This window comes from Serratia sp. LS-1, from assembly GCF_003719595.1.
GTDB lineage: Bacteria > Pseudomonadota > Gammaproteobacteria > Enterobacterales > Enterobacteriaceae > Serratia > Serratia ureilytica.
The window spans coordinates 4,772,989-4,888,331 of sequence record NZ_CP033504.1 but is presented as its reverse complement, the minus strand read 5'-3'; the positions used below and the strand labels follow the sequence as shown (position 1 = coordinate 4,888,331).

Below are 115,343 nucleotides of genomic sequence, written 5' to 3'. Positions count from 1 at the left end.
CGTCGTCGCCGCGCGGAGAAATGTCTTTGTACTTGTAGCCGCGAATGCTGCGGTCACCGCCGGCGAAGAAGCGCAAATCCGGCGGCACCTTGTCGAAGTCGTTGGTTTCTATCCATCCCACCTGCCCGCGCGCCACGAAACGATGCTTGTCGGCGAGCGTGCGGATCCAGACGTTCTGCGCCTGCATCAGCGCGAAGTCCACGCCCGAGCCCCAGGTGGTGTCGGATACGTCGATGGAGTAGCGCTGGCTGTCGCCCCAGGTCGGCATCAGGCCGCCGCGCGAGCGGGTGCGGTTGAAGCTGACGCCGGGGTACAGCAGCATGGTGGTGTTGCTGACGTTGCCCTGGGTAAAGTTATCCCAGCGCCAGGTCAGGTTGATCGCCCGCTGCCAGCCGCTGGAGAGATCCCAGTTGCGCGAAGCCACCACTTTGGAGGTCACGGATTTGGTGTCGTTAAGGTCGACGTTCTTGAGCCCGCCCTGCAGCAGGTAATACTGCTCCAGCGGATTCTTCAACAGCGGGATCTTATAGGTCAGATCCAGCTGCTGCTCCGGCGCCGACACGCTGGCACTGGTTTCCAGGCTGTGGCCGCGATCGTTGAGCCAGGGCTTTTTCCAGGTGCCTTTCACCCGCGGGCCGACGTCGGTGGAGTAACCGATACCGGTTTCGATGGTATTGCGCGTACGCGGCGTTACCAGCGCGTCCAACGGCAAAATCTTGTTCTCTTTGGCATCGTTGAAATCAGGGGACACCACCACCGAGTTGAACCAGTTGGTGGCGGACAAACGGCGGTTCAGCTCGGCCAAATCCTCCGAACTGTAGTAATCCCCCTGATGAAAGGGCACCAGATTTTGCAGATAGTCTTCGCGGATTTGCGAACCGGTGAATTTCACCTTGCCGAAGCGGTAACGTTCGCCGCTGTTGAAATCGATATCCCAAAACGCCTTGTGCAGATCTTCTGCCACGCCGAGTTGGCTTTTGGTCATATCGGCGTCGAAGTAACCTTTGCGCAGCGCCAGGCCGGTCAGCGAGCCTTTGAAACTGTCATACTTGCCGTGGTTGAGGATCTCGCCGATGGTCGGCCGATCCTTCTTTACCAGCGCCAGGTAGTCCTCATCGGTCTTCGCGCCGCCTTCCAGCACGATGTTGGCGCCGGCGATGCGCACCGGTTCGCCCGGATTGACCTTGGCATGCAGCACCGGACGCGACATCCCCGGCCGATCGTCCAGCGTAAACTCGATGGTCGGCTGGTAATAGCCGAGCGCGCGCAGCCCCTGGCGCACCGCCTCATCCACCCGTGCGCGGAAGCGACCGTCGGTGCCGACCTCTTCAGGCGTGATCGACGACAGCCGCACCCGGACGTTTTTTTCCAACTCTCCGCTTAACCCCTCCACCTGCAGCCGCACGTTGGCCGCATAGGCTGCAGGTGCCGCAAGCAACACAGATATCAAGCACATGACCGGGTACTTTGGCACGTGTTCTCCTTATTGATTTTACTTTCCTGTTATGGTGTTCGCTCCGGGGCCAGGGCAGACTCCGCGCTATCATGACGGCAGCCCTCTTCAACCTTCTTCCGGACGCCGCCCGCCGCGCTTTGCCGCCGCGCAACAGGCGAATTCTTCACTTTTGGCGCTCAAAATACTGCGTTAAGCTTATACAAAATCCCACTTGCCGCTTATTGTGGGCAAAGACGCGGTGAGATACAACCGAACCGCCGCCATGTAGGGTCAATTCTTACTGTGACAACAGGAGTCAACCGTGGTGCCATTTTTTGATAAATCACAAACCGTCGATAAGGCAAGCGCGCTGCCTGGCCGCACCACGCCAATGCCTGTCGCAACGCTCAACGTCGTCACCGAACACTCGATGACTCAGGTGCCGGCCGGCATGGAAGTGGCGATCTTCGCCATGGGCTGTTTCTGGGGCGTTGAGCGTCTGTTCTGGCAACAGCCGGGCGTCTACAGCACCGCCGCCGGCTACAGCGGCGGCTACACGCCGAACCCGACCTACCGCGAAGTGTGCAGCGGCCAGACCGGCCACGCCGAAGTGGTGCGCGTGGTGTTCGATCCGCAGGTCGTCAGCTACAAGCAGCTGCTGCAGGTGTTCTGGGAAAATCACGATCCGGCGCAGGGCATGCGCCAGGGCGGTGACGTCGGCACGCAGTACCGCTCGGCGATTTACACGCTGAGCCCAGAGCAGCAGGCCGAGGCGGAAAGCAGCCTGCAACGCTTCCAGCAGGCGATGGCGGCGGCGGGCGACAAGCGCGTCATCACCACCGAGATCGCGCCGGCGCTGCCGTTCTATTATGCGGAAGACGATCACCAGCAGTACCTGTTCAAAAACCCGGAAGGTTACTGCGGGCTGGGCGGCATCGGCGTTTGCCTGCCGCCGCAGGGCTGATCCGATGCCGGCCGGCGGCACTTTTTTAACCGCTGGCGGCCCCTGTGGGGCAACTGCTATACTGTGCGGGCCGCTTCTGCGGCCCGATAGCTTCCCTTCTGGTTGTTATCGCTGCTTTTTTTACTATGTACTACCCTTCCTCAAGAGCGCCGGCATCCCGTCGGCACGTATGGATAGATTATGTTAAACAGTATTTTACTGATTCTTTTTCTGATCGCGGTGAGTGCGTTTTTCTCACTGTCGGAAATCTCTCTGGCCGCCTCGCGCAAGATCAAACTGAAGCTGATGGCGGACGAAGGCAACATCAACGCCGCCAGAGTGCTTAAACTGCAAGAAACCCCAGGCATCTTCTTCACCGTGGTGCAGATCGGCCTGAACGCCGTGGCCATCCTCGGCGGTATCGTCGGCGACGCGGCGTTTTCCGGCACCTTCCAACAGTTCTTTATTCGCTTCCTGTCGCCCGAACTGGCGGAACAGGTCAGCTTCATCTGCTCCTTCGTGCTGGTGACCAGCCTGTTTATCCTGTTCGCCGATTTGACCCCGAAGCGCATCGGTATGATTGCACCAGAGACGGTCGCCGTCCGGATCATCAACCCGATGCGTTTCTCCATCATGATCTTCCGCCCGCTGGTGTGGTTCTTCAACGGCATGGCCAACCTGATCTTCCGCATGTTCAAGCTGCCGATGGTGCGTAAAGACGACATCACCTCCGATGACATCTACGCGGTGGTGGAAGCCGGTGCCCTGGCGGGCGTGCTGCGCAAGCAGGAGCACGAGCTGATTGAAAACGTGTTCGAACTGGAATCGCGCACCGTGCCGTCTTCGATGACCTCGCGCGAAAGCGTGGTGTACTTCGATCTGCGCGAAAGCGAAGAGAGCATCAAGGAGAAGGTCTCGACCCATCCGCACTCCAAGTTCCTGGTGTGCGACGGCCATATCGATCAGGTGGTGGGTTACGTCGATTCCAAAGACCTGCTGAACCGCGTGCTGGGCAACCAGAGCCTGGTGCTGAGCAGCGGCGTGCAGATCCGCTCGGCGCTGATTGTGCCGGACACGTTGACGCTGTCCGAAGCGCTGGAAAGCTTCAAAACCGCCGGCGAAGACTTCGCGGTGATCCTCAATGAATATGCGTTGGTGGTGGGCATCATCACCCTTAACGACGTGATGACCACGCTGATGGGCGATCTGGTCGGCCAGGGCCAGGAAGAGCAGATCGTGGCGCGCGACGAAAGCTCATGGTTGATTGAAGGCGGCACGCCGATCGACGACGTGATGCGCGTGCTGGACATCGACGAGTTCCCGCAGGCGGGCAACTACGAGACCATCGGCGGCTTTATGATGTATATGCTGCGCAAGATCCCGAAACGCACCGATTTCGTCAAATACGCCGGCTACAAGTTCGAAGTGGTGGATATCGACAGCTACAAGATAGACCAGCTGCTGGTCACCCGACTGAGCGACAAACCGGCGGCGGTGCTGCCGAAAGCGCCGGACGACACTCCGGCGGCCTGACGGCGCGAAGGACAAAAACATCAGCGGCCCCATCGGGGCCGCATTTTTTTACCGCTGTCAGCGAGGTGTTCACCCCATCTCGGTCTGCAACAGCAGCACCTGACGGTTCACTTCAGACATCACGCTGAAATGGCGCTTGTCACGAATCTTCGGCGGCAGGATTTTCCCCTCGTCGAATTCAAATGCGCCTACGTCCTTGATATACAGCCTTCCGCGAAACAGGGTCTTAACGTACTTTGCCACTTTCAAAGGGTTATAACGCTGGAAGATTCTCATTCTTTTACGCTCCTCCCGTTGATCCATGCGCTCAGCGAGCCGCCAAAGGTGGCAGCCTCGAAATTCAGAACGCAACTTGATTGCATGTAGTAGACCCAGTAAAGACCAGAACGTTCACTTCTGCCCGGATATCTACGCTGGATTTACACTTTTTGACAGAATTGTATATGATAATTTATAACGTTTTCAGGATATCCCTTCAAAATCTGATGATTAGCGAACCAAGGGAAAATCTGCGATCCGGTTAACAGGACAGACCTCTTATCACATCCTATGCTTTAGGCTGTCGAAGTGCTGTCGCACAAATTCCCCCCATTACAAGGAGAAAGCATGAAAACAAGTCGCATGCTGATGGTAACCCTGCTGCTCGTCCCGCTTTTCGCTTCCGCGCACAACTTCCAGCTCCAACAGCGCGTGGCGCCGGTTGGCGTCAGCGATAAAGGAGAGCTCAATTACGCTGACGGTAATTTTAGCTACCAGAATTGGAACAGCGCGCAGCTCAGTGGAAAAGTGCGGGTGATACAGCACATTGCCGGCCGCAGCTCCGCCAAAGACATGAACGACCCACTGATTGAAGCGATTAAGAAGGCGAAGCTACCACACGATCGTTACCAAACGACGACAATCGTCAACACCGACGATGCCCTGATGGGCACCGCCATGTTCGTGCGCAGCAGCATCGAAGACAGCAAGAAAGAGTTCCCGTGGTCGCAGTTTATCGTCGACAGCGACGGCAACGTGCGCAAAGCCTGGGATCTGCAGCCGAAAGGTTCCGCCATCGTGGTGCTGGATAAGCAAGGGCGCATTCAGTTCGCCAAAGACGGCGCGCTGACGCCGGAAGAGGTGCAGCAGGTGATGTCCAAGCTGCACCAGCTGTTGGCGAACTGACTCAGAACAGCGAAACCCGGAAGCCGGGGTTGAGGAAAGATTCACGCGGGGTATAGAGCAACGGCTTGCCCTGCCAATCGTGAATTTGCGCCCCGGCGGCCACCGCCACCGCGTGTCCTGCAGCGGTATCCCAAATATTGGTTGGCCCGAAGCGCGGATAGAGCTGCGCCTTGCCTTCCGCCACCAGGCAGAACTTCAGTGAGGAACCGACGGACACGGTCTGGTGCTCGCCCAACTGCTGCAGATAGTCTTTCAATTCGTCGTCGATATGCGAGCGGCTCACCACCACCAGCGGCGGATGCGCGTTGCTGACGCCGATCGCCTGCCGCACGCCCTTCTCTTCTTTCCAGGCCTTGCCGCGCTCCGCCAGATACAACACGTCGATCGCCGGGGCGTACACCACGCCCATCACCGCCTGCCCGTCTTCAATCAGGGCGATATTGACCGTGAACTCGCCATTGCGATGCAAGAACTCTTTGGTGCCGTCCAGCGGATCGACCAGCCAGTAGCGCGTCCAGTTGCGGCGCTCTTCCCACGCCGGCGGATCCTCTTCCGACAGCAGCGGCACCTCCGGCGTCAGGGCCGCCAGGCCGCGCTTGATGATGTGATGCGCCGCCAGATCGGCCGCCGTCACCGGTGAGTCATCTTTTTTCTGTGCGACATCAAGCGGTTGTTCACCGTCGTACACCGCCATGATCGCCGCCCCCGCCTCGCGGGACAGTTGGCAAATTCGCTCTAACATCATGCACCTCAACTCTGCATCTCCGTGGGAAATTTCCCTCTGTCTCTGCTAGCAGACTAGTTTTTTTTACGCCGAATATCCATCTCAACCGGCTAAGCTACGGGAATTCCTCAGATCTTGTTGGGCACAACTGTGAACTTCCCCGCGTTACCCGCCGCCGTTTTCTGCCACACTTCACAGTTTACTGTGGCAAGCAATGTTAATTACATTTCCCTCTGCGATAACACTCGAATAATGGAATGGAGAGAACCCCAAATGATGAAGCATCCACTGACGCTGTCCGCGCTTGCGCTGCTGGTGTGCGCCTCGGCGCAGGCGGCCACCGTCGATCTGCGCGTGCTGGAAACCACCGATCTGCACAGCAACATGATGGACTTCGATTACTACAAGGACACGCCGACCGACAAGTTCGGCCTGGTGCGCACCGCCAGCCTGATCCAACAGGCGCGCCAGCAGGCCGCCAACGCGGTGTTGGTGGATAACGGCGACATCATTCAGGGCAGCCCGCTCGGCGATTACATGGCGGCCAAAGGGCTGAAACCGGGCGACGTGCACCCGGTCTATAAGGCGATGAACACGCTGGACTATGTGGTCGGCAACATCGGCAACCATGAGTTCAACTACGGGCTGGACTACCTGAAGAACGCCATCGCCGGCGCCAAATTCCCGTACATCAACGCCAACGTCATCGACGCCAAAACGCAAAAACCGCTGTTCACGCCATACATCATCGTCGATACCCCGGTGAAGGATCGCGATGGCAAGGCGCATACGCTGCGCATCGGCTACATCGGCTTCGTGCCGCCGCAGATCCTGGTGTGGGACAAAGCCAACCTGCAGGGCAAAGTGACGGTGGACGACATCACCGCCACCGCCAAGCGCTACGTGCCGCAGATGCGTAAACAGGGCGCCGATCTGGTGGTGGCGATCCCGCATTCCGGGTTGTCCAGCGAGCCTTACAAGGCGATGGCGGAAAACTCGGTCTATTACCTCAGCCAGGTGCCCGGCATCGACGCCATCATGTTCGGCCACGCCCACGCGGTGTTCCCGAGCAAGGACTTCGCCAACATCAAAGGCGCGGATATCGACAAAGGCCTGCTGAATGGCGTACCGGCGGTGATGCCGGGCCAATGGGGCGACCATCTCGGCGTGGTCGATCTGCAGCTCAACAACGATGGCGGCAGTTGGAAAGTGACCGCCGCCAAAGCGGAAGCGCGGCCGATCTACGACAAAGAGAACAAGAAATCGCTGGCGGCGGAAGATGCCGCGCTGGTGAAGGTGTTGGCGGACGATCACAAAGGCACGCGCGAGTTCGTCAGCCAGCCGATCGGTAAATCCGACGGCAACATGTACAGCTACCTGGCGCTGGTGCAGGACGATCCGACGGTGCAGATCGTCAACAATGCGCAGAAGGCCTACGTCGAACATTACATCCAGGGCGACCCGGATCTGGCCGATCTGCCGGTGCTGTCCGCGGCGGCCCCGTTCAAGGTCGGCGGCCGCAAGAACGACCCCGCCAGCTTCGTCGAAGTGGAAAAAGGCCAGCTCACCTTCCGCAACGCCGCCGATCTCTATCTCTATCCCAATACGCTGGTAGTGGTGAAGGCCAGCGGCAAAGAGGTGAAAGAGTGGCTGGAGTGCTCCGCCGGCCAGTTCAACCAGATCGACGTCAACAGCGCCAAGCCGCAAGGCTTGATCAACTGGGACGGCTTCCGCACCTATAACTTCGACGTGATCGACGGCGTCAACTACCAGATCGACGTCAGCCAACCGGCGCGCTACGACGGCGAATGCCAGCTGATCAACGCTAAGGCGGAGCGCATCAAGCAGCTGACCTTCAACGGCAAGCCGATCGATCCGAACGCCACCTTCCTGGTTGCCACCAACAACTACCGCGCCTACGGCGGCAAGTTTGCCGGCACCGGCGACAAACATATCGCCTTCGCTTCGCCGGATGAAAACCGCTCGGTGCTGGCGGCCTACATCACCGCCGAAACCCAGCGGCATGGCGCGGTGCGCCCGCAGGCGGACAACAATTGGCGTTTGGCTAACTTCAGCAGCAAGCAGCCGCTGGATATCCGCTTCGAGACCTCGCCATCGGACAAAGCGACGGCGTTTATCAAGGAGCACGCCCAATACCCGATGACCGCCGAAGGCCATGACCATATCGGTTTCGCGGTCTATCGCATCGATTTAAGCGCGAAATAATCGCCAGGCCGGGGCAATCCCCCGGCCATCTCCTCTATTTTCCCGCTGGCGCGCCCATTAAATTGCATTTAAAATGCATGTTATAAAATTCCTTCGTTTAAAGAGGCACTACCATGGATTACCGCAATCAATCCCTTGGCGCGCTCGCTATCGCCATTCCCCGGGCATCCCGCCTGTTTCGCCAGCATCAGCTGGATTTCTGCTGCGGCGGCAGGCAATCGCTGGCACGCGCCGCCGAGCGCAAAGGGCTGGATATCGACAGACTGGAAAACGAACTGGCCGCCCTGGCCGCCACGCCGGCGCACAGTCGGGACTGGCGCACGGCGCCGCTCGGTGAGGTGATCGATTACATTCTGCCGCGCTTTCATCAGCGGCACCGCGAGCAGTTGTCCGAACTGGTGCTAATGGCGGAAAAAGTCGAACGCGTGCATGGCGACAAACCCACCTGCCCGCGCGGACTGGCGAAGCAGCTGAACCTGATCCGTCTGGATCTGGAGGATCACATGATGAAAGAGGAGCAGATCCTGTTCCCGCTGATCAAGCAGGGCATGGGGCCGCAGGCCGCCGGACCGATCTCGGTGATGGAACACGAGCATGACGAGGCGGGTGAGCAATTGGAGGTGGTGAAATTCCTCACCGATAACGTGACGCCGCCGGAGGGCGCCTGTACCACCTGGCGAGCGCTGTATAACGGCATCGATGAGTTCATCGGCGATCTGATGGAGCACATCAGCCTGGAAAACAATCTGCTGTTCCCGCGCGCGCTGAGCGGCGCATAAAATAAGGGCGCCACGAAGGCGCCCAGAGTAATCCTCGGTGGGATTACAGGATTTCCAGCAGCTCGACGTCGAACACCAGCGCGCTGAACGGCGGGATGGACGCGCCTGCGCCACGCTCGCCGTAGGCCAGGTTGTGCGGGATATACAGCTGCCATTTGGAACCGACCGGCATCAGGGTCAGCGCTTCGATCCAGCCTGGGATCACGCCGCTGACCGGGAATTCTGCCGGCTGGCCGCGCTCGACCGAGCTGTCGAACACGTCGCCGTTGATCAGACGGCCGGTGTAGTGCACACGCACGCGATCCTGACGGGACGGGATTGGGCCGTTGCCCTGCTCCAGTACGGAGAACTGCAGGCCAGACTCGGTCAGCGTCACGTCGTCGCGCTTGGCGTTGTCGTCCAGGAATTTCTGGCCTTCAACGGCCATCGCCTGCTGGCGCTCGCGGCGCACCGTATCCGCACGCTCGTGGATTTCACGCAGCGCACGGTGCACCACGTCTACCGGAACCGCCGGGGCATTCCCTTCCAGCGCGTCGCGCAGACCCGCCAGCAAAGCTTCCGGTTGCAAACCTTCCAGCCCGGACTCTTGCAGCTGCTGGCCGACCTGTAAACCAATCCCGTAACTTGCTTGCGCTTCAACGCTGTCAAAAGAAGGGGTTGTCATGGGGTTTTCCTTAAGTCTGTAAAAAGTCGAAAGCGCAGCATAACAGCGCGTCAATGCCGGGTAAAATCTTGTGTGGAGAATGATGACTTTTGTCGTAGAAAAAGAAACAATAACCTTCTGTTAACGCCCGCAGCCGCAAACCCCGGCCCTGCCGCTCAGCCGCCTTTCACTTCAATCAGTTAGCGGACTATACTGAAAGCAGGATATCGGGCAGGCGACGCGCTTGCCGCGCCGCGCTTATTATTACGCCGTCGAAGAGAGGTCACCATGGGCAGAATCGCGCCCAGGAGAAGGAAAACCACCCGCATCTACCAGCCGCTGCTGCGCACCTGGCTGAACGTCAGCCAGCGCCTGAAACCCGGCGCCGCACCCACGCAGGAAGACGCGGAGTCGCCATCGGAACCGCCGTCGGCCAACGACAAGATGCAGCGGGTCAAAGCGCTGCTGGCCAAAGTCTGGCATCTGCCGGACGGCTTCCATTGGATGGAACCACTGCCCTACTTTCACCGCCGCTGGGTGCTGATCTTCGGCATCATTCTGCTGCTGGCGTTGCTGTGGCCCTACTCGCCCGAAAGACAGCCGTTCCCGGTCTCTCAGCAGGAAACCAGCGTGCCGCTGCAGGCTGAGCTGCAAAACGGCGGTGGCGCCGCCACGCCGGCCAACGAACCGACGCCGGCGGGCAACTGGCAGCGTTATCAGATCCAGCCCGGCCAGACGCTGGCCCAGCTGTTTCGCGACAACAATCTGCCGGTGAATGAGGTGTTCGCCATGGCGCAGGTGGAAGGCGGCGACAAACCGCTGAGCAACATGAAAGCCGGTCAGGAAGTGCGCATCGAACGCGACGCCAACGGCGTGATTAACGCGCTGTCGGTCACCACCGTGGACAACAGCCAGGCGCTGTTCCGCCGCCAGGCCGACGGCAGCTACCGCCGGGAACGCTAATCGCTAAAGCTGCGCCAGCAAAAACTCGCGCAGCACCACGCCCTGGTTGTGCTCGGTATCTTTGCTGCCATACAGCAGCGTCAGCGCCTCCCCCTGCCGCAACAGCGCCACCAGCGGCTGCCAGGCGTCGTTGGCCGCCAGCTGTTGGCGGTAACGCGCCTCGAAGGCTTCCCACTGGTCGGTATGCTGATGGAACCACTTGCGCAGCTCGTCATCCGGCGCCACCTGTTTCAACCACTGCACGCCCGCCAGCCTCTCCTTGCTGATGCCGCGCGGCCATAGCCTGTCTATCAGATAGCAATGCGCCGGCGCCGGCGCGCTGAAATCGTAAACCCGCTGTAGCGTAATCGTTGCCATCACACGCTCTCCCTTTTCATCCCGTCTTCTAGCGTAGCGCGTTTTGCCGGGCGCAGAAAAGCAAAACGCCAGCGCGAGGCTGGCGTTTTAACCGGGTTAACAGCAGCGTAAATTACGCTTCTGCAACCACAACTACATTCAGCTGTGCGAACACGTCGCTGTGTACCTGGAAGTGCACTTCGTGCTCACCAGTGGTACGCAGAACGCCGTTCGGCAGACGAACTTCGCTCTTGGCAACTTCAACGCCTGCCGCAGTCACTGCGTCAGCGATGTCGCGGGTGCCGATAGAGCCGAACAGTTTACCTTCGTCGCCAGATTTGGAAGCGATGGTCACTGAACCCAGTTCGTTGATCTTGGTTGCGCGAGCTTCAGCAGCAGCCAGAACGTCAGCCAGTTTGGCTTCCAGTTCAGCACGGCGTGCTTCGAAGAACTCAACGTTTTTCTTGGTAGCAGGAACAGCTTTGCCCTGTGGTACCAGGAAGTTACGAGCGTAGCCCGCTTTAACGTTAACTTGATCACCCAGGCTGCCCAGGTTTGCTACTTTATCAAGCAGAATAACTTGCATTACCTTATCCTCTCAAAGTCGTTAATGGACAGTGGCCGATTACTGATGACGATCAGTGTACGGCAACAAAGACAGGTAGCGCGCGCGCTTGATAGCACGGGCCAGCTGGCGCTGATATTTTGCACGAGTACCGGTGATACGGCTCGGTACAATTTTACCACTTTCGGTGATGTAGTTTTTCAGCGTAGCGATGTCTTTATAGTCAATCTCTTGAACGCCTTCCGCGGTGAAACGGCAGAACTTGCGACGACGGAAATAACGTGCCATTTGGCTAGTCTCCAGAATCTATCAATTCAATCTGCTCGGCATGCAGAACCAATTTGCTCAGCCCGTTGCGCCCTTGATGGCAGCTTACAAAGCCTTGCACGGTAATCTGACTGCCGACCGTTAATCTTTGAGTTAGTGCTTGTGACTGTTGTCCGCTGACAACCACGGGCATTCGGCACCATGCTTGTCTGCTGAATCCGGCTTCCATCTGCTGCGAACGGTGCTCTAGCACAAATTGGCAGTGCGGTATCCCGGAAGGACTCACTTTTCGAACCGGCGCCTTGCACACAGTGCCCGACAAAACCAGACGATTAGCCGTCACGGCGGCAATTACTCTTCAGAATCCCCAGCATCTGCATCATCTGCGGTTTCGTTAGCGAAGTCTTCGCGGCGATCGCCACGACGTTCGTCTTTCGCTTTAACCATCGGAGATGCTTCAGTTACCGCGTGCTTAACGCGCATAACCATGCTGCGGATAACGGCGTCGTTGAAGCGGAAGTTAGTTTCCAGCTCATCGATCGCTTCCTGCGGCGCTTCAACGTTCAGCAGAACGTAGTGAGCTTTGTGCAGTTTGTTGATCGGATAAGCCAGCTGACGGCGGCCCCAGTCTTCCAGACGGTGAATCTGACCTTGCGCGTTAGTGATGGTAGCACTGTAACGCTCGATCATGCCCGGAACCTGTTCGCTTTGGTCAGGATGGACCATAAAAACGATTTCGTAATGACGCATCGAATTGCTCCTTACGGATTATTCAGCCTCCTGTCAGGGTCAACCGCGGCCCATGGAAGCAAGGAACGTGTTTAGTGTGCGGCTGAAAAATGACGCGTAATCATACTGACGCAGGGCGGGAAACTCAAGGACTGCGTGGGTTTTATTCGCGTTATTGAGAGGGGGTATGGGAAATAGCACGATTTGCTGGCGGGGAAACCTATGTACGCCAATCCATCAGTTTCAAAAATCTTTCAATGAAATCAGCGCTGAGTCACAAATCTATTTCATTTTTTTTGAAAAAGGCCATCAAAACGCCCCGCTTTTTAATCCGCCGCAACCGACTAAAATTAACCTTATCCGCCGCAGACAGCGCGACGAAAAAGATTCCAGGTTATTCAATGCAGATAAATGACTTTTTGCCGCAGCGACACTCGCTGTCAGGCCGTAACGGCAAAAAGTAAGAGAGGCACTATGAAACGCATCATTCTCGCGACGGCGCTTGCCGCCCTGTTCTCCGCCAACGTGATGGCCGCGACGGAGATCTCCTCGCACCAGGCCGATCAACGCCAGAGCGTTGGCTTCGTCACCCTGAACCAGAACGTGGTCTCGCCGGATGACGCCAGCAGCCAGGTCAGTAAAATCGCCGATCAACGCGGTGCAAGCTCTTATCGCATCATCGCCCTGCACGAACCGGGCGACAACAGCACGATGCACGTCAGCGCCGAGCTGTACCGTTAAAAAGACGCGCCACGCCAGGGAAATCCCCAGGGCTTCATCAGAAAGCCCGTTCAGTCCGCACCGGAGCGCCGCCTGTCGGGCGCTCCACTTCCTCACCCATCACAGTTTGAGCAACGTCGGCGCGCTGAACGCCTTGCCCGGATTGTGCAATTGCAGCGCCATCCGCAGATAGTTTGTCCGTGCCTGCAGCAGTTCGGCGCTTTCCTCCAGCGTCGCCCGCTGCTCGAAGGAGAGCGAGCCGGCCTTCGCGGTTTGCGCGGCCGCCGCTTTCGGCGCGGAGGCGAACAGCGCCGTCATGTTTTGCACCGTATGCGCGGTGATGCGCGACAGCGGATTCGCCTTGTTTTGCCGCGCCTTGCCGTCGGCTGCCCCCAGCATCTCACTGAAGGCCATTGAGTTAAGATCGGCGCGCGCTTTCATCGTTCCCGCCAGCCCGCGCGCTGTCTCGGCCGTATTGCTGATACCCTTTATCATGCTCTCCGCTCCTTGCCGCCCCTGAAAGAATTCACGCTGACATTCTCCTCCGCCATGCGTCAAACAATGACCGAAACAGCCTACAGAGAGCACCGCAATTCCACGCATCGCGCCCGGAGGCGCATTACAATTCGCGGCGAAAGAAATCGGTGGTGGCGGACAGCGCCAGCGGCGTGATGCGATGCTTCACGCCCGGCTCGACGAGCGATGTCAAACGGCCGTCCGCACCTTGCTGCCGCAGTTCAGCCGCCAAACGCAGGCTGTCCGCCGCCGGCACCACGTCGTCCGTCTCGCCGTGCCACAGCAGCAGCGGCCGCCCTGCAATCTGCGCCAAACGTCCTTCCAGCTCATACTCCGCCAGCACGGCGGTGCGCGCCGCAAACGCCGCCGGCGAGAGCGCCTCGCCCGTCTCGCCCAACGGCGGATACAGCGTTTGCGCCAGCGCACGGTAATAGCCGGAACCCATCAGGCTGGCGGCCGCACGGATCCACGGAAAGCGCGCGAAGGCGCCAAGCGCGGTCATGCCGCCCATTGAGGCGCCGGCGACGCCGATGCGGCCGTCGGCGATCAGGCCAAGCCGCTCAAAATGCGCGTTGATCTGCGGCAGTTCGTCGATATTGCTGCGCAGGATCTCCCAGAATGACGCCAGGCGCCGCGCCTCATCGCCGTCGAATCGCTCGCCGTGCCGATCGGCATCCGGCAACACCGCCCGAAAACCGGCGCGCGCCAGCGCATAGGCGAAATAAGCGTATACCTCTTTCGACGAGGTATAGCCATGGCAGAAGAACACCGTCGGCAGCGGCCGATGATACTGCCCCGCCGGCACCGCATGGATCACCGCGATATCGCCAGCCTGCTCGTCATGAATTTCGATCATCCGTTCATCCTCAACTCACCTGTTGGCATTCATCATGACAAACTTGCGCGAAGCAGCGTTAGCTCAATCTGTTACAGCTTATATTGCGTTACACTGAAGCCATCGCACCGGCGCTTACGAGGTCACCATGACGATTGCCCGCACACTCATTACCCTGACGCTGGCCGCACAGCTTTCCGCCTGCGGCATCATGACCACCACGCCGAAACCGCCGCCGCCCCCCACCGCTCAGGCGCAGGAGATCGTTCGCGCGCAGACCGCCGAGCTGGTGAAAATGGGCACCGTCACCGCCGTGGTGCGCGGCAGCCCGATGGACGTGGAAGCGGAGATCCAACGCAAGGCCACCGCCGCCGGCGCCCGTTATTACGTGATCATCATGAACAGCGAAACCGTCGTGCCGGGCCAATGGTATTCCCAGGCGATCCTGTATCGCTAAAGCGGGGATTTTTTAAGCAGCTTTACACTGGCTTTGCACTGGCTGAAGAAGGGTGTTGCACACTGAGGGACAGCATGCCGCATGTTGCGGGTGTCGATTCAGGATCTGACGAAGGGGAACGCCATGAAACGCTCCACCGCACTCACCTCCCTCTTGCTTTCCATGGGATTGCTCAGCACCGGCGCACAGTCCGCCGAGCTGGCGCCCGCCGATCGCGTGACGCCGCTCAGTGAAATCGCCGAGATCACCTTCAACGATCTGCCCGGCTCACCGCAGGAGGCGGAACTGGCCATCGCCCGCACCGCCGACCAACACGGCGCCAGCTATTACCGCATCCTGCGGATGGAAGAGCAGGCGCACCCACTTGGCTGGCGCGCCTCGGCCATCTTATACCTTTAGTAGCTCATGCAAGCCGCATTCAACACCCCGCCGCTGACGGAGACGCCCCCCAGGAAAATCCCGGCGGCCAGGTGATTCGCTTCTATCTTGTCGCTGATGCGCGGCATGTAGATCTTCACGGCGGCGAACAGCAGCAGTTGCACCACCAGCGCCACCACGCCCCACAGCAGGTAATCCAGCAGGCTGATCGAGTTGATCGCCGCGCTGGCCAACGGGATCACATACCCCAGGCAAGCGCCGATGAAAGCAAAGGCGGCGGATTGATTATCGGCCTTGATCAGCGCCCATTCGTCGTGCGGAGTGATGCGGGTATAGACGAACAGAAACACCAAAATCATGGCGAAACCGCTGAAGAAATAAGAGGCGAACGCCGCCAACGCGCTGAGAATATCCATGTGCATTTTCCTGTCAGAGTGAGGCTGAATTAAAAAGGTTTTCGCCGCCGCGCGCCACCCTTTTCCCTAACCGCCGATGGCGCGGTTCAGCAGCAGTTCGCACACCTCGGCCGACAGCAGGCTCTCGCCGCGGTGATCCAGCGTCAGATGACACCAGGCGTCGGCGATCTGCGGGCTGGCGTGCTGCAGCAGCTGCGCGGCGCAGCACAGGTCGAACAGCTGTTGAGTCAGCAGCCGCCCCATCTCCTCGCTCGGTTGCCGGGCACGCTGCTGCCACTGCCGCCAGGCGTGATCGAACAACCGATTCTGGCCGCGCACCGGCTGCAGCTCGAACTGCAACATCTCGAGCGCGCCCGGCAGTTTATGCAGACTGCGCAACACGTCCAGACACATGATGTTGCCGGAGCCCTCCCAGATGCTGTTCACCGGCATTTCACGGTACAGGCGCGGCAGCTCGCTCTCCTCGCAGTAACCGATGCCGCCCAGCACCTCCATAGCCTCGGCGATGAACGGCATGCCCTGACGGCAAATGCTGTATTTGGCCGCCGGGGTCAGCAGCCGGCTGTAGATCAGTTCGCCTTCATTGCTGCGGCTCTCCCAGGCGCGGGCCAGCCGGAACAGCAACGCGGTATGCCCTTCCAGCCGCAGCGCCATGCGCGCCAAGACCTGGCGCATCAGCGGTTGTTCTATCAACAACTTGCCGAACGCCTGCCGCTGCAGCGCATGATACAGCGCCACCGACAGCCCGCGGCGCATCAGGCCGTGGCTGCCCAGCGAACAGTCGAAACGGGTCAGGCCGCCCATCTTCAGGATATGCCGCACGCCGTCGCCCTCATCGCCCAGCAGCCAGGCCGTGGCGTCCTGAAACTCCACCTCGCTGCTGGCGTTGGAGCGGTTGCCCAGCTTGTCTTTCAACCGCTCAAGGCGAATGGCGTTGCGGCTGCCGTCCGGCAAAATACGCGGCAGGAAGAAGCAGGACAGCCCGCCTTCGGCCTGCGCCAGCACCAGGTGCGCATCGCTTTGCGGCACCGAGAAGAACCACTTGTGCCCCACCAGCCGGTAGGCTTCGCCCGGCCCGCGCGCGCCGAGCGGCGTGGCGGTGGTGGTATTGCTCAACACGTCGGAGCCGCCCTGTTTCTCCGTCATGCCCATGCCGATCAGCAAGCCGCGCTTCTGCCCGCCCGGCAGCAGGTGAGCGTCATAACGATCCGACAGCAGCGGCGTCAGCCAGGAGCGAAACTCGGCCGGTAACGCCTGCAGCAGCAGCGGCGTGGCGCCGAAGGTCATGGTCACCGGGCAGAGCGTGCCGGCCTCGACCTGCGCATGCAGCATAAAGCGCGCGGCGCGCGCCACGAAGGAACCGATGCGCGCATCCTCCTGCCAGGGCAGGTTGTGCACCCGGTTGGCGATCAGCCCCTGCATCAGGATATGCCAGGCCGGGTGAAAGCGAACGTCGTCCAGCCGCTGGCCGGTGGCGTCGTAGCGCAGCAGCTCCGGCGGGTTGGCGTTGGCCAGCCGCCCCAGTTCCAGCGACTCCTGCGTGCCGAGCTGCTGGCCCAGCGAAGCCAATACCTCGGCGTCCCAACCGCCTTGCTCGCGCTGCAACGCTTCGCGCAGCGGCGTATCGGAGAGAAACAGGTTGCTGTTGCCCAGCGGCTTGGGTTGGTTAAAAACGGTGTGCGTAGTCCAGACCATGAGAGTGCTCCCTGAAAAAAGCGTCAGGGGTAAGTATGGTCGGCGCAGAGATTTCTGCCGCAGGCGGGATCACAAGAGGGGGAATTAACGGGAGCACGGCGCCCCCGTCAGAAGAATCAGCCGCGCTGGCGCACCGCTTCGAACAGGCAGATGCCGGTGGCGACCGACACGTTCAGTGAAGAGACGGTACCGGCCATCGGGATGCTGATCAGCTCATCGCAGTGTTCGCGGGTCAGGCGGCGCATGCCTTCGCCTTCCGCGCCCATCACCAGCGCCATCGGGCCGGTCATTTTGCTTTGATACAGCGTATGGTCGGCTTCGCCGGCGGTGCCGACGACCCAGACATTCATCTCTTGCAGCAGACGCAGCGTGCGCGCCAGATTGGTCACGCGGATCAACGGCACGTTTTCGGCGGCGCCGCAGGCCACTTTCTTGGCAGTGGCGTTCAACTGGGCGGAACGATCGCGGGGCACGATCACCGCGTGCACGCCGGCCGCATCGGCGCTGCGCAGGCAGGCGCCGAGGTTATGCGGGTCGGTCACGCCGTCCAGCACCAGCAGGAATGGCGTTTCCACGCTCTCCAACAAGCCCGGCAGATCGTTCTCCTGATACTGACGCCCTTCGCGCACCCGGGCGATGATCCCCTGGTGCACCGCGCCTTCAACCTTGTCATCCAGCCATTGGCGGTTCGCCACCTGGATCACGATGCCGGTCGCTTCCAGCTCGGCGATCAGCGGCTGCAGGCGGCGATCTTCGCGGCCTTTCAGGATAAACACTTCCAGGAAGCGTTGCGGATCGCGCTCTAACAGGGCTTTGACGGCGTGGATGCCGTAAATAATTTCGCTCATGATGCTCTTTTAAATTCGTGCGGCCGGCGATAACCGGCCGATGATAACGATGTGCGGCAGGTTAAGCCTGCTCGGCACCTTTCTTCTTGGCTGCGCGTTTGGCTTTGGTCGCCGCCGCGATTTTCCGCGTTTTGTCGGACGCTTTCTTGGCTTTCTTCTTCGCCTTCTTCACGTTGTCCGCGGGCTTGGCGTCATCCTGCTTGCGGAAGGCGCTGTCCGGCTCGAAGTTGGCCGGCGGTTTGCCGCCGCGGCGCTTGCCGCGCCCCGCGTTGCCATTGTCGCGCAACGTGCGCTGGCCGCCCTTCTTGGCGCGATCGCGCTCGGTTTTACCTTCACCGCGCGCTTTACGGGTGCTGGATACCAGCGCGAAGTCGATCTTGCGCTCGTCCATATGCACCGCATCCACGCGGATCTCCACCGTATCCCCCAGGCGATAGACCGTGCCGGAAGACTCGCCGATCAGGCGCTGGCCGATATTATCGTAGCGATAGTAATCATTATCCAGCGTTGATACGTGCACCAGCCCGTCGATGAACAGATCGTTCAGGCGCACGAAGAAGCCGAAGCCGGTCACGCTGGAGATGATGCCGCTGAACACTTCACCGACGTGATCCTGCATGAAGTCGCACTTCAGCCAGTCGGCGACGTTGCGCGTCGCTTCGTCCGCGCGGCGCTCGGTCATCGAACAGTGTTCGCCCAGCTGCAGCATCTCTTCGAATTCGCTGTGCCAGCCGCCGGTCGGCGTCCAGCGCTCTTTCGGCTCGCCATGCTCTTTGGCCAACTGGTATTTGATCGCGCGGTGCAACGCCAGATCCGGATAACGGCGGATCGGCGAGGTGAAGTGGCCGTAAGAGGCCAGCGCCAGGCCGAAGTGGCCGCGGTTTTCCGGATCGTAAATCGCCTGCTTCATCGAGCGCAGCAACATGGTTTGCAGCATTTCGTGGTCAGGGCGCTCGGACACTTCATCCATCAGCACCGCATAGTCCTTCGGCTGCGGCTTGTTGCCGCCGCCCAGCGTCAGCCCCAGCTCGCTCAGCACGCTGCGCAGCGCGGAGATGTGGTCATCGCTCGGACGATCGTGCACGCGGTACAGCGCCGGCTCGTTGCGTTTCTCGACGAAGCGCGCGGCCGCCACGTTGGCCATGATCATGCACTCTTCGATCAGCTTGTGGGCGTCGTTGCGCACCGTCGGCTCCACGCGCTCGATGCGGCGTTCGGCGTTGAAGATGAATTTGGCTTCTTCGGTTTCAAACGCGATGCCGCCGCGCTCGGCGCGCGCCTTATCCAGCACCTTGTACATGGCGTGCAGCTCTTCCAGGTGCTTGACCAGCGGGTGGTAATGCTCGCGCAGCTCCTGATCGCCCTGCAGAATGTGCCACACCTTGTTGTAGGTCAGGCGGGCGTGGGAGCTCATCACCGCCTCGTAGAACTTGGCCGTGGACAGGCGCCCCTGGGCGGAGATGGTCATCTCGCACACCATGCACAGGCGATCGACCTGCGGGTTCAGGGAGCACAGCCCGTTGGACAGCACTTCCGGCAGCATCGGGATCACCTGCGACGGGAAATACACCGAGTTGCCGCGGCTGCGCGCTTCGTCGTCCAGCGCGGTGCGTGGACGCACATAGTAGCTGACGTCGGCGATCGCTACCCACAGGCGCCAGCCGCCGCCGCGTTTTTTCTCGCAGTACACGGCATCATCGAAGTCGCGCGCGTCTTCACCGTCGATGGTGACCAACGGCAGCTTGCGCAGATCGACGCGGCCCTTCTTGGCCGCTTCCGGCACCTGTTCGCTGAGATCGGCCACCTGCTTTTCCACCTGCGGTGGCCAGGTATGCGGGATCTCATGGGTGCGCAGCGCGATATCCACCGCCATGCTGGTGCCCATTTTGTCGCCGAGGATCTCGACGATCTTGCCGACCGCTTTGGTGCGGCGGGTTGGGCGTTGAGTCAGCTCCACCACCACCATGTAGCCCATGCGCGCACCGCTGACGCTGTCCGCCGGGATCAGAATATCGAAGCTCAGACGGCTGTCGTCCGGCACCACGAAGCCGGTACCGGCATCCATGAAGAAGCGGCCGACGATCTGGCTGGTTTTCGGCACCAGCACGCGCACGATGCGCGCTTCGCGACGCCCTTTGCGATCCGCGCCCAGCGCCTGCGCCAGCACCACGTCACCGTGGATCGCCATTTTCATCTGTTCGGCGGACAGATAGAGATCGTCTTTGCTGCCTTCAACGCGCAGGAAGCCATAGCCGTCGCGGTGGCCGATCACCGTGCCGCGCAACAGGTCCAAACGCTCCGGCAGCGCGTAGCACTGGCGGCGGGTAAACACTAACTGGCCATCGCGCTCCATGGCGCGCAGGCGGCGGCGCAGCGCTTCCAGCTGTTCTTCGCCGCTGAGGCCCAATTCGTTGCCCAGTTCTTCGCGGCTGGCCGGCGTTTCTCGTTTCGCCAAATGGGCCAGGATATATTCACGGCTGGGGATGGGAGATTCGTATTTTTCTGCTTCTCGTTCCAGGAATGGATCTTGTGACATTGCGGTTCCTCCGTTGTCATCAGCAGGATGACGTTGAGCCTTGTCTTCTCAACGTCGTTTTATTCGACAAGCAATAGCTTGTAGAGCGGCGGATTGTCTTCGACCATGTCGGCCAACGTATGCTTATCCAGCTCTTCAAGGAAATTCTGTACGCCCTGTTGGAGCACCTGCTTCAATCGGCAGGCAGGGGTGATGTGGCAAAACTCGCTGCTGCAGTTAACCAGCGCAAGCGGCTCCAGCGCCCGCACGACATCGCCGAGGCGAATGCTCTCGGCCGGTTTGCCCAAACGGATGCCGCCATGCTTGCCGCGCACCGCCGTGACAAAACCGACCCGGCTCAACTGATTGATGATCTTCACCATATGGTTGCGAGACACGCCATACACCTCGGTCACTTCCGAGATACTGGTCATCTTGTCCTGCGGCAACGAGGCCATGTAGATCAACGCCCGCAGACCATAATCAGTAAAACTTGTTAACTGCACATCTTACCTCTGGGTATGACTTTACCCGTCTGATACGCCGCTTTTCGGCGCTATTCAAAAGATTACTCATTGGATAATAAACCAGCCGGAGAGTTCGTCGCTAATTATTTAGCGAATCCCGCGCCCTAAGGCGGGTTTATGAAAGGATTTTTTGACGTGAAACCGCAATCGGAGGGAGTCAGGATAAAAACAAACCGGGACGCGCCCGGTTTGTTTAATGCCGCAAAGCCTGATTATGCGTCGAACGGGTCGCGCAGGATCATGGTTTCGCTGCGATCCGGGCCGGTAGAGATGATGTCTACCGGTACGCCGGTCACTTCTTCGATGCGCTTGATGTAGTTCAGCGCAGCCTGAGGCAGCTTGCTGTGCTCTTTCACGCCAAAGGTGGTTTCGCTCCAGCCCGGCATGGTTTCGTAGATAGGCTCAATGCCTTCCCAGCCTTCAGCCGCCAGCGGAGTGGTGTCCACTTCACGGCCGTCCGGCATGCGGTAACCCACGCAGATCTTCACTTCTTTCAGGCCGTCCAGGACGTCCAGTTTGGTCAGGCAGAAGCCGGACAGGGAGTTGATCTGCACCGCGCGACGCACCGCTACCGCGTCCAGCCAGCCGGTACGACGACGACGGCCGGTGGTGGCGCCGAACTCGTTACCCTGCTTGCACAGGTACTCGCCGGTTTCATCGAACAGTTCGGTTGGGAACGGGCCTGCACCCACGCGAGTGGAGTAGGCTTTCACGATGCCCAGCACGTAGTCCACATAACGCGGGCCGATGCCGGAACCGGTAGCCACGCCGCCGGCGGTGGTGTTGGAAGAGGTCACGTACGGGTAAGTACCGTGGTCGATATCCAGCAGGGTGCCCTGAGCGCCTTCGAACATGATCAGATCGCCACGCTTGCGCGCGCCGTCCAGCAGTTCGGAAACGTCAACCACCATCGCGGTCAGGATATCGGCGATAGACAGCACGTAGTCCAGCGTCGCCTGATAATCGACGGCTTCAACTTTGTAGTAGTTGACCAGTTGGAAGTTGTGGTAATCGACGATCTCTTTCAGCTTAACGGCGAAGGTTTCTTTGTTGAACAGATCGCCGACGCGCAGACCGCGACGAGCCACTTTATCTTCGTAAGCCGGGCCGATGCCGCGACCGGTGGTGCCGATCGCTTTCGCGCCGCGCGCTTTCTCACGCGCGTTATCCAACGCAACGTGGTAAGGCAGGATCAACGGGCAAGCTTCAGAGAGTAACAGACGTTCGCGTACCGGGATGCCACGCGCTTCGAGTTCACCCATTTCTTTCATCAACGCGTCCGGCGCCAGAACAACACCGTTGCCGATGATGCTGGTGACGTTTTCACGCAGAATGCCTGAAGGAATTAAATGAAGAACGGTTTTTTCACCGTTGATTACCAGAGTGTGGCCAGCGTTATGGCCACCTTGGTAGCGCACAACATATTGAGCCCGTTCAGTCAGCAGGTCTACAACCTTGCCTTTACCTTCGTCACCCCATTGGGTGCCCAGTACGACGACGTTCTTACCCATTTTTCAAAATCACCGATTGCTTAAAAATGGATTCTACCACCGTAATTTTCGATTTTCAGCACTTTTAGCATACGATTGCATAAATTTTGGGCTAGACTTTAAAGACCCGTGCGGCCGCTCAACATGTAGTAGATCACGCAGCCCGCAACCACTATTCCACCGCCAAATCGCCGCAGCGTCGCGTCCGGCAATTGCGACATCGCCACAATCATTTTGCGCCAGGCCTGCGGAAACAGCATCGGCCCCAGTCCTTCCAGCACCAGGACCAGCCCGAGCGCCAGCCAAATCGTTGAGTTCATGCATCCCCCAAAAACGAGAAAGGGCCCGCGAAAACGGGCCCTCGATCAGATTGCCTGCCGCGCTTATTTGCGCAGGGTATCAGGCGACTTCATGTAGCGGAAGAAATCACTGTCCGGGCTCAGTACCAGCACGTCCTGGTTGTCCTTGAAGCTGGCTTCATAGGCACGCAGGCTGCGGATAAAGGCATAGAAGTCCGGATCCTGGCTGAACGCGTTGGCGAACAGCTTGGCTGCTTCAGCATCGCCTTCACCACGGGTGATACGCGCCTGACGCTCGGCTTCCGCCAGGGTACGGGTCACTTCGTAGTCCGCGCTGGCACGCAGTTTCTCGGCTTCTTCCTGGCCCTGCGAGCGCAGGCGACGGGCTACCGCTTCACGCTCGGCGCGCATACGCTGGTAGATGGCGTCGGAGACTTCGGCCGGCAGGTTGATCTGCTTGATACGCACGTCGATCACTTCGATGCCCAACGCCGCCATGCTGTTCGGGTTCACCTGCGGCTGTTTGCCGGTGGTTTCCCGCTCAACGCGCGCCGCCGCAGAGGCGATAGCGTCATCGGCTTCGGTGGTCGCCACTTCTTCGCCGTCACCCACGGTGCCGGTGTTCAGCGCGTCACGCACGTCAGACATCAGCTTGCCGCGCGAGTCGGTCACGATGTCTTTCACGTCCAGGCGGCCGATTTCGGAACGCAGACGGTCGCTGAACTTACGCTTCAGCAGCACTTCGGCCTGGGAGACGTCGCCGCCGCCGGTCGCCAGATAGTAGCGGCTGAAGTCGCTGATGCGCCACTTCAGATAGGAGTCAACGATCAGGTCTTTCTTCTCGCTGGTCACGAAGCGATCGGCCTGGTTGTCCATGGTCTGGATACGCGCATCCAGGTTCTTCACGGTCTCAATGAACGGGATCTTGAGGTGCAGACCCGGCGCATACACCAGCGGCTTGTTTTCGCCGTCGCGCAGCACTTTGCCGAAGCGCAGCACAATGCCGCGCTGGCCTTCCTGCACCACGAACAGCGAAGCGTACAGCACCACCAGCACCGCGAGGACAATAACTACAAAAGACTTACGCATTGATTACTCTCTCCCTACGCGAGTGGTGTCGTCACGCTGCGCATTCGCCCGGCGCTGATCCATAACCGATCCGCTGCTGGTGCGCGGGGTGCTGCTGTTGGCAGCCGGTGCTGGATTCGGATTGAGGCGAATCAGGCTGGTATCCTTGTTGCCGCTCTCCGTCGCCGCGCCTTGGCCGCGCAGCATCTGATCCAGCGGCAGCACCATCAGGTTGTTGCCTTTGTCGCTCACCAACACCTTACGGGTATGGCCCAGCACTTTTTCCATGGTTTCGATATACAGACGCTCGCGGGTGATCTGCGGGGCGGACTTGTATTCCGGCAACAGCTTGGCAAAGCGCGCCACCTCACCCTGAGCTTCCAGGACGGTGCGGTCTTTATAAGCCTTGGAGTCTTCCAGCAGACGCTGCGCCTGGCCGTTCGCACGCGGCTGAACTTCGTTGGCGTAAGCTTCCGCTTCACGGATGTATTGCTGCTCGTTCTCACGCGCGGCGATCGCATCGTCGAACGACGCCTTCACCTCTTCCGGCGGACGCGCCGCCTGGAAGTTGACGTCCAGCAGCGTGATGCCCATGTTGTAAGGACGAATGGTCTCTTCCAGCATGCGCTGCGTATCGTTACGCACCACGGTACGGCCTTCGGTCAGGATGCGATCCATCGAGTATTTGCCGATCACGCCGCGCAGGGCGCTGTCGGTCGCCTGGCTCAGGCTGTCGTCGGCATTGACGACGCTGAACAGGTACGCTTCCGGATTGGTCACGCGGTACTGCACGTTCATTTCCACGCGCACCACGTTTTCATCGGAGGTCAGCATCACGCCGGACGCCGCCAGCTCACGCACGGATTCCACGTTCACCGGACGCACGTCGTCGATGAAGGTCGGCTTCCAGTTCAGGCCCGGCTGCACCAGGTGGCTGAACTTACCGAAACGCGTCACGACGCCGCGCTCGGCTTCCTTGATGGTGTAGAAGCCGCTGGCGGCCCAGATCACCACCACGGCAACCGCCGCGATACCGATAATGCGGCCGCTGAAACCCGGGCCGGAGGCCCCGGTGCCGCCGCTATTGCTGTTGGAGCCTTTGCCTCCGCCAAAACCGCTCAATTTCTTGCTCAGTTTGCGGAAGATATCATCCAAATCAGGTGGCCCTTGATCACGACCGCCTTTGTTGTTACCGCCAGAGTTGCCGCCATTGTTATTGCTGCTCCCCCACGGGTCGCGGTCCTGTCCGTTATTACCGGGCTGATTCCACGCCATGTTTTAGCTCCATATTCTGTGATTGGGTACTTCAGGCTTTCGCGAAGCATAAATGTAACAGGATATGATCATACGATAAAGTCAATCAGGTCCTGTTCTTGCTTGCAGAGACGACGCCATTCGACGATCGGCATTCGCACCACCACGCCAATGCTGCCGTCCTCTTCGTTCCACTCTTTTTCAATCGCCTGAAGCTGGTAAAAACGGCTGCGAAGACGGCCTGCCCGTGGCGGTAAGCGCAATTCGTAATGCGCGATCTCCCCCGATAAGCGCTCCGTCAACGCCTGATACAGCAACGGAATACCCTCTCCGCTGGCGGCGGACAGCCACACCCGGATCGGCAGGTTTTCATCGTTGCGGTCGATACGCGGCACAAAATCGTCCAGCATATCTATTTTGTTCATCACTAACAGTGTAGGGATTTCATCCGAGTCTATCTCCGCCAGCACGGTGTTCACCGCGTCGATGTTCTCGTCGACGCGCGGATCCGCCGCGTCGATGACGTGCAGCAGCAAAGAGGCCTGGCGCGTCTCCTGCAGCGTCGCCTTGAAGGCGGCCACCAGATCGTGCGGCAGGTGCCGGATAAAGCCTACGGTATCCGCCAACACGGTATCCCCCACGTCCGGCACGTCAATGCGCCGCAACGTAGGATCCAGGGTGGCAAATAGCTGGTCCGCCGCATACACCTCGGCAGACGTTATTCGGTTAAACAGGGTGGATTTGCCGGCGTTGGTATAGCCCACCAGCGATACGGTCGGCACATCGGCGCGGGTCCGCGCGCGTCGGCCTTGTTCACGCTGCTTCTCTACCCGCTCCAGGCGGCGCAGAATCAAGCTGATGCGATCGCGTAACAGGCGACGGTCGGTCTCAAGCTGGGTTTCCCCCGGCCCGCGCAGGCCTATCCCCCCTTTTTGCCGCTCCAGGTGCGTCCAGCCGCGTACCAGACGCGTGGCGATGTGACGCAGCTGCGCCAGCTCCACCTGCAGCTTACCTTCATGGGTGCGGGCACGCTGGGCGAAAATGTCTAAAATCAGCCCGGTGCGATCGATCACCCGGCATTCGCACAGGCGCTCAAGGTTTCTTTCCTGCGCCGGGGAAAGGGAATGATCAAACAGGACAACAGACGCGCCGCTGGCTTTCACCGCATCTGCAATTTCTTCGGCCTTTCCTTCGCCGACAAAGTACTTCGGATGCGGGGCTTTGCGGCTACCAGTCACCACTTGCAAAGCTTCGACACCGGCTGAGGAGACCAGCGATTCGAACTCGCTGAGATCTTCCGTATCTTTGTCTTGCGAGAAATAGATATGAACCAGTACGGCCTGCTCACCGGCTTCATAACGGTCAAACAAGCGTGCAACCTCTCAAACGGACACTCACCGTGAGTTTGGGGGACATAAACAGCACGCGGCTGCTTATGCTCCCCGTCATGGTTGACTTGCAACGCGCTTTATTCAGCGTCATCGCTTTCCTGCTGCGGCTGTTGCTGCGCAGACGGATTGTTACCATGGTGATAGTTGCTTGAACCGCCGCTCGGATTGTTGCTGTGATGCGAGACCGGGCGTGACGGGACAACGGTAGAGATAGCGTGCTTGTACACCATCTGGCTAACCGTGTTCTTCAACAGGATGACAAACTGGTCAAAAGACTCAATCTGGCCTTGCAGCTTAATACCATTCACCAAATAAATAGAAACCGGAACACGTTCACGACGCAATGCGTTCAGGAACGGATCTTGCAAAGATTGCCCCTTAGCCATTCTATCTTTTCCTTATTTGCTTGTTGTTTGTAACTAAGAACCTGTCGGCTCTAAAATAAACGACGTAAAAAATTTGCGCGCTGAATACTCAGCAATTGTACACAATCACCCAACCTATGCACTAACAACCTGTGTCACCGAGTCCAAAGCCTCTCCCGGCTTTTCACTGTCCAACCAATGGACCGACTCCCAACCCCGTAACCAGGTCATCTGGCGTTTAGCCAACTGACGTGTTGCGCAAATACCACGATAAACCATCTCATCGTAACTAATTTCACCAGACAAGTATGACCACATCTGGCGGTAACCGACACAGCGAATGGAGGGCAAGTCCGTATGCAAATCACCCCGTGCGAAAAGTGCACGCGCTTCCGTCTCAAAACCCGCCGCCAACATTTGATGGTACCGCAGCTCGATGCGTTGATGGATCAACTCACGGCTGGTCGGCGCTATCGCAAATTGGTGAACTTGATACGGTAACGATTCACCCGAAATTTTAGTCAGTTCCGTTAAAGTTTTACCCGAAATAAAAAAAACTTCCAGTGCTCTGGACAGTCTCTGCGGATCATTCGGATGAATTCTCACTGCCGCGACCGGATCGATCGCCTGTAACTGACGGTGCAGCGCCTCCCAGCCCTGCTCCGCCGCTTGCCGTTCGATGCGCTCGCGCACTGCGGGATCGGCGGACGGCAACGGCGACAATCCTTCCAGCAACGCCTTGAAATACAACATGGTGCCGCCCACCAACAGCGGAATGCGGCCGGCGGCGGTGATGTCGGCCATCTCTTTCAGCGCATCGGCGCGGAACTCCGCAGCCGAGTAAGCTTCGGCGGGATCGCGAATATCGATCAGCCGATGCGGCGCCTGCGCCAATTCTTCGGCGCTCGGCTTGGCGGTGCCGATATCCATGCCGCGATAAATCAGCGCGGAATCGACGCTGATCAGTTCCACCGGCAGGCGCTCGCGCAGCGCGATCGCCAGCGCGGTCTTGCCCGAGGCGGTCGGCCCCATGATGAAAATAGCCGGGGGACGTGATGTCATTTCAGTTTCAGTCATGCTTGAGGGCCGCCAGTGCGGCCTGTAAATCAACGGGTTGTAAAAGTCCGCTCGGTGGCGATTTGACCAGCTGCGGGCAAAGTCGTTCAACGTCGGTCAGCAATTGTATCGCTTGCGAGGTGTTCCACTGTTCATGTTCGCTGCCGAGACGGCGAGCGAGCCAGGTGGCCAACACCGCGGGCGACATCTCCTGATGCTCGGCCAGATAGCCTAACAGTTCGGGTATCAGTTTTTGTAAATTTTGTTGGCGTAATGGTAAAGGCACTGCGCGCAGCGTCACACGGCCGTGATCCGTCTGCAAATCCAGCCCCATCATCGTCAGCAGCGCCTGATGCCGCGCGATGGCCGCCGCTTCGTTCTTGTCCAACGTCAGCTTGACTGGGATCAGCAGCGGCTGCGGCCGCAGCCCTTCCGTCGGCGGATTGAGCTGCGCCTGGCGCAGCCAGCGCTCGGCCACCGTCAGGTTGAGCAACGCCGGCTGCTGGCGCTGTTCAATCAGTGCGTAGCACGGCGGATGGATCATCAGCACCCGGCCAAAGCTGTGTTGCCCGCTCGCCAACGGCGTTTCCACGGCGGCTTTCACCGGTGGGAACAGCGGCGGCCGACTCGGGGCTTCCGGCGCGGCCTCGGCCTGCGGCTCGGCGGCAGGCCGCATCAGTTTGCCATACAGCTCACCTTCGCGTTTCTGGTAACCGCCCGCCGTTTGCCAGCCCTGCTGGGGGGCGCGCTCGCGGGCAGCGCCGGCCGGTGGCGGCGCTTCGCGACGCGGCGCCGGCTGTGAAAAATGGTTGCCGCCGGCGGCGACGCGGTTTTCCTGCTGCCAGACCGGCGCAGGCGCCTCGTCAGGCGTTTCCGCCAGCGGCAGCGACGGCGTCTGCCCGGCCTGTTGCAGCACCGTGGTCACCGCCTGGTAGATAAAATCGTGCACCAGCCGCGCCTGATGGAAACGCACCTCGTGCTTGGCGGGATGAACGTTGACGTCCACCTGGTGCGGATCCACCTCCAGATACAACACGTAAGCGGGCTGCTGATCGTCTTTCAACTGATCCTGATAGGCCTGACGAATGGCGTGGTTGATCAAGCGATCGCGCATCATGCGGCTGTTGACGTAGCAATACTGCATTTCACCCAGCTGGCGCGCCCCGTCCGGATCCGCCACCCAACCGCGGATGCTCAGATCGCCATGCTGCCAGTCGATGTTCAGCGCATGCTGCAAAAACGCCGGGCCGCAGATGCTGCCCAAACGGCGCTCGTGCTGGCTTTCTTCCTTCGCCGCCCGATATTGGCGGATCAGTTTGCCGTTGTGGCTGAGGTTGATCGCCACATCGAAGCGCGCCAGCGCGATGCGCCGCACCACTTCATCGATATGGCCGAATTCGGTTTTCTCGGTGCGCATGAACTTGCGGCGCGCCGGGGTGTTGTAAAACAGATCCAACACTTCCAGCGTGCTGCCGACCGGGTGCGCGGCGGGTTTGACCGTCACCGCCTGTTCGCGCCCTTCGGCATAGGCTTGCCACGCTTCGCTCTGATCTGCGGTGCGCGACGTCAGGGTCAAACGGGAAACCGAGCTAATGCTGGCCAGCGCTTCGCCGCGAAAACCGAGGCTGACGATCGCCTCCAGGTCGTCGAGCGTGCTGATTTTACTGGTGGCGTGCCGCGCCAGCGCCAGCGCCAGATCGTCCTTGCCGATGCCGCAGCCGTTGTCGCGAATGCGGATCAACTTGGCGCCGCCGCGTTCGATATCGATATCGATGCGCGTCGCACCGGCGTCCAGGCTGTTTTCCACCAGCTCTTTGACGACCGACGCGGGGCGTTCGACCACCTCTCCGGCGGCGATCTGGTTGGCGAGCTGTGGCGGTAACACCTGGATAGGCATGCTGACTCCTGTAGCGGTGGCGCTAGGCCTGCGGAATGGTCAGCGTCCGATCCAGCGGCGCGACGTCCGACTTCAGATTATTGACCCGTTTCAAATCGCCGACGCTGACCCCGTAGCGAGAAGCGATGGAGGACAGCGTGTCCCCGCGGGCCACTTTATGTTTAGACGGCTTCTTCGCCGGCGTTTTCGCTTTGGCGACGGCGGTGACGGCGGCGGTTTTCCCCGCCGGCACCTTCAGGCGTTGCCCGACCCACACGCCGTCTTTCTTCAGTTTGTTCAGATCCCGCAGCGCCGCCATGGTCGTGCCGTAGCTGTCGGCGATGCCGGACAGCGTCTCCGCCCGTTTCACCACGTGGATCTGGGTCTTGCCGCTTACGCTGCGGCTCGCGCCGGCCGAGCTAACGATAGGCTCAGGCTGGCGCACGTCTGGTGTTGAGGTGTTAACCGCCGCTGCGACGTCCAGCGGTCGGTTTTCCACCTTTGGGTCGGCTTGCAGCGGATGCGCCAGGAAGTAGCTGCGCAGGCCGTTATGAATGGCCTTGGCAATCTTCTCCTGATACGCGCTACTGCCCAGCAGCCGCTCCTCCGTGCTATTACTGATAAATCCTGTTTCCACCAGCAGCGATGGAATATCCGGCGAACGCAGCACGCCCAGGCTGGCGTGTTCCGGCCGGCGTTTATGCAACGATCCGACGCTCTGCAGCTGCTGCAGCACCTTCACCGCCACATCGTAGCCAACGCGCTGCGAGTGGCCGAATTGCAGATCCAGCACCGCCTGGCTCAGATAAGGATCGGCCTGGCTGTTGGCCAGCAAGTCGCCGGCGCCGCCGAGCAGCTCGGACTGCTTCTCATGCTGTTCGAGCCAACCGGCCATTTCGCTGTTGGCGCGGCGATTGGACAGCACCCAGACGGAAGCCCCGCTGGCACTGCGGTTTGGCGCGGCGTCGGCGTGGATGGAGACCAGCACGTTGGCGCCCTGTTTACGCGCAACGTCGGAACGCCCCATCACCGAAATAAAATAGTCGCCGTTACGTGTCAGCACCGGCTTGAACTGCGGATCGGCGTCCAGCATCGCCTGCAGGCGGCGCGCGATGGCGATGGTGACATTCTTCTCCTTCAACCCGCTCGGGCCGATGGCGCCCGGATCCTGGCCGCCGTGGCCGGCGTCGATAGCCACCACCACCCGATCGCCGGAACCGGCGGAAACGCGGCTGCTGCGCGGCGTCACCTCAGTGGCGGTGCCCGCGACAACGCTCTGTTTATTGGTAAAGGGATTCGATCCCGTCGGCGCTTTGCGCAGCGGCGGCTCCGGCGCTTCACGCACCGCGACCGGCGCCTGACGCGGCGGTTGGCTGACGGCGACCGGCGCAGGCGTTTGGACCGGCGCTTTACGCGCCACGGTATTGACGCCGCCTTCGGCCGTAAGGGTGAATACCACGGTGTGCACGCCGCCGTTCTGGCGGGTGGAGACGCGGGTTTTAGCGCGCTGAGTCAGATCAAACACCAGGCGCACGCTCTGAGCGTCTTTCGGCGCGCTGGAGCGAATGCTTTTCACCAGGTTTTGGCCGCTGAAATTGAGCGGCAGCCCGCCGACCTTGCCTTTCTGGTTGACGTCCAGCACCACGCGCTCCGGGCCGTGCAGCGGGAAAAACGCGTAGTCCGGCGGGCCATTGAAGCTCACCGACACCGTCGCTTCGCGCTGGGCGTTGGACACTTTGATATCGGACAGCGAGGACGCCGCCAGCGCGCTCAACGCGCCGAGCGGCCCCAGCACAGCGATCAGCATGATGACCGCAAATTTTTTCAACGCATGCGTCATTGCAGCATCATCCCTGTGATCCATGAATACGGTCTAACAGCTGGCTGCCGTAAGCAGAAATCGCCTCGATCTTCGCCTCTCGCCCCTCGCCCTGATAGCTGAGGTGCAGCGCCAGATCCGGCTCCGGCAGCACGCCGGTGCCCTGCTGCGGCCATTCGACCAGGCAGATGGCGTCTTGCGCGAAGTAATCGCGAATGCCCATAAATTCAAGCTCTTCCGGATCGGCCAGGCGATACAGATCGAAGTGATATACCGCCAAGGGCTGCAAGGCATAGGGCTCCACTAGCGTGTAGGTCGGGCTTTTGACATTGCCCTGATGCCCCAACGCCTGCAGGAAGCCACGGCTGAAGGTGGTTTTACCGGCGCCCAGGTCGCCGTAGAGATAGATGACGCTGGCGCGATCGCAGGCCTTGGCCAAAGTGGTGCCCAAAGCGACAGTCGCTGCCTCGTCCGGCAGAGGTAAAACGAGTTCTTTCATTCGATAAAGTCTATTTTGCCCACTCAGGGTTAACGAAATGAAGGATGTCCGGCAGTAAATCGGTCGCCAACATGCCTCTTGTTCCTTGTCTTTCCGCTACGCGATCGCCGGCCGCGCCGTGTACGACGCAGCCCGCACAGGCGGCATCATACAGCGAGAGCTTTTGCGCCAGCAAACCGCCGATGATGCCCGACAGCACATCGCCCATGCCGCCGGAGGCCATGCCGGCATTGCCGACGTCGGCGATCGCCATCTGGCCCTGCTCATCGGCGATCAGCGTGCCGGCGCCTTTCAGCACCGCCACGCCGCCGTAGCGCGCCGTCAGGTTACGCACGGCAAGTAAGCGATCACTCTCGATGTCGGCAGTGCTGCAGCTCAACAGCCGCGCCGCCTCTCCGGGATGCGGAGTCATCACGCGATTCTGCCGTTTCTCGGGATTTAATGCCAGCAAGTTCAGCGCATCGGCGTCCCACAAGGCCGGTTTATCGCTGGTTTGCAGCACGTTCAAGGCGTTTTTGCCCCACTCAGCCTGGCCCAGCCCCGGGCCAATCACCAGCACGTCCGCCCATTGCATCGCCTGCCGCAAGGTCGTCTCGTCCAGCGCCTGCGCCATCAACTCCGGCCTGGCCGCCAGCAGCGGCGCGACGTGCTCAATGTGAGTAAGCACTCGCACCAATCCAGCCCCGCTGCGCAGCGCCGCTTCCGCCGCCATGCGAATGGCACCGCCGAATCCGCGGTCGCCGCCCACCAGCAGCAGACGGCCATGCTCGCCCTTATGGGCGCAGGGGCGCCGCGGATGCAGCCAGCGCGGCAACGCCTCGGCGGTAAGCCGCTGAATCTGTTCCGGTTGCTTCGCCAACCAATCCGATAAGCCTAGCGTATTCTGATGAAGTTGCCCGACCCAGTCGCGCGCCTGCCCGGTCAGCAAACCCGGCTTGAGGCCAATGAACGTGACGGTATGCGCGGCACGCACGACCGCGCCCGGCGCCGCGCCGCTTTCCGCCAGCAGCCCGGACGGAATATCGAGCGCCACCACCGGCGCCGAATGGCGGTTGGCGGCCTCGATCAGCGCATCGTAAGGCGCGCGCGGCGCGCTGCCCAGGCCGGTGCCTAACAGACCGTCGATAATAAGAGAGACGGACGCCGGCCAGCGGCTGTTCGCCGGCAGAATATCGCCGCCGGCGGCCAGCCAGGCCTCGCGGGCCGCTGCGGCCTCCGGCGGCAAAGGGCGTGCGCCTTCGCAGGCGATCACCGTCACCTGCACGCCCGCCGCCTTCGCCAAACGCGCCACCACATAGCCGTCGCCGCCGTTGTTGCCGTGGCCACAGAGCACCAGCCAGTGGTTGCAGCAGGGATAAGTGTCGCGCGCCAGTACGTAGGCCGCCTGACCGGCGCGCAGCATTAAATCGTAAAGAGAAAGACCGAGCGAGGCCGCCGCCGCAGGTTCCGAACGACGGATCCAATCCGCAGGCCAGATAGAGTGTGGTAAACTGTCAGCGTATGCTTTTTCACTGTGGCCCGTCATGACGCACCCCCTCGATCTCCATCAACTCGCCCAACATATCAAGCAATGGGGGCAATCGCTAGGATTCCAGCAGGTTGGCATCTGCGATACCGATCTCAGCCTGGAAGAGCCGAAGCTGCAGGCCTGGCTCGACAAACAGTACCACGGCGAGATGGAGTGGATGGCGCGCCACGGCATGCTGCGCGCACGCCCTCACGAGCTGTTGCCAGGCACGCTGCGGGTGATCAGCGTGCGCATGAACTATCTGCCGGCCAAGGCGGCGTTCGCCAGCACCCTGCAGAACCCGCAATTGGGCTACGTCAGCCGCTATGCGCTGGGGCGCGATTATCACAAGCTGTTGCGTCAGCGCCTGAAAAAGTTGGGCGATCAGATCCAGGCCTACTGCGGCGAACTGAATTTCCGCCCCTTTGTCGACTCGGCGCCGGTCATGGAGCGCGCGCTGGCCGCCAAGGCGGGCATCGGCTGGGTTGGTAAACACTCACTAATTCTTAACCGCGAAGCCGGATCCTGGTTTTTCCTCGGCGAACTGCTGATCGACCTGCCGCTGCCGGTGGATCAGCCGCAGGAAGAGCAGTGCGGCCGCTGCGTCGCCTGCATCACCACTTGCCCGACCGGGGCCATCGTCGCGCCCTACACCGTCGATGCCCGGCGCTGCATTTCCTATCTGACCATCGAACTGGAAGGCGCGATCCCGGAGGAATTCCGGCCGCTGCTCGGCAACCGTATCTACGGCTGCGACGACTGCCAGCTGATCTGCCCGTGGAACCGATTTTCGCAACTCACCGACGAAGACGATTTCAGCCCGCGTGCCGCGCTGCATGCGCCGCAGCTGATCGATCTGTTCAGTTGGACGGAAGAAAAATTCCTGCGCATCACCGAAGGCTCGGCGATACGCCGCATCGGTCACCTGCGCTGGCTGCGCAATATCGCCGTGGCGCTGGGCAATGCGCCTTATGAGGACAGCATCGTGCTCGCGCTGCGCACGCGTTTGGGCCAGGACGCCATGCTGGACGAACATATCCACTGGGCACTGGCGCAACAGCTCGCTCGCCGTGAAGCACAGGGCATCGAGGTGCAAACGGCGCAGAAAAAACGGTTGATACGGGCTGTGGAAAAAGGTTTGCCAAGGGATGCCTGACGGGGTGCGCCGCGCGGGCGTATCGCCCGAAATCTCACTCTGTGGATTTGTGCATAAAAATAAAAACACGTTGTCTTTCAACTGCAACAAAAAGAGCAAGTGATCGGCATAACGTTTTGGGATAAATAAATAAGCTTATAAATCAAATATATAAATATTTAATTTGTATGACGTTGATTTTTCAGGCTGGCGGGTTTATGTACAGAGGCTGTGGATAACTCTGTTCACAACGTTTTTAGCAGGTGTGTAAAACGGGACAAAAACCCGCGCCGGAGAAGGCGTTGGATTTGAGTTTGAAACGAAGAGAAAATTGGAGCGGGAAACGAGACTCGAACTCGCGACCCCGACCTTGGCAAGGTCGTGCTCTACCAACTGAGCTATTCCCGCATTGAGATGCTTTTGGCATCCGGTCACCAAACACTGGCGTGACCTTTGAATTTTTGGAGCGGGAAACGAGGCTCGAACTCGCGACCTCAACCTTGGCAAGGTTGCGCTCTACCAACTGAGCTATTCCCGCGTCGCATAGGTACTGCTTGATACTGCTTTATTTATTCATCATGCCGCATCGCGACATTGTTGAATTTGGAGCGGGAAACGAGACTCGAACTCGCGACCCCGACCTTGGCAAGGTCGTGCTCTACCAACTGAGCTATTCCCGCCCGGCGTATCGATGGTGGAACTTTACGAAATTCTTCATCGGTACGGGGTGCGCATTATACGAGAAATCCTTTTTGTCGCAAGCCCCTGAAAGCAAAAAAACGCGATTTTTGTTTGATTGCCGATTAAAGCGCCAGATTGGCGAATTAAGCGGCTAAAAACGGCGTTTTTTCCCCGCAGAGGCCGCCATCGCCTTAAAGCTGAATGAAATGCTCGCGGTAATAAGCCAGTTCGGCCACCGATTCGCGGATGTCATCCAGCGCCTGATGGGTGCCCTGCTTCTTAAAGCCGCCGAGAATTTCCGGCTTCCAACGGCGCGCCAGTTCTTTCAGCGTGCTGACGTCCAGGTAGCGGTAATGGAAGTAGGCCTCCAGCTCCGGCATGTAGCGGAACAGGAAACGGCGATCCTGGCCCACGCTGTTGCCGCAGATCGGCGATTTACCGGCCGGCACCCATTGCTGCAGGAAGGCGATGGTTTCCAGCTCGGCGGCGCGATCGTCCTGCCGACTGGCTTTCACCCGCTCCACCAGCCCGCTGCCGGTATGGGTGCGCACGTTCCACTCGTCCATCAAGGCCAGCTGCTCGTCGGATTGGTGCACGGCGATCACCGGCCCTTCCGCCAGGATGTTCAGATTGGCGTCGGTGACCAGCGTGGCGATCTCGATAATGCGGTCACGCTCGGGATCCAGCCCGGTCATCTCCAAATCGATCCAAATCAGGTTATTTTCGTTTGCTGTCATGATGTTTCCTGCCTAAAAGCCGAGAGAAAAACGCTGTGCGGACGAGACGACGGCCGCCGCCGATGGCGACGCGCCGCAGCCGGCGGCTAACAACGGTTATTTAATATAAAATAGCGTGTATCATAGTCTTTTTGGTCGCCATGGGCGACATATACCCTGACGGGTTCAAGGCTGCGCCCGGGGCAAGTCCCCCGCCGCGGCTGTGCGTATACGTAAAGGTATAAAACCGATTCAAGTGAGGCGCAGTGAGTAAGAACAAACTGTCCAAAGGTCAGCAACGCCGCGTGCAGGCGAACCATCAGCGCCGTCTGAAGCGCGCCGATAACAAACCGGAACCGGATGATTCCCAGCTGGGCGAGCCGCAGGAAGGCGTCGTCATCAGCCGTTTCGGCATGCACGCCGACGTTGAGGCGCCGGATGGCACTCAGCACCGCTGCAACATCCGCCGCACATTGCGTTCGCTGGTGACCGGCGATCGCGTGGTGTGGCGCCCCGGCCTGGGCGCCCATGAAGGGGTAAAAGGCATTGTGGAAGCGGTGCACGAACGCACCTCGGTGCTGACGCGCCCGGACTTCTATGACGGCGTGAAGCCGATCGCCGCCAATATCAATCAGATAGTCATCGTGTCGGCGATCCTGCCCGAGCTGTCGCTGAACATCATCGACCGTTATCTGGTGGCCTGCGAAACGCTCGAAGTCGAGCCGCTGATCGTGCTCAACAAAATTGACCTGCTGGACGCCGAAGCGCGCAAGCTGGTCGACGGCATGATGGATATCTATCGCAAGATTGGCTACCGGGTGCTGGAAGTCTCCAGCCAAACGCGGGAAGGCATGGCGGAGTTCGAACAGGCGCTGGCCGGGCGCATCAGCATCTTCGCCGGTCAGTCCGGGGTCGGCAAGTCCAGCTTGCTGAACGCGCTGCTGCCGCCGTCTGAAGAGCAAATTCTGGTAAATCAGGTTTCCGACGTCTCGGGCCTCGGGCAACATACCACCACCGCCGCGCGGCTGTACCATTTCCAGCACGGCGGCGACGTGATCGACTCCCCGGGGGTGCGCGAGTTTGGCCTGTGGCACCTGGAGCCGGAACAAATCACCCGCGGCTTTGTCGAATTCCGTGATTATTTAGGCGGTTGCAAATTCCGCGACTGCCGCCACGATACCGATCCCGGCTGCGCCATTCGCGCGGCGATGGAGAAAGGCGATATCGCGCAAGAGCGGTTCGACAACTATCACCGTATTCTGGAAAGCATGGCGCAGGTGAAGGTTCGCAAGAACTTCACGGACGCCGCAGACTGACACTGACGAGCGAGCATTGACGACGGCGGAGCCCTCGTTACAATGCGCGCCCTTTACCCTGATTCACGAGGTTAACGTGCTGGATAGCATCAAGATTAAACTGCAATATTGGCTGCCGAAGCTGGCGCTGACCCGCCTGGCGGGCTGGGGCGCCGACAAACGGGCCGGCTGGCTGACCCAACTGGTGGTCAAAACCTTCGCCCGCTTCTACCGCGTGGACATGCAGGAAGCGCAAAATCCGGACCTGGCGTCTTACGCCACCTTCAACGATTTCTTCGTGCGCCCGCTGCGCGACGGCGCGCGCCCCATCGTCGCCGACGCCAACTGGCTGGCGCTGCCTGCCGATGGTGCCATCAGCCAGCTCGGCCCGATCCGCGACGATCAAATCTTCCAGGCCAAAGGCCACCACTACAGCCTCGAAGCGCTGCTGGCCGGCAACTATCTGTTGGCCGAGCCGTTCCGCAACGGCCTGTTCGCCACTACCTATCTGGCGCCGCGCGACTATCACCGCGTACACATGCCGTGCGCCGGCGTGCTGCGCGAAATGATCTATGTGCCGGGCGATTTGTTCTCGGTCAACCCGCTCACCGCCGCCAACGTGCCTAATCTGTTCGCGCGCAACGAGCGCGTGATCTGCGTATTCGACACCGACATTGGGCCGATGGTGCAAATCCTGGTCGGCGCCACCATCGTCGGCAGCATCGAAACCGTCTGGGCCGGCACCGTCACGCCGCCGCGCGAAGGCATCATCAAGCGCTGGACCTACCCGGCCGCCGGCGAAGAAGGCGCCATCGCGCTGGAAAAAGGCGCCGAGATGGGCCGTTTCAAACTCGGCTCCACGGTGATCAACCTGTTTACCGCAGGCAGCGTGCAGTTTGCGCCGCAGCTGCATAACGGCACCGTCACCCGCATGGGTGAAGCCTTCGCCGAAATCCCGGCCGCCGCTGAAACGCCACAGACCCCGCTCTAAAGGAATCGACGCCGTGCGCCTTTTCATCACGCTTTTGCTCGGTTGCCTGCTGTGGCAACCGGCGCTGGCCGCCCCCGTGCCGACCGAGACCCAGCTCAAACAGGAGCTGAAGCAGGCGGAAAGCAGCAAAAACGCGCCGAATCAGGCGGAAACCACCGAGGCGCTGCAAAGCGCCCTCAACTGGCTGACGGAGCGCAAAGAGTCGCAGACTCGCTCCGAGCAGTATCAGAGGGTGATCGACGATTTTCCGAAGATGACGCAGGAGCTGCGCCGTCAGCTGGTGCTGGAAAGCAACAAGATCCTGCCTAACGGCGACGATCTGCCGGCCGCCGAGCTGGAACAGCAGATCCTGCAAACCAGCAGCCTGCTGCTGGAACAGGCGCGCCTGCTGCAGCAAGAACAGGATCGCACGCGGGAGATCAGCGATTCGCTCGGCCAGCTGCCGCAGCAGCAGACCGACGCCCGCCGTGCGCTGACGGAAGTGCAGCGCCGCCTGCAGGCGCAGCCCGCCAACCCGACCACGCCGTATGCGCAGGCCGCCCTGGCCCTGCTGCAGACCGAAGCCGCGGCGCGCAAAGCCAAAGTGGACGAGCTGGAGCTGGCGCAGCTGTCGGCCAACAACCGTCAGGAGCTGGCGCGCATGCGCGCCGAGGTCTATAAAAAGCGCCACGAGAAAATAGACGTTCAGCTGCAGGCGCTGCGCAATAACCTCAATGCCCAACGCCAACGCGAAGCAGAGCTGGCGCTGGAAAAAACCGAGCAGTTAGCCGAGCAGAACGGCGATTTGCCAAAAAGCATCAGCCAGCAGCTGCAGATCAACCGCGAACTGTCCGCCGCGCTGAACAGCCAGGCGCAGCGCATGGATCTGATTTCATCGCAGCAGCGGCAGGCGGCGGCGCAGACGCTGCAGGTGCGCCAGGCGCTGAGCACCATCATCGAGCAGGCCCAGTGGCTCGGTTCGTCGTCGGCGCTGGGGGAAACCCTGCGCGCCCAGGTGGCGACACTGCCGGAAATGCCCAAGCCGCAACAGCTGGACGGCGACATGGCCCAACTGCGCGTGCAGCGCCTGCAGTTTGAAAACCAGCTGGAAAAACTGTCGCAGCGCGAATTCAAACGCGACGACGGCAGCGCGCTGACCAACCAGGAGCAACGCATCGTCGATGCCCAGCTGCGCACCCAGCGCGAGCTGCTCAATTCGCTGCTGTCCGGTTGCGACACCCAAATCCTCGAGCTGACCAAGCTGAAGGTGGCCAACACCCAGCTGATCGAAGCCTTGAACGAAATTCGCGATGCCACCCACCGCTATCTGTTCTGGGTGCCGGACGTCAATCCGATCAACTTCTCCTACCCGCTCAACGTGGCGCACGATCTGACGCGCGTCCTGTCGCTGGACACGCTGTCTCAACTCGGCGGCGCCTTCATGATGATGGTGACCAGCCGCGAAACGCTGATCCCGATCTTCGGCGCCCTGCTGCTGGTGATTTTCAGCATCAGCTCGCGCAAGCACTACCACGCCTTCCTCGAGCGCGCGAGCAGCCGCGTCGGCAAGGTGACGCAGGACGAATTCTTCCTGACGGTGCGCACCGTGTTCTGGTCGATTCTGGTGGCGATGCCGCTGCCGGTGCTGTGGGCCGCGCTCGGTTACGGCCTGCAAAGCGCCTGGAACTACCCGGTGGCGGAAGCGATCGGCAAAGGGGTAACCGCCACGCTGCCGATCCTGTGGATCTGCATGATCTGCGCCGCCTTCGCCCACCCGCAGGGGCTGTTCATCGTGCACTTCCGCTGGCCGGCGAAGCAGGTTTCGCGCGCCATGCGCTACTACAAGATGTCGATCTGGCTGATCGTGCCGCTGATCATGGCGCTGATCACCTTCGATAGCCTGAAAGAACGCGAGTTCGCCAACACCCTGGGGCGGCTGTGCTTCATCCTGCTGTGTCTGGCGCTGGCGCTGGTCACCCACAGCCTGAAACGCGCCGGCATTCCGCTGTATCTGGATAAAAACGGCTCCGGCGACAACATGCTCAACAGCGCCTTCTGGGGGCTGCTGCTGTCGGCGCCGCTGCTGGCGGCGCTGGCCTCGACCGTCGGTTACCTCACCACCGCGCAGGCGCTGTTGGCGCGTCTGGAAACTTCGGTGGCGATCTGGTTCCTGCTGCTGGTCGTCTACCACATCATCCGCCGTTGGATGTTGATCCAGCGGCGGCGCATCGCCTTCGATCGCGCCAAGCAGCGCCGCGCCGACATTCTGGCCCAGCGCGCCCGCGGCGAAGACGAAACTTCACATACCCCGAACAGCACCGAAGGCGCCATCGATCCGGACGATTCGGACTTCGATCTGGACACCATCAGCGCCCAGTCGCTGCGGCTGGTGCGTTCGATCCTGACGCTGATCGCGCTGGTGTCGGTGATCGTACTGTGGTCGGAGATCCACTCCGCGTTCGCCTTCCTGGAAAACATCTCGCTGTGGGACGTAACCTCGACGGTGAACGGCGTGGAAACCGCCCATCCGATCACCCTCGGCGCGGTTCTGATCGCCATTCTGGTGTTGATCATCACCATGCAGCTGGTACGCAACCTGCCGGCGCTGCTGGAGCTGGCGGTGCTGCAGCACCTGGATCTGTCCCCGGGCACCGGCTACGCCATCACCACCATCACCAAGTACCTGCTGCTGCTGTTCGGCGCGGTGCTCAGCTTCGCCTGGATCGGCATCGAATGGTCGAAACTGCAGTGGGTGGTTACCGCGCTCAGTCTGGGGTTGGGCTTCGGCATGCAGGAGATCTTCTCCAACTTCATCTCCGGCTTGATCATCCTGTTCGAGAAACCGATCCGCATCGGCGACACCGTGACGATCCGCAATCTGACCGGCACCGTCACCAAGATCAATACCCGCGCCACCACCATCTCGGACTGGGACCGCAAAGAGATCATCGTGCCGAACAAAGCGTTTATCACCGAGCAGTTCGTCAACTGGTCGCTGTCGGATACCCTGACCCGTGTGGTGCTGACCGTACCGGCGCCGGGCGAGGCCAACAGCGAAGAAGTGACCAAGATCCTGATGAACGCCGCCGAGCGCTGCGCGCTGGTGCTGGATAACCCGGCGCCGGAGGTCTATCTGGTCGATCTGCAGCAAGGCATTCAGATCTTCGAGATGCGTATTTACGCCGCCGAGATGGGCCACCGTATGCCGCTGCGCCATGAGATCCACCAGCTGATCCTGGCGGGCTACCGCGAGCACGGCATCACGCTGCCGTACCCGCCGTTCCAGGTGCGTACCGAGACGCTGTCGCGGCTAACCAACAACGGCCGCACGCCGCCGTCCACGCCGGCGCCGAACACCAAGCGCGACGCCGGGGGGCTATAAGCGCTTCTCGCGATAAAAAAGGGGGTCGGCAAATGCCGACCCCCTTTTTGCTTTTTCGCCGCCTGAAACGTCAGGCGATCCCGACCGGGAAGGCTAATACGTCGCTCAGGCTCTCGGCGCCCAGCGCCAGCATCACCAGACGATCCACGCCCAGCGCCACGCCGGAACACTCCGGCATGCCGTGCTGCAATGCCGCCAACAGGTTGTAGTCGATCGGTTGCTGCGGCAGGCCGCGCTCCGCGCGTTTGCGGTTGTCCTGCTCGAAGCGCTGCTGTTGTTCACGGCCGTCGGTCAGCTCGCGGAAACCGTTCGCCAGCTCGATACCCTTGAAGTACACCTCGAAACGCTCCGCCACGCGGTGGTCTTCGGTGCTGATCTCCGCCAACGCCGCCTGGCTGGCCGGGAAGTGGTACACGAACGCCGGTTTTTCACGGCCGATATGCGGTTCCACGCCCACGGTGAACAGCAGCTGCAGCAGCGTATCGCGATCTTCTTCGGTATCGGCGATGTTGCTCAGATCGAGTTTGGCCGCTGCTTCGCGCAGCTGCGCCTTCTCCGCCGACAGCGGATCGATGTCCAGATGGCGCAGGAACGCCTGCTGATAGGACAGGGTCTCCGCGCTCTCGCAGTCCAGCACCTGTTGCAGCAGATCGTCCACCTCATTCATCAGGCGGTACATGTCGTAGTGCGGACGGTACCACTCCAGCATGGTGAATTCCGGGTTGTGATGCCGCCCGGCTTCTTCATTGCGGAAGCTGCGCCCCATTTGGTAGATCGGGCCGCTGCCCGCCGCCAACAGGCGCTTCATGTGATATTCCGGGCTGGTCATCATGTATAGCGTCAGGCCCTCTGCCGCTCCCGGCCCGACGAAACGCGTCTCGAACGGGAACAGGTGAACGTCGGTGACCGTCGCCTGGCTCATGGTGGGCGTCTCAACTTCCAGCACGCCACGATCGGCGAAGAAACGCCGGATCTCAGCCAGAATCGCTGCGCGTTTCAACAAATTGGCGATGGGTGCACTAGGCTGCCAGCTTGCCGTTTCGCTCATGGTAATTAACTCCGAAATCAAACAGGGGATGCAGTCTACTCGCATCCTTGCAGCCAAACAAATTCTTCACGATGCGCAACCGGCGATAACGCCAATTTCCGATAAAAGGGCGGCAAAAGCGCGTTAAAAAGGGTAAAGCCGGCCGAACGCGCAAAAAAACAGACAAGCCTGCCGGGCAAGCGTTAATCGACAAAACAATCGATCACATCAAATTTCGACTACTTAACTTTAGGTATAGTTAATTCCCCATTATTGGTGGGAGATATCTATCCTTAACCTTTAAGCAACATTAATCGGTTCAATTAGTTAGCACCCGAAGAGTTCGCTAAATTTTAAGCATAGATATTTAACTTGCCGTTCTTAACAAGAACATTGGAGGAATGCAGTGCAAACCTTTAACGCCGATCTTGCCATTATTGGGGCCGGGGGCGCTGGTTTACGTGCAGCAATAGCCGCAGCGGAAGCCAATCCCCAACTGAAAATCGCGCTGATCTCTAAGGTCTACCCGATGCGCAGCCACACGGTCGCCGCCGAGGGGGGCTCCGCCGCCGTCACCCAGGATCACGATACCTTCGACTATCACTTCCACGACACCGTCGCCGGCGGCGACTGGCTGTGCGAGCAGGACGTGGTCGATCACTTCGTGCATCAGTGCCCGCGCGAGATGACCCAGCTTGAGCAGTGGGGCTGCCCGTGGAGCCGTAAACCGGACGGTTCGGTCAACGTGCGGCGCTTCGGTGGCATGAAGATCGAACGCACCTGGTTCGCCGCCGACAAGACCGGCTTCCACATGCTGCACACCCTGTTCCAGACCTCGCTGAAATACCCGCAAATCCAACGCTTCGACGAGCACTTCGTGCTGGATATCCTGGTGGATGACGGCCAGGCGCGCGGCCTGGTGGCGCTCAACATGATGGAAGGCACCCGCGTGCAGATCCGCGCCAACGCGGTGGTGATGGCCACCGGCGGCGCCGGGCGCGTTTACCGCTACAATACCAACGGCGGCATTGTGACCGGGGATGGCATGGGCATGGCGTTCCACCACGGCGTACCGCTGCGCGACATGGAGTTCGTGCAGTATCACCCGACCGGCCTGCCCGGTTCCGGCATCCTGATGACCGAGGGCTGCCGCGGCGAAGGCGGCATCCTGGTGAACAAGGATGGCTACCGCTACCTGCAAGACTACGGCATGGGCCCGGAAACCCCACTGGGCGAACCGAAGAACAAATACATGGAGCTGGGCCCACGCGACAAAGTGTCCCAGGCCTTCTGGCACGAATGGCGCGCCGGCCGCACCATCGCCACCCCACGCGGCGACGTGGTCTACCTCGATCTGCGCCATCTGGGCGAGAAAAAGCTGCTGGAGCGGCTGCCGTTCATCTGCGAACTGGCCAAGGCCTACGTCGGCGTCGATCCGGTGAAAGATCCGATCCCGGTGCGCCCTACCGCGCACTACACCATGGGCGGCATTGAAACCGACCAGAACTGTGAAACCCGCATCAAGGGGCTGTTCGCGGTCGGCGAGTGCTCCTCCGTCGGCCTGCACGGCGCCAACCGCCTCGGCTCCAACTCGCTGGCGGAACTGGTGGTGTTCGGCCGCGTCGCCGGTGAGCACGCGGCGCGCCGCGCGCTGGAAACCGCGCCGGCCAACGGCAGCGCGCTGGATGCGCAAACCCGCGACGTCGAAACCCGCCTGGGCAACCTGATGAAGCAGGAAGGCAACGAAAACTGGGCGAAGATCCGCGACGAAATGGGGCTGTCGATGGAAGAAGGCTGCGGCATCTACCGCACGCCGGAGCTGATGCAAAAAACCATCGATAAGCTGGCCGAGCTGAAAGAACGTTTCAAGCGCGTCAAAATCACCGACAACACCAGCGTGTTCAATACCGATCTGCTGTACACCATCGAGCTGGGTTATGGTCTGGACGTCGCTGAATGCATGGCGCACTCCGCATTTAACCGCAAAGAGTCGCGCGGCGCCCACCAGCGCCTGGACGAAGGCTGCACCGAGCGTGACGACGTCAACTTCCTCAAGCATACGCTGGCATTCCACAATCCGCAGGGCGCGCCGCGTCTTGAATACAGCGACGTGAAAATCACCAAGCTGCCGCCGGCCAAACGCGTCTACGGCGCAGAAGCCGAAGCGCAGGAGAAAAAGAATAAGGAGCAGGCAAATGGCTGAGATGCAAACCCTGAAGATCGAAGTCATGCGCTATAACCCGGAAAGCGACGCCGAGCCGCATTTCGTCACTTACGCCGTGCCTTACGACGAACAGACCTCGTTGCTCGATGCGCTGGGCTACATCAAGGATAACCTGGCGCCGGACCTCTCCTACCGCTGGTCTTGCCGCATGGCGATCTGCGGCTCCTGCGGCATGATGGTCAACCGCGTGCCGAAGCTGGCGTGCAAAACCTTCCTGCGCGACTACGTCGGCGGCATGAAGGTCGAAGCGCTGGGCAACTTCCCGATCGAGCGCGATCTGGTGGTCGACATGACCCACTTCATCGAAAGCCTGGAGGCGATCAAACCGTACATCATCGGCAACGATCGCAAACCGGAGGATGGCCCGAACGTGCAGACTCCCGCGCAGATGGCCAAATACCACCAGTTCTCCGGCTGCATCAACTGCGGCCTGTGCTATGCGGCGTGCCCGCAGTTCGGCCTCAACCCCGAGTTTATCGGCCCGGCGGCGATCACGCTGGCGCACCGCTATAACCTGGACAACCGCGACCACGGCAAGAAACAGCGCATGCCGCAGCTCAACGGCCAAAACGGCGTCTGGAGCTGCACCTTCGTCGGCTATTGCTCCGAAGTCTGTCCGAAACACGTCGATCCCGCCGCCGCCATCCAGCAGGGCAAGGTGGAGAGCGCCAAAGACTTCATGATCGCCATGTTGAAGCCGCAATAAGGGAGAAAATTGCCATGACAACTCAACGTAAGCCCTATGTGCGCACCATGACGCCCACCTGGTGGCAAAAGCTCGGCTTCTACCGTTTCTACATGCTGCGCGAAGGCACCTCGGTGCTGGCCGTCTGGTTCAGCATCGTGCTGCTCTACGGCGTGTTCGCGCTGAAGGGCGGCGCCGAGAGCTGGGCCGGCTTCGTCGGTTTCTTGCAGAATCCGCTGGTGCTGTTAATCAACGTCGTCGCATTGCTGGCGGCGGCGCTGCACACCAAAACCTGGTTCGATCTGGCGCCGAAGGCCGCCAATATCGTGGTCAACAGCGAGAAAATGGGACCGGGCCCCATCGTGAAAGGGCTGTGGGCCGTCACGATCGTCGTCAGCGTGGTCATCCTGGCCGTGGCCCTGTTCTAATCCGGAGGAAACATGATAAATCAAGCACCTAAACGCTCCGACGAGCCGGTTTTCTGGGGATTGTTCGGCGCCGGCGGCATGTGGGGCGCGATCGTCGCGCCGGCTATCGTGCTGCTGGTCGGCATCCTGCTGCCGCTGGGGCTGTTCCCCGGTGAAGCGCTGGGTTACGAGCGCGTGCTGGCGTTCTGCCAGAGCCTGATCGGCCGCCTGTTCCTGCTGCTGATGATCATTCTGCCGCTGTGGTGCGGCCTGCACCGCATCCACCATGCGATGCACGATCTGAAGATCCACGTGCCGGCCGGCAAGTGGGTGTTCTACGGTCTGGCGGCAATCCTCAGCGTCGTCACCGTCATCGGCGTCGTCACTCTGTAAACCGCTCGGGTGGCCAACGCCCGTTGGCCGCCCTTTTCTCATCGGCTACACTGTCTACTCGCCCCCGGTAAACAGGAGTCACCGATGCGTTTATGGTCAAAGCTTTGCGTCATGCTTTCCGCCCTGCTCTCCGTCGCCTGCAGCGTCTCCCCGCCTAAAGACATCAAGGTCGTGAACAATTTCGACAGCCAGCGCTATCTCGGCACCTGGTATGAGATCGCACGTCTGGATCATCGTTTTGAACGCGGTTTGCAGCAGGTGACCGCCCATTACAGCCCGCGCGCCGACGGCGGACTGAACGTCATCAATCGCGGCTTCAATCCGCAGAAACAGCAATGGCAAGAAAGCGAAGGCAAAGCCTACTTTATCGGTTCACCGCAGGTCGCGGCGCTGAAAGTGTCGTTCTTCGGCCCTTTCTATGGCGGCTACAACGTGATTGCCCTGGATCCGGCGTATGGCTACGCGCTGGTTTGCGGCCCGAACCGCGACTATCTGTGGATCCTGTCGCGCACGCCGACGCTTGACGCCGCCGTGCGCGACCGTTTATTGCAGACAGCCAAAGGCTACGGTTTCGCCACCGACAAGCTGATTTGGGTGCAGCAGTCCGCCGATCAGTGACTGCTGAACTTCAGCCCGAGTATGCCGACCACGATCAGGCACAGGCTGATGATGCGCGCGATATTGGTCGATTCGCCCAACAGCACCATGCCCATGATGGCCGCACCCACCGCGCCGATGCCGGTCCACACCGCGTAGGCGGTGCCGGCGGGCAGCGTTTTCATGGCGTTGGCCAACAGCAACATGCTGACCACCATCGCGGCGATGGTGATGATGCTCGGCGTCAGCCGGGTAAAACCGTGGGTGTATTTCAGACCGATAGCCCAAACCACTTCGAGCAAACCGGCGATAAGCAGAATAATCCAGGCCATGAGACGGCCTCCCTACCACTGGGGTCGTCCCCGATAAAATGACGCGTAAACGGGTCGTCCCGTTTAGCGAGGTGATGCATGACGGGTAACCTCACCCGCACTGCGGCAGGATAGCAGCAGCGTTAACGCTCAGGCAAGGGATAGAAATGTGGCGGCTCTCCGCAGCCGGAACGCCGCCGGGTGGAATGCGGATTATTCCGCGCTGCGCTGAATAGCCTTGCCGCCGGCCTGAATGTCTTCACCCACACCGCGGGTGGTATTACAGGCGGTCAGCGAGCTCAAAATCATCAAAGAGAAGATCGCGATAATACTTTTCTTCAGCATAAGAAAGTCCTTATTTGTCGTTGATGAAAAAGTACGGCTTTCTAAGCGTAGTCAAAATTGACGGAGGGTGTGGGATCGTGACCGGCTTTGTGGCGCAAATACATCGGGTTAAAGGCGGGATCAGCTGGCCGTGCGGGAGATGGCGCCGCCGAGATGCTGAACGTCTTCGCCGAAACCGCGAAACGTATTGCAACTGCTGAGGGAGAAAAGGAACAACAGGGAGAGCACGGCCAACAGCGTTTTCTTGAACATGCGGATTTTCTGCCAACGAACGGGGATGGGATAAAACAGAGGAACCGCGGGGGTTCCTCTGTTTTGAAACTTACTTAACGCGAGAGACGTATTCGCCAGAGCGAGTGTCAACCTTGATCACTTCGCCGATCTGGACGAACAACGGCACTTTTACCACGGCGCCGGTGCTCAGGGTAGCCGGCTTGCCGCCAGTCCCTGCGGTATCGCCTTTCAGGCCAGGATCGGTATCGGTGATTTCCGCTTCGATGAAGTTCGGCGGCTGAACGGCGATTGGACGGCCATCCCACAGGGTGATGATGCACTCTGCGTTATCCTGCAGCCATTTGGCCGCGTCGCCGACGGTTTTGCCGTCAACCTGATGCTGTTCGAAAGACTCAGGGTGCATGAAGTGGTAGAACTCACCGTCGCTGTACAGGTAGTTCATGTTGGTGTCCATCACGTCTGCGCCTTCGCAAGAATCGGTAGACTTGAAGGTTTTTTCCACGCGGGTGCCGGTCAGCAGACGGCGCATTTTCACGCGCGCGAACGCCTGGCCTTTGCCCGGCTTAACGAACTCACTGGCTTCGACGGCGTAAGGTTCGCCCTCGAACATGATTTTAAGACCCGGACGGAAATCGTTGCTAGAATAAGTCGCCATGATGGCCCTCTGAATATTTGAACTGGTAGCTTAGCCAAAAAAATGGCACACATTATAACCCAAAGTACGGCACATAGAGAAGATTGGTTGCATCAACTCGCCGATGTTATTACCGATCCCGATGAATTACTGCAGCTTTTGTCACTGAATACGCACCCGGAACTGCCGCAGGGGCGCGATGCCCGTCGGCTGTTTGCCCTGCGCGTGCCGCGCGCCTTCGCTGCGCGCATGCGCCCCGGCGATGACAACGACCCGCTGCTGCGCCAGGTGCTGACCGCCAGAGAGGAGTTCATCAACGCCCCAGGGTTCACCACCGATCCGCTGGATGAACAGCGCAGCGTGGTGCCGGGCCTGCTGCACAAATACCGCAATCGCGCGCTGCTGCTGGTCAAAGGCGGCTGTGCGGTCAACTGCCGTTACTGTTTCCGCCGTCACTTCCCCTATCAGGATAATCAGGGCAACAAGAACAACTGGCGGCAGGCGCTGGATTATATCCGCCAACACCCGGAACTGGACGAGATCATTTTTTCCGGCGGCGATCCGCTGATGGCCAAAGACAGCGAGCTGGAGTGGCTGGTCGGCGAGCTGGAGGCCATCCCGCACCTGAAACGCCTGCGCATTCACACCCGTCTGCCGGTGGTGATCCCGGCGCGCATTACGCCGGCGCTGTGCCGCCTGCTGTCGGCCTCGCGCCTGCAGGTGCTGATGGTCACGCACATCAACCACGCCAACGAAATCGACCGCGAGCTGCAGAGCGCCATGGCCCAGCTGCGCCTCGCCGGCGTCACGCTGCTCAACCAGAGCGTGCTGCTGCGCGACGTCAACGACGATGCCGATACGCTGGCGGCGCTCAGCAACGCGCTGTTCGACGCCGGCATCCTGCCCTATTACATCCACGTGCTGGACAAGGTGCAGGGCGCGGCGCATTTCATGGTCAGCGACGATGAAGCGCGCGTCATCATGCAGGCGCTGCTGAGCAAAGTGTCCGGTTATCTGGTGCCGCGCCTGACGCGTGAAGTGGGCGGCGAACCGAGCAAAACGCCGATCGACCTGCGCCTGATGCAGGAGTGACGCGCGCCACAGGGCTCGACGAAACGAAAAGAGGAATGCCGTGGCATTCCTCTTTTTTATCTCTTCGCGGCGTTAGGCCTCAGCGCCTTACGGGCACTTGTAAACCTGGCCGACCATTTTGCTGTCCAGCGGCGCGAAGCTGGAGAGCAGGTTCTGGCTTGGGCTGTTGGCGCCGTAAATGACGTTGCCGCCCATCGCCGCTGCCTTGTTGCGCAGATCGTTGGCCGCACCGCGCATGGAGCTGCCTTCACCGCCGTTGCCGGACAGCCAGTTGCTCTGGGTGCCGGTCACTTCCCCCAGCAGCTGGCATTCCGCCGCCGGCTTGCTGTCGGTGAACTTGATCTGCTGACCCGCAGCGGTCAGTTCATGAGTGGTGCTGCAACCCGCCAGCAGCATCGCTGCCGAAAGACCCAGTAAGGCTTTAATCCGCATCTTGTTCCCCATTCGATGTTGAGAATTACGCAAAATCTTCTACCCGTCGTCTTTCAAGCTGTAGCGTTGTTGACTGCACTCGCTCACCCCAGTTACTTACTCAAGTAAGCGCCTGGGGACTCACGAGCTGGCCGCCTAGCTACAACTTGAAATTCATAGGGTATATCAGAAAGCGATGCCATCTCTTAAGCATCCGTTGCCACGCGAGCGGGCCAACGTCTTGAGCGACAGCTGATGACTTACCAGTTTACCAGCTAAATCGCCCCGGGCGGCAAAAATATCATCAAATACAGTGCGGCGGCGTTATACCCAACCGGCAACGGCCGCCGATGCCTGCGCCAGCTCTTCGCCCTGACGCGGTTCCCCCTCCGCCAGTTTGAATACCGCCACCGCCTGCGCCAGCAGGGCCACCTGTTCCTCCACGCCGACGGCGGTGGTCGCCACCTCCTCCACCAGCGCGGCATTCTGCTGGGTCACCTGATCCATCTGGGTCACCGCCACCCCGACCTGCTCGACGCCTTTGCTTTGCTCTTCCGACGCATAGGAGATGTTATCCATCAGCGACGTCACCTGGTTCACCGAGCCGACGATGGCATTCATCGTCTCGCCCGCCTGTTCCACCAGCCGCACGCCGGCGGCGATATCGCCGGTTACGCCGTCGACCAGACCGCTGATCTCCTTGGCCGAAGTCGCGCAGCGCTGCGCCAGATTGCGCACTTCGCCGGCTACCACCGCAAAACCCCGCCCCTGCTCCCCGGCACGCGCGGCCTCGACGGCGGCGTTCAGCGCCAGAATGTTGGTCTGGAAGGCGATGCCGTCGATCACGCTGGTGATATCCCCCACCTGACGCGCGCTGTCATTGATCGCCCGCATCTTGTCGACCGCGCTGGCCATCAGCGTTTCGCCGTTGCGGGCAATGGCGGCGGTCTGATTGACCATGCCGGCGGCCTGAGTGGCGTTATCGGCGTTTTGCCGCACCGTGGCGGTGATCTGCTCCATGCTGGCGGCGGTTTCCGTCAGCGCGCTGGCTTGTTCTTCGGTGCGGCTGGAGAGATCGGCGTTGCCGACGGCGATCTCGTGCGTACCGTGGTTGATCGACTCCACACCGTCACGCACCTGCTGCACGGTGGCACTCAGCTCCTGCTGCATCGTCCGTAGGCTGGCGAACAGCATGCCGATCTCATTGTTGTTGCGTACCGCGATCTCGCTACGTAGATCGCCGCGCCCAACCTTTTGCAAATGTTCGGCGATCTGGCGCAGCGGCAGAATCAAGCGTCGGCGGAAATCACGCTGCACGGCGACCAGCAGCAGCAGGATCGCCGCCAGGGTGCCGCTCAGCAGACGGGCGAAGACTTTTTGGGTCTGCTCCGCCTCTTCCACTGCCAGACGGTGGGCGGCCACCGTGGCCCGCATGTAGTCGGCAAACTGGTTATCCAGCCGCTGGCGCACCTGGCGCTTCTCTGCCGCCATGGCGTGCAGCCGCTCGATCAGCGCCGCCTGCGGCGTGTCGGCCAACAGCGTCAGTTCTTGCTTCAGCACCGCCTGCTGCGCCAGATAGACCTTTTTCATCGCCTCGCCCAGATCCGGGCGCGATACCGTCAGGCCCGGCGTCTCCCAAAACAGATTGAAAGCGACGTCGGCGCTGCGCAGCTCACCGCGCGCCTCATCGATACCCTGTTGAATATCGGCTCTGCTGGTCTGCGCCCAGCGCTCGAACGCCATGTTGTCGATCAGCGTCTGCGTTTGCAGCAAAGCACGCCAACTGCGGTTCAGCGCCGCTTCCTCGTCGGAGAAGGTGCTCATCCTGTCGATGCTGTGGCCGTTTTGCTGCATGAAATAGAAGGCGATGGCGCCGGTTCCCATGGGCATCAAGCCCAGCAGCAACAGCATCAACATCAGCCAGGTGGCTATTTTCATATTTTTCAGCATAAGTCGTCTCCGTTGACAGTCACACCGGCGAGGGGAAATTCCCCGCTCGGTAAGGGCTATATCGGTACGAAACGACAACGGTTTAGGGTAAAAGCAAAATAATGCAATAATTCATTCAGTGAACTAATAACAAGCTAAATAAACATTCTTTTTATTGATTTTTAAGCTAAAAAAAACCCCGGTCATTTGACCGGGGTTCTCAGCACACAAGCGTGTGGGGGATGATTACATCATGCCGCCCATGCCGCCCATGCCACCCATGCCGCCTGCTGCGCCCAGATCCGGTGCGTCAGCCTTCGGCAGGTCGGTGACCATGCATTCGGTGGTGATCATCAGGCCAGCCACGGAGGCCGCGTACTGCAGAGCAGAACGGGTCACTTTGGTTGGATCCAGGATACCCATCGCGATCATGTCGCCGTATTCTTCAGAGTAAGCGTTGTAGCCGTAGCTGCCTTCGCCCGCTTTCACCTGGTTGGCGATAACGGAAGCTTCTTCACCGGCGTTGACCACGATCTGACGCAGAGGGGCTTCCATTGCGCGCAGCGCAACTTTGATACCCACGTTCTGGTCTTCGTTGTCGCCTTTCAGCGCGGCGATTTTGCCTGCAACGCGGATCAGCGCTACGCCGCCGCCGGCAACCACGCCTTCTTCCACTGCGGCGCGGGTCGCGTGCAGGGCGTCTTCAACGCGGGCTTTCTTCTCTTTCATTTCAACTTCAGTGGCTGCGCCAACCTTGATAACGGCAACGCCGCCGGCCAGTTTCGCTACGCGCTCCTGCAGTTTTTCACGATCGTAGTCAGAGGTCGCTTCTTCGATCTGCTGACGAATTTGAGCAACGCGGCCCTGGATGGTCGCTTCGTCGCCCACGCCATCGATGATGATGGTGGTGTCTTTGTTGATGACAACGCGTTTCGCCTGACCCAGGTCTTCCAGGGTGGCTTTTTCCAGCTCCAGACCGATCTCTTCAGAGATAACGGTACCGGCAGTCAGGGTAGCGATGTCCTGCAGCATGGCTTTACGACGGTCGCCGAAGCCAGGCGCCTTAACGGCAGCCACTTTCACGATGCCGCGCATGGTGTTGACCACCAGGGTCGCCAGCGCTTCACCTTCAACGTCTTCAGCGATGATCAGCAGCGGTTTGCCTGCTTTGGCAACGGCTTCCAGCACCGGCAGCATTTCGCGGATGTTGGAGATCTTCTTGTCAGCCAGCAGGATGAACGGGCTTTCCAGCTCAACAGAACCGGTTTCCGGCTTGTTGATGAAGTATGGGGACAGGTAACCGCGGTCGAACTGCATACCTTCAACCACGTCCAGCTCGTCTTGCAGGCCGGTGCCTTCTTCAACGGTGATAACGCCTTCTTTGCCCACTTTCTCCATCGCTTCCGCGATCAGTTTACCCACGGTTTCGTCGGAGTTGGCGGAGATGGTGCCGACCTGAGCGATAGCTTTGGAATCGGAGCAAGGTACGGACAGTTTTTTCAGTTCTTCAACCGCAGCGACAACCGCTTTGTCGATGCCGCGCTTCAGATCCATCGGGTTCATGCCTGCAGCAACCGCTTTCAGGCCTTCGGTGATGATGGATTGAGCCAGTACGGTTGCAGTGGTGGTGCCGTCGCCCGCCGCGTCGTTCGCTTTGGAGGCCACTTCTTTCACCATCTGTGCGCCCATGTTCTCGAACTTGTCTTCCAGTTCGATTTCACGCGCAACGGAAACGCCGTCTTTGGTGATGGTCGGTGCGCCGAAAGATTTATCCAGCACTACGTTGCGGCCTTTCGGGCCCAGGGTCACTTTTACTGCATCAGCGAGAACATTCACGCCGCGGAGCATTTTCACGCGAGCGTCATTGCCGAATTTTACGTCTTTAGCTGCCATTGGTATTTCCCTTCAACTCGTTCAGTTCAGAAGATAAAGCGCAATTACGCTTCAACAATTGCCAGAATGTCGCTTTCGGACATGATCAACACTTCTTCATTGTCGATCTTCTCTGCTTTCACGCCGTAGCCGTCGTTGAAAATCACGATATCGCCAACTTTCACATCCAGCGGTTGGATGTTGCCGTTTTCCAGCACACGCCCTTTACCCACTGCAACCACTTCACCGCGAGTGGATTTACCCGCAGCAGAGCCAGTCAGGACGATGCCGCCAGCAGATTTTGATTCAACTTCTTTGCGCTTGACGATAACGCGGTCATGCAATGGACGAATACTCATTGAACGCTCTCCTGTAAGAAGGTCTCTATCAGATTTAGGGTTGTACACCGGATGGTTGTTATTACCGGCCTCGTGGCATTTGAGATGGGGGCGTTCCAGCCCCCTTCAAGGGGGCGAACAAAAAAAATTTCGCATTTTTGGTCCGACGAGTGCCGCAGAGATGAAAAACGCGGCCAGAGCCGCGTTTGCTTAACGATCGTGAGGTTTGCGATCCTCGTCCGAGCGGTGTTCCAGCACCGGGCGTTCGTCGTCCTTGCGCTGGAATTCGCCGTCGAAGGTATTGCCGTTGGCGGCGTCGCCGCCCGTCCAACCGCCGGGGCGATACACCGACAGGTGCGGCATCAGTTTCAGCGTCAGCGATTTTTGCACCGGCGGCAGCAGCAGCAACAGGCCGAGGAAATCGGTGAAGAAACCCGGTATCAGCAGCAGGAAGCCCGCCAGCACCAGCGAAACGCTTTTCACCATTTCCGCCGCCGGGCTTTCGCCGGCCGCCAGTTTTTGCTGCATCTGCACGAAGGTTTTCATGCCCTGATTGCGCACCAGCGAAATGCCGACGCAGGAGCTGAACACCACCAGCAGCAGGGTGACAGCCACGCCGAGCACGGCGGCGACTTTGATAAAGATGGATATTTCTATGTAAGCCAGCAGAAATATCAGCAGTAGCGGTAACCAGCGCACCTGGTTCTCCTATCGGTAGGTAAGGCACGGCCGCCACGGGGCGACGGCGCGAAAAAAGAGGCCGTAAACGGCCGACACTATTACAATGAGGGCATCCCCCCACCATTTCAACCGAGAGCCGGTTTTTATTGCTAAAGTTCACAAACGTGAAAGAAGTCACAGAACCGAAAAAGGGCATATCCTTAAACACCATAAGGTGATCTGGATTCAGTCATTTCTTACCAACCAGCATATGATCTGGGCAGCTACGGGCGATTTGGTTAATCGTTTCACGCCCCAAGCCTTCGGCAATATTAATTTAGGCTGTGCCCTTACTAGCCTTGACCTGACAAATTATTAATTCGGCAGCAACACATAGAGAAGGTTCTCATGTCAAACAACATTCGTATCGAAGAAGACCTGTTAGGAACACGTGAAGTCCCCGCAGACGCTTACTACGGAGTTCACACTCTGCGTGCGATTGAAAACTTCTACATCAGCAACAGCAAAATCAGCGATGTCCCCGAGTTCGTTCGCGGCATGGTGATGGTGAAAAAGGCCGCGGCGATGGCCAACAAAGAACTCAAAACCATCCCGCGCAAAATCGCCGACGTGATCATCCAGGCCTGCGACGAGGTGCTGGATAAAGGCAAGTGCATGGATCAGTTCCCGGTGGACGTATTCCAGGGCGGCGCGGGCACCTCGCTGAACATGAACACCAACGAAGTGCTGGCGAACATCGGCCTGGAGCTGATGGGCCATCAAAAAGGCGAATACCAGTACCTGAACCCGAACGATCACCTCAATAAATGCCAGTCCACCAACGACGCCTACCCAACCGGGTTCCGCATCGCGGTGTACGCCTCCAACCAGAAACTGATCGACGCCATCAACCAGCTGCGCGAAGGCTTCGATCGCAAGGCGAAAGAGTTCGAAACCATCCTGAAAATGGGCCGCACCCAGCTGCAGGACGCGGTGCCGATGACCCTCGGCCAGGAATTCCACGCCTTCAGCGTGCTGCTGAACGAAGAGACCCGCAACCTGCACCGCACCGCGGAGCTGCTGCTGGAAGTGAACCTCGGCGCCACCGCCATCGGCACCGCGCTCAACACCCCGGAAGGCTACCAGCCGCTGGCGGTGCAAAAACTGGCGGAAGTCAGCGGCCTGCCGGTGGTGCCGGCGGAAGACCTGATCGAAGCCACCTCCGACTGCGGCGCCTACGTGATGGTGCACAGCGCGCTCAAACGCCTGGCGGTGAAACTGTCCAAAATCTGTAACGACCTGCGCCTGCTCTCCTCCGGCCCGCGCGCCGGCCTGAACGAAATCAACCTGCCGGAGCTGCAGGCGGGATCGTCCATCATGCCGGCCAAAGTGAACCCGGTGGTGCCGGAAGTGGTCAATCAGGTGTGTTTCAAGGTGATTGGCAACGACACTTGCGTTACCATGGCGGCCGAAGCGGGCCAGCTGCAGCTGAACGTGATGGAGCCGGTGATCGGCCAGGCGATGTTCGAGTCGATCCACATCCTGACCAACGCCTGCTACAACCTGCTGGAAAAATGCATTAACGGCATCACCGCGAATAAAGAAGTCTGCGAACACTACGTCTTCAACTCGATCGGTATCGTCACCTATCTGAACCCGTTCATCGGCCACCATAACGGTGACATCGTCGGGAAGATCTGCGCCGAAACCGGCAAGAGCGTGCGCGAAGTGGTGCTGGAACGCGGCCTGCTGACCGAAGCCGAGCTGGATGACATCTTCTCCGTGGAGAACCTGATGCACCCGGCCTATAAAGCCAAACGCTATACGGATGAAAATGAACAATAACAGACCTACCCGGTAGCCCTGAAAGGCACGCTAAATCCTCTGGATAGCGTGCCTTTTTACTTTTAGGCGCCCACAAAATTTTAACGTTTTATTTTCAATTTACACCCTAAATCATTGGGACTGCATCAAGGCGGCAAGAGCGCAAGTCCCCAGGAGCTTACTCAAGTAAGTGACTGGGGTGAGCGCTCGCAGCCAACACCGATGCAGTTTCAAGGATGACGGGAAATCTCATTTTAAGGAGTAAACACTATGCTAGCCGTAGAATTGGTTATCGTTCTGCTGGCCATCTTTTTAGGGGCCAGATTGGGCGGTATCGGTATCGGGTTCGCGGGGGGACTGGGCGTATTGGCGCTGGCGCTGATCGGCGTCAAACCGGGCAACATTCCCTTCGACGTCATCTCCATCATCATGGCGGTGATTGCGGCGATCTCCGCGATGCAGGTCGCCGGGGGGATGGACTACCTGGTGCAGCAGACCGAAAAACTGCTGCGCAAGAACCCCAAGCACATCACCATTCTCGCCCCTATCGTCACCTACTTCCTGACCATCTTCGCCGGCACCGGCAATATCTCACTCTCGGCGCTGCCGGTGATCGCCGAGGTGGCGAAAGAACAGGGCATCAAGCCTTGCCGCCCGCTGTCGACCGCCGTGGTCTCCGCCCAGATCGCCATCACCGCCTCGCCGATCTCCGCCGCGGTGGTGTACATGTCTTCGGTGATGGAGGGCCACGGCGTCAGCTACCTGCACCTGCTGATGGTGGTGATCCCGTCCACCTTCTGCGCGGTGCTGTTGATGTCGCTGCTGGTGACCTGGCTGTTCGATTCCAAGCTGTCTAACGATCCGGTGTACCTGAAACGCCTGGAAGAAGGCCTGATCACCCTGCGCGGCAACAACGCGCTGGCGATCAAACCACGCGCCAAAACCTCGGTGCTGCTGTTCCTGCTCGGCGTGCTGTGCGTGGTCGCCTACGCCATCATCAACAGCCCGGGCCTGGGTCTGGTGGCCAAGCCGCTGATGAACACCACCAACGCCATTCTGATCATCATGCTGAGCGTCGCCACGCTGACCACCCTGCTGTGCCGCGTCGACACCGACATGGTGCTGAACTCCAGCACCTTCAAGGCCGGCATGAGCGCCTGTATCTGTATCCTCGGCGTCGCCTGGCTGGGCGATACTTTCGTCCAGGCCAACATCGATTGGATCAAAGAGACGGCCGGCAGCGTCATTCAGGCGCACCCGTGGCTGCTGGCGGTGATCTTCTTCTTCTGCTCGGCGCTGCTGTACTCGCAGGCCGCCACCGCCAAGGCGCTGATGCCGATGGCGCTGGCGCTGAACGTGTCGCCGCTGACCGCCGTCGCCTCCTTCGCCGCCGTTTCCGGCCTGTTCATCCTGCCGACCTACCCGACATTGGTCGCCGCGGTGCAGATGGATGATACCGGCACCACGCGCATCGGCCGCTTCGTGTTCAACCACCCGTTCTTCATTCCCGGCACCATGGGCGTGATTTTCGCGGTGGTATTCGGCTTCCTGCTCGGCAGCGTCATGCTGTAAGGCGTCGACCGGGGCTGCGGCCCCGGTTTTCTTTCTGGCGATAAACTCGCCTTCTAGCCAATCCGCCTTCAGGGTATAGTGCCCATTCGAACCGATGAGAGGGCTGAAGATGTCTGATTGCGAAGCTGTCGTCATACTCTGTACCGCACCCGATGAAGCCAGCGCCCAGGAACTGGCGGCGCGGGTCCTGGGCGATAAGCTGGCGGCCTGCGCCACGCTGCTGCCCGGCGCCACCTCGCTGTATTACTGGGAAGGGAAACTGGAACAGGAATACGAAGTGCAGATGCTGTTCAAAAGCGATCGCCGCCGTCAGCAAGCCCTGCTCGACACCCTGAAACAACATCACCCCTACCAGACGCCTGAGCTGCTGGTCTTGCCGGTGATGGCCGGAGATAAAGACTACCTGTTATGGATCAACGCTTCATTAAACTGATTTTGCTGCTGTGCAGCCTGTGCTTCCTGCCGCAGGCGGCGCAGGCTTCGCTGTTCGAGCCGAAGGGCGGCAGCCAGTTCGTGCCCGTCGATCAGGCCTTCGCCTTCGATTTCAAACAGCAAGGCGGCCAGGTGACGCTGAACTGGCAGATCCGCCCCGGCTATTACCTGTATCGCCAGCAGATCAAACTGGTGCCGCAGCAGGCGACGCTCGGCGCCTTTACCCTGCCCGAAGGGCTGAGCCACAAGGACGAGTTCTTCGGCGAAGTGGCGATTTTCAAACAGCAGCTGAATCTGCAGGTGCCGCTGCAACAGGCGGCGGCCAACGCCAGCCTCAGCGTCACCTATCAGGGCTGCGCCGAGGCCGGCTTCTGCTACCCGCCGGAAACCCGAACCATCCCGCTGGACGCGGTCAGCGCCACCGCAGCCGCGCCGCTCTCGGCGGCTGCCTCTGAGCCAGCCGAACAATCCGCAACACCAGCCAGCCTGCCGTTCTCGCCGCTGTGGGCATTGCTGATCGGTATCGGCATCGCCTTCACCCCCTGCGTACTGCCGATGTACCCGCTGATCTCCGGCATCATCCTCGGCCGAGACCGGCCGCAAAGCAGCGGCCGCATTCTGGCGCTGGCGCTGGTTTACGTGCAGGGCATGGCGCTCACCTACACCCTGCTGGGCTTGGTGGTGGCCGCCGCCGGATTGCAGTTCCAGGCGGCGCTGCAGCATCCTTACGTGCTGATTGGCCTGTCGGCGCTGTTCATCGCGCTGGCGCTGTCGATGTTCGGCCTCTATTCCCTGCAGCTGCCCTCGGCGCTGCAAACCCGGCTGGCGAGCTGGAGCAACACCCAGCGCGGCGGCTCACTGACCGGCGTATTCCTGATGGGCGCGCTGGCCGGGCTGATCTGTTCCCCCTGCACCACCGCGCCGCTCAGCGCCATCCTGCTGTATATCGCCCAGAGCGGCAATCTGTGGGCCGGCGGCGGCACGCTGTACCTGTACGCGCTGGGGATGGGCATTCCGCTGGTGATCGTCACCCTGTTCGGCAACCGCCTGCTGCCGCGTAGCGGCCCGTGGATGCAGTACGTGAAAGAGGCCTTCGGCTTCGTCATTCTGGCGCTGCCGGTGTTCCTGCTGGAGCGGGTGATCGGCGATCTGTGGGGCCTGCGCCTGTGGAGCCTGCTCGGCCTGGCGTTCTTCGGCTGGGCCTTCGCCCTGAGCCTGAGAAGCGCGCGCGGCTGGGCACGCGCCCTGCAACTGCTGTTGCTGGCGGCGGCGGTGATCGCCGCACGGCCGCTGCAGGACTGGGCTTTCGGCGCCGACCAGGCGCAGCAGGCGGCTCAGCCGCACCTGGCCTTTACCCGCATCAACAACGTCGAACAGCTCGATCTCGCGCTGCAACAGGCGCGGGGCAAGCCGGTGATGCTGGATCTGTACGCCGACTGGTGCGTGGCCTGTAAAGAGTTCGAAAAATACACCTTCAGCGACGCCGCGGTGCAGGCAAGCCTGGCCAACGCGGTGCTGCTGCAGGCGGATGTGACCGCCAACGGTGCGGAACAGGCGGCGCTGCTGAAGCACCTGCAGGTGCTGGGGCTGCCGACGATCCTGTTCTTCGATCCGGCAGGCCGCGAGCTGACGGCCGAGCGGGTCACCGGTTTTATGAAGGCAGAAGCCTTCAACGCGCATTTGCAGAAAGTGATGCGATAACTGACACTGAAGATCGGAAGCGAATGGGAGGAAGCACAAGTGCAACGTGAACACGTCCTTGATACCGCGCTGGGCCTGTTGGAACAACAGGGCCTGGCGACCGCCACATTAGAGATGCTGGCGGAAAAACTCGACGTTCAGCCCGGCGATCTCAAACGGTTCTGGCCGGATCGCGAAGCGCTGCTGTACGACTGCCTGCGCTACCACGGCCAACAGATCGACACCTGGCGCCGCCAGCTGCTGCTGGACGAAAACCTGAGCCCGCAGCAAAAACTGCTGGCGCGCTATGACGTGCTGGCGGAATACGTGCAGCAAGACCGCTACCCCGGCTGCCTGTTTATCGCCGCCTGCAGCTTCTTCCCGGAAACGGATCATCCGATCCACCAACTGGCGGAGCAACAGAAGCTGACCTCGCTGGAGCTGACCCGCGAGCTACTGCGCGACATGGATGCCGACGACGCCGACATGGTGGCGCAGCAAATGGAGCTGATTCAGGAAGGCTGCCTGAGCAAACTGCTGGTAAAACGCCAGCTCCAGGACGTATCGGTCGCCAAACGGCTGGCGGAAGACATCTTGCAGGTGGCGCAGTGCCGCCGCAACGGGGCGTTGAGCTGAATCGGCAGGGTTGGCAGCGCCACCAACCCGAGGCGATAGCCCCAACAGGCGCATTTTTTGCGCCCTTTGCCTGAAAAGCCAGCAACCGGAGGCATTTTCGCGTATTTCACGCATAAAGCCGTTGACGGCTTTCGGCCAATACGGTTTAATGCTGCCCGTTGCCCGGATAGCTCAGTCGGTAGAGCAGGGGATTGAAAATCCCCGTGTCCTTGGTTCGATTCCGAGTCCGGGCACCATATTTAGAGAACCCAGCCTATGGCTGGGTTTTTGCTTTTCAGGGACAGGACTCTCCATCGAACTGCGTTCGATTATTCGGCCAAAGGCCTCACCCTGCGGGCCAGCGCTGAAGCGCTGTTCAATGCGGCGCCAGCGCCGGTTGTCCGAGTCCGGTCGCCCTATTTAGAAGAACCCACCTATGGCGGGTTTTTGCTTTTCAGGGACTGGACTCTCCATCGAACTGCGTTCGATTATTCGGCCAAGGGCCTCACCCTACGGGCCAGCGCTAAAGCGCTGTTCAACGCGGCGCCAGCGCCGGCTGTCCGAGTCCGGGCACCATATTTAGAAGAACCCGCCTATGGCGGGTTTTTCGCTTTCTGGGGTACGGACTCTCCATCGAACTGCGTTCGATTATTCGGCCAAAGGCCTCACCCTGCGGGCCAGCGCTAAAGCGCTGTTCAACACGGCGCCAGCGCCGGTTGTCCGAGTCCGGTCGCCCTATTCAGAAGAACCCGCCTATGGCGGGTTTTTCGCTTTCTGGAGGACGGACTCTCCATCGAACTGCGTTCGATTATTCGGCCTAAAGGCCTCACCCTGCGGGTCGGCGACACAGGACGAATGCTCCCTTATCTGCTTGGCATCCCCCCAGAAACGTTGGCTCCAAGGGTAAGCGAATTACCGCATTCTCGGCATTAGGCGTGAAAGTGGCGACGCTAGGCGAGCAATGCCCAATTTCGTTGAGGCGGATACTCACTCTCTGGTAAAAAACGCTACCTCATACAATGTGCAGCAGCGTCAATGATGACGTAGTAGTGCCAACCACCAGGAAGAATGGCCGTAGTCTTGAATAGACAGCTGCCTTTTCTTCATCCGCTGCGCATGTTTGTAGAATGAATAGATGCTTAAACAGAACAAGAATATCGCAAAATAAAACAAATCCACTTCACCTTTCCCTTGGTGTAGATAATACCCAACGTAAATTACGCACAGCTACCTTCGCTGCCAACGATAAAAATTCACCGAGTTGATGCTTTGAGTCGGAACAACAGGCTGTTTGAACAATAGTCACAAAAAAAGCAGGGGGACAACCCTGCTTGTCATTTGAAAATAAAGATTACTGGCATATCGGTGAGTATTTTTTCATAAACGGCGATTCGCAGATCGCATTCACGATATCACCTTTATCTTTCTCTTTTGGCTTGGCGTTTGAGTTGGTATTGCCACCACATTGCCCGCCATTGTTCCCCTGGCCATTGATGCATTGGCCAAAGTCGCTATTGCCGGCACCGCTGGCGTTGCCATTATTGCCCTGCACGTTCTGATTACCGTTAAAACCGGCATGCGCGTAAGACGCCATCATGATGCAGGCGCCGAGAAGCAAAGTTGTTGTCTTTTTCATAATTTTCCCTTTGTGTTATTTAGCAAGTGAATAAAACAAGATTTAACATTCCCTTGGGGAATTTTAATCATAATCCATTATCTTTTAGCGTTATAAAGATAGCAGATGAGAACAACTAAAATTATTCCCCATCACGGTTAGGAATACTCTGCCTCTGGTGATAGCAGCCAATAAATAAAATCATGGCTGCGGTTTAGCATTAGCTTTCCCATCACCGAACGTTTATGGCTGTGTACCGTTTTAACGCTCACCCCCATCACCCTGGCGGTTTGCGATTGGTCAAAACCTCTTCTAAGATAGTTCACTACCTGACGCTCGCGACGGGTTAGAGGCTGATATACAAATCGAGTTGTGGCTCGGCTATCACTCAGTATTTTTGCCAACAGTACGAACAATTTATCAAGGCTATCCGTTCGATACAGCACGCGGGAAGCTTCATGAGAAATAACCGGTCTTTCCTTTATCATGACGACAGGCGTGCACCCATCTTCATGCGCCGCGCTTCGCCAACGCTGAGCAATTCGTCTTGATGAAACGAATATCAAATCAGGTCGGGTTACTGCATCCTGATTTAAAAAACAAAGCACCTTATTATTGGCTTGGGCATACTGATTTAAACTGCTTTTCAGACCAGCAGAAAAATAACGATTGTCATCATCGATGATAATATTGATAACCTTCATTTTTGCCTCAAAAAATCATATACCGATATGCCCCACAAAAACTACAGAGCACTTTCGCTTGTCGTTATTAATGCCTAATCAATGAATTAAAGGGTAATCGGCCGTCTTACTTTAGCCGATCACGTAAAAGCCATATGATTAATATGAATTTATGATTAATATGGCATTACCACTGAATGGTCCTTCTTCAACATTCCCGGCGGTGTGCAAGGTAGATTCCAGTTCAATAGCGACCCCACCAGTAGGAATGTTGATTTTCTTGCCAGTGATGCCGGGAATACCATCGATAGTGACGGTCGAGAAAAGACTCCCGTCAGCTTTTAACTCTATTTTTTCACTGGCATTGTTGCTCACCACAGAAATATTCGCGTTAGCCGGATAAGTACAAGAAAGCCTCACGCTCTCTTTTTTCTTATGGCCATTGACTTCGTCAGTGCTTAACTGACCGTGATCCAACGTTACCGCCCCTGCATCGATGTTGCATTCGTTATTTGGCGGTGTTGGGCCAATGCAGCTTTGCCCAGGGAAAGCATTATAATATACAGATCCCGTAAACTGATAAACAAGCGCATAGCACACTTTTGAGTAGGCCTCCCATTTGTTTTTAATGATACATAATGAGGGGCTATTATCAGGATCACAGTAGTACCCCCAATTAGGGTAGCCATATACATTATGGCCGACACCTATGGGATTTAGAACTTTTTTAGATGTTATAGCTTTATATAACGCCCCCATTGTCGATGCGTTCCACATCTCAGGATAGAGATCAGTTTGCCATTGAGTAGATAATGCTGTCCCTACATAAGGGGCTGGAAATTTATTAAAATTGGTAAATACTCCAATATTGACTATACAAGTTCGCTTAAAACAAGGGTTCTGCGTCTGATCATTAACATCAATGCCCACAAGTCGGCCAGTGGCACCTGCGCCAGAATAATTCCCGGTGTTAATAAGCCCATTCACAATAGGCGCATTGGTGGTTTCCCACACCATACCTGCATTTGCTTTGCAGATAAAAATAAAAACCAAAAGGGAGGACAAGATAGCACGTCTCGCCCATGGGAATTTATTTTTAAAAAAAACCGATTTATAATTAACCATAAATTCTCTTTACACTCATGGACGTATTAAAAAATAATAAAAAAATGACATTGGCTCACACGAAAAAAGCGCTTGCTATCTTCTGTTAAGCACAGAAATAAAAACCTTACCCATCAATGGCATACCGGATTTACAATGAAGTAACGTATTGGCTTCTTGTTAGTTTAACGCTGCTGCCTTTGTTTCCTACAACCGGGCTTTGCCCACCCAGTTGCAGAAACCCTTATTACTCATACTCCGCCGTTAATGTCGCGGTTCCGGTAAAATCCGCCCCCACCAGCATGCTTCCTGGCCGTGCAATTGGCACCGCGTAAAGCTTAGTAGGGTTGGCGGCGTCAATGATCAATTTGGTATCGCTGACATAAGTGGTGTCGCCTGTACCTTGTGTAATACGCAAGCCAAGGTTACCCACGCTTGACTGCAGCGGTTTGCCATCCCCCCAGGACACCGGCGCAAATCCCAGTTTGACTTTCAGATCGCCGTATCCCGCTGAACCGCCGTTACAAGATACGCTATATGGAATTTCCATTTTTTTGTACGCGACGCCGTCTATTTTATTGATGGCTACGTTGGCAAAATCCACGCTAATATCTTTGCCATCATTCAGCGTACAAGTTGGTTGCTCGACCAATTTTCCGGTAAACTTTACATTTACCGCTTGCGCAGCCCCCATGGTCAGTAAACCCACGCAGATCATGGTGGCCAAGCCTGAGCCACGCACCATATTCATTTTTTCCATATTCATTATCTTCATTTTCATCTCCTTATTATTGAACCTCTACGAGCAATGTAGCGGAACTGGAAAAGTCTCCGCCTTTCAGCGTGGCACCGCTGCGCTTCACCGGAACTGCGTATAACGCTGGCGTAAGCGGATAAGTAAAATTAATCCAGGTATTCAGCCTCAGCTGTTGACCATTCTCTTGCAGTAGCTTAATCGCCAAATCGTTATTGTTAGTGCGCAGCAAACCATCACCAAAGTCCGGCGATAACCCTTGCAGGCTCACTTTCAACAACCCGGCGTTGCCGGACATATTGCCGCTACAGCTCACCTCGTAGGGGATAGGCCTTTTACCGTATTTGTCGCCATCAATTTTGGTGGTGATCAGTTCATTGAAGGACACAAAAATATCCTGGCCGCCGTTAATCTCACACTTGGGCTTGGCAACCACAGCACCCTTAACCGTAACCGTCGCCGTCGCTGCCCACCCAACCTGGCTCACCAACAACACTCCCGATAAGGTTAAGGCCGAGGTTACCGTCATAGTGGCCGCTAAGGAGAGAGAGAGCAGTAGGCTTGTCCCCACCTTTCGCCACATACAGCGCCATAACTTGCCCATTGCTTTCGCCTCAGTCATAGTTCATCCGAAAATCAATTGCGGCCTGATAGGCTCCTGCCACCATAGGCGCACGCGTGCGTTCCGCCATCACGTAAAAATTCAACGCGTCGCTTCCTATCGCCAACAACTGAGGCCGGCTACGGTGCCCCAGACGTACATCTTTTTTGTCACTGTCCAATAATCGCAACGCTATCCCGCCAGCGCCTCGTACCTTCACCAAGCGCGGATTGTCCGCATCCGCAGGGGCGTTGAAACTCACGCTCACTGCTGGCTGATAAGCATCCCAAACTTTATTGCCCCTGCGTTCGTCCTGCATGGCTGCCCCAGTACGCAAGCAATCTCGTAGGCGAAGCTGGAAGGCGACCGGTTCTGTACGCTCCCCCACTTTGGCCAGGTTGCCGGTCGCCGTTTCCCCCAACCAAACGTCCTGGCGCGCCGACACCATATCCAGCCGGCAAGCCCCCTCGGTCAATGCACCATGAACAAACAACACACCGTGATTTCCGTCTTCTGCTTTCGCAGAATTGGCCGCCAGCAAGACCAACAACAGCATGGAGACCATGCCTGCTTGACACGCCAAAGATCTGCCCTTCAGATTGCTGTAACCGTTGTCCATTTTTTGCATGACTTCTTCCCCGCTCGCTTCAACCGGTAAAACGTACCGCCGGTTTCTGTTATCCTTTTGCGTCAGGCACGACCTGGCAATCACTGGCGCCGCATTTGAATGTCAGCTCTGGGCGGCCACCGTAATCATTGATGTAGGTCAGCACCGGTGCATTGCCTAACCCAGAGGCACCCAGCGCAATGCTTCCCTTAGGCGGCACCATTAACGGTTCAAAACCCTGTGCCGTTTTTCCCTTCTTGCTGTTGCTGGCATCAACCAGCGTGATGTAATAAGGCGTTGGATTATTCACCTGGAAGCCCATCCCCTGACGAGTCAGCGTTAACTGCTCCTGCCACGGCGTAAAAGCACTGCCTTTGCCTGGCGTAATCGCCGCCGGGCGATAGAACAGCTTGATGCGCGTCTGCAACGCTATTTGTAATGTGTTGGCTTTCTCGCTTTTAGGCGGTATTTCTCGCAGGTTGAAATAGAACAGCGTCTCCCTATCCTGCGCCAACAAATTCACTGCCGGCGTCGACTGCACTTTTATTTGGCTCTGTGTTCCAGGTTCCAGCCGCTGTACCGGCGGCAATACCACTAGCGGGCTGTTAATCTTCTTGCCTTCGGCATCTTCCAGCCATCCCTGCGCCAGATACGGCAGTTGAGTATTTTTATTGCTGATATTCAGACTTACCGATTTCTCGGCGCCGTTAAAAATTACACGAGTACGATCCAGCGCAATAGCGGCTTGGGCCTGGCTGCTCAATACCATTGCCGACAACATACCGGCGACTGAGAATATTTTTACCATGTTCTTTTGCATAAAATTGTTCCGTCTTATAAAGCTTGTTCTTACTAAAATAGTCACGGGCTCGGCGGCTTATTCCGCTCTCGCCTCAGTATTCACTCGGCATGGCAACAGTAAGTTGCTCAACATAATATCCGTACGAATTGTCGGCAATGTGATCCGGCATTGGGCCTTACCGTCCCAATTCACCGTCATCTCTGTATTGGGCTTAATTCCGCTCAGATACACACTCCCGCCATCATTCACCAAGCCGGTCTGTTGCTGCCGACTGTTGTATACCACCGCACCAAACGGCGGGGCGCTGCCATCGGCCAGGCTAATCACCGCCATCGCCTTTTGCCCGGAAATCACATTAAAGCGCCGATAGCCAATCGCTCCCTCGGTTAATGTCGCCTGTACCACCGACTGCGTAGCGTCAACGTTATCCGGCAATGTGTTGAGATCGATACTCGCCTTGCTGCGGTAATAACTGTTGATATCCGCCACCACCGCTTTACCGAACATATTGGTGCGCGCCGTCGCACCAAATCCACGCACCGGCACATCGCCCACGCCTTCGGTATCTAAAAGCAACCGCGTCCCGCCCAAAGTGCTGTTGCGGTGTAGCGCCGCGCCCTTGGCGGTGGCCGTCATCCCACCTTGCAATGAGAACCCCATGGATGAGTAACTTCCCCCTTGGTAACTGGCATTGGCGCCGATGCGCGCGTTATCACCCTCATGGGTATAAAAGCCACTTGCTGAACCGCCCCGGCGTGAAAGCCCGGTGCTCAACTGATAGTTATTGTGTTCGTCCAGCCTTTCGTAATAACCAAGCCGCTGCGTATTTTCATTACGGTTCCACGAACTGCTGTAACTGAAGTTAGAATTAACCCCCCACGGTAAGGTAAAGGATAAATACATGCCATCATCCTTGGCCCCCTGAAATTTATTCCGAAAAGCCGTGAGCGACGCACTGATATTCTTCATGGCTCCCAAATCGAAATACCGCGAAAGAGCCAAACTATAACGTTCGCTAACAGGCTGGTCCCAATAAGTCTGATGACTGTAGTTGAGATAGGTACTTAATCCTAAATCGCGAAACTGCTTATTCAGCGTGACGGTATACATTTCTCGGCTTTTCCCGAGGCGACTTTCATCATAACGAGCGTCGAGGTATTCACTCATCGTCATAAAGTTCTGTTCAGAGAAACGATAACCAGCGAAGGTGATTTGGCTATCATATTCATCAAAACTCTTCGAATAACTTACCCGATAGGAGCCACCGGTTTTGGTGCCGCCCTGTTGGGGTAATTCCGCTCGTGATTGCGTGGAGTCAAAAGACAGCGCGCCAAATGCCAATAGATCGCGGCCTAGCCCCATAGATAACGCTTTATAATCGCCCCCACCCAAAGTGCCGCCATATAATGACCACCCGTTGCTCACCCCCCAGGAAAACTCTCCAGTAGCGAACAGAGGACCACGCACATGATGATTCCAATCAGAAGGTTTACCACCCGCGAATTTGAAACGCACCGTACCAGGGCGTGTCAGATAAGGAATATTTGCGGTATCTACTTTAAACTCCTGCACGCTGCCATCTTGCTCTTCTACCCGAACATCCAGCTGCCCGTTGATGGAATCATTAATATCCTGAATGCGGAATGGACCCGCCGCAACCCGGGTTTCATACAACACACGGCCCATCTGACTAATAACGACCTTGGCATTGCTTTTGGCTATCCCCGTCACTTCTGGCGCATAACCGCGAAGATTGGGCGGCAACATATTGTCATCCGAAGTCACGCTAAAACCGGTATAGCGGAAACTGTCGAAAATATCCGTCGCCAGATAATCCTCACCCATAGTCAAGCGAGCACCCCACTTAGGCAGCGCGCGGAAAGCGTAATATCGACTCCAGTCAAAATCTTGCTGCGTTGGTAAGCCTGTGCCGGTTTGATGATTGATATTCATCTGCCAGTCAGCACGTAAACGCCAAGCCCCCAGATTGGCCCCCGCTGTTCCGTTCCCGCTTAGATTATAGGATTGTTGGCTATTCTGCTGGGTGCGCTGCACCTGTGAATTTAGATTATAATCCAGCAACAACCCTGGAATACCTTCATCCCATCGAGATGGAGGATCCCAATCCGGCGATGAATATTCCAGGTAGGCCTGCGGAATATTCAAATACAAGGTAGATGACGCCAGATCGCCTTTGGCTTCCAGACCATTAAGGCTGCCGAGATCCAAACACTGCCCGTCATGCCACCAACGTAATTTCGCTAAGGCATCTGACTTAAGCCCGAGTTTTTCAACCAGTGTTGGCGAAATACAGGCCACGCTTCCCTTGCCCTCATCTTCCGGCGCATAGAATGCGACAGGTTCTTCAGGCAACACCAGTGTGTTCAGATTAACCGACATGATATATTTCCCAGGCATAATAAAACCGCCGTGCGAAAATTGGCTCAGATCGATATTTTTCCTGTCATTTAAATCTAACACGTCGATGTTAAACTGTACCCCGTCACTTGCCTGCAACTGAGCAGGCAAACTATATATCGCCAAAGAAATGCACATTCCCAGCAGGCTTAACAGAGGCGTTTTCGATTTGTTCGCGTTCGATTTCATGGCTCCGCCAACCTTTAACTTATTTATAATCAGTAGTAATTCAATTTAAATCGAATAGCGGTTCTATAATCCCCGGCACGTAACACTTGGCGATTAGCTACCAGTTGCATGGAATAATTTAAGTAGCTCTCATTGATGATGGTACCGCCTATTGGCATAGCTAAACCTGGGTAAATCACATTACCGAGGCTATCTGAAATACGTAATGCAATTCCTTTTGCCTCCCCCGTCACCCCAAAGAATTCACTATCGACTCGACCATCAAACGTCATTTGAAAATGCTGGCGGCCTGGTTGCACTTTGTCCATGTCTGCCAAACTGCAATTTAAAAGCCGCAGACTGAATGGCTTAGTCAAGCCATGGCCGTCCCGGGCAATTTGTTCTATCGGTAATGTTTGCATATCAATCGTTTGATCACGGCTTGCCGATTCAATGGCACAGGCGGCATTAACAATAGCGCCTTCCATATTGACTCTTCCCCAGCCAATAACCGCCGCCGCTGCCGGCATCGTCTGAGCTATAAAAAGCATGGCCAATAGGGAAGGCGCCACTCTATTTTTTTCAACGGGAGCCATATGCGTTGTCCATTATAATTAAGATTCCATACTGGGAAAAAGCATGCGGGATATCCCGCATGCCGGCATTAATGGAGTAAAACGATTACTGGTAGCTCAGCGCGAAGTTAACCACGCTGGTGAATGCACCAGGAATGATGGTATCCAGAGTGCCGCCGTTCCCTTTCAGGAAGGCTTTGAATGCCAGTTCGGCACCAGTATCACCAATTTCGATCTTCTGCCCGGTGGTCGCTGTGCCCAGCTCTACAACGGCGTTAGAATTAAGGGTATCGGTAATAACAATGCTCGCACCTTTGGCGGTGCTGCCGCTGCCCAGGGCAATCATCTTCTTATCGGTACCGGCGGAACCACCGGCCTCACCGGTAAAGGTCGTCTTGACGGTTTGTGCCGTAGCATTAGTGCAGTCTTCCAACTTAATGCTGAACGGTTCTTTGACTTCAGACTCGCGGCCGTCTTTCAGGCTCAGGTTGGAAATCTGACCCAGTGGAACGGTTTGATCGATGTTGCCCGGTGCAATAGAGCATGGCGCATCAATGATTTCACCCGTGAAAGTGACAGTACCGCTACCCTGATTTGCCGCCTGCGCCATCATGGAAGAAGCACCAAAGGCCAATACCGCTGCAATCATAATTTTATTCAGTTTCATAGAAGTCCCTTACATTCCTTAGTAAGAAGTGGAGTAAATTAAATTCTTAAGTCACGCATGCAATGCAGCAGCTTTATTCCTGAGCGTTGTATCCGTGGCTAATACGCTGCGTTTCCGCGTTCCGTATCAGTGGGAACAAATTTACACTCCCCGAGCTTTGTTTGAAACGTTATGTCGAAAAAAGACAAAAACACAGGATTATTATCGATAAAATAATAATTAAATAGATTTTAAAACCAAAAAATAGAAGTTAATTATCACTATTTATATAAAAAAACTTGTAAGCAGATAAACATTTCATGTCAATTATACGGATAGAGAGAAAAATCCTATTTACACACAGAGTGAAGGATTGAAAAAAGCCGCATCAGGTCTCAGAATAATCCCTCGACAGGAAAGTTGATGGGTAAATGAAATGATTTTTATCATAAATGAAGACATCCTCTTTAATGAGGATGAGGGCACGCTGTCGCATGTCGATAATGCCAGTAATAAAATAGCGTTACTTAAACCGACCAGCAGATTGCTTTCGTTGTTTATTCGCAATAATGATAAGCTGCTGCTGCGAGAGAGGTTGCTTAATGACGTCTGGGTTGAACATGGGCTCAAAGCCTCCAATAACAACCTGAATAATTACGTTTCCGGCCTGCGTAAGTCATTGGCGCAGTTCGGCGTGGAAGATATTATTGTTACCTATCCCCGTCAGGGGTTTAAATTTAATGCTTTAAGCATTCAACGGATGGATATAAATACCGATGAGATTAATAATAGTAATTATAGCAAAACCGAAATAGCGTCAACGCCGCCACCGGTTGCACGAACGCCGAACTTTCGTCGCTCTGTTCAGCGCTTAATTATGATTATGGCCGCTTGTTTAGTGCCGTTTGCCGCGATTGTGCTTTACCAAAACAGCACGCGCATCAGCGTTTATCCGTTGGGCAATGAGCAAAATTGCCAAATTTACACCATGCGGTTAGGCAGCGGTGAGTTGGCAAACATTAAGCGAGAGATACGGCAAGCCGGCTTCAACTGCCAATACCGGGCGGATATCTATTACTATGACAACATTCGCAATGAGGGCGCAGAAAAGGACGAACAGTGGTTGACCTATTGCCCGCGGGCGAGCAATAGCCCCTGCATTAACAATTACATCAATAATAAACAACCATAACATTGCGCCATTTATCCCCAGGGCCAACGAAAAACAATCCCCCGGCGTTGCCGGGGACATTCTCCGCTCAGGAGGCCGTGGTGCACACGAACAGCGGCGCATGGTTACCACTGAACAGATAGTGACGCTCATCAACTTTTTCAATTCGCCAATGGATCAATGGCGCCGACATAGGCAAACGGCGGTTAAGCGCTTCATTATCCAAATTGTCTTGCGACTTTCTGACCGCTTCCTTACGGCGCAGCGTGTAATTACTCCCCTGCCGCTGATAGTCCATGATCATTGCCCGCTCGATGGTATAACGCGTATCGCCGTCAAAAAAGCTGCCGCTCAGCAACAGGGTCACGCTCCGCGCGCCCTCAGGCACGACGCTGACCAGCAACACGCGCTGCATCAATTGGTCAGGCAACTGATCGGTTGAACGCAGTACCGCACGGCACTCCGGGATTTGCGGTTTGAAAAACAAGAAATAGGCGGAAACGCCGCAGCCTGCGATCGCCATCGCGCCTAACAGCGCGTAACGGTAGCGCCAGAGGCGCTTACTTAACCCGGCTTTCATAATAGTTCTCGCATTGCACTTTGCCCGCGGCCATTTCCGCCTGTGGGCAATAGAAGTAATAAGAAGCCCGGGCTCGCCCAACGGCCCCCGACAACACCGATCCGCTATCGTAGTACAGCAGCGTCGCCGGTTCCGTACACCGAACCGACTTATCTTGCGCCAACATATTTTTCAAATGCGCCAGATCGGCCTCACCGGGTCCCACCTTATGGTAAGAAGCCACAAACTTCACCTCACAGCTGCCGATGTTGCCTACGCTTACCGTGCTGATCGGCGCATAGCCGGCGTCCTGCCAGGCCCACAGGCCGCTCCCCGCCGCCAGCAACAACAACGCGGCTAGTCCGAGGCGCTTAAATCGCAACGTTAGCAGCGGCCTGGTCGGCAAGGCGTTGTCTGCAGCCACCGGGAGCGGCATCTCCGGCAAACTCTCCGCCAGGCTGTCCGTCGTTTTCAATGAAGCGGCGGTGAACATGAATCCCTGGCGCGGCAACGTAACGATAATGTCGTCCTCGCCCAGGGCGGCAAACATCTTGCGCAGAATGGAAATGGTGTTATTGAGATTATTGCCGGAGGCCACCTGACCGTGCGCTTCCCACACCTGCGTCAGCAGGGTATCGCGGGAGAGCACCAGGTTATTGTTTCTGACCAAGGCGGACAGCAGGCGGTTCAGGGTAGCGGTGAGCGGTTGAGGCGGCAGCTCAGCGTTGAGATCCACCAACTCTGATCTATCCTCATGATATTTAATCTTATTATTAATTACGTATCTCATTGTTCCCCGCTCAAAAAACTAATTAATAATAATTAGCCCTTGTTAAACATGAGAATAGTAGCACACGGCATGAGTTAAGAAAATTCCTAGAAAAACGCATAAAAAGCTAAATAAACATAAATATAGGAAATAACATTGCGCTGTCTCACAGGGCGCCAAACATTTAACTGATGATTGTCGATTTTTATCATGTCGATATTAAAAATGCCGCCCGGCAAATACCGGGCGGCACGAGAAATATCCATTTTCACCAGGCTCAACCGCCGCCGGGCTTACGCCTTTAAACGCCGCAGTTGCCGATCCTGCCAGCCACCGAACAGCCATTGACCGGCTATCGCGCCAAGCAAGGCGCAGAACATGTCGGACTGCGTGTCCCACGGGTCGCCCTGGGTGCCGAGAAACTCATCGGCGCCCTGGCCCAGCGCCAGCGCCGCCCACCACTCGATAAGCTCATACACCGCGCTGATCGCCAGCGCGATACAGCACACTACGAAGCCCAGCATTTTGCGGCCCCGCACATAACCGCCGCGCAGCAGGATCTCGCGCGCCGCCAGCGCCGGCACCAGCCCCTGGAAGAAATGCCCCAGTTTGTCGTACGGGTTGCGGCCAAGATCCAGCCACTGCTGCACCTCAAACCCCAGCGGCACGCGGGCGTAGCTGTACATGCCGCCGAAAATCAGGATCAGCGCGTGGAAGAAAATCAGCGTATAGAGCAGCGGCGTCAGCGGATAACGGCGATGGGTCAGCCACAGCAGCGGCAAAACAATCAATACCGGCGCCACCTCCATCAGCCAGGTGGTGCGATCGTAAGGGCTGATGCCGCTGTGGATCAGCGCGGCCAGCAGCAGCAGAGTAATAACGGACAACAACAACGGCGTGCGTGAGACGGGCATAACCAACGTTCCTTCGGGTCAATAGGGCAATCCCCTCTTTATACCGCAGATCGCACGGCGAAAAAAAACAGGCGGAGCGTCGCCGCTTCGCCTGTTCGAGGGGGGTTATTCTGCGCGGGATTACTTCAGCGCTACGCGGATCACGTCGTCCGGCGCGGTCGCTTCTTTCTCGCGGCTGGAAGCCTGCTTGACGCTGACGTACAGCGTCTGGCCGTCCGGCGACAGCGCCAGGCTGTTCGGATGGGTCGGCGTCTTGATGGTGTTCAGCACCTTGTAGCTCTTGGCGTCAATCACGCTCACTTCGCCCGCCTGGCGGTGGGTGACGTAGACTTCATTGCGCGCCGGGTTGAACAGCACCGCCAGCGATTCCGGCACGTCGATCTTGCTCAGGATGTTGCCGTTGCGGGTATCCACCACCAGCACCTGCGGCTGCTTGGAATCGGTGATAAAGGCGCGGTGGGTGGCGGTATCCAGGCTGAGGTTCAGGAAGAAGTGCTCTTTAGTCTCATCCAGCTTCTTGCGCGACAGCACCTTGTTGCTCTGGGTATCGATGGTCACCAGCTCGCCGTCGGCGTTGGTGACGTATAGGCGCTTGGCGGCGGCGTCCAGCGCCAGGCCGGTGCCGTACTTGCCGGTGTCGGTTACGGTGGCGCTCAGGGTCAGATCCTTGCCGTCCACCACCCACACCACGCTGGATTCACCCAGCCCGGTGATATACAGGGTATCGCTGTCGGCATCCGCCACCAGTTCGCGCGGCGCCAGCGGCTTGACGGTCTCGGAGCGCTTGCGCGCGTCCAGCACCAAGCGGCCTTTCACGTCGCCGGTCTTGGCGTCGATGGCGGTCACCGAGTTATTGACCGTGTTGCCGAAGAACAGCGTGCCGGTTTTAGCATTAACGGCGGCGCCGAACGGCTTGATGTCGTTATGGATAATTTGGGTCACGTCCAGCGTGGTCGGATCCAGGCGGTAAACGATGCCGCCCTTGTCCAGCTTGCGGCTCTGCGACGTCGCCAGGTAGAGCGCGTTCTCGCTCGGGCTGTAGGCCATTTCATAGGCGCCCTTGCCAACCGGCTTGCGCAGCACTTCCGGCGCGGTCTGCGCCAGCAACGAGTTGGAGAACAGCAGCGTGGACAGCAGCATCAGCGGAAATGCCGCACGTTTTCCCTTGGTGATCAAAGCATTCATCAAAATCTCCTTATAGAGCCAACGGGGCGACCGAGCGGCCGCCCTCTCTCGTTATTAAAATCAGGCTTTCTCTTCGGAAAGCAGCGCCCACCAGCTGTCGATGGTCGGGTTGCGCGCCAGCGCGATAAAGTCGATATCGCCGCGGATCTTGCGCCAGCGGGTCGCCAGCTCCATGATGCGCACCGAATCCAGGCCGTAATCGATCAGGTTTTCATCGTTGCCCATGTCTTCGCTGTCTTCGTCCAGCAACGGCAGGATCTGCTGACGCAGCGCATCGATGCTGGCAATGCCCACCGCCGGCAACAGAGACGCGGTGGTCACCACCCGGCCGCAGCGGCCGGCGGTGTAGCGCAGCGCCATCAGGTGTTCGTCACGCGAGAAATCCGCCAGGCCATCGGCCACCATGAACGGCTGGATGTTGCGCATGAAGGCGTCGATAGCGGTGGTCAGGCAGCCGATGTGCGCGTACACGCCGCAGATGATCAGCTGATCGCGGCCGGACTCCTGCAGGATCTCCTGCAGCGGCGAGCGGTGGAAGGCGCTGTAGCGCCATTTCACCAGCACCGTGTCGTCTTCGTCCGGCGCCAGCGCGGCGGTCACCGCCTGCTGCTCGGGGTGTTTGTTCAGGCCCGGCCCCCACATGTCGTTCAACAGCGCGCGGTCCTCATCGCTCTGCTGGTTCGGCTGGGCGGTATAAAACACCGGAATGCCCTGCTGTTTGCAGTAGCGACGCAGGTTGGCGATGTTCTCCACCACCTGTTTGATCAGCGCGCTGTCTTCGCCCCAGAAATTGAGGAAATACTGCTGCATATCGTGGATCAGCAGCGCGGCGCGCTGCGGTTCTACCTGCCAGGTGACTTTATTTTGCGGCAGTTCGTCCGCCGTCGGCAGCGCGTAGTCATTAAGTTTTGGAATGGCCATCGATTAATCTCCCTGAGCCTGAGTCTGTAGTTGCGCGTCGAGCTGCTGGCGCAGCCGTTTTTTGTCCACTTTGCCGACCGGAGTCAGCGGCAGGCTGTCCACCTGAATAAAACGATCCGGCAGTTTGAAGTCCGCCACGCCCTGTTCGCGCAGGTGGCGGCGCAGCACCACCGGCTTGAGCGGCGCGTTGGCGATGATATAAGCGCAGCTCTTCTCTCCCATCAGCGCGTCCGGCATCGACACCAGCGCGGCGTTGATCACGTCCGGATGACGCAGCAGCAGGTTCTCGATTTCCTCGGCGGCGATCTTCTCCCCGCCGCGGTTGATCTGGTCTTTCTGCCGCCCCTGCACGGTGATGTAGCCGTCTTCGCTGATGCTGATCAGATCGCCGGAGCAGTAGAAACCGTCGGCGTCGAAAGCGTCGGCGTTGTGCGCCGGGCTCTGGTAGTAACCGCGGAAGGTATAAGGCCCGCGCGTCATCAACCGGCCGACCTCGCCCGCCGGCAATGAATTGCCGTCGTCATCCGCCACCCACACTTCGTCGTCCGGCGACATCGGCCGCCCTTGCGTCGTCAGGATGTGGCGTTCGTCGTCGTCCAGCCGGGTGTAGTTCACCAGCCCTTCCGCCATGCCGAACACCTGCTGCAGTTGGCAGCCGATTTCGTTCTGAATGCGCGCCGCCAGCGTTTCGCCCAGCTTGGCGCCACCCACCTGCAGCAGTTTCAGGCTGGCGAGCTGGGCATTACCGCCCCACTCTTCGATCGCCTGCAGCCACAGCGTGACCGCCGGCGGCACCAGCGCCGTCACGTTGATTTGATGCTGTTCGATCAGGCGGAAGCACTGCCCGGCATCAGGATCGGCGGCGAACACTACCCGCCCGGCGCCATAAAATACGCCCAGCACGCCCGGCGAGCTCATCGGGTAGTTGTGCGCCACCGGCAGCGCGCACAGATAACGGGTCTGCGCGTCGAAACGGCAGATCTCCACGCTGCGGCGAATGCTGTAGTAGTAGTCGTTGTGGGTACGCGGGATCAGCTTCGGCGTACCGGTGCTGCCGCCGGAAAGCTGGAAGAACGCCACCTGATCGGCCGCGGAAGGCTGCGCGACGAAACCGTCGCTGGCTTCGTCCAGCCAGGCGGCCAGTGCCAGCTCGCCCTCGGGCTGGCTGCGCAGCGCCACAACCCGCAGCGAAGGATGCGCATCGCGAAAGGCGTTCAGGAATTGATCGTCGGCAAACAGCGCGTGCCGGCGATCGGCGATCAGCAGCGCCGGTTTGATCTGCTCGGCATAGGCGTTCAGCTCGCTGCGCTGATGGCTGAACAGCGCGTTGACCGGCGCCACGCCAATTTTCAGCAGCGCGAAGAACACGATATAAAATTCCGCCACGTTGCCCAACTGCACCAGCGCGGTGTCGCCGGATTTCACGCCGCGGCGCAGCAAAGCGGCCGCCAGGCGATCGGAGCGCTGCTGCAACTCGCGGTAGGTCAGGCTGCCCTGGGCGTCGATAATCGCCGGAGCGTCATTGTTGGCCTGGCGGTCGAGGATCTCGGTCAGCGGCTTGTCAATCCAGTAGCCGCGCTCGCGATAGCGGCTGGCGAACTCCGCCGGCCAGGGGGTAAAGGCAATGCTCATCTTGTCGTTATCCTTGATTCATACCAAAGGCACGCAGAATGGTGCTGAGTTTGGTACCTGTTTCATGCCATTCAGATTCGGGTGAAGAGTCTTCCACAATGCCGGCGCCGGCGAACAGCCGCACCCGGTTGCCGTCAACGGTGCCGCAGCGGATAGTCACAACCCACTCGCCGTTGCCTTCGTCGTCGCACCAGCCGACGATGCCGCCGAACAGGCCGCGATCGAACGGCTCCAGCTTGCCGATCAGGGCGTGCGCCTCGGCCGTCGGCATGCCGCACAGCGCCGGCGTCGGGTGCAACAGGCAGGCCAGCGACAGGGCGTTTTCGTCCGGAGACGCCGCCTCGCCGTCGATCGGCGTGGAGAGATGCCACAGCGTGGTGGTGGTCAGCAGTTCAGGGGTGTGCGGCACGTTCAGGTAGCGGCAGCGGCCAGCCAGCACGTCGCGCATGCTTTCGGTGACGATGCGGTGCTCGTGGCGATCTTTCGCCGAGGCCATCAGCCGCTCCCCCACTTCGCGATCGCGCTGCGGATCGGCCTCGCGCCGGGCGGAACCGGCCAGCGGGTTGGAATAGAAACGGCCACCGTCCTGACGCAGCAGCAGCTCTGGGCTGGCACCCAACAGCGCGCCCTGCTCCAGCGGTACATGGAAGTGGAAACCGTGTGGGTTCTGGGCGATCACGCGCGCCATCAGCGCATGGCGATCCACCGGCTGACGCGTTTCGATCTCCAGCAGGCGCGACAAAACCACTTTATCCAGCTCACCGGCCTTCATCGCGGCAACGGCGTCGCTGACCATGTTCATGAACGTCTGCTGCGGCGGCAGCTCCGTCACCCCGGCCAGTTCAGGGCCGTTCGCCGAAGGCCGAACGCCGGCCATAAAGGCGGCGCGGTCGAACCAGCGGCTCTGCTGGGGAACAAACAGCGCCGAAGGCTGCCGGGTATCGAACGGAATGGCGCCACACAGCAGCGGCTTTTTGATGCCGGCCTGACGGGCCTCGGCAAACGCCTGCCGCACGCGGCGCTGGAACTCGCCGTTCAGATCTGCGCCGTCCGCGGCCGGCAGGCGAATGCGGCTGAAACAACCGGTGGTGGTCAAGCTGCGGTAAGGGGAGGTAAAGAAGAAGCCCGACGCCGGAGAAAAATCAGCGGCGAACCGGTGTTCTTCGCGCTCCTGCATTTCCTTTCGATTGATGTCGTTCACGGCAGTAACCATCGCTTCGCCCTCAAGAATTTGAAGTGATAACCAATATAATAATGATTATCATTTGAGTTGATTCCGCGCTAAATTACTCGCCGATATTTGCTATGTCAATAAACGTAAGCACTTCTTTCATTTCGAAATCATGACATAAACGCTGTGGGTTTTACGCATGCCGATGATAAGCATTGCTATTTGATCCCACAGCGTTGTTTTAACGCGTTCGACTACTTTTCTGTGGCGGGCTGCGGCTCCGGTTTGTGCAGCGTAACCTGGCGCAAACCGGTCATGGCGAACAGCAACAGGATGCCGAGCAGCGCCGCGCCGAAGCCGAAACCGCTGGCGCTCATTGCCGGCAGCATAAAGGCGCCCATCGCCCCCAGCAGCAACGCGCCCAGCGCATCGCCCACCACGTTCTGCGCCGTCCACAGGCCGTTGATGCGGCCAAGGAAATTGTCCGGCGTCAGGCCCTGGATCAGGCCGTATTGCAGCAGCGAGTTCAGCGCGCTCAGGTAGCCGAACGCCACCAGGCACAGCAACGCCAGGCTGTACCACGGCATCAGGCCGAACAGGCCAATAGAGGCGAAAGCCGCGATCGCCGTCAGCAGCATCACCCAACCGGGGCGCGCCACGTGCGCCACGCGCCCGCTGGTGAACGCACCAATAGTCGCGCCGAGCGGCACGGCGGCGTACATATAACCGAGGTGGGCTGCGTCGATGCGCCAGCTTTCCGCCATCGCCGGGTACAGCACGCGCACCGCGCTGGCCATGGTCAGCAACGCGCCGATCAGCGCCACCATGCCGATCACCTTGTTCTGGAACAGGAAGGCGAAACCGCCCGCCAGCGCGCGCAGCGGATGTTCCCGCGGCTGCGGCGGCGGCATCAGCTGCGGCAGGCTCAGCAGCGGCAGCAACGTCAGCAGGGTGCCGAACGCCGCCAGGCCGTAGTTCCAGGCGATGCCCATATGGGCGATCACCAGGCCGCCGATGGCCGGGGAAAGAATCGAGCCGAAGCGCACCGTCAGCATGCTGATGGCGCCCGCCTGCACGATGTTTTCGCGGCCCACCAGCGCCGGCGTGGCCGCCAGCAGCGCCGTCACCCCCACGGCGCCGAAGAAACCGTCCCACACCGCCAGCAGATAAATGGCCGCCAGCGAAGGTGACGGCAACAGGGCGTTGAGGCACAGGCCGACGAACCCGATGCCGCAAGTGGAGCGCGCGAACAGGATCAACCGGCGCCGCTCATAGCGATCGGCCAATACGCCGCCCATCAGCAGCCCGGCGAACATGCCGCCGCCGGCCAGCGTCACCGCCAACCCGACCTGCAGGGTGGAACCGGTCAGCGCCTGGATCTGCACCGGGATGGCGATCGCCATCAGCCCCAGCGCCACAATGGAGATGAAACGCGCGCAGAATACCGCGCGAAAGGCCCGGTGGGTTTTCAGCAGGCTAAAATCAAGCAGGATGGAGGGTTTGCTACTCATCGGTTGTTCACCACATCTTTAAACGGGGATTCTGCAGTTGCGGAGCGCTATGCTAGCACAGATAACGAAATCAATAATGATAATAGAAATCATTGATATTCAATTGTGAGCGGACGCAAGAAACGCCGCCAAACGCGGGGCAATCCCCGTGCCTGGCGGCGAGATGACGGGCGTCATTACAGCGTGCGCAAAATCCGATTCAGCAGCGGCCCCAGCACTTTGAACGACGCCGGCGAAACGATATCGACATGCGCGCAGTCGAGCTCGTGCGCCTGCAGCGCATCGACGTACTGCGACCAGGTCTGCTGCACGTCCATCCCTGCCTGCAACGTGCGTTTGGCGACGAACAGCGTCGCCTGGCCGTGGAAGCGGGCGGTCCGCGTGTGCGACAGCAACCGCACCGAATCGGCGTAGTTGGCTTCGATGTTGTCGAACATCATGGTGCGCGTCTCGCCCAGCGCCGGATCGAGCGTATCCTGCGACACCGCCAGGAACTGTTCGCGCTCGCGCTGCACTTCCTTCAACACGTTGTCGTCCAGCATTACGTCCCAGTTTTGGGTCTCCGGCGGATAGGTATCCAGCAGGCCGAGGAAAGCCACCTGCTCGCCGCGCGCCTGCAGCCGGGCGGCGATGCCCTGGGCCAGCGTGCCGCCCAGCGAGTAGCCGATGAAGTGGTACGGCCCGTGCGGCTGCACCTGCAGCACCGTCTGCAGGTGCGCCTCCACCACCTGGTCCATGTCTTCGCTCAGCGCCAGCGGGCCGTCCGGCCGCGGCGACTGAATGCCGACCAGCGACCAGTGCTGATCGAGATAGCGCGGCAATACGCTGAACTGCCAGGAGAAACCGGACGCCGGATGCAGACAGAACAGCGTCGGCCCCTCGGTGACGCGCAGCGGCAATACGCTGTCGAAGCCACTGCGATCGGCCTCTTCCTGCGTGCGATCTTCCGCCAGCAAGGCGGCCAGTTGCTCGACGCGCGACGCCACCATCACCTGGCCGACGGACACCGCCTTGCCCAGATCGCGGCGCAGCTCGGCCGCCAGACGCATCGCCAGCAGCGAATGGCCGCCCAGCGCGAAGAAATCGTCGTCGGCGAATACCTGCTCGCGCTGCAGCAGGCGGGCAAATACTGCGGCGATCTCGCTTTCCAACCCGGCCTGCGGCGGACGCCCTGCCTTGCGCTCACCGCCCTGCGGCTGCGGCAGGGCCTTGCGATCCAGCTTGCCGTTGGCGCTCAGCGGCAAATCGTGCATTTCCACCAACGCCACCGGCACCATGTGCGGCGGCAGACGGTCGGCCAGCGCCGCGCGCAGGGCTTCCGCATCCCAGCTCGCGCCAGGCTGCATCACCAGATAACCCACCAGCTGGCGCGCATCGCCGCCGGCGTCCACCGGCGTGCCCTGCAGCACCCGCGCGTGCGTCACCGCCTGGCGCACGCCCGGCAGCGACAGCAGGGCGTGGTCGATTTCACTCAGCTCGATACGCTGCCCGCGGATCTTCAGCTGATCGTCGCTGCGGCCCAAATATTCCACCGCGCCGTCCGGCAGCCAGCGCGCCACGTCGCCGGTGCGGTACATGCGCCCGCCCTCACCGAACGGATCGGCGACAAAGCGGCTGGCGGTCAGATCCGGCCGGCCAAGGTAGCCGTGCGCCAACTGGACGCCGGTCAGATACAGATCGCCCGCCACGCCCGGCGGCACCGGCCGCAGACGCGCGTCCAGAATGCGCAGCCCGGTGTTCCACACCGGCAGGCCAATCGGCACGTTGGCGCCGGTCACCTTCGCCAATGCCTCGCCGTAGGCCGGATGCCAGGTCACGTCCACCGCCGCTTCGGTCGGGCCGTAGAGGTTGTGCAGCGGCACCGCCGTGCGGCTTTGCCACAGGCGGCACAGCTCCGCCGGCAGCGCTTCGCCGCTGCAGAACACCTGGCGCAGCGCGGCGCAGCTCGCCACCGCCGCGTCGTCGTCCAGGGCGGCAACGAAAGCCGCCAGCATCGACGGTACGAAGTGCATCGTGGTAATGCGGTGTTGAGCGATCAGCTGTTGCAGCTGCTGCGGATCGCGGTGCGCCTCCGGCGGCGCCATCACCAGCCGGGCGCCGACCATCAATGGCCAGAAGAATTCCCACACCGAGACATCGAAACTGCACGGCGTTTTCTGCAGCACCGCGTCGTCCGCCCCCAGCGGATACTGGTGTTGCATCCACAGCAGGCGGTTGACGATCGCCTGATGGCCGACCAGCACGCCTTTCGGGCGCCCGGTGGAGCCGGAGGTAAAGATGATATAGGCCGCATGGTCCGGCGTCGGGCCCGCGATCGCCACCCCGGCGGCGTGATCGGCCGCCAGCGGCGCGTCATACAGCAAAATTTCGCCCTTGTCGGCGAAACGCGCCTGCTGCGCCGGGTGAGTGATGAGCAAGCGGGGCGCGGCGTCTTCCAGCATCATCGCCAGCCGCTCGTCCGGATAACCGGTGTCCAGCGGCAGGTAGGCGGCGCCCGCTTCGACGATCGCCATCAACGCCAGCGACAGGAACACCGAGCGCGGCAGCGCCACCGCCACGATGTCGCCCGGCCGCACGCCCTGCGCCACCAGCTGGCGCGCCAGCGCCGTGACCTGCTCGCGCGTTTCGCGGTAGGTGAAGCTGAAATGCGCATCCGCCAACGCCGGCGCGTCCGGCGTGGCTTGCGCCTGCTGCGCCAGCAATTGGCTCAGCGTGGTCGCCGGCACCGGATGCGCCGTGTCGTTGATCCGCGCCAGCAGCGCGCGATCGTCGGCGGTCAGCATATCGGCCTCGCCGATCGGCAACGTTGCCTGCGCGGCGAACTGCGCCAGCAGCAGCGGCAACCGTTGCAGGTGCGCCTGCAGCTCCTGGCGGCTGTAACGTTCGGCATTGGCCAGCAGCTCCACCTTCAATTGGTGGTTTTCATCGATAAACAGCGCAATCTCCAGATCGCGCACCGGCCCGGAGGCCAGATCGTGGGTAATGCCCTCGATGCCGGCGAAATCCAGCTGGTAATCGAACATTTTGAAGTTGAAGACCGTGCCGTACAGCGGTTCGCCGTCGCCGATGCGCCCCAGATCGCGCTGCACCTGTTCGGCGTCGTAGCGCTGATGGCGGCGCACCGTTTTCAGCTCGCGGCTGATGCGTGCGGCGGCCTCATACAGCGTGGCCTGCGGCTCGAGATGCATCTCCATCGGCAGCACATTGATCACCGGGCCGGCGGCGCACAGGGCGGCCGAGCCGGTACGGCGCATGAAGATAAAACCGGCGCTGAAGCTCGGTTGGCCGCTCAGGCGTGACACCCACAGCGCCACCAGCGCCACCGCCATATCGGCGGCGTTCAGCTTCTGCTGCGCGCCACGCTGCACCAGTTCGGCGAAGGCCTGCGGATCGCAGCGCTGTTCCAGCCGGTGGATGCGCGGCGTGGGCGTTTGCCCGGCCAGCGGCTGCGGGCAGATCGTGGCCGGCGGCGGCAGCTGCCGCGCTTTTTCGCGCCAGAAATCGGCGTCGCGTTGCCAGGCCGGCGCCTGCCGGTAAGCCTGGTATTCCGCCACCACGTCGCTGAACGCCGTAAATGGCGTCGGCTCGAGCGCGTCGCCGCGGCAAAGGTGGGTATAAATCGCCGCCACGCGGCGAGCGATGGCGGTGAAGCTGAAACCGTCCACCAACAGATGGTGATAACGCTGATACCAGAACCAGCGATCGTCCGCCAGGCGCATCACCACATGGCGATACAGCGGTGCGCCGCTGCCGGCGCGCAGATCGCTCGCCAGATCGATGTCCATCAGCGCGCGAGCGGCGGCTTCGGGATCCGGCGACGTCGTCAGATCGACAAGTTCCGGCGCGTGCACCGCCAGCGCGTCGTCCAGCCATTGCACCGGCACGCCGTCGCGTTCCGCAAAACGCAGCCGCAGCATGTCCACCTCGCCGAGGCCCTGGGTGATGGCCTGCAGCAGGGGCTCCACGGCGACGGGGCCGTTGAGTTCGATGGCATGCGCCACCGCGTAAGCATTGCGATGCGGGGAGATTTGATCGGCGACCCAAATGCCGGGTTGCGCCGCGACCAGCGGCCATTCGCCCGCAAGCGCCGGGCCGCTGAGAGAGTTAGGGGTGTGTGACACTGCTTATTGCTCCCGTGATTACCAGGCGCCGGTCACGCCTTGCGTGCTGCGACCGGCAGAATATCTTGCCAATGCTGTTCCAGCCACTCGGCGCACTCGGTGCGCGCCGCCGGGCCAAATACGATCGTCCAATCGGGTGGAATGGCGCGGAAATCCGGCCACAAACTGTATTGTTGTTGTACGTTGCGCAGCACCAGGCTGCGCTGCTGTTGATCATCGAACGGATTCAGGCTTTCCATCCTGCGTTCCTTGTGCCGCTGTCGTTACCGATGCCGGATAAGCGGTAGCGAAAGCGGAAGCCCACACCGCCTGCAGCCCGTCGGTCAGGCCGCTGCGCCAGCACAGCGCGTCGTGCCCGCCTTCCACCACCCGGTAGTGCACCCGATGGCCGGCTTCGCTCAGGCGCACCGCCATTTGCCCGCTGACCTGATGCACCAGCTTTTCCTGCGTACCGGCTTCCATAAATACCTTCAGCGCGCCGTGGTTGCCCAGGCCGTGGCGTTCGACCTGTTGCATCAGCCAGCAGGCGTCGTCAGGAATGCTCGGCAGCTGCAGCATGTCGCGCCGCGGCCACCAATAGGAGCCGGACTGGGTGATCACCGCGCCGAAGCGCTGCGGCCAGCGCAGCCCGGCGTACAGAGAGGCCAGGCCGCCAAAGCTTTGCCCCGCCACCACCGTCTCGGCCGGATTGTCGCTGTGCGGCGCCCATTCGGCCAGTTGCGGCATCAGTTCTTCCTGCACCGCCAGCCAGAAATCGTCCTTGCAGGTCAGCTCACGCGCCCGGTGCGGCAGATCGATGATGTCGATCAGCACATACACCGCTTCCGGCAACGCCCCCTCGCGGGTCAGTTGCATCAACGGCGCCCAGACCGGCATTTGCTTCGCCCAGAACTGGCCGTCGAGCAGGATCGCGAGCGGGCGTTCGGCCGGCTTGCTGTCGCCGGTGGTGTAGATCCAGACATCGCGGCTGTTGCCCAGACGCTCGCTCTGCCAGGTATGGCGCTGCAAACGCGCCGGCAGCGGCGGCGTGCAGCGCCCGCTGGCGATCTCATACTCATCGAACGAGCGCCACACCGGCTGCGGCGGCGCATCCGGCATGTGCAGACCGGAAACGCTGTGGCCGCTGGCGCTTTGCCAGGAGCGATAGGGGTTGAGCAGATCGGGAGTGGCGCAGGCGAACACCTGGTGCCACCAGTGACGCAGGTTGTGCATGTTGGCGTGCGCGTCGTCGTCGCTGAACGCCGGCGGCCGCTCGTCAAAACAAGGAATAAAGCAGTAGCTGCCGCGCCAGGCGCCGTTCAGCTCGGTCTGCCAGTACCATACGTCGGTACCGGCCAAACGCAGCAGGCTTTGCGGCGGATTCGGCTGATGGTGGTCGGTCAGGCAGTTGATGTTGATCCACACCCGGCGGTAGGCGGAAGTCAATTCGCATCCCTGCGGATCGCGCCAGAAAAAGGTGGTTCGCCACCGGCCGTTACCCGCCGGTTCTACCCATGGCGTACCGCGTCGTGCCACCGTCAACCACCACCCTGGACTGCCCGCATTGCTGCTGGCCAATAATCTGCTGCTTTCTGACTCTAGTTCTGTATTCACAACGCCTACCCATTTTGTAGTTGGCGGCACCGGGAACGTCGACTTTTCCCTATCGCCGGCCACCGCCCGAACACACTGTAGGCCAAATACTATTGATAATAATTTGCATTTGCAATAGTGTGTAAGGCTTGGAGATCGTGCTGGTATTGCGCGCAACGGACAGGGATCGGGGATACATCAATGGCATCCCTTGCCGCAGCCGATTTTCTATTCCGACTACACAAAAACTACAACCGCCTTTCCCCCATTCGGCGAGGGAGGGCAGCAAGGTAGGACACTCAAATGAAAAGCAAGCTATCACGTTATTCTTTGGCCACTCTTATCGGCTTGGGATTGGGCGCGTCCGCGTTCGCCAACGCCGCGCAGCAGACCGACACCCCCACCACGGAAGAAAACAGCGGCACAGCGGATAAAAAGCCGCGCGGCGAAGACACCATCGTCGTGACCGCCGCCCGGCAGAACCTGCAGGCGCCGGGGGTATCCACCATCACCGCCGACGAGATCAAGAAACGCCCGCCGGCGCGCGACATCAGCGAACTGATCCGCACCATGCCCGGGGTTAACCTGACCGGCAACTCCACCAGCGGCCAGCGCGGCAACAACCGCCAGATCGATATCCGCGGCATGGGCCCGGAAAACACCCTGATTCTGATCGACGGCAAACCGGCCTCCAGCCGCAACTCGGTGCGTCAGGGCTGGCGCGGCGAACGTGACTCACGCGGCGATACCGCCTGGGTGCCGCCGGAAATGATCGAACGCATCGAAGTGCTGCGCGGCCCGGCTGCGGCGCGCTATGGCAACGGCGCCGCGGGCGGCGTGGTCAACATCATCACCAAGAAGGCCGGCGATGCGCTGCACGGCTCGCTGAACGGCTACTTCAACGTGCCGCAGCACAAGCAGGAAGGCGCCACCAAGCGCACCGATTTCAGCCTGTCCGGCCCGCTGAGCGATTCCCTGAGCTTCCGCCTGTTCGGCGGCTACAGCAAAACGCAGGCCGACGCCTGGGACATTAACGAATCGCACAAATCCGAACGCGTCGGCGCCTACGCCAACAGCGTGCCCGCCGGGCGCGAAGGGGTGGTCGATAAAAACATCGACGCCTTGCTGCACTGGGATTTCGCCCATCTGCAGTCGCTGGAGTTCGAATACGCCTATGGCCGCCAGGGCAACCTGTACGCCGGCGATACTCAGAACACCAACACCAACGCCCTGGTGCAGAGCAACTACGGCAAAGAGACCAACCGCATCTACCGTGAAACCTTCGGCCTGACCCACCGCGGCGCCTGGGACAACGGCGTGAGCACCAACAACTACGTGCAGTTCGAACGCACCCGCAACACCCGCCTGAACGAAGGCTTGGCCGGCGGCACCGAAGGCATCTTCGATACCAAGAACACCGGTTTCGGCACCACCAAGCTGGATGACTTCCTGGCGCACAGCGAAGTCAGCGTGCCGTTCGAGCTGGGCGTCGCGCAAACCGCTACGCTGGGCACCGAGTGGAGCCAACAACGCATGAAGGACGGCACCTCCACCAGCCAAACGCTGATGGGCGGCACCATTCCCGGCATGACGGCCGGTACGCGCAGCCCTTACGCTTCCGCGCATATCTTCTCGCTGTTCGCCGAAGACAACATTGAACTGACCGACACCACCATGCTGACGCCGGGTCTGCGCTACGATCTGCATTCGGAATCCGGCAACAACTGGAGCCCGGCGCTGAACCTGTCGCAGGAACTGGGCGACTACTTCACGCTGAAGATGGGCATCGCGCGTTCCTATAAAGCCCCGACCCTGTTCCAGACCAACGGCAACTATCTGCTGTACAGCAAAGGCCAGGGATGCGCCGGTAGCGATACCAGAAACGGCTGCTACCTGCTCGGCAACGACGATCTGAAGGCGGAAACCAGCGTCAACAAAGAGATCGGGCTGGAGTTCCATAACGACGGCTGGCTGGCCGGCGTGACCTACTTCCGCAACGATTACCACAACAAGATTGAAGCGGGTAACTCCCGCATCGCCACCAGCAGCACCGGCACGGCGGTCTATCAGTGGGAAAACGTGCCGAAGGCGGTGGTGCAAGGGCTGGAAGGCTCGCTGAACGTGCCGGTCAGCGAGACCGTCACCTGGAGCAACAACGCCACCTACATGATCGAGAACAAGAACAAGACCACCGGCGATTACCTGTCGGTGATCCCGAAGTTCACCGTCAACTCGACCCTCAGCTGGCAGGCCACGCAGGATCTGTCGATGCAGTCCACCCTGACCTGGTACGGCCGTCAGAAGCCGAAGAAGTACAACTACCAGGGTAAACCGGCCACCGGCGGCGAAACCCGCGAGGTCAGCCCTTACGCCGTCGTCGGCGCCAGCGCGACCTATGATCTGACCAAAAACGTCAGCCTCACCGCCGGCATCGACAACCTGTTCGATAAACGCCAGTTCCGCGCCGGCAACGCGCAGAACGTCGGCGACCCGAACACCGGTGCGATCAACATCGCCGGTGCGGGCGCGGCCACCTACAACGAACCGGGCCGCACCTACTACATGAGCATCAACACCCACTTCTGATGACATGAACCAACGACAAAGGGGTGCTCTGCACCCCTTGAGGTAAATGACAAAGCGGATGACGTTGCCGGGCTTTCATTAGGCGACAGATAGAAAACAAGGAAAATCAATTCATTGATTTTCGGCTGATAACCACAAAGGAGGAAAAACCACGCTTTTTCCTCCTTTGTCAGCCACGAGAAAGGGCGCCGCGGCGCCCTTTTTTTATCTTTCCATTCAGTTATTTGGTGTGTAGCTGAATGCGCACCACGCTTTCGGGTTTGCCGGCCTTGGTGGCAGCGCCGTCGTTTTTCACCGTCACGAACAGCGCGTCACCTTTCGGATCCAACGCCAGACTGTTAGGGTGCGGCGGCAGGTCTACGGTTTGCAGGCGTTTAAGCGTTTTGGCGTCGAACACCGTCAGCGTCCCGGCGCCGTGATCCACGCGCACGCCTTTGCGGTTGGCGACATACAGCCGCTGGCTGCGCTCGTCGAGCAGCAGACCGATCGGTACCTCATCCGTCAGCTCGCTGGCCAGCACTTTGCCGCTGTCCGCATCCAGCGCAAACACCCGGTGGCCGCTGCTGCGCTTCACGTAGTCGCGCCCCAGATGATGGTTGCGGTAGTCGTCGCGATCGATACCCTGATCGACGCCCAGCAGGCGATTGCTCGCCGGGTCATATACCAGGTTCAGCAGCTGATCGGCCTGTACTTCGTGCGTGGCGGTGATCGCCAGCGTGTCGGCGTTCAGGGTGATCACCTGCCCCTGCATGTTGGAAACGAATACCCGACGGCCCTTCTCATCCAGCGTGATGCCCACCGCGTTGTAGCCGAAGCCCGGGATCACTTTCTCCAGCTTGCCGGCTTTGGTATCGACCACGTACAGCACGCTGTCAACGCCGAAGCCCAGGCCCGGCAGGAACAGGCGGCCGCTTTGCGCGTCATACTTGAGCTCGCGGAGGCGGTACAGGTAGTCCTCGGTGATTTTGAATTTCTTCAGCTCCGCCAACAGGAAGTCCAGGCGCTTGCCGCTGATGCCCGACTGCTTGTAAGCCTGCTCCAGCACCGCTTTGTCCAGCAGCTTGATGCTGCCCAGCGCGTGGTTGGTGGTGGTGTCCACCACCCCGACTTCGCCGTTGAAGGCCTGCGTCAGGTACAGGCGATTGCCCGCGTCGTTCAGCGCCACGCCGAAGCCTTTCACCTGCAGCGGGATCTCTGCCTTGATCGCCAGGGTGTTGGGATCCAGCCGCAGCACGCGGGAGCGCGCCTCTTCCTTCCAGTCCGGCGCGCTGACGAACAGCGCCTGCTGCGAGGTGCTGTAGGCCATCTCCACCACCGCCGACGACAGCGCCTGGCGCTTGATGTCCTGCGGTTTGATGCCGGCATCGTCCGCCTGCGCGGCGCCGGCGACCACCAGAGAGGCCGCCACCAGCAGCGACAGTAACGCGCGCGGGGTTGCTAGGGTTCCAGACATCCTTTTATCTCCTTGAAAATCATGCTTTCGGTTAGAGTGAAACAACGTCATGCCTGCGGCCCGGGCGGCAGCGCCGCCAGAGCGATATCACCAGCGATGTGCTGCGCAAACTGGGTAAAGACATGCTGAACGCCGTCGGCGATCAGAGTGGCCTGCTCCCGGCTGTAGTGGTCCTGACGGTAGGTCATCATCACCCGCAGGGATTTCTTCCCGGCCAGATCGTCTTCCATCACCTCAAACTGCAGGCCGAGCAGCGATTCGGCTTTCTCCGGCTCCACCTGACGGTAGGCGATCGCACTGCCGTCCTGCAGCCGGAACTCGCCGTTCAGCTTGATGCGGCTGTGGATCTGGATGAACACTTCGAACATGTGGTTCTTGCGGTCGGCGTCCACGCCGAACAGCCCTTCTTCCACCAGATCGATCGGAATGTCGGTGTACGGCAGCGAGCCATTGATGGTGTTTTTCACCTGGCTGACCAACCCGGCCACCGTCAGCCCTTCGTCAAAGCGCACGCGGTGCACCACCACGGTGGTGAAATAGCCGACGGTATCGAAGAACTCGGCGTCGTTACGGCCAGAGGTTGAGGTGCCCACCAGCAGATCCGCCGGGCCGCCCAGCAGACGCAGCGCCGAGGTAATCCCGGCATACACCACGTTGAACAGCGACGCGTTGTTGCGGCGGGCAAGCTGATACAAGCCTTCCGCCACGGCAGGATCGACCTCGAACTCCAGCCAGCCGCCGTTGACGTCCGCCGGTGCCGGCACCGCCGGATGGGTGGACGCTTCTTGCCGGAAGATCGGCTGGCCGACCGGCGCGCCGCGCAGCGCATCGAGCCAGTAGTCCAGATGTTGCTGCTGCACCCCGGAGGCCCGCTGCTGCCGGGCGAAAGTGTGGAACTGCGGCGGCTGCCCGCTCCACTGCGGCGCCTGGCCGACGACGCGATGGCGATAGGCGATGCCCAACTCGTCCATCATCAGGTTGAGCGACCATTCATCCAGCACCACATGGTGGAACAGCAACGACAGCAGCTGTTGGCCGTTGTCCGCATCGCGCAGCAGCGTGGCGCGCAGCGGCAGCTCGGCGGCCAGATCGAACCGGTGCTGGCCGGCGTCGGCCAACAGGGCGGCGGCATTACCCGCTGGCGTCTCGTGAGAGAAGCGGAACCACTGATAATCCGGCAGTTCTGCGGCCGGCACCACCACCTGTACCACCTCCCCCTGCTGCTCGACAAAGCGTGAACGCAGCACGGTATGGCGAGTCATGACGTCGATAAACGCCTGGTGCAGCGCCGTTTCGTCCACCGCATCGAAGAAGCGCAGAGAGAACGGCAGGTTGAAAATCTCGTCATGGCCGAAGGCTTCATACACCTTCCACAGCGATTCCTGCGCCAGCGACAGCGGCGCCTGCGCCCGATCATGATCGTCAGCGATGGCTACCGAGGCATTCGGCTGCGCGACGTTCAGGCGTTTGGCGTAGCCCGCCAGCCCGCGCGCCGTCGGATGGCTGAACAGATCGTTAATGTTGATTTCGATCTGATGCAGGCTCAGCAAGCGGCCAATCACCCGGGTAGCGACCAGCGAATGGCCGCCGCGATCGAAGAAGTCTTCATCCAGGGTCATTTCCGGGGCCACCAGCGCCTCACGGAACTCCTGCAAAATCAGCGGCGCAACGCTTTCGTCGGCGTCGCCGTTCGCCACCGGCGCGGCCATCGCCGGGGAAGCGGACTCAGCCACCGGCAATGCGACGGCAATTCGCTGCCCGGCCAGGAAAGCGCTGAACTGCTCCAGCAGGAAAGGCGCCGCGTGCGGAGACAGGCGCGGGTCGGTGACCAGCTCCAGCGTCAGCGCTTCCGCCTCGGGCAAGCCCAGCAGCAGCGCCAGTTCAAACGGCGTATGCAGCGGCGGCAGCAACAGGCGCTCGGCATGAACGCCTTCCAGCCGCCACTCTGCGGCCAGCTCGTCGCGCCAGGCCACCAGCAGCTGCGCCCGTTGCGGATCCGGCTGTTCAGCCACGGCCTGCGCCAGCAGCCGCTGCCCGATGTCGCCCTCGCCATGCTGCACGGTCAGGCGCATCAGCGGCGCCGCCGTCAGGCCCAGCTCCAGACCGACGCACTCCGCCGTTTCTGCGGCCGGCACGCACAGCTGGACCGCTTGGCCACCGGCCTGCGCGGCGACGAACTCGGCAAACCGCGCCGCCACCGCCGCCAGCAAGGCCCGCGGCGTGTCGTTGGCGGGCAACAGCGAGCGCGCAATGCGCGTGACCACGCGCGCGCCCACCGACGGCAAGGCTTCAGCACGCTGCGCCGGGCTGCGGTAATCCTGCAGCGAAACCGCCTGGCGCGCCCAGGGCAGCTGTGGCTCAGGGATTTCCGGCGGCTCGACCGGCTCCGCCGCGAAAGGCAGAGGCATCGCATCTCCGTTATAACGGGCGGACAACATCGCCGGCAGGTGGCGCCACGGCAGCGTTTCCGCCAGGATGTCATGCAAGACCGCGCCCAACATCACGTCACCGCCCGGCGTGAGCAACAGCAGGAAGCGCAGCGGCGCTTCGCTTTCCAGTTCAAACGGCGCCGCCTGCGCCTGGAGCAGGCAATCCATGGCGTGTTGTTCATCCGCCACCTGACGCAGGCTCACCGACAACGGCGCCGAATCGGCGGCGCGTTTAATCAGACCGTTTTCGTCATCAAAAACGTAATGCACGTTCACGCCCGGCGTTTCCCGCACCAGCGCCTGCAGCGCCGCCGTCAGTTGGGCGATATCCACCTCTCCCGTCAGGCGCCAGGCCAGCGCCCGCTGCCCGCGCGCGTCACCCTGCTGCAGATGGGCAAACCATGCCCGTTCTTCGGCTTCGCTTACCGGCCGCTCGCCGTTCGCCGCCCCCGCGCCCAGCGCCTGAAACGCGCTCTCCAGCCGCTGGGCCTCTTCATCGCTCAGAATGCTGTCAAAATCACCGATCACTGCGTTATCTCCTTTGCCCGGCCGTGCCGGGATAGCGCATAAAACGGGGGACATTCGTCCCCCGTCACCGCGATAGCGTTAGAAAGTCAGCTCAACCGCTGCGCCGACCAGGCGGCCTCGCTGGAGCGTCGCCGTGTAAATGTCATTGCTTCTGACCATCTCGCGGCGGTCGGAATCAAACAGGTTTTTCGCATACAGCGTGGCGCGACCGTAGTCGAAGGTGTAAGCCAGCTGGGCGTTGGCCGTCCAATAGGAGCCGATGCGCCCGCGCGAGTCGTTGTCGTATTGCGAATAGTAGGAGTCGGTAAACGCCACATTGCTGCTCAGCTCCCACCCTTTCAGGAACTGATATTTGGCGCCCATGTTGGCGGTGTAAGCCGGCGCGCGCGCCAGCTCATGCCCTTCCACGCCGCTGCCCGAGAACTTCTTGATGTCGGTTTTCAACAGGCCGAGGTTGCCGAACAGTTCGAAATCCCAGCGCGGCTGCCAGGTAGCGCCGATTTCCGCGCCGTAGGTTTCCACCTTGTCGGCGTTGCGGATCACGCTGGAGTTCTCGCCCAGCGAGTACGGCAGCTGCATATCCTTGTAATCGTTGTAGAAGATGTTACCCGTCAGCACCACATTGGCGTCTTTCAGGTGATGGCGGGTGTACAGCTCGTAGTTCCAGACATACTCGGAACCGTAGGTGTAGCTGACCACCGGCGTGCCGATCGTGATGCCGCCGCCGCCGGCGTTATAGCCGCGTGCGATCTTGGCGCCGTAGGTTTGGGTATCCGTCGGTTTCCAGGCCACGTCCAGCTTCGGCAGGAACACGGTGTAGGTTTCATCGAAATCGATGCGCACCGCCTGGCTGCCGCCGTCTCGGCGACGATGTTCGCGCTCCAGACGGCTGGCGGCGGTCACGTCCACCTGCGGCGTCAGCGCATAGGTCAGCTCGGCGAACGCCGAATGGGTATCGGTCTTATCCTTGAAGGTCGAGCCGCCGAAGATGTTGACGAACTCATCCTGCGTGCCGTGGAAGTAACGCAGCCCCGCCAGCCCGTGCAGGCGGCTGTCCGCGCCGCCGAAGCGCACTACCGGCTCCACGTGAACTTCCTGGCCGTCGATCTCGGCGTATTGGATGTTGTAAGCGGTCGGACGGTTGATGTTGAAGTCGGTGTAGATAACGCGGTTTTCCAACGTCAGTGCGTCGGACTGCTCCCAGGCCAGATCCCAGATGGTGCTGTTCATGTTGCTTTTGAACACGGCGCGGCGCGGATCGTGGCGCGGGTTGGTCGGATGCGGCTGCGGGTTGAGGCTTTCGTTCTGCGGCGCGGTGCTGCCGAAGTGGTTGAAGGTCAGCTTGGTGGTCAGATCGCGCAGGCCGGCCGGGTTGAACAACAGCTTGGCGCGGGCGGTGGTGGCTTCCACTTCGCGCGGATCGCCCACCGGCGCATAGGCCGGCAGATCGGCTTCGCTGCGGCGGCGCTGGCGATCGACGCTGACGCGGAACGCCAGCTGATCTTCCACCAGCGGGCCGGACGCCATGGCCGCCAACTGTGAAGAGTGCTGGTTGCCGGCCCCGCCCTTGAAGGCGCTTTCCCACTCGAAGGTCGGATCCTTACTGGCCATGACGATGGCGCCGGCGATGGCGTTGCGCCCCTGGATGTAGCTTTGCGGGCCGAGGAACACTTCGACGCGATCCAGATCCCACAGCGACTGCGGACCGAACGCCTGTTCGTTATAAGTCAGCGAACGGCCGTCCAATGACAGATTGAGGCGCGGGCGGGTGCCGCTAAGGAAAGCGTTGGCGCCGACGTTCGGGCCGGAACCGTCGATGCCGCGCACGGTCGGCAGTTCGTTGCCGATGCCCAGATCCACCACGTTGGGGGTCATGCGCAGCAGATCGGGGATCTGCACCGCATCGGGCATCGAGGCGATGCGGTTGCTGTCGAACACCTGCACGCTGGAGCCGGTGTCGAAAATGGACCGTTTGATCTTCTCACCGGTGACCAGCAGCGTTTCCGCGTCCTGGTAGGTTTCGTTGCTCTTCGTTTCCGCCGCGTTGACGTTACCGATCGCCAGTGAACAAACCCCTAAAAATACGGAGGAAAATGCCCCAATGGCTTTCAACCCCGCCTTTTCCCCGTTTCCTACGCTTTCATGCCGTTGAGCCGCAAAATGCTTGCCCATAGATGTCTTCTCCTTTCATCCCAGAGGTGCACAAAATTTGATTTTTTTTTACACAACCTACATCGACACTCACACAGATCATGACGCTGCGGCCTTCCCGGCCTTGCTGTTGCTTATCCCTGCGGCAAACCCATGTCTTTCGCGGCCGAACGGGCGCGGCCCCGTCCACGGCCAAGCCGCCGGCGGAGCGGCCGGCAGCTTGTATAAAAACGTAAAATAATGTTAAGAATGATAATATTTTGCATTTTCTAATGCAAATCATTATCAATAAAGGTGTGAAGCCTGACAAGATAACTGCCAGAAACCCTTATACTTTCGCAGGAAAAACGAGCGCTGTAATAACAAGCAATCATTTCAATGCTAAGAATAATATAGATAAATTATTCACGCCCAACGCCCTCTCTGCTCGGTATTGCTAAAACGCCTTATAGATAGCACCCGTGCGCCAAATGGATCAAATAATAATAATTTTCATTCCTATTAACATTTGGATATATTCTTGCAGTCTCGTTGGCTGAATCAAAATGGATACCCGATGAAAGCGTTAACCACGATGCAGGCCGCCTATTGGGTAGGCCGACAGTCCGCTCCCCCTCTGGGCGGCATGGCCGCCCACCTGTATGCGGAGTTCGACGGCGGCGAGCTGGATGCCGCTCGGCTCCGCCAGGCCGTAGAGATGTTGTACCTGCATCATCCGCTGCTGCGCCTGCGCATTACCGACGATGGCCGACAGACGATCGCGCCCCCCAGTCCCCGGCATACCTTGCATCTCGACGACTGGCGACACGCCGATGAAGCGACGCTGGCGGCCGCGCTCGCCGCCAAACGCCAGGCGAAAAGCACCCAGCTGCTGCCGCTGGAACAGGGCGTTCCCTGCGATATCAGCCTGAGCCTGCTGCCGGAAGGGCACAGCCGCTTGCACGTCGATCTCGACATGATCGCCGGCGATGCCATGAGCTTTCGCCTGCTGATGGAGGATCTGGCGGCGTTTTATCACCAGTGTCCGGCGGTGCCCTCCCATGACGCGCCGCCGGCCTACTTCGATCACCTCGAACGACGCAACGCCGACGAGGCGCTGCGCCAGCGGCGCGAACGCAGCCAGCGTTGGTGGCGTGCTCGCCTGGCGCAGGTGCCGCCGGCGCCGCGCCTGCTGCGCACGCCGGACCGCTGCCGCAGCGATCGTTTGGCCATCCAGTTGAATGCAGAAGAAAGCCGCGCGCTGGAGAGCGTGGCCAAGCGGCACCACACCTCCCTCTCGACGCTGTTTCTGGCGCTGTTCGCGCTGGCCGTCGGCCAGGGTTGGAACATGACGCGCTTCCGGCTCAACGTGCCGCTGTTCCACCGCGAGAGCGAACGGGAAGACGCGCATCGCCTCGTCGGCGACTTCTCTAATCTGGTATTGCTCGGCGTGGAATTGAACCCGACGGAAAACCTGAACGCCTTCTGCCAACGCCTGATGGCGCAGCTGGCGGAGCTGATCGAGCATGCGGATTATCCCGGCGTCAGCGTGATGCGCGATCTGTCACGCCTGCACGGCAGCCTGCAGCCTTCGCCGGTGGTGTTTACCGCCGGTTTCGGCATCCGCGGCAAGACGCTGTTTTCCGAACGGGTCGCCGACACCTTCGGCCCTCTCGGCTGGGTCATCTCTCAGGGGCCGCAGGTCGCGCTGGATGCGCAGGTCGCCCACGTCGACGACGGCATTCTGATCAACTGGGACGTGCGGCTGGACGCGTTTCCCGAGCACGTGTTGCCACGCCTGCTGGCCTGTTACCGGGCGCTGCTGCACCTGGCCGCGCGGCAAGCGGGGGCGTTCGATCGCCCGCTGTCGCAACTGCTGGCGCAGTGTACCCCCGACGCGCTGGCGCAGCAGGCGCCGGTGCGCCAGGTGCTGCACCGGCTGCTGGAGCGGGTGGCTCCCGAGGCCGGCTTGCACGACCACGACGATATCCACCGCTTGGCCCTGCCGGATGCTGGGGTGAACGCGCTGCTAACGGTGCTCAACAGGTATCTGGCGGCGGCGCTGACGGTGCAGGATCTGGCGGCGCATCCCTCTCCGGCGGCGCTGGCGGCATTGATCTGCCAACGCTCGCCCGAGGCAGGACGGCATGCGAAAACGCTGCTCGCCGCGCTGGCGCCGCAGCACTGAGATCGGTTTCCGGGCGCGCGACGTCCGGCACGTTTTAATCGGTTAGCGACTATAGGGAAGCACCATGGAGACACCATTAACCGCACTGCAGCAGGCCTATCTTCTCGGCCGCAGCGATCGATGGCCGCTCGGCGGCGTGGCGATGCACGACTTCCGCGAATACCGCGCCCGGCAGCGGGATGTGCCGCGCCTTGAAGCGCGCCTGGCCGAGCTGGTACAGCACTACCCGGCGTTGCGCACCTGCATCGATGTGCAGCGCGGCACGCAGCACGTGCGCCCGGAAATCACGCTGCATCTGGATCGCCACGACCTGCGCTCGCTGGATGACGAAGCGGCGCAGCGCCAGACGGAACAACTGCGCGAGCGTTACTCCCACCAGCGCCACGATCCGAGCCAACCGCTGTGGCGCATCGCCGTGATCCAACTTGCCGAACAGCAGGATCCGACGGGATCGCCGTACGATACGCTGATCTTTACCAGCTTTGATGCCTTGATCCTCGACGGCCAGGGGATCTCCGCCGTGATCGCGCGCCTGTTCGACGATCGCCCTCTGACGCCGACCGCCGCCGCGCTGCCGCCCCCTGCGGCATCGGCGGCGCAACGCCAGGCCGATGCCGCCTATTGGCGCGAGAAGCTGCAGGATGTCACCACCCCGTCGGCGTTGCCGTGGCGCGCCCCGCTCGCCAATCTCACCGCATCACGCTATCGCCGCGCCACCCTGACGCTGCCGCACGACACGGTCAAACAACTCGGCCGCCTGGGATCGCCGCATGCGCTGCTGCGCAACAGCCTGCTCTCGGCGCTGATCCTTGATACGCTGGCCCACTGGACCACCGACGGGGAGCTGTGCGTCGGGGTGCCGGTGGCGTTCCCCGCCGCCGACGGCGCGCTGGGCAACGCCTCCAGCTTCGTGGCGGTGCGCTATTCGCGCTACGGCGAAGACTTTATCCAGCGCGCGCAAGCCTTGCAGGACGATGTGCTCGGCGCGCTCGATCACCTGGCGTTTTCCGGCGTCGATCTGGCGCGTCAGTTGCTCGGCCAAAGCCAGGGCGGCCCGGCGCTGCCGGTGATCCTGACCAACTGTTTGGGTTGGGAAACGCTGCCGGCCGAGGCGCCGGTGCGCTTCCACGATGGCCTGACCCAAACGCCGCAGGTCGCCATTGATATCCGTCTGACGCTGGACAGCGAAAAAAACCTGCAGCTGTGCGTGGATTACGCCGAGCAGGCGCTGCACGGCGAGCAGGTAGCGGCCATACTGGCGGCCTTGCAGCGGCGCATCCTGCACAGTTGCCAACGCGCCGATCTGGCGATCGCCCCGCGAGATTTCATCGATCTGGCGCATTACCGCCACAACGACAGCGAAGCGAATTACGCGCCTTATCCTTATCTGGCGCAGCTGACCGAGCGGCTGTTCGGCGCGCATAACGGCGGCAACGCGCTTATCTGTGGCGAGCAGACGCTGACCTATCGCGAGCTGGGTCAGCAGATCGCCACGGCGATCGCCAACCTGCAGAGCCGCGGCGTACAGCCGGGCAACGTGGTGGCGCTGTATTTGCCGCGCAGCCCGGAACAGATCATCTTCAGCCTCGCCTGCGCCCTACAGGGGGTGATCTGGGTGCCTATCGACATCAACTCGCCGCCGGAGCGCACCGCCTACCTGCTGGAGAACTGCCGGCCGACGCTGGTGGTGCACGGCGGCGATCTGGAGACGCCGATCGGCGTGACGCCGGCTACCCTGCTGACGCCGACAGATCGCGCGCCTGCGCTGCCGGATGAACAGGCGTTGACGGAACGCAGCGCCAGCCAGGCCGCGAGCTATTACCTGTATACCTCCGGCACCACCGGTAAACCCAAGTGCGTGGTGCTCAACAACCGCGCCACCGCCAACGTCGTGCACCAAACCCAACAGCGCTGGAGAGTCACCGCCGACGACGTCTTTATTTCCGTGACGCCGCCGCACCATGACATGTCGATGTTCGATCTGTTCGGTTCGCTGTGCGCCGGCGCCACGCTGGTACTGCCGGCGCCGCATCAGGAAAAAGACGCCATCAGTTGGAACCAACTGGTGGAAAAACATCGGGTCAGCCTGTGGTGCTCGGTGCCCGCCATTCTGGAGATGCTGCTCACCTGTAAAACGGCCGACAGCCTGCGCTCGCTGCGCCTGGTGGCGCAGGGCGGCGACTACATCAAGCCGGCGACGGTGCAAACCCTGCGCACCTTACGCCCGGATCTCGCGCTGTTCTCACTCGGCGGGCCGACCGAAACCACCATCTGGAGCATCTGGCACCCGATCGCCCCGCAGGAGAGCGGCACCGTGCCTTACGGCCGCCCGCTGCCGGCCAACCGCTATTTCATCTGCCATGACGACGGCAGCCACTGCCCGGCCGGCGTGGTCGGCCGCATCCATACCGCCGGGGTCAACCTGGCGTTAGGCTATCTGGAGCAGGGGGAGCTGAAGCAGCACGACTTCGTCACCCTCGCAGGGCCGGACGGGCAGCCGCTGCGCGCTTTCCGTACCGGCGATCAGGGCTATTACCGTCCGGACGGCAACATCATGTTCGCCACCCGGGTGAACGGCTATGTGAAGATCCGCGGCGTGCGCGTCTCGCTGCCGGAAATCGAAGACGTGCTGCGCCGCCATCCGGCGATCCGGGATATGGTGGTGGTGGATTATCCCAGCGGAGAGAACAACGAGGCGGCGCTCGGCGCCCTGTATCTGACCCGCGACGGCAAGCCGCTGCCGCTGTCCGAGATCCGCGCCTTTGCCACCGGCTATCTGCCCTGTACCCATATTCCCACGCGCTTTATCCACGCCGAGGCGCTGCCGCTGTCTGCCAACGGCAAAACCGACCGCCATCGTATCCGCGCCGACCTGAGCCAGCGGCAAACCGCGCCGGCGCTGAACGCCTGCGCAGCCCCGCCGCCGAACGCGCCTTTGGCGCGCAGCGCAGAGATCCTGACCATCTATTGGCAGGCGATCGGCGTGACGCCGCGCCCGGAATGGGGAGAAGAGACGGCGTTTATCGCCATGGGGCTGAAGCTGCCGCATATCAAACAGGTGGCGGAGCGCCTCAATGACGCTTTCGGCACCCGGCTGGTAAGCAGTGCGCTCTTGCCGTGCAAGAATGCGCGCGAAGTGGCGGCGTTACTGACCAGCTGAAGCCACATCACTCGGGCGGGGATATCCCCCGCCCGCAGGTTATCAGGCGGGCAATGCCGTCAGGGCCGCGAGCGGTTGCTCCCAGGCTTCTCGCTGCAGCGCGCGCAGCAGAAATTCTTGCAGCACCTCGCCATAGTCCAGCGCATCCTCCGTCGGGAACTGTTCCAGATAAATATCGATATCCACCTGCAGATCGCGGGCGTCGGTGCGGCCGCGATACGTCAGGTTGAAACCGTCGCCCGAGCCGCCGGCCAAAACGCGCCGGGCGCCGCGACAGCCGACAAAACGGGGCGCATCGAAGGGTTGCACGTTGATGAAGGGAGAAATAAAGAAGCGCGAGTTCGGATCCACGCCGCGATCGGCGGCCAGTTGGCGCAGACGATAGCCGGCGTGGCTGCGCAGCTCGCGCAGCTGCTGCGTCAGGGTGGTCAGAAAGCTCCCCAGCGTCTCCATTGGCGACGGCGATACCAGCAGCGGCAGGGTATTAACCGCCAGCGAAGGGACGTTGGTGGCGGCTTGCCCGCGGCGATTCATCGCAGGCATCCACATCGGCAACGCATCGCCCTGCCGGGCGTGACGCGGCATGACCTGAAACAGCCAGACCGCCGACAGCGCCACCAGCAAGTCGGGCCAATTGATGCCACTGCGTTCCGACTGCTGCGCCAGACGTTGCGCGACTTCTGTCGGCAACCGACGGTTGACGCTCAGGCGTCGCACGCCATACTCCCCGCCGCCCTTACGCACCGTCGGCAGCGCCTGCGACGGCGGCAGATAGGCCTGCCAAAAGCGCCGATCGCGCTCGCAGCGTTCAGAATCGACGTAGGCCAACTCGGCCTGTTGAAAGGGGGCGAAGGCGCCCAAAGGGATGCCCGCGCTCCCCTGGCCGAGGTAGTGCGCATATAGCGCGGCGCAGCGGTGCTCGATTAGCGCCATGCCGAAACCGTCGACCAGAATATGGTGCGCACGCACGTACCAGAGGTAACGCTCCGGTCCCAGCTTCAGCAGCCAGGCGGCGGCTAACGGTTCGCGGTGCAGCGCCCGGTGCTGCGCGATATCCTCGTGCATCAGGCTTTGCGCCGCCTGCCAGGGATCGCGATGCGTTTGCAGATCGATACGTTGCAATGACGGTATGCGCTGTGGCTCGTGCCGTAGCGGCGGTGGATGGTCGCCACGCCGTTCGCCAAAGCGCAGGGCAAACGCCTGCGTCTCGGCGAGGGTGGCGGCGATCGCCCGGCAGAGCGCCGCTTCCTCTATTGCGCCGCACAGTTCGGTGCAATGGGCGACGGTGGATAAGGTCTGCCCAGGGTGCAAGGTGTATTCTTCCCAGAAATCAAGCTGCGCTGGCGCCAGCGGCAACCATTCAGAGGCCAAAGCGGTGTCCGACATGTTACCTACCTTTGATAAGCCTGAATAAAAGCGCCGAACGGGCGATACCCCGCCGTTCAACGGCTTTTGTGTGTCTCCATACATCATCAAATGAAAATGATAATAACATCTATTATCATTTCCAATAATTTGGTAACACTTTAGATTCTGTTAAGCGGGGATGCAAGCGACGCAGCGGGGGCAGAGAAAAGAAAGTGGCAGGCTGAAAGGGCATAAAAACAAAACGCCCCGGGCACGGATGCCCGGGGCGGTTTTCATATCCCGCTAGCCGGTGATTAGCCTTGATTGGCCGGCTTCACCTTCTGCGCCAGGAACTCCGTTTCGTAGGCCAGCGCCTTCTTGCGATCGAACTGGTGCTCCCACTTGGCGATAACCAGTACCGCCAGCGCGTTGCCCACGACGTTCAGCGCGGTGCGCGCCATATCCAGGATACGGTCCACGCCGGCGATAAACGCCAGGCCTTCCAGCGGAATGCCGACGCTGCCCAACGTCGCCAGCAGCACCACGAACGAGACACCCGGCACGCCGGCGATCCCTTTCGAGGTCACCATCAGCGTCAGCACCAGCACGATCTCCTGCCCCAACGATAGCTCAATGCCGTACAGCTGGGCGATAAAGATGGCGGCGATGCTCTGGTACAGCGTCGAACCATCCAAATTAAAGGAGTAACCGGTCGGCACCACGAAACTGGTGATCGACTTGGGCGCGCCGTAAGCCTCCATCTTTTCGATGATGCGCGGCAGCACCGTTTCCGAACTGGCGGTGGAATAAGCCAGGATCAGTTCGTCTTTCAGGATGCGGATCAGCGTCCAGATGCGCAGGTTGCACAGCCGAGCGACCGCCCCCAGCACCACCAGGGCGAAGAACGCGATGGCGAAGTACACCAGCACCACCAGCTTGGCCAACGGCAGCAGCGAAGCGAAACCGAAGTTCGCCACCGTGACCGAAATCAGACCAAACACCCCGATCGGCGCATAGCGCATGATCATGTGGGTGACTTTGAACATGCTCTCGGACACTGCCTTGAAGACCTTCAGCAGCGGCTCTTTGGTCTCTTTCGGCAACGACGACAGCCCCAGACCAAACAGCACCGAGAAGAAGATAATCGGCAGCATGTCGCCCTTGGCCATCGACGAGAAGACGTTCGACGGGATCAGCGACAGAATGGTCGCCACCAGGCTGTGCGAACCGCTTTGCACCTGTTCGGTGGTTTTCTCATACTGCGAAATGTCCACCGTGGTCAGCGTTGACATATCGATGCCGTGGCCCGGTTGGAAGACGTTGGCTAAGGTGAGCCCCACCACGATGGCGATCGTGGTGATCACTTCGAAGTAAATAATGGTTTTCAATCCGATGCGGCCCAGCTTTTTCGCATCCCCCACGCCGGCAATACCGACGATCAGCGTGGAAATAACGATCGGCACCACAATCATCTTAATCAGACGAATAAAGATATCACCCGCCGGGCTGAGAATATTGCTCACCAGCCACTCACGAGATTCGGTCTGGTTGTGCAATACCGCGCCAACAATAATACCCAGCACCAACGCGATCAGGATTTGCCAAGCCAGGCTAATTTTTACACTTTTCATACCCAAAAAGTCCTCAAAGACTCTTTGCGCCGTACAAAGTCGCAACACGGCGAAAAGAATACTTAATCATTTATTACAGGCTTATGTTAATTCAGTGGAAGCGTTCACCTGCCCTGGGTGCGACGCAGTATAAATCTGTATCATCCGGGCGGCATGCTCTGCAAGCCTTGATTTGTCAGGGTTGAGCGCTGAATCGAATCACAAAAAATTCGCGCAACTATTTCAAATGGCATAATTGCTTGTTATTAAAAACATAATTTTTCATATAATGAAGCACATAACCGCGCCAGCGACGTTTTTTTGAACGCGATTAAAATGCGTTATTTTTCGTCCATTCTGCATATTTAGTCCGCATCAAATGTTTATATTTTGTTACTCAAAAGTCAAATAAATGGGAATTGACCGAGTGACATTTTTACCCATAAATGCAGCGCCGTTTTATATTCCGATTAAAAATCGAACAATTCGGCATGATGAATGCCACACGGTATTTCCCGAGTTTTCATCAGGAATTAAGCGTTAATAGAACGTTATTTCACGATGTGCCGTCCATCGTTATATCGCGTTAATACCAACTTCGAATATTAATAGCGAAAAATAATCAAAAAAGATTTATAGCGCGAAATAATGTCGGTCTCTCCCCCCTTATTAAGCGCGAGGCAAACACCCTCGCCTTTGTTTATTCTTTTTTGTTCTTTAGATAAGTGTTTTTGGCTAAAAAAGCGGGTTTATGATGATTTAAACGCCAAATAGATAGATACGTACTGCAAATGCGACAGAACTATTACAAATCAATATCTTTGTTGCGTGATCTGCCGCGCAAAAAAGAAACAAAGAATCGTAGCAAACTATACTTAACCTTCAGTTGACATATCATTAACAACTTCAAGGAGAAAAGCTATGAGCCAACTGCATAAACACGCTATTCCTTCTGCAATTGCAGAATGCGCCCTGATTAATCCGGCACAATACCAACAGTATTATCAACAGTCGGTTCAAGACCCAGAAGCTTTCTGGGGTGAGCATGGCAAAATCCTGGACTGGATCAAACCCTATACCAAAGTCAAAAACACCTCGTTCGATCCGGGCCACGTCAGCATCCGTTGGTTTGAAGACGGCACGTTGAACCTGGCGGCCAACTGCCTAGACCGTCATTTGGCTGAGCGCGGCGACCAGACCGCCATTATCTGGGAAGGCGATGACCCGACCCAATCCAAGAAAGTGACCTACAAACAGCTGCACCATGATGTCTGCCAATTCGCCAACGTGCTGAAAAAGCTCGGCGTGAAAAAAGGCGACGTGGTGGCTATCTATATGCCGATGGTGCCGGAAGCGGCGGTCGCGATGCTGGCCTGCGCCCGCATCGGCGCCGTACATTCGGTGATCTTCGGCGGCTTCTCACCGGAAGCGGTCGCCGGGCGCATTATCGACTCCAACGCCAAACTGGTGATCACCGCCGATGAAGGCCTGCGCGCCGGCCGCGCCGTGCCGCTGAAAAAGAACGTCGACGATGCGCTGAAAAACCCCGGCGTGGTCAGCGTGGCCAACGTCGTGGTGTTCCAGCGCACCGGCAAACCGGGTTACTGGCAGGAAGGGCGCGATCTGTGGTGGCATGAGCTGACCCAGGACGTTTCCGCCGATTGCCCGCCGGAAGAAATGAACGCGGAAGATCCGCTGTTTATCCTGTACACCTCCGGCTCGACCGGCAAGCCAAAAGGCGTGCTGCACACCACTGGCGGCTACCTGGTGTACGCCGCGATGACCTTTAAGTATGTGTTCGACTATCACGACGGCGACATTTACTGGTGCACCGCCGACGTCGGCTGGGTCACCGGTCACAGCTATCTGCTGTACGGCCCGCTGGCCTGCGGCGCCACCACGCTGATGTTCGAAGGCGTACCTAACTATCCGGGCGTCAATCGTCTGTCTCAGGTGATCGACAAACACCAGGTCAACATTCTGTATACCGCGCCGACCGCCATTCGTGCCCTGATGGCCGAAGGCGACAAGGCGATCGAAGGCACCCGACGCGATTCGCTGCGCATCATGGGCTCGGTCGGCGAACCGATCAACCCGGAAGCCTGGGAGTGGTACTACAACAAGATAGGCAACGCCAAATGCCCGATCGTCGACACCTGGTGGCAAACTGAAACCGGCGGCTTCATGATTACCCCGCTGCCGGGCGCCACCGAGCTGAAGGCCGGTTCCGCCACGCGGCCTTTCTTCGGCGTACAGCCGGCGCTGGTTGATAATGTCGGCACGCCGCAGGAAGGCGCCTGCGAAGGCAACCTGGTGATCGTCGACTCCTGGCCGGGCCAGGCGCGCACCCTGTTCGGCGATCATGACCGCTTCGAGCAAACCTACTTCTCGACCTTCAAAGGCATGTATTTCAGCGGCGACGGCGCCCGCCGCGACGAGGACGGTTACTACTGGATCACCGGCCGCGTCGATGACGTGCTGAACGTCTCCGGCCACCGTTTGGGCACCGCCGAGATCGAGTCCGCGCTGGTATCTCACCCGAAAATCGCCGAAGCGGCGGTGGTCGGCATTCCTCATAACATCAAAGGCCAGGCGATCTACGCCTATATCACGCTGAACCACGGCGAAGAACCGACGCCGGAGCTCTATGCCGAAGTGCGCAACTGGGTGCGCAAAGAGATAGGGCCGATCGCCACGCCGGACGTGCTGCACTGGACAGACTCGCTGCCCAAAACGCGCTCCGGCAAGATCATGCGGCGTATCCTGCGCAAAATTGCCGCCGGCGACACCAGCAACCTGGGGGATACCTCCACGCTGGCGGATCCGGCTGTAGTCGACAAGCTGTTGGAAGAAAAACAATCAATGAAAGTGCCGTCATAATTTACGCCGCTTCAGGCCGCTCATTCGGATAACGCGCCGTTGAGCGGCCCTGGCGCGGCGTACTCTATCAATACCTACTGGAGACACTCTGATGAATGACACCATTTATCAAGGGATTGAAGAAAACCCGCGCTTTAAAGAGCTGGTGAGAAAACGCGGCCGGTTCGCCTGGCTGCTTTCGCTGATTACGCTGGCGCTGTACGTCGGCTTTATCTTGTTGATCGCCTTCGATCCCCAATGGCTCGGCACGCCGATCGCCGCCGGATCGACCATTACCCGCGGGATCCCGGTCGGCGTCGGGCTGATCGTGATCTCTTTCGTCTTGACCGGGATCTATGTCTTCCGCGCCAACGGCGAATTCGATCGCCTCACCGCAGAGATTCTGCGCGAGGTGAAACAATGAAGCGCTTATTGTCCGCCGCCGCGCTGCTGTTGCTGCCGGGCCTGGCCTGCGCCGACGCCATTGGCGGCGAGGTGCATCGTCAGCCGCTGAACATCCAGGCGATCGTGATGTTTATCCTGTTTGTCGGCGCCACGCTCTACATCACCTATTGGGCCTCCAAACGCACCCGTTCCCGTCAGGACTACTACACCGCGGGCGGGCGCATCACCGGTCTGCAAAACGGGCTGGCGATCGCCGGCGACTTCATGTCCGCCGCCTCGTTCCTCGGCATCTCCGCACTGGTCTATACCTCGGGCTATGACGGCCTGATCTACTCCATCGGCTTCCTCATCGGCTGGCCGATCATTCTGTTCCTGATCGCGGAACGCCTGCGCAATCTCGGCCGCTATACCTTCGCCGATGTCGCCTCTTACCGTCTGCAGCAGAAACCGATCCGCACCCTCTCGGCCTGCGGCTCGTTGGTGGTGGTGGCGTTGTATCTGATCGCGCAGATGGTCGGCGCCGGCAAGCTGATCCAGCTGCTGTTCGGGCTCAACTACCATGTGGCGGTGATCCTGGTCGGTATCCTGATGGTGCTGTACGTGCTGTTCGGCGGCATGCTGGCCACCACCTGGGTGCAGATCATCAAAGCGGTGCTGCTGCTGGCCGGCGCCAGCTTTATGGCGCTGATGGTGATGAAGTCGGTTAGCTTCGACTTCAATACCCTGTTCGCCGAAGCGGTGAAGGTGCATCCGAAAGGCATCGCCATCATGAGCCCCGGCGGGCTGGTGTCCGATCCGATTTCCGCGCTGTCGCTTGGCCTGGCGCTGATGTTCGGCACCGCCGGTCTGCCGCACATCTTGATGCGTTTCTTCACCGTGAGTGACGCCAAGGAAGCGCGCAAGAGCGTGTTCTACGCCACCGGCTTTATCGGTTACTTCTATATTCTGACCTTTATCATCGGCTTCGGCGCCATCCTGCTGGTCAGCGCCAATCCGGCGTTCAAAGATGCCACCGGCGCGTTGCTGGGCGGCACCAACATGGCGGCAGTGCATCTGGCCAATGCCGTTGGCGGCAACTTCTTCCTCGGCTTTATCTCGGCGGTGGCGTTCGCCACCATTCTGGCGGTGGTTGCAGGCCTGACGCTGGCCGGCGCCTCGGCCGTGTCCCACGATCTGTACGCCAGCGTGATTAAAAACGGCAAGGCGACCGAGCGCGATGAGCTGAAGGTCTCCAAGATCACCGTCGTGGTATTAGGCCTGGTCGCCATTGCCCTGGGGATTTTGTTCGAGAAGCAGAATATCGCCTTTATGGTCGGGCTGGCGTTCTCCATCGCCGCCAGCTGTAACTTCCCTATCATCATCCTGTCGATGTACTGGTCGCGTTTGACGACCCGCGGCGCGATGATTGGCGGCTGGTTAGGCCTGCTGACAGCGGTGATTCTGATGATCCTCGGCCCGACGATCTGGGTGCAGATCCTCGGCCATGAGAAACCGATTTACCCGTACGAATACCCGGCGCTGTTCTCGATGATCGTGGCCTTTGTCGGCACCTGGCTGTTCTCGATCACCGACAGCTCACTGGCCGGGCAGCAAGAGCGGGAACGCTTCCGGGCGCAGTTTGTTCGTTCGCAAACCGGGCTGGGCATTTCTCAGGGCAGCTCGCATTGACCGAATAATAAGTGAAAAAAGCAAACACACCCTAATCAAAGGCCCTTCGGGGCCTTTTCTCTGGCTCGCTGACGGAGAATGGAGAATAAGGAGGGGAAAGCAGTGCAGCGTAGCTGCGCTTTTTTGCGTTTTACGCACAGCAAAAAGCCCTGAACGTCAGTTCAGGGCTTTCGGCTTTGTTTGATGCCTGGCAGTGTCCTACTCTCGCATGGGGAGACCCCACACTACCATCGGCGCTACGGCGTTTCACTTCTGAGTTCGGCATGGGGTCAGGTGGGACCACCGCGCTATTGCCGCCAGGCAAATTCTGTTTCATCCCAACCGCGCCACTCTCGTGTCGCCATCAGAACCAATCTCGGAACGTCGCTGAAAATCTCTCTAAAAACACCTTCGGTGTTGTAAGGTTAAGCCTCACGGATCATTAGTACTGGTTAGCTCAATGCATCGCTGCACTTACACACCCAGCCTATCAACGTCTTAGTCTTAAACGTTCCTTCAGGGGCCTTGAAGGCCCAGGGAAGACTCATCTTGAGGCAAGTTTCGCGCTTAGATGCTTTCAGCGCTTATCTTTTCCGCACTTAGCTACCGGGCAATGCCATTGGCATGACAACCCGAACACCAGTGGTGCGTTCACTCCGGTCCTCTCGTACTAGGAGCAACCCCTCTCAATCTTCCAACGCCCACGGCAGATAGGGACCGAACTGTCTCACGACGTTCTAAACCCAGCTCGCGTACCACTTTAAATGGCGAACAGCCATACCCTTGGGACCTACTTCAGCCCCAGGATGTGATGAGCCGACATCGAGGTGCCAAACACCGCCGTCGATATGAACTCTTGGGCGGTATCAGCCTGTTATCCCCGGAGTACCTTTTATCCGTTGAGCGATGGCCCTTCCATTCAGAACCACCGGATCACTAAGACCTACTTTCGTACCTGCTCGAGCCGTCACTCTCGCAGTCAAGCTAGCTTATGCCTTTGCACTAACCTCACGATGTCCGACCGTGATTAGCTAACCTTCGTGCTCCTCCGTTACTCTTTGGGAGGAGACCGCCCCAGTCAAACTACCCACCAGACACTGTCCTCACCCCAGATTATGGGGCCGAGTTAGAACATCAAACATTAAAGGGTGGTATTTCAAGGATGGCTCCACGCAGACTGGCGTCCACGCTTCAAAGCCTCCCACCTATCCTACACATCAAGGCTCAATGTTCAGTGTCAAGCTATAGTAAAGGTTCACGGGGTCTTTCCGTCTTGCCGCGGGTACACTGCATCTTCACAGCGAGTTCAATTTCACTGAGTCTCGGGTGGAGACAGCCTGGCCATCATTACGCCATTCGTGCAGGTCGGAACTTACCCGACAAGGAATTTCGCTACCTTAGGACCGTTATAGTTACGGCCGCCGTTTACTGGGGCTTCGATCAAGAGCTTCGCCTTGCGGCTGACCCCATCAATTAACCTTCCAGCACCGGGCAGGCGTCACACCGTATACGTCCACTTTCGTGTTTGCACAGTGCTGTGTTTTTATTAAACAGTTGCAGCCAGCTGGTATCTTCGACTGGCTTCAGCTCCATCCGCAAGGGACTTCACCTACATGCCAGCGTGCCTTCTCCCGAAGTTACGGCACCATTTTGCCTAGTTCCTTCACCCGAGTTCTCTCAAGCGCCTTGGTATTCTCTACCTGACCACCTGTGTCGGTTTGGGGTACGATTTAATGTTACCTGGAGCTTAGAGGATTTTCCTGGAAGCAGGGCATCAACTACTTCTGCACCGTAGTGCATCGTCATCACGCCTCAGGGTTAGTATGCAACCGGATTTACCAGGTCACACCCCCTACACGCTTAAACCGGGACAACCGTCGCCCGGCCAGCCTAGCCTTCTCCGTCCCCCCTTCGCAGTAACACCAAGTACAGGAATATTAACCTGTTTCCCATCGACTACGCTTTTCAGCCTCGCCTTAGGGGTCGACTCACCCTGCCCCGATTAACGTTGGACAGGAACCCTTGGTCTTCCGGCGAGCGGGCTTTTCACCCGCTTTATCGTTACTTATGTCAGCATTCGCACTTCTGATACCTCCAGCAACCCTCACAGGCCACCTTCAACGGCTTACAGAACGCTCCCCTACCCAACAACGCCTAAGCGTCGCTGCCGCAGCTTCGGTGCATGGTTTAGCCCCGTTACATCTTCCGCGCAGGCCGACTCGACCAGTGAGCTATTACGCTTTCTTTAAATGATGGCTGCTTCTAAGCCAACATCCTGGCTGTCTATGCCTTCCCACATCGTTTCCCACTTAACCATGACTTTGGGACCTTAGCTGGCGGTCTGGGTTGTTTCCCTCTTCACGACGGACGTTAGCACCCGCCGTGTGTCTCCCGTGATAACATTCTTCGGTATTCGGAGTTTGCATCGGTTTGGTAAGCCGGGATGGCCCCCTAGCCGAAACAGTGCTCTACCCCCGAAGATGAGTTCACGAGGCGCTACCTAAATAGCTTTCGGGGAGAACCAGCTATCTCCCGGTTTGATTGGCCTTTCACCCCCAGCCACAAGTCATCCGCTAATTTTTCAACATTAGTCGGTTCGGTCCTCCAGTTAGTGTTACCCAACCTTCAACCTGCCCATGGCTAGATCACCGGGTTTCGGGTCTATACCTTGCAACTAGTCGCCCAGTTAAGACTCGGTTTCCCTACGGCTCCCCTATACGGTTAACCTTGCTACAAAATATAAGTCGCTGACCCATTATACAAAAGGTACGCAGTCACACCACGAAGGTGCTCCCACTGCTTGTACGTACACGGTTTCAGGTTCTATTTCACTCCCCTCGCCGGGGTTCTTTTCGCCTTTCCCTCACGGTACTGGTTCACTATCGGTCAGTCAGGAGTATTTAGCCTTGGAGGATGGTCCCCCCATATTCAGACAGGATGTCACGTGTCCCGCCCTACTCATCGAACTCACGACCTGTGCATTTTAGTGTACGGGGCTATCACCCTTTGCTGCGCGACTTTCCAGACGCTTCCACTAACACACAAGCCGATTCAGGTTCTGGGCTCCTCCCCGTTCGCTCGCCGCTACTGGGGGAATCTCGGTTGATTTCTTTTCCTCGGGGTACTTAGATGTTTCAGTTCCCCCGGTTCGCCTCATGCCACTATGTATTCATGACATGATAGTGTGTCGAAACACACTGGGTTTCCCCATTCGGGTATCGCCGGTTATAACGGTTCATATCACCTTACCGACGCTTTTCGCAGATTAGCACGCCCTTCATCGCCTCTGACTGCCTAGGCATCCACCGTGTACGCTTAGTCACTTAACCTCACAACCCGAAGATGTTTCCATCGTTCGCGCTGCAAACATTTGAGAGACTCTATGACAGGTTACTCTTCATCCCAATACATCTACGGAGGGATAAATTTCAGCCGTCATGTTTCAATTTTCAGCTTGTTCCAGATTGTTAAAGAGCAATATCTTAAACATGACTCGGAAGTCATCTTTAAGATATGGTGTATCGTCAGATACTTGAGACCGCCGCTTTCACCGGGTGGGTCGGAAGCTTGGCGTCCCCTAGGGGATTCGAACCCCTGTTACCGCCGTGAAAGGGCGGTGTCCTAGGCCTCTAGACGAAGGGGACACGACACCGTACTTTTATGACGCTTTTGCTCGTTACTTTTTCATCAGACAATCTGTGTGAGCACGCCACTCGAACTAATATCTTTAGGTAAGGAGGTGATCCAACCGCAGGTTCCCCTACGGTTACCTTGTTACGACTTCACCCCAGTCATGAATCACAAAGTGGTAAGCGCCCTCCCGAAGGTTAAGCTACCTACTTCTTTTGCAACCCACTCCCATGGTGTGACGGGCGGTGTGTACAAGGCCCGGGAACGTATTCACCGTAGCATTCTGATCTACGATTACTAGCGATTCCGACTTCATGGAGTCGAGTTGCAGACTCCAATCCGGACTACGACGTACTTTATGAGGTCCGCTTGCTCTCGCGAGGTCGCTTCTCTTTGTATACGCCATTGTAGCACGTGTGTAGCCCTACTCGTAAGGGCCATGATGACTTGACGTCATCCCCACCTTCCTCCAGTTTATCACTGGCAGTCTCCTTTGAGTTCCCGGCCGAACCGCTGGCAACAAAGGATAAGGGTTGCGCTCGTTGCGGGACTTAACCCAACATTTCACAACACGAGCTGACGACAGCCATGCAGCACCTGTCTCAGAGTTCCCGAAGGCACCAATCCATCTCTGGAAAGTTCTCTGGATGTCAAGAGTAGGTAAGGTTCTTCGCGTTGCATCGAATTAAACCACATGCTCCACCGCTTGTGCGGGCCCCCGTCAATTCATTTGAGTTTTAACCTTGCGGCCGTACTCCCCAGGCGGTCGATTTAACGCGTTAGCTCCGGAAGCCACGCCTCAAGGGCACAACCTCCAAATCGACATCGTTTACAGCGTGGACTACCAGGGTATCTAATCCTGTTTGCTCCCCACGCTTTCGCACCTGAGCGTCAGTCTTCGTCCAGGGGGCCGCCTTCGCCACCGGTATTCCTCCAGATCTCTACGCATTTCACCGCTACACCTGGAATTCTACCCCCCTCTACGAGACTCTAGCTTGCCAGTTTCAAATGCAGTTCCCAGGTTGAGCCCGGGGATTTCACATCTGACTTAACAAACCGCCTGCGTGCGCTTTACGCCCAGTAATTCCGATTAACGCTTGCACCCTCCGTATTACCGCGGCTGCTGGCACGGAGTTAGCCGGTGCTTCTTCTGCGAGTAACGTCAATTGATGAGCGTATTAAGCTCACCACCTTCCTCCTCGCTGAAAGTGCTTTACAACCCGAAGGCCTTCTTCACACACGCGGCATGGCTGCATCAGGCTTGCGCCCATTGTGCAATATTCCCCACTGCTGCCTCCCGTAGGAGTCTGGACCGTGTCTCAGTTCCAGTGTGGCTGGTCATCCTCTCAGACCAGCTAGGGATCGTCGCCTAGGTGAGCCATTACCCCACCTACTAGCTAATCCCATCTGGGCACATCTGATGGCAAGAGGCCCGAAGGTCCCCCTCTTTGGTCTTGCGACGTTATGCGGTATTAGCTACCGTTTCCAGTAGTTATCCCCCTCCATCAGGCAGTTTCCCAGACATTACTCACCCGTCCGCCGCTCGTCACCCRGGGAGCAAGCTCCCCTGTGCTACCGCTCGACTTGCATGTGTTAAGCCTGCCGCCAGCGTTCAATCTGAGCCATGATCAAACTCTTCAATTAAAAGCTTGATTTGCTTCCACTCGAGAAGCGGTGCTCAAAGATTTACTGCATGAATTTTACTTCAGTTAGTCACTCTTCAAGACTTGATATTTTTTGCATCCGAAGATGCTGGATATCGTCTTGTGGAGTGCCCACACAGATTGTCTGATAAATTGTTAAAGAGCAGTGAGTTAGGCGCTTTCGCTTGCTAACTCGAGGTGGCGTATATTACGCTTTCCTCTTTCAGAGTCAACCCTAATTTTCAGGATTTTTTCTCTGCGACCCCCGGATACTCTGTGAAGTTGTTCACATGTTCCGTGTCGATGGAGGCGCATTATAGGGAGTTCCTCGCAGGCCGCAACAGGTATTTTCAGCAAAAACGATCGTTAGCTGCATTCCACAGCAAAACCCCGCTTTATACCCACTTGCACACAGTGTTATCCACAGATGCGATTTGTACGGAAAATTTACGAGCGCCACGCAAACGTTTTCGCTACAATTCCCCGCGACGAAACGATCCCCCTTTTTACGGGGGCGTTACCTGAATTTGTGCCTGTCCCTCCCTTTATAAGGCAGAAAACCGCGCTTTATAGAGAGATCGAGGTGGACATTCACGTAACGCTCTTTAATTGCGACTCAAAGCCAAGGGATAAAACCATGCAACAACCTCGTCCAATTCGCCGGGCTCTGCTCAGCGTGTCTGACAAAGCCGGTATCGTTGAATTCGCCGAAGCGCTTTCCCAGCGCGGCGTTGAACTGCTCTCCACCGGCGGCACCGCCCGCCTGCTGGCAGACGCCGGTCTGCCCGTTACCGAAGTTTCCGACTATACCGGCTTCCCGGAGATGATGGACGGACGAGTAAAGACCCTGCACCCGAAAGTTCACGGCGGTATCCTCGGCCGCCGCGGCCAGGACGACGCGGTCATGAATCAGCATGACATCCAGCCTAT

Annotated in this window: 97 protein-coding genes, 5 tRNA genes and 3 rRNA genes (2 of these 105 only partly in view); 34 read left to right on the top strand and 71 right to left on the bottom strand. The window is 59.2% G+C overall.

Annotation, left to right across the window (positions count from 1 at the left end; all coding sequences use genetic code 11):
* A protein-coding gene (locus EDY99_RS23255; RefSeq protein WP_169539905.1) for an autotransporter assembly complex family protein crosses the window boundary here: on the bottom strand, window positions 1–1,456 show its 5' portion. It extends 263 nt beyond the left edge of the window; only the first 1,456 of its 1,719 coding nucleotides appear in the window; its start codon is at window positions 1,454–1,456; the stop codon falls past the left edge of the window.
* Window positions 1,457–1,760: 304 nt separating this feature from the next.
* On the opposite strand from EDY99_RS23255, the gene msrA reads away from it, so the two are divergent.
* Together msrA and EDY99_RS23245 are read left to right on the top strand one after the other, a co-directional pair.
* A complete protein-coding gene (gene msrA / locus EDY99_RS23250; RefSeq protein WP_089195519.1) occupies window positions 1,761–2,399 on the top strand; it encodes a peptide-methionine (S)-S-oxide reductase MsrA in 639 nt (212 codons plus the stop codon).
* Between the two features lie 180 nt (window positions 2,400–2,579).
* Window positions 2,580–3,911, top strand: a complete 1,332-nt coding sequence (locus tag EDY99_RS23245) for a hemolysin family protein (RefSeq protein WP_033641641.1) — start codon at window positions 2,580–2,582, stop codon at window positions 3,909–3,911.
* Between the two features lie 69 nt (window positions 3,912–3,980).
* Here the strand turns inward: EDY99_RS23245 and EDY99_RS23240 are convergent, their stop codons facing one another.
* Window positions 3,981–4,187 (bottom strand): DUF1107 domain-containing protein, encoded by a 207-nt coding sequence (locus EDY99_RS23240; protein WP_004933604.1) that lies wholly within the window; start codon window positions 4,185–4,187, stop codon window positions 3,981–3,983.
* Window positions 4,188–4,517: 330 nt separating this feature from the next.
* Here EDY99_RS23240 and EDY99_RS23235 point away from each other — a divergent pair, with 330 nt between their 5' ends.
* Window positions 4,518–5,075: a YtfJ family protein gene (locus EDY99_RS23235; RefSeq protein ID WP_123062092.1), complete on the top strand. Its 558-nt coding sequence runs from the start codon at window positions 4,518–4,520 to the stop codon at window positions 5,073–5,075.
* A gap of 1 nt (window position 5,076) precedes the next feature.
* Here EDY99_RS23235 and cysQ read toward each other — a convergent pair whose 3' ends face one another.
* Complete coding sequence (cysQ, locus tag EDY99_RS23230; RefSeq protein WP_033644177.1) at window positions 5,077–5,817, bottom strand: 3'(2'),5'-bisphosphate nucleotidase CysQ; 741 nt, start codon at window positions 5,815–5,817, stop codon at window positions 5,077–5,079.
* Between the two features lie 255 nt (window positions 5,818–6,072).
* Between cysQ and EDY99_RS23225 the strand changes: the two genes are divergently transcribed.
* Together EDY99_RS23225 and ytfE are read left to right on the top strand one after the other, a co-directional pair.
* A complete protein-coding gene (locus tag EDY99_RS23225) occupies window positions 6,073–8,025 on the top strand; it encodes a bifunctional 2',3'-cyclic-nucleotide 2'-phosphodiesterase/3'-nucleotidase (RefSeq protein WP_033641637.1) in 1,953 nt (650 codons plus the stop codon).
* A 113-nt stretch (window positions 8,026–8,138) separates the two neighbouring features.
* The gene (gene ytfE, locus EDY99_RS23220) at window positions 8,139–8,804 is read left to right on the top strand and encodes an iron-sulfur cluster repair protein YtfE (protein WP_033641636.1); all 666 of its coding nucleotides are present in this window, start codon (window positions 8,139–8,141) and stop codon (window positions 8,802–8,804) included.
* A 43-nt stretch (window positions 8,805–8,847) separates the two neighbouring features.
* On the opposite strand, the gene EDY99_RS23215 is transcribed toward ytfE, so the two are convergent.
* Complete coding sequence (locus tag EDY99_RS23215) at window positions 8,848–9,468, bottom strand: peptidylprolyl isomerase (RefSeq protein WP_123062091.1); 621 nt, start codon at window positions 9,466–9,468, stop codon at window positions 8,848–8,850.
* A gap of 267 nt (window positions 9,469–9,735) precedes the next feature.
* On the opposite strand from EDY99_RS23215, the gene EDY99_RS23210 reads away from it, so the two are divergent.
* Entirely contained in the window at window positions 9,736–10,410 is a 675-nt protein-coding gene (locus EDY99_RS23210; RefSeq protein WP_123062090.1) for an OapA family protein, read from the top strand.
* A 3-nt stretch (window positions 10,411–10,413) separates the two neighbouring features.
* On the opposite strand, the gene EDY99_RS23205 is transcribed toward EDY99_RS23210, so the two are convergent.
* The 5 genes from EDY99_RS23205 to rpsF form a co-directional block, all read right to left on the bottom strand.
* Window positions 10,414–10,767 carry a DUF488 domain-containing protein gene (locus tag EDY99_RS23205; RefSeq protein WP_042783523.1) on the bottom strand — a complete coding sequence of 118 codons (354 nt, stop codon included), beginning with the start codon at window positions 10,765–10,767 and terminating at the stop codon, window positions 10,414–10,416.
* 112 nt (window positions 10,768–10,879) lie between these two features.
* On the bottom strand, window positions 10,880–11,332 hold the full coding sequence (gene rplI / locus EDY99_RS23200) for a 50S ribosomal protein L9 (protein ID WP_004933629.1): 453 nt from the start codon (window positions 11,330–11,332) through the stop codon (window positions 10,880–10,882).
* Between the two features lie 39 nt (window positions 11,333–11,371).
* Entirely contained in the window at window positions 11,372–11,599 is a 228-nt protein-coding gene (rpsR, locus tag EDY99_RS23195) for a 30S ribosomal protein S18 (protein WP_000135199.1), read from the bottom strand.
* Window positions 11,600–11,603: 4 nt separating this feature from the next.
* Window positions 11,604–11,921: a primosomal replication protein N gene (priB, locus tag EDY99_RS23190; RefSeq protein WP_049233092.1), complete on the bottom strand. Its 318-nt coding sequence runs from the start codon at window positions 11,919–11,921 to the stop codon at window positions 11,604–11,606.
* Window positions 11,922–11,929: 8 nt separating this feature from the next.
* Window positions 11,930–12,328: a 30S ribosomal protein S6 gene (rpsF, locus tag EDY99_RS23185; RefSeq protein ID WP_004933634.1), complete on the bottom strand. Its 399-nt coding sequence runs from the start codon at window positions 12,326–12,328 to the stop codon at window positions 11,930–11,932.
* A gap of 236 nt (window positions 12,329–12,564) precedes the next feature.
* Between rpsF and EDY99_RS24715 the strand changes: the two genes are divergently transcribed.
* A complete protein-coding gene (locus tag EDY99_RS24715; RefSeq protein ID WP_129993662.1) occupies window positions 12,565–12,771 on the top strand; it encodes a hypothetical protein in 207 nt (68 codons plus the stop codon).
* A gap of 10 nt (window positions 12,772–12,781) precedes the next feature.
* Entirely contained in the window at window positions 12,782–13,048 is a 267-nt protein-coding gene (locus EDY99_RS23180) for a DUF1471 domain-containing protein (protein ID WP_033638913.1), read from the top strand.
* A 99-nt stretch (window positions 13,049–13,147) separates the two neighbouring features.
* Here EDY99_RS23180 and EDY99_RS23175 read toward each other — a convergent pair whose 3' ends face one another.
* Window positions 13,148–13,522 (bottom strand): hypothetical protein, encoded by a 375-nt coding sequence (locus EDY99_RS23175; protein WP_033641632.1) that lies wholly within the window; start codon window positions 13,520–13,522, stop codon window positions 13,148–13,150.
* A gap of 124 nt (window positions 13,523–13,646) precedes the next feature.
* Window positions 13,647–14,399 carry an esterase gene (gene yjfP / locus EDY99_RS23170; RefSeq protein WP_116286787.1) on the bottom strand — a complete coding sequence of 251 codons (753 nt, stop codon included), beginning with the start codon at window positions 14,397–14,399 and terminating at the stop codon, window positions 13,647–13,649.
* A 127-nt stretch (window positions 14,400–14,526) separates the two neighbouring features.
* Between yjfP and bsmA the strand changes: the two genes are divergently transcribed.
* Both bsmA and EDY99_RS23160 read left to right on the top strand, forming a co-directional pair.
* Window positions 14,527–14,835: a biofilm peroxide resistance protein BsmA gene (bsmA, locus tag EDY99_RS23165; RefSeq protein WP_033651492.1), complete on the top strand. Its 309-nt coding sequence runs from the start codon at window positions 14,527–14,529 to the stop codon at window positions 14,833–14,835.
* Between the two features lie 123 nt (window positions 14,836–14,958).
* Window positions 14,959–15,234 carry a DUF1471 domain-containing protein gene (locus tag EDY99_RS23160; RefSeq protein WP_025305027.1) on the top strand — a complete coding sequence of 92 codons (276 nt, stop codon included), beginning with the start codon at window positions 14,959–14,961 and terminating at the stop codon, window positions 15,232–15,234.
* Here EDY99_RS23160 and EDY99_RS23155 read toward each other — a convergent pair.
* From EDY99_RS23155 to nnr, 16 genes are all read right to left on the bottom strand, one after another.
* Complete coding sequence (locus EDY99_RS23155) at window positions 15,231–15,629, bottom strand: DUF350 domain-containing protein (RefSeq protein ID WP_015376394.1); 399 nt, start codon at window positions 15,627–15,629, stop codon at window positions 15,231–15,233. The two genes, EDY99_RS23160 and EDY99_RS23155, sit on opposite strands and share 4 nt — an antisense overlap.
* 66 nt (window positions 15,630–15,695) lie before the next feature.
* Entirely contained in the window at window positions 15,696–17,324 is a 1,629-nt protein-coding gene (locus EDY99_RS23150) for an isovaleryl-CoA dehydrogenase (RefSeq protein ID WP_123062089.1), read from the bottom strand.
* A 116-nt stretch (window positions 17,325–17,440) separates the two neighbouring features.
* Window positions 17,441–18,172, bottom strand: coding sequence for a 23S rRNA (guanosine(2251)-2'-O)-methyltransferase RlmB (gene rlmB, locus EDY99_RS23145; RefSeq protein ID WP_004933653.1), 732 nt, complete (start codon window positions 18,170–18,172; stop codon window positions 17,441–17,443).
* A 61-nt stretch (window positions 18,173–18,233) separates the two neighbouring features.
* Window positions 18,234–20,708 (bottom strand): ribonuclease R, encoded by a 2,475-nt coding sequence (gene rnr, locus EDY99_RS23140; RefSeq protein ID WP_033641627.1) that lies wholly within the window; start codon window positions 20,706–20,708, stop codon window positions 18,234–18,236.
* A gap of 59 nt (window positions 20,709–20,767) precedes the next feature.
* Entirely contained in the window at window positions 20,768–21,193 is a 426-nt protein-coding gene (gene nsrR / locus EDY99_RS23135; protein ID WP_015376391.1) for a nitric oxide-sensing transcriptional repressor NsrR, read from the bottom strand.
* A 233-nt stretch (window positions 21,194–21,426) separates the two neighbouring features.
* Window positions 21,427–22,725 (bottom strand): adenylosuccinate synthase, encoded by a 1,299-nt coding sequence (locus EDY99_RS23130; protein ID WP_025159583.1) that lies wholly within the window; start codon window positions 22,723–22,725, stop codon window positions 21,427–21,429.
* Between the two features lie 98 nt (window positions 22,726–22,823).
* Window positions 22,824–23,024, bottom strand: a complete 201-nt coding sequence (locus EDY99_RS23125; RefSeq protein WP_004933666.1) for a DUF2065 domain-containing protein — start codon at window positions 23,022–23,024, stop codon at window positions 22,824–22,826.
* Between the two features lie 63 nt (window positions 23,025–23,087).
* Window positions 23,088–24,092 (bottom strand): protease modulator HflC, encoded by a 1,005-nt coding sequence (hflC, locus tag EDY99_RS23120; RefSeq protein WP_004933669.1) that lies wholly within the window; start codon window positions 24,090–24,092, stop codon window positions 23,088–23,090.
* Between the two features lie 3 nt (window positions 24,093–24,095).
* Window positions 24,096–25,346 (bottom strand): FtsH protease activity modulator HflK, encoded by a 1,251-nt coding sequence (gene hflK, locus EDY99_RS23115; RefSeq protein WP_033641626.1) that lies wholly within the window; start codon window positions 25,344–25,346, stop codon window positions 24,096–24,098.
* 68 nt (window positions 25,347–25,414) lie between these two features.
* Window positions 25,415–26,695, bottom strand: coding sequence for a ribosome rescue GTPase HflX (gene hflX / locus EDY99_RS23110; protein WP_033641625.1), 1,281 nt, complete (start codon window positions 26,693–26,695; stop codon window positions 25,415–25,417).
* 98 nt (window positions 26,696–26,793) lie between these two features.
* Entirely contained in the window at window positions 26,794–27,102 is a 309-nt protein-coding gene (gene hfq / locus EDY99_RS23105; protein WP_004933678.1) for an RNA chaperone Hfq, read from the bottom strand.
* A 114-nt stretch (window positions 27,103–27,216) separates the two neighbouring features.
* Window positions 27,217–28,158 (bottom strand): tRNA (adenosine(37)-N6)-dimethylallyltransferase MiaA, encoded by a 942-nt coding sequence (gene miaA, locus EDY99_RS23100; protein ID WP_047025079.1) that lies wholly within the window; start codon window positions 28,156–28,158, stop codon window positions 27,217–27,219.
* Window positions 28,151–30,034, bottom strand: coding sequence for a DNA mismatch repair endonuclease MutL (mutL, locus tag EDY99_RS23095; protein WP_123062088.1), 1,884 nt, complete (start codon window positions 30,032–30,034; stop codon window positions 28,151–28,153). The genes miaA and mutL overlap by 8 nt, the downstream gene beginning before the upstream one ends.
* Before the next feature lie 22 nt (window positions 30,035–30,056).
* Complete coding sequence (gene amiB / locus EDY99_RS23090; RefSeq protein ID WP_123062087.1) at window positions 30,057–31,853, bottom strand: N-acetylmuramoyl-L-alanine amidase AmiB; 1,797 nt, start codon at window positions 31,851–31,853, stop codon at window positions 30,057–30,059.
* A 7-nt stretch (window positions 31,854–31,860) separates the two neighbouring features.
* Window positions 31,861–32,331, bottom strand: coding sequence for a tRNA (adenosine(37)-N6)-threonylcarbamoyltransferase complex ATPase subunit type 1 TsaE (tsaE, locus tag EDY99_RS23085; RefSeq protein ID WP_025305017.1), 471 nt, complete (start codon window positions 32,329–32,331; stop codon window positions 31,861–31,863).
* A 10-nt stretch (window positions 32,332–32,341) separates the two neighbouring features.
* Entirely contained in the window at window positions 32,342–33,856 is a 1,515-nt protein-coding gene (nnr, locus tag EDY99_RS23080) for a bifunctional ADP-dependent NAD(P)H-hydrate dehydratase/NAD(P)H-hydrate epimerase (RefSeq protein WP_047572999.1), read from the bottom strand.
* On the opposite strand from nnr, the gene queG reads away from it, so the two are divergent.
* Window positions 33,855–34,994: a tRNA epoxyqueuosine(34) reductase QueG gene (queG, locus tag EDY99_RS23075; RefSeq protein ID WP_046688096.1), complete on the top strand. Its 1,140-nt coding sequence runs from the start codon at window positions 33,855–33,857 to the stop codon at window positions 34,992–34,994. The genes nnr and queG overlap by 2 nt on opposite strands.
* A gap of 311 nt (window positions 34,995–35,305) precedes the next feature.
* On the opposite strand, the gene EDY99_RS23070 is transcribed toward queG, so the two are convergent.
* From EDY99_RS23070 to orn, 4 genes are all read right to left on the bottom strand, one after another.
* A tRNA-Gly gene (locus EDY99_RS23070) sits at window positions 35,306–35,381 on the bottom strand.
* A gap of 54 nt (window positions 35,382–35,435) precedes the next feature.
* A tRNA-Gly gene (locus EDY99_RS23065) sits at window positions 35,436–35,511 on the bottom strand.
* Between the two features lie 66 nt (window positions 35,512–35,577).
* Window positions 35,578–35,653, bottom strand: a tRNA-Gly gene (locus tag EDY99_RS23060).
* 192 nt (window positions 35,654–35,845) lie between these two features.
* Window positions 35,846–36,391, bottom strand: coding sequence for an oligoribonuclease (orn, locus tag EDY99_RS23055; RefSeq protein ID WP_033641618.1), 546 nt, complete (start codon window positions 36,389–36,391; stop codon window positions 35,846–35,848).
* Between the two features lie 245 nt (window positions 36,392–36,636).
* On the opposite strand from orn, the gene rsgA reads away from it, so the two are divergent.
* From rsgA to mscM, 3 genes are all read left to right on the top strand, one after another.
* Window positions 36,637–37,686 carry a small ribosomal subunit biogenesis GTPase RsgA gene (rsgA, locus tag EDY99_RS23050; protein WP_033641617.1) on the top strand — a complete coding sequence of 350 codons (1,050 nt, stop codon included), beginning with the start codon at window positions 36,637–36,639 and terminating at the stop codon, window positions 37,684–37,686.
* Between the two features lie 76 nt (window positions 37,687–37,762).
* The gene (gene asd, locus EDY99_RS23045; protein WP_033641616.1) at window positions 37,763–38,656 is read left to right on the top strand and encodes an archaetidylserine decarboxylase; all 894 of its coding nucleotides are present in this window, start codon (window positions 37,763–37,765) and stop codon (window positions 38,654–38,656) included.
* 13 nt (window positions 38,657–38,669) lie between these two features.
* Window positions 38,670–42,017: a miniconductance mechanosensitive channel MscM gene (gene mscM, locus EDY99_RS23040; RefSeq protein WP_033641615.1), complete on the top strand. Its 3,348-nt coding sequence runs from the start codon at window positions 38,670–38,672 to the stop codon at window positions 42,015–42,017.
* A 70-nt stretch (window positions 42,018–42,087) separates the two neighbouring features.
* Here mscM and epmA read toward each other — a convergent pair whose 3' ends face one another.
* The gene (gene epmA / locus EDY99_RS23035; RefSeq protein ID WP_004929681.1) at window positions 42,088–43,065 is read right to left on the bottom strand and encodes an elongation factor P--(R)-beta-lysine ligase; all 978 of its coding nucleotides are present in this window, start codon (window positions 43,063–43,065) and stop codon (window positions 42,088–42,090) included.
* Window positions 43,066–43,450: 385 nt separating this feature from the next.
* On the opposite strand from epmA, the gene frdA reads away from it, so the two are divergent.
* The 5 genes from frdA (at window position 43,451) to blc (ending at window position 47,371) form a co-directional block, all read left to right on the top strand.
* Window positions 43,451–45,247 (top strand): fumarate reductase (quinol) flavoprotein subunit, encoded by a 1,797-nt coding sequence (frdA, locus tag EDY99_RS23030; RefSeq protein WP_047573004.1) that lies wholly within the window; start codon window positions 43,451–43,453, stop codon window positions 45,245–45,247.
* Window positions 45,240–45,974 carry a succinate dehydrogenase/fumarate reductase iron-sulfur subunit gene (locus EDY99_RS23025; RefSeq protein WP_033648713.1) on the top strand — a complete coding sequence of 245 codons (735 nt, stop codon included), beginning with the start codon at window positions 45,240–45,242 and terminating at the stop codon, window positions 45,972–45,974. The genes frdA and EDY99_RS23025 overlap by 8 nt, the downstream gene beginning before the upstream one ends.
* Before the next feature lie 14 nt (window positions 45,975–45,988).
* Complete coding sequence (gene frdC / locus EDY99_RS23020; protein ID WP_025305010.1) at window positions 45,989–46,381, top strand: fumarate reductase subunit FrdC; 393 nt, start codon at window positions 45,989–45,991, stop codon at window positions 46,379–46,381.
* A gap of 12 nt (window positions 46,382–46,393) precedes the next feature.
* Complete coding sequence (gene frdD / locus EDY99_RS23015) at window positions 46,394–46,753, top strand: fumarate reductase subunit FrdD (RefSeq protein WP_004929672.1); 360 nt, start codon at window positions 46,394–46,396, stop codon at window positions 46,751–46,753.
* An 84-nt stretch (window positions 46,754–46,837) separates the two neighbouring features.
* Window positions 46,838–47,371: an outer membrane lipoprotein Blc gene (gene blc, locus EDY99_RS23010; RefSeq protein ID WP_101453608.1), complete on the top strand. Its 534-nt coding sequence runs from the start codon at window positions 46,838–46,840 to the stop codon at window positions 47,369–47,371.
* On the opposite strand, the gene sugE is transcribed toward blc, so the two are convergent.
* The 4 genes from sugE to efp form a co-directional block, all read right to left on the bottom strand.
* A complete protein-coding gene (sugE, locus tag EDY99_RS23005) occupies window positions 47,365–47,682 on the bottom strand; it encodes a quaternary ammonium compound efflux SMR transporter SugE (protein WP_004929669.1) in 318 nt (105 codons plus the stop codon). The two genes, blc and sugE, sit on opposite strands and share 7 nt — an antisense overlap.
* Before the next feature lie 192 nt (window positions 47,683–47,874).
* Entirely contained in the window at window positions 47,875–48,006 is a 132-nt protein-coding gene (locus EDY99_RS23000; RefSeq protein ID WP_004929668.1) for an entericidin A/B family lipoprotein, read from the bottom strand.
* 120 nt (window positions 48,007–48,126) lie between these two features.
* A complete protein-coding gene (locus EDY99_RS22995; RefSeq protein WP_004929667.1) occupies window positions 48,127–48,258 on the bottom strand; it encodes an entericidin A/B family lipoprotein in 132 nt (43 codons plus the stop codon).
* A gap of 70 nt (window positions 48,259–48,328) precedes the next feature.
* Window positions 48,329–48,895 carry an elongation factor P gene (efp, locus tag EDY99_RS22990; RefSeq protein ID WP_004929666.1) on the bottom strand — a complete coding sequence of 189 codons (567 nt, stop codon included), beginning with the start codon at window positions 48,893–48,895 and terminating at the stop codon, window positions 48,329–48,331.
* 42 nt (window positions 48,896–48,937) lie between these two features.
* Here efp and epmB point away from each other — a divergent pair, with 42 nt between their 5' ends.
* Window positions 48,938–49,966 (top strand): EF-P beta-lysylation protein EpmB, encoded by a 1,029-nt coding sequence (epmB, locus tag EDY99_RS22985; protein ID WP_060660044.1) that lies wholly within the window; start codon window positions 48,938–48,940, stop codon window positions 49,964–49,966.
* 87 nt (window positions 49,967–50,053) lie between these two features.
* Here the strand turns inward: epmB and EDY99_RS22980 are convergent, their stop codons facing one another.
* The 5 genes from EDY99_RS22980 to EDY99_RS22960 form a co-directional block, all read right to left on the bottom strand.
* On the bottom strand, window positions 50,054–50,398 hold the full coding sequence (locus EDY99_RS22980; RefSeq protein WP_025305007.1) for a DUF4156 domain-containing protein: 345 nt from the start codon (window positions 50,396–50,398) through the stop codon (window positions 50,054–50,056).
* A 303-nt stretch (window positions 50,399–50,701) separates the two neighbouring features.
* Window positions 50,702–52,327, bottom strand: a complete 1,626-nt coding sequence (locus tag EDY99_RS22975; protein WP_123062086.1) for a methyl-accepting chemotaxis protein — start codon at window positions 52,325–52,327, stop codon at window positions 50,702–50,704.
* Between the two features lie 225 nt (window positions 52,328–52,552).
* Window positions 52,553–54,199, bottom strand: a complete 1,647-nt coding sequence (gene groL, locus EDY99_RS22970) for a chaperonin GroEL (protein ID WP_004929662.1) — start codon at window positions 54,197–54,199, stop codon at window positions 52,553–52,555.
* Between the two features lie 44 nt (window positions 54,200–54,243).
* Entirely contained in the window at window positions 54,244–54,537 is a 294-nt protein-coding gene (locus tag EDY99_RS22965) for a co-chaperone GroES (protein WP_004929661.1), read from the bottom strand.
* A gap of 189 nt (window positions 54,538–54,726) precedes the next feature.
* Window positions 54,727–55,215: an FxsA family protein gene (locus EDY99_RS22960; RefSeq protein WP_046688094.1), complete on the bottom strand. Its 489-nt coding sequence runs from the start codon at window positions 55,213–55,215 to the stop codon at window positions 54,727–54,729.
* A 369-nt stretch (window positions 55,216–55,584) separates the two neighbouring features.
* Between EDY99_RS22960 and aspA the strand changes: the two genes are divergently transcribed.
* The 6 genes from aspA to EDY99_RS22930 all read left to right on the top strand — a co-directional run bounded on the left by aspA (window position 55,585) and on the right by EDY99_RS22930 (window position 61,556).
* Window positions 55,585–57,021: an aspartate ammonia-lyase gene (gene aspA, locus EDY99_RS22955; RefSeq protein ID WP_004929659.1), complete on the top strand. Its 1,437-nt coding sequence runs from the start codon at window positions 55,585–55,587 to the stop codon at window positions 57,019–57,021.
* Between the two features lie 249 nt (window positions 57,022–57,270).
* Window positions 57,271–58,572, top strand: coding sequence for an anaerobic C4-dicarboxylate transporter (locus EDY99_RS22950; RefSeq protein WP_033641606.1), 1,302 nt, complete (start codon window positions 57,271–57,273; stop codon window positions 58,570–58,572).
* A gap of 109 nt (window positions 58,573–58,681) precedes the next feature.
* Window positions 58,682–59,005 (top strand): divalent cation tolerance protein CutA, encoded by a 324-nt coding sequence (gene cutA, locus EDY99_RS22945; protein WP_004929657.1) that lies wholly within the window; start codon window positions 58,682–58,684, stop codon window positions 59,003–59,005.
* Window positions 58,981–60,705: a protein-disulfide reductase DsbD gene (locus EDY99_RS22940; protein ID WP_116286965.1), complete on the top strand. Its 1,725-nt coding sequence runs from the start codon at window positions 58,981–58,983 to the stop codon at window positions 60,703–60,705. The genes cutA and EDY99_RS22940 overlap by 25 nt, the downstream gene beginning before the upstream one ends.
* A gap of 39 nt (window positions 60,706–60,744) precedes the next feature.
* Window positions 60,745–61,320: a transcriptional regulator gene (locus EDY99_RS22935; protein WP_015376374.1), complete on the top strand. Its 576-nt coding sequence runs from the start codon at window positions 60,745–60,747 to the stop codon at window positions 61,318–61,320.
* A gap of 160 nt (window positions 61,321–61,480) precedes the next feature.
* A tRNA-Phe gene (locus tag EDY99_RS22930) sits at window positions 61,481–61,556 on the top strand.
* Between the two features lie 1,094 nt (window positions 61,557–62,650).
* On the opposite strand, the gene EDY99_RS22925 is transcribed toward EDY99_RS22930, so the two are convergent.
* From EDY99_RS22925 to EDY99_RS22885, 10 genes are all read right to left on the bottom strand, one after another.
* Window positions 62,651–62,935 (bottom strand): hypothetical protein, encoded by a 285-nt coding sequence (locus EDY99_RS22925; RefSeq protein ID WP_127897168.1) that lies wholly within the window; start codon window positions 62,933–62,935, stop codon window positions 62,651–62,653.
* Window positions 62,936–63,072: 137 nt separating this feature from the next.
* Complete coding sequence (locus tag EDY99_RS22920; protein ID WP_072022503.1) at window positions 63,073–63,618, bottom strand: LuxR family transcriptional regulator; 546 nt, start codon at window positions 63,616–63,618, stop codon at window positions 63,073–63,075.
* A 138-nt stretch (window positions 63,619–63,756) separates the two neighbouring features.
* Window positions 63,757–64,722, bottom strand: coding sequence for a hypothetical protein (locus EDY99_RS24710; RefSeq protein WP_164489288.1), 966 nt, complete (start codon window positions 64,720–64,722; stop codon window positions 63,757–63,759).
* Between the two features lie 226 nt (window positions 64,723–64,948).
* Entirely contained in the window at window positions 64,949–65,476 is a 528-nt protein-coding gene (locus EDY99_RS22915; protein WP_047573023.1) for a fimbrial protein, read from the bottom strand.
* Between the two features lie 13 nt (window positions 65,477–65,489).
* The gene (locus tag EDY99_RS22910) at window positions 65,490–66,077 is read right to left on the bottom strand and encodes a fimbrial protein (protein ID WP_241157684.1); all 588 of its coding nucleotides are present in this window, start codon (window positions 66,075–66,077) and stop codon (window positions 65,490–65,492) included.
* On the bottom strand, window positions 66,070–66,684 hold the full coding sequence (locus tag EDY99_RS22905; protein ID WP_033641599.1) for a fimbrial protein: 615 nt from the start codon (window positions 66,682–66,684) through the stop codon (window positions 66,070–66,072). Before EDY99_RS22905 ends, EDY99_RS22910 begins: the two co-directional genes overlap by 8 nt.
* Window positions 66,685–66,733: 49 nt before the next feature.
* Window positions 66,734–67,483 (bottom strand): fimbria/pilus periplasmic chaperone, encoded by a 750-nt coding sequence (locus tag EDY99_RS22900; RefSeq protein WP_046688090.1) that lies wholly within the window; start codon window positions 67,481–67,483, stop codon window positions 66,734–66,736.
* 57 nt (window positions 67,484–67,540) lie between these two features.
* On the bottom strand, window positions 67,541–70,072 hold the full coding sequence (locus EDY99_RS22895; protein ID WP_046688089.1) for an outer membrane usher protein: 2,532 nt from the start codon (window positions 70,070–70,072) through the stop codon (window positions 67,541–67,543).
* A gap of 29 nt (window positions 70,073–70,101) precedes the next feature.
* Window positions 70,102–70,647: a fimbrial protein gene (locus EDY99_RS22890; RefSeq protein ID WP_033641596.1), complete on the bottom strand. Its 546-nt coding sequence runs from the start codon at window positions 70,645–70,647 to the stop codon at window positions 70,102–70,104.
* An 85-nt stretch (window positions 70,648–70,732) separates the two neighbouring features.
* A complete protein-coding gene (locus tag EDY99_RS22885) occupies window positions 70,733–71,293 on the bottom strand; it encodes a fimbrial protein (RefSeq protein ID WP_033641595.1) in 561 nt (186 codons plus the stop codon).
* Window positions 71,294–71,708: 415 nt separating this feature from the next.
* Between EDY99_RS22885 and EDY99_RS22880 the strand changes: the two genes are divergently transcribed.
* Entirely contained in the window at window positions 71,709–72,464 is a 756-nt protein-coding gene (locus tag EDY99_RS22880) for a winged helix-turn-helix domain-containing protein (protein ID WP_046688088.1), read from the top strand.
* Window positions 72,465–72,531: 67 nt separating this feature from the next.
* Here the strand turns inward: EDY99_RS22880 and EDY99_RS22875 are convergent, their stop codons facing one another.
* From EDY99_RS22875 to fes, 11 genes are all read right to left on the bottom strand, one after another.
* A complete protein-coding gene (locus EDY99_RS22875; RefSeq protein ID WP_046688087.1) occupies window positions 72,532–73,023 on the bottom strand; it encodes a hypothetical protein in 492 nt (163 codons plus the stop codon).
* Window positions 73,004–73,738, bottom strand: coding sequence for a winged helix-turn-helix domain-containing protein (locus EDY99_RS22870; protein WP_226772930.1), 735 nt, complete (start codon window positions 73,736–73,738; stop codon window positions 73,004–73,006). The genes EDY99_RS22875 and EDY99_RS22870 overlap by 20 nt, the downstream gene beginning before the upstream one ends.
* A 326-nt stretch (window positions 73,739–74,064) precedes the next feature.
* A complete protein-coding gene (locus EDY99_RS22865) occupies window positions 74,065–74,685 on the bottom strand; it encodes a DUF2238 domain-containing protein (protein ID WP_069100926.1) in 621 nt (206 codons plus the stop codon).
* Window positions 74,686–74,805: 120 nt separating this feature from the next.
* A complete protein-coding gene (locus EDY99_RS22860; RefSeq protein WP_123062085.1) occupies window positions 74,806–75,870 on the bottom strand; it encodes a YncE family protein in 1,065 nt (354 codons plus the stop codon).
* A gap of 60 nt (window positions 75,871–75,930) precedes the next feature.
* Window positions 75,931–76,791, bottom strand: a complete 861-nt coding sequence (locus tag EDY99_RS22855) for an isochorismatase (RefSeq protein ID WP_049277458.1) — start codon at window positions 76,789–76,791, stop codon at window positions 75,931–75,933.
* Window positions 76,792–76,794: 3 nt separating this feature from the next.
* Window positions 76,795–78,423, bottom strand: a complete 1,629-nt coding sequence (locus tag EDY99_RS22850) for a (2,3-dihydroxybenzoyl)adenylate synthase (RefSeq protein ID WP_033641588.1) — start codon at window positions 78,421–78,423, stop codon at window positions 76,795–76,797.
* Window positions 78,424–78,430: 7 nt separating this feature from the next.
* Window positions 78,431–79,636 carry an isochorismate synthase gene (locus tag EDY99_RS22845; RefSeq protein WP_046688082.1) on the bottom strand — a complete coding sequence of 402 codons (1,206 nt, stop codon included), beginning with the start codon at window positions 79,634–79,636 and terminating at the stop codon, window positions 78,431–78,433.
* Window positions 79,637–79,848: 212 nt separating this feature from the next.
* The gene (gene entS / locus EDY99_RS22840; protein WP_033641586.1) at window positions 79,849–81,105 is read right to left on the bottom strand and encodes an enterobactin transporter EntS; all 1,257 of its coding nucleotides are present in this window, start codon (window positions 81,103–81,105) and stop codon (window positions 79,849–79,851) included.
* 176 nt (window positions 81,106–81,281) lie between these two features.
* Window positions 81,282–85,226, bottom strand: a complete 3,945-nt coding sequence (locus EDY99_RS22835; RefSeq protein ID WP_122017085.1) for an enterobactin synthase subunit F — start codon at window positions 85,224–85,226, stop codon at window positions 81,282–81,284.
* A gap of 32 nt (window positions 85,227–85,258) precedes the next feature.
* A complete protein-coding gene (locus EDY99_RS22830; RefSeq protein ID WP_033644173.1) occupies window positions 85,259–85,465 on the bottom strand; it encodes an MbtH family protein in 207 nt (68 codons plus the stop codon).
* Window positions 85,440–86,819 carry an enterochelin esterase gene (fes, locus tag EDY99_RS22825; protein WP_074446879.1) on the bottom strand — a complete coding sequence of 460 codons (1,380 nt, stop codon included), beginning with the start codon at window positions 86,817–86,819 and terminating at the stop codon, window positions 85,440–85,442. Before fes ends, EDY99_RS22830 begins: the two co-directional genes overlap by 26 nt.
* A gap of 282 nt (window positions 86,820–87,101) precedes the next feature.
* On the opposite strand from fes, the gene EDY99_RS22820 reads away from it, so the two are divergent.
* Window positions 87,102–89,384, top strand: a complete 2,283-nt coding sequence (locus EDY99_RS22820) for a TonB-dependent siderophore receptor (protein ID WP_047573056.1) — start codon at window positions 87,102–87,104, stop codon at window positions 89,382–89,384.
* Window positions 89,385–89,604: 220 nt separating this feature from the next.
* Here the strand turns inward: EDY99_RS22820 and EDY99_RS22815 are convergent, their stop codons facing one another.
* The 3 genes from EDY99_RS22815 to EDY99_RS22805 form a co-directional block, all read right to left on the bottom strand.
* Complete coding sequence (locus tag EDY99_RS22815) at window positions 89,605–90,837, bottom strand: YncE family protein (protein ID WP_103101951.1); 1,233 nt, start codon at window positions 90,835–90,837, stop codon at window positions 89,605–89,607.
* A 47-nt stretch (window positions 90,838–90,884) separates the two neighbouring features.
* Window positions 90,885–93,794: a condensation domain-containing protein gene (locus EDY99_RS22810; RefSeq protein WP_060660060.1), complete on the bottom strand. Its 2,910-nt coding sequence runs from the start codon at window positions 93,792–93,794 to the stop codon at window positions 90,885–90,887.
* A gap of 78 nt (window positions 93,795–93,872) precedes the next feature.
* Window positions 93,873–95,966: a TonB-dependent receptor gene (locus EDY99_RS22805; protein ID WP_033641581.1), complete on the bottom strand. Its 2,094-nt coding sequence runs from the start codon at window positions 95,964–95,966 to the stop codon at window positions 93,873–93,875.
* A 535-nt stretch (window positions 95,967–96,501) separates the two neighbouring features.
* Between EDY99_RS22805 and EDY99_RS22800 the strand changes: the two genes are divergently transcribed.
* Entirely contained in the window at window positions 96,502–98,112 is a 1,611-nt protein-coding gene (locus EDY99_RS22800; protein ID WP_123062084.1) for a condensation domain-containing protein, read from the top strand.
* Between the two features lie 64 nt (window positions 98,113–98,176).
* On the top strand, window positions 98,177–101,272 hold the full coding sequence (locus EDY99_RS22795) for an amino acid adenylation domain-containing protein (protein WP_122004665.1): 3,096 nt from the start codon (window positions 98,177–98,179) through the stop codon (window positions 101,270–101,272).
* A gap of 42 nt (window positions 101,273–101,314) precedes the next feature.
* Here the strand turns inward: EDY99_RS22795 and EDY99_RS22790 are convergent, their stop codons facing one another.
* Window positions 101,315–102,658 carry a condensation domain-containing protein gene (locus tag EDY99_RS22790; RefSeq protein ID WP_046688075.1) on the bottom strand — a complete coding sequence of 448 codons (1,344 nt, stop codon included), beginning with the start codon at window positions 102,656–102,658 and terminating at the stop codon, window positions 101,315–101,317.
* 275 nt (window positions 102,659–102,933) lie between these two features.
* Window positions 102,934–104,250: a glutamate/aspartate:proton symporter GltP gene (gene gltP / locus EDY99_RS22785; protein ID WP_033641576.1), complete on the bottom strand. Its 1,317-nt coding sequence runs from the start codon at window positions 104,248–104,250 to the stop codon at window positions 102,934–102,936.
* A 900-nt stretch (window positions 104,251–105,150) separates the two neighbouring features.
* Here gltP and acs point away from each other — a divergent pair.
* From acs to actP, 3 genes are all read left to right on the top strand, one after another.
* The gene (gene acs / locus EDY99_RS22780; protein WP_123062083.1) at window positions 105,151–107,109 is read left to right on the top strand and encodes an acetate--CoA ligase; all 1,959 of its coding nucleotides are present in this window, start codon (window positions 105,151–105,153) and stop codon (window positions 107,107–107,109) included.
* Between the two features lie 91 nt (window positions 107,110–107,200).
* Window positions 107,201–107,512, top strand: coding sequence for a DUF485 domain-containing protein (locus tag EDY99_RS22775; RefSeq protein ID WP_004930047.1), 312 nt, complete (start codon window positions 107,201–107,203; stop codon window positions 107,510–107,512).
* Entirely contained in the window at window positions 107,509–109,161 is a 1,653-nt protein-coding gene (gene actP / locus EDY99_RS22770; protein ID WP_123062082.1) for a cation/acetate symporter ActP, read from the top strand. The genes EDY99_RS22775 and actP overlap by 4 nt, the downstream gene beginning before the upstream one ends.
* Window positions 109,162–109,346: 185 nt before the next feature.
* Here the strand turns inward: actP and rrf are convergent.
* From rrf to EDY99_RS22750, 4 genes are all read right to left on the bottom strand, one after another.
* Window positions 109,347–109,462: ribosomal RNA gene (rrf, locus tag EDY99_RS22765) — 5S ribosomal RNA — on the bottom strand.
* Between the two features lie 99 nt (window positions 109,463–109,561).
* Window positions 109,562–112,469, bottom strand: a 23S ribosomal RNA gene (locus EDY99_RS22760).
* Between the two features lie 239 nt (window positions 112,470–112,708).
* Window positions 112,709–112,784: transfer RNA gene (locus EDY99_RS22755), tRNA-Glu, on the bottom strand.
* Between the two features lie 88 nt (window positions 112,785–112,872).
* Window positions 112,873–114,414, bottom strand: a 16S ribosomal RNA gene (locus EDY99_RS22750).
* The 16S, 23S and 5S rRNA genes sit together here with 1 tRNA gene alongside, the layout of an rRNA operon.
* Window positions 114,415–115,050: 636 nt before the next feature.
* Between EDY99_RS22750 and purH the strand changes: the two genes are divergently transcribed.
* Window positions 115,051–115,343 carry the beginning of a bifunctional phosphoribosylaminoimidazolecarboxamide formyltransferase/IMP cyclohydrolase gene (gene purH / locus EDY99_RS22745; protein ID WP_089181545.1) on the top strand. Its footprint extends 1,297 nt past the window's final position, so the window shows 293 of its 1,590 coding nt (coding positions 1–293); the start codon lies at window positions 115,051–115,053; the stop codon falls past the right edge of the window.

What these genes read in the sequence shown, in the direction of transcription:
- EDY99_RS22795 (WP_122004665.1), top strand. Translation starts at nt 98,177, where the DNA reads ATGGAGACACCATTAACCGCACTGCAGCAGGCCTATCTTCTCGGCCGC.
- EDY99_RS22805 (WP_033641581.1), bottom strand. Translation starts at nt 95,966, where the DNA reads ATGGGCAAGCATTTTGCGGCTCAACGGCATGAAAGCGTAGGAAACGGG.
- amiB (WP_123062087.1), bottom strand. Translation starts at nt 31,853, where the DNA reads ATGACGCATGCGTTGAAAAAATTTGCGGTCATCATGCTGATCGCTGTG.
- EDY99_RS23150 (WP_123062089.1), bottom strand. Translation starts at nt 17,324, where the DNA reads ATGGTCTGGACTACGCACACCGTTTTTAACCAACCCAAGCCGCTGGGC.
- EDY99_RS22775 (WP_004930047.1), top strand. Translation starts at nt 107,201, where the DNA reads ATGAATGACACCATTTATCAAGGGATTGAAGAAAACCCGCGCTTTAAA.
- EDY99_RS24710 (WP_164489288.1), bottom strand. Translation starts at nt 64,722, where the DNA reads ATGGTTAATTATAAATCGGTTTTTTTTAAAAATAAATTCCCATGGGCG.
- EDY99_RS22815 (WP_103101951.1), bottom strand. Translation starts at nt 90,837, where the DNA reads ATGTCTGGAACCCTAGCAACCCCGCGCGCGTTACTGTCGCTGCTGGTG.
- EDY99_RS22910 (WP_241157684.1), bottom strand. Translation starts at nt 66,077, where the DNA reads ATGACTGAGGCGAAAGCAATGGGCAAGTTATGGCGCTGTATGTGGCGA.
- EDY99_RS23125 (WP_004933666.1), bottom strand. Translation starts at nt 23,024, where the DNA reads ATGAACTCAACGATTTGGCTGGCGCTCGGGCTGGTCCTGGTGCTGGAA.
- EDY99_RS22895 (WP_046688089.1), bottom strand. Translation starts at nt 70,072, where the DNA reads ATGAAATCGAACGCGAACAAATCGAAAACGCCTCTGTTAAGCCTGCTG.
- hfq (WP_004933678.1), bottom strand. Translation starts at nt 27,102, where the DNA reads ATGGCTAAGGGGCAATCTTTGCAAGATCCGTTCCTGAACGCATTGCGT.
- EDY99_RS23240 (WP_004933604.1), bottom strand. Translation starts at nt 4,187, where the DNA reads ATGAGAATCTTCCAGCGTTATAACCCTTTGAAAGTGGCAAAGTACGTT.
- EDY99_RS22800 (WP_123062084.1), top strand. Translation starts at nt 96,502, where the DNA reads ATGAAAGCGTTAACCACGATGCAGGCCGCCTATTGGGTAGGCCGACAG.
- EDY99_RS22900 (WP_046688090.1), bottom strand. Translation starts at nt 67,483, where the DNA reads ATGCAAAAGAACATGGTAAAAATATTCTCAGTCGCCGGTATGTTGTCG.
- EDY99_RS22965 (WP_004929661.1), bottom strand. Translation starts at nt 54,537, where the DNA reads ATGAGTATTCGTCCATTGCATGACCGCGTTATCGTCAAGCGCAAAGAA.
- EDY99_RS23130 (WP_025159583.1), bottom strand. Translation starts at nt 22,725, where the DNA reads ATGGGTAAGAACGTCGTCGTACTGGGCACCCAATGGGGTGACGAAGGT.
- EDY99_RS23025 (WP_033648713.1), top strand. Translation starts at nt 45,240, where the DNA reads ATGGCTGAGATGCAAACCCTGAAGATCGAAGTCATGCGCTATAACCCG.
- orn (WP_033641618.1), bottom strand. Translation starts at nt 36,391, where the DNA reads ATGACAGCAAACGAAAATAACCTGATTTGGATCGATTTGGAGATGACC.
- EDY99_RS22925 (WP_127897168.1), bottom strand. Translation starts at nt 62,935, where the DNA reads ATGAAAAAGACAACAACTTTGCTTCTCGGCGCCTGCATCATGATGGCG.
- EDY99_RS23235 (WP_123062092.1), top strand. Translation starts at nt 4,518, where the DNA reads ATGAAAACAAGTCGCATGCTGATGGTAACCCTGCTGCTCGTCCCGCTT.
- rnr (WP_033641627.1), bottom strand. Translation starts at nt 20,708, where the DNA reads ATGTCACAAGATCCATTCCTGGAACGAGAAGCAGAAAAATACGAATCT.
- bsmA (WP_033651492.1), top strand. Translation starts at nt 14,527, where the DNA reads ATGACGATTGCCCGCACACTCATTACCCTGACGCTGGCCGCACAGCTT.
- EDY99_RS22915 (WP_047573023.1), bottom strand. Translation starts at nt 65,476, where the DNA reads ATGAAGATAATGAATATGGAAAAAATGAATATGGTGCGTGGCTCAGGC.
- mutL (WP_123062088.1), bottom strand. Translation starts at nt 30,034, where the DNA reads ATGCCTATCCAGGTGTTACCGCCACAGCTCGCCAACCAGATCGCCGCC.
- EDY99_RS22980 (WP_025305007.1), bottom strand. Translation starts at nt 50,398, where the DNA reads ATGCGGATTAAAGCCTTACTGGGTCTTTCGGCAGCGATGCTGCTGGCG.
- EDY99_RS22855 (WP_049277458.1), bottom strand. Translation starts at nt 76,791, where the DNA reads ATGGCCATTCCAAAACTTAATGACTACGCGCTGCCGACGGCGGACGAA.
- blc (WP_101453608.1), top strand. Translation starts at nt 46,838, where the DNA reads ATGCGTTTATGGTCAAAGCTTTGCGTCATGCTTTCCGCCCTGCTCTCC.
- EDY99_RS23175 (WP_033641632.1), bottom strand. Translation starts at nt 13,522, where the DNA reads ATGATAAAGGGTATCAGCAATACGGCCGAGACAGCGCGCGGGCTGGCG.
- EDY99_RS23215 (WP_123062091.1), bottom strand. Translation starts at nt 9,468, where the DNA reads ATGACAACCCCTTCTTTTGACAGCGTTGAAGCGCAAGCAAGTTACGGG.
- cysQ (WP_033644177.1), bottom strand. Translation starts at nt 5,817, where the DNA reads ATGTTAGAGCGAATTTGCCAACTGTCCCGCGAGGCGGGGGCGGCGATC.
- cutA (WP_004929657.1), top strand. Translation starts at nt 58,682, where the DNA reads ATGTCTGATTGCGAAGCTGTCGTCATACTCTGTACCGCACCCGATGAA.
- EDY99_RS22880 (WP_046688088.1), top strand. Translation starts at nt 71,709, where the DNA reads ATGATTTTTATCATAAATGAAGACATCCTCTTTAATGAGGATGAGGGC.
- EDY99_RS22865 (WP_069100926.1), bottom strand. Translation starts at nt 74,685, where the DNA reads ATGCCCGTCTCACGCACGCCGTTGTTGTTGTCCGTTATTACTCTGCTG.
- sugE (WP_004929669.1), bottom strand. Translation starts at nt 47,682, where the DNA reads ATGGCCTGGATTATTCTGCTTATCGCCGGTTTGCTCGAAGTGGTTTGG.
- ytfE (WP_033641636.1), top strand. Translation starts at nt 8,139, where the DNA reads ATGGATTACCGCAATCAATCCCTTGGCGCGCTCGCTATCGCCATTCCC.
- EDY99_RS22885 (WP_033641595.1), bottom strand. Translation starts at nt 71,293, where the DNA reads ATGAAACTGAATAAAATTATGATTGCAGCGGTATTGGCCTTTGGTGCT.
- frdD (WP_004929672.1), top strand. Translation starts at nt 46,394, where the DNA reads ATGATAAATCAAGCACCTAAACGCTCCGACGAGCCGGTTTTCTGGGGA.
- rplI (WP_004933629.1), bottom strand. Translation starts at nt 11,332, where the DNA reads ATGCAAGTTATTCTGCTTGATAAAGTAGCAAACCTGGGCAGCCTGGGT.
- aspA (WP_004929659.1), top strand. Translation starts at nt 55,585, where the DNA reads ATGTCAAACAACATTCGTATCGAAGAAGACCTGTTAGGAACACGTGAA.
- EDY99_RS22995 (WP_004929667.1), bottom strand. Translation starts at nt 48,258, where the DNA reads ATGTTCAAGAAAACGCTGTTGGCCGTGCTCTCCCTGTTGTTCCTTTTC.
- EDY99_RS23225 (WP_033641637.1), top strand. Translation starts at nt 6,073, where the DNA reads ATGATGAAGCATCCACTGACGCTGTCCGCGCTTGCGCTGCTGGTGTGC.
- EDY99_RS22845 (WP_046688082.1), bottom strand. Translation starts at nt 79,636, where the DNA reads ATGGTTACTGCCGTGAACGACATCAATCGAAAGGAAATGCAGGAGCGC.
- tsaE (WP_025305017.1), bottom strand. Translation starts at nt 32,331, where the DNA reads ATGAAAGAACTCGTTTTACCTCTGCCGGACGAGGCAGCGACTGTCGCT.
- efp (WP_004929666.1), bottom strand. Translation starts at nt 48,895, where the DNA reads ATGGCGACTTATTCTAGCAACGATTTCCGTCCGGGTCTTAAAATCATG.
- hflK (WP_033641626.1), bottom strand. Translation starts at nt 25,346, where the DNA reads ATGGCGTGGAATCAGCCCGGTAATAACGGACAGGACCGCGACCCGTGG.
- yjfP (WP_116286787.1), bottom strand. Translation starts at nt 14,399, where the DNA reads ATGATCGAAATTCATGACGAGCAGGCTGGCGATATCGCGGTGATCCAT.
- EDY99_RS23210 (WP_123062090.1), top strand. Translation starts at nt 9,736, where the DNA reads ATGGGCAGAATCGCGCCCAGGAGAAGGAAAACCACCCGCATCTACCAG.
- EDY99_RS22830 (WP_033644173.1), bottom strand. Translation starts at nt 85,465, where the DNA reads ATGGAAAGCCTGAATCCGTTCGATGATCAACAGCAGCGCAGCCTGGTG.
- EDY99_RS22820 (WP_047573056.1), top strand. Translation starts at nt 87,102, where the DNA reads ATGAAAAGCAAGCTATCACGTTATTCTTTGGCCACTCTTATCGGCTTG.
- EDY99_RS24715 (WP_129993662.1), top strand. Translation starts at nt 12,565, where the DNA reads ATGAAATCAGCGCTGAGTCACAAATCTATTTCATTTTTTTTGAAAAAG.
- miaA (WP_047025079.1), bottom strand. Translation starts at nt 28,158, where the DNA reads ATGACTGAAACTGAAATGACATCACGTCCCCCGGCTATTTTCATCATG.
- entS (WP_033641586.1), bottom strand. Translation starts at nt 81,105, where the DNA reads ATGAGTAGCAAACCCTCCATCCTGCTTGATTTTAGCCTGCTGAAAACC.
- actP (WP_123062082.1), top strand. Translation starts at nt 107,509, where the DNA reads ATGAAGCGCTTATTGTCCGCCGCCGCGCTGCTGTTGCTGCCGGGCCTG.
- rpsF (WP_004933634.1), bottom strand. Translation starts at nt 12,328, where the DNA reads ATGCGTCATTACGAAATCGTTTTTATGGTCCATCCTGACCAAAGCGAA.
- nnr (WP_047572999.1), bottom strand. Translation starts at nt 33,856, where the DNA reads ATGACGGGCCACAGTGAAAAAGCATACGCTGACAGTTTACCACACTCT.
- rpsR (WP_000135199.1), bottom strand. Translation starts at nt 11,599, where the DNA reads ATGGCACGTTATTTCCGTCGTCGCAAGTTCTGCCGTTTCACCGCGGAA.
- gltP (WP_033641576.1), bottom strand. Translation starts at nt 104,250, where the DNA reads ATGAAAAGTGTAAAAATTAGCCTGGCTTGGCAAATCCTGATCGCGTTG.
- EDY99_RS22975 (WP_123062086.1), bottom strand. Translation starts at nt 52,327, where the DNA reads ATGCTGAAAAATATGAAAATAGCCACCTGGCTGATGTTGATGCTGTTG.
- acs (WP_123062083.1), top strand. Translation starts at nt 105,151, where the DNA reads ATGAGCCAACTGCATAAACACGCTATTCCTTCTGCAATTGCAGAATGC.
- hflC (WP_004933669.1), bottom strand. Translation starts at nt 24,092, where the DNA reads ATGCGTAAGTCTTTTGTAGTTATTGTCCTCGCGGTGCTGGTGGTGCTG.
- frdC (WP_025305010.1), top strand. Translation starts at nt 45,989, where the DNA reads ATGACAACTCAACGTAAGCCCTATGTGCGCACCATGACGCCCACCTGG.
- EDY99_RS23000 (WP_004929668.1), bottom strand. Translation starts at nt 48,006, where the DNA reads ATGCTGAAGAAAAGTATTATCGCGATCTTCTCTTTGATGATTTTGAGC.
- EDY99_RS23160 (WP_025305027.1), top strand. Translation starts at nt 14,959, where the DNA reads ATGAAACGCTCCACCGCACTCACCTCCCTCTTGCTTTCCATGGGATTG.
- queG (WP_046688096.1), top strand. Translation starts at nt 33,855, where the DNA reads ATGACGCACCCCCTCGATCTCCATCAACTCGCCCAACATATCAAGCAA.
- groL (WP_004929662.1), bottom strand. Translation starts at nt 54,199, where the DNA reads ATGGCAGCTAAAGACGTAAAATTCGGCAATGACGCTCGCGTGAAAATG.
- EDY99_RS22890 (WP_033641596.1), bottom strand. Translation starts at nt 70,647, where the DNA reads ATGGCTCCCGTTGAAAAAAATAGAGTGGCGCCTTCCCTATTGGCCATG.
- EDY99_RS23155 (WP_015376394.1), bottom strand. Translation starts at nt 15,629, where the DNA reads ATGGATATTCTCAGCGCGTTGGCGGCGTTCGCCTCTTATTTCTTCAGC.
- EDY99_RS23205 (WP_042783523.1), bottom strand. Translation starts at nt 10,767, where the DNA reads ATGGCAACGATTACGCTACAGCGGGTTTACGATTTCAGCGCGCCGGCG.
- epmB (WP_060660044.1), top strand. Translation starts at nt 48,938, where the DNA reads ATGGCACACATTATAACCCAAAGTACGGCACATAGAGAAGATTGGTTG.
- EDY99_RS22940 (WP_116286965.1), top strand. Translation starts at nt 58,981, where the DNA reads ATGGATCAACGCTTCATTAAACTGATTTTGCTGCTGTGCAGCCTGTGC.
- rlmB (WP_004933653.1), bottom strand. Translation starts at nt 18,172, where the DNA reads ATGAGCGAAATTATTTACGGCATCCACGCCGTCAAAGCCCTGTTAGAG.
- epmA (WP_004929681.1), bottom strand. Translation starts at nt 43,065, where the DNA reads ATGAGCGAAACGGCAAGCTGGCAGCCTAGTGCACCCATCGCCAATTTG.
- EDY99_RS23180 (WP_033638913.1), top strand. Translation starts at nt 12,782, where the DNA reads ATGAAACGCATCATTCTCGCGACGGCGCTTGCCGCCCTGTTCTCCGCC.
- EDY99_RS22905 (WP_033641599.1), bottom strand. Translation starts at nt 66,684, where the DNA reads ATGCAAAAAATGGACAACGGTTACAGCAATCTGAAGGGCAGATCTTTG.
- EDY99_RS22875 (WP_046688087.1), bottom strand. Translation starts at nt 73,023, where the DNA reads ATGAAAGCCGGGTTAAGTAAGCGCCTCTGGCGCTACCGTTACGCGCTG.
- EDY99_RS22850 (WP_033641588.1), bottom strand. Translation starts at nt 78,423, where the DNA reads ATGAGCATTGCCTTTACCCCCTGGCCGGCGGAGTTCGCCAGCCGCTAT.
- EDY99_RS22860 (WP_123062085.1), bottom strand. Translation starts at nt 75,870, where the DNA reads ATGAATGCTTTGATCACCAAGGGAAAACGTGCGGCATTTCCGCTGATG.
- EDY99_RS23245 (WP_033641641.1), top strand. Translation starts at nt 2,580, where the DNA reads ATGTTAAACAGTATTTTACTGATTCTTTTTCTGATCGCGGTGAGTGCG.
- EDY99_RS22950 (WP_033641606.1), top strand. Translation starts at nt 57,271, where the DNA reads ATGCTAGCCGTAGAATTGGTTATCGTTCTGCTGGCCATCTTTTTAGGG.
- EDY99_RS22790 (WP_046688075.1), bottom strand. Translation starts at nt 102,658, where the DNA reads ATGTCGGACACCGCTTTGGCCTCTGAATGGTTGCCGCTGGCGCCAGCG.
- EDY99_RS22920 (WP_072022503.1), bottom strand. Translation starts at nt 63,618, where the DNA reads ATGAAGGTTATCAATATTATCATCGATGATGACAATCGTTATTTTTCT.